The organism is Gluconacetobacter aggeris (genome assembly GCF_014174395.1).
Taxonomy (GTDB): domain Bacteria; phylum Pseudomonadota; class Alphaproteobacteria; order Acetobacterales; family Acetobacteraceae; genus Gluconacetobacter; species Gluconacetobacter aggeris.
In genome coordinates this window covers 114,608-228,532 of record NZ_JABEQD010000001.1, presented here as the reverse complement: position 1 = coordinate 228,532, position 113,925 = coordinate 114,608, and the positions used below count along the sequence as shown (strand labels likewise).

Sequence of the window (113,925 nt, the reverse complement as noted above, 5' to 3'; positions counted from 1 at the left end):
CACGCCACGACCAGGGTGGCGCGGGGGCGGGCGGGGCTCATGCGGCGTCTCCCTGCGCCAGGGCGATGGGGGGCGCGGTGTCACGCCGGCTGGTATCGGCGCCGGCAAACAGCCGGGCCACGCGCCGGGTCTCGGCCGCCGGATGGGGGGCCAGAAGCGACAGGGCGACATAGGTGGCGGCATTGACCGCCAGCCCGATCACGCCCGAACTCAGCCCCCCGACATGGGCCGCCGCGCCGTGGAAGACTGTTTCCAGCACGATGGCGGTGGCAAAGCCCGCGACCATGCCGGCGATGCCGGCGGCGGCGGTGCCCCGGCGCCAGAACAGCCCGCCATATTGCGCGACCGCAACCTGGATGATCCCCTGATAGGACAGCAGCGCCAGCATCGATAGATGCGCGATGGGCAGGCAGGCGATCCCGGCCGCCAGCGCGGTGGCGACGACCATGGTTCCCTTCGCCGTCAGGATCGACGTCCGGTAGGGCAGGGTCCGCCCCGCGCCCACGATGTCGTTGGCCACCTGCGTGCCCATGGCCTGGATGATGGCATCCACCCCGCCCATCGTCGCCGCCAGCATCACCGTGCCGGCCAGGCCCAGCCCCACCGGCCCGGCCGCCAGGCGCGCCACCTCGAACCACGCCATGTCCGCCTCGCCATGTAGGCCGGGCAGGGCGGCGGCCATCAGCCCCATCACCACCAGCGCCATCGAGAACAGCATCGACAGCGGCGCGCTGAACACGCCCGCGCGCAGCATGCTGCGCACGCTGTCGGCGGTGTAGAGCCGCACGAAGATCGGCGGCCAGCACCAGCCGCCGAGCGTGCCGGTCAGGATCATCGAGAACAGCGTCAGCGGCCCGCCGTCATTGCCGCCCACGCCCGGCACGCGCAGCATGTGCGCGGGCAGATGGGAAGGCGAGAGGCCCTGGCCGGCCATCCAGGCGATCAGCCCCAGGATCAGCGCCGTGCCGCCGACATAGGCGACGATGCCCTGGTACATGTCGGAAATGACCAGGCCGCGCATGCCCATGCGGATGGTCCAGACCTGCCGCACCAGGATCAGCGCCACGCCGCAGGCCACCGACTGTCCCGCCGTCAGCCGCCCCATCGACAGGGCGGAGAACATCGCGCCCAGCCCTTTGAAGCCCAGCACCAGCCAGGGCATGATCGACAGCACGCTGATGACCGAGGACGTGACCGCCAGCGCCGTGGAATCATAGCGCAGCCGCAGCAGGTCGGCCTGGGTCTTCAGGTCGTTCGCCGCCCCCCACAGCCACACCCGCCGCGCCATCACATACATCAGCAGCACGGTGAGCAGGCTGTAGATCGGCATGTAGAAGGCCACCACCCCGCTGCCCAGCGCCATGCCGGTCAGCGACAGCAGGATGCCGCCGGGCCACCAGCTATTCAGGAACGACATGGATTGCAGCCACGCCCCGTACGACCGGCCGCCGACCGCGTAATCCGAGAACGAGCGGTCCTTGCGGTAACTGGCCTGCAGCAGCACCACCAGCCCGGCGCAGAACAGTCCGACGATTCCGAACGCGATACCCATTGGCGGGCCTCCCCTGTTCCTGCTTGCGTGTCGTCAGTCGCCCAGCCGCTCCACCAGTTGCGACGGCGCGCGGCGCCCTTCCACCAGCAGCCCTTCCAGGGCGTGGCAGACGCGCATGACGGTCACATCGTCCTGCCAGCGGCCGGTCACCTGCACGCCGACCGGCAGGCCCGAGGCCGAGAACCCGGCGGGGAGGGACGCCGCCGGCTGCCCCGTCATGTTGGCCAGGAACGCAAAGCCCCCCCATTCCAGCCAGTCGGGCCAGGACGGGTCGGGCACCGTCTGCCCGGCGGTGAACGGCAGCACCGACACGCTGGGCGACAGCACCACATCCATCGTCTCATGCAGGCGCGCGGCGTCCTGCCGGTAGGTAATGCGCCGCATCTGCGCGTCGATCAGGTCGCCGGTCGCGATGGCCGCGCCCTTGAAGGCCTCGGTGCGGAATTCGGGATCGACCAGCTCCAGCCGTTCGGGCGGCAGGCGGCGCAGCGCCTGCCACGCCCCGGCCTGCCATAAGGTGCGGTAGGTGGGCCGCCAATCCTCGAAATCCGGCACCGGCACCAGGGTCGCGCCCACCAGCTCGGCCAATGCCACGCTGGCGCGGAAGACGGCCCGTACATCCGGGTCGACGGGCAGGCAGCCGTAATCCTCGGCCACGCCCACGCGCAGGCCCGAAAGCGGCAGCGGCCCGGCCAGAAAGGCGCCCGGCGGCGCGGGCGGGAAGCTGTACGGGTCCCTTGGGTGATATCCCTCCATCACCGAAAGCATCAGCGCCGCGTCGGCGACCGAGCGCGCCATCGGTCCGTAATGCGCCATATCGGAATAATGCGGCCCGATCGGCCATTGCGGCACCCGCCCGAAGGTTCCCTTCATGCCGAAGACGCCGCTGAAGCTGGAGGGTACGCGCACCGATCCGCCCCCATCGCTGCCCAGCGCCAGCGGGCCGCAGCCCGACGCCAGCGCCGCCCCGGCGCCGCCGCTGCTGCCGCCGGGGCTGACGGCCGGGTCGTGGGCATTGCGGGTGATGCCGGTCAGCGGGCTGTCGGTCACCGCCTTCCATCCATTCTCGCACGTCGTGGTGCAGGCATAGATGATCGCCCCCGCGGCGCGCAGCCGCGCCACGGACGGGGCATCCTCCGTGGCGGGCGCCTGGCCGATCGACAGGCGCGACCCGCGCCCCAGCACCCAGCCGCGCGTCATGGCGGTGTCCTTGACCGATACCGGAATCCCTTCCAGCGGCCGGGTCGGCAGGCCGGCGCGCCACGCCCGCGCCGACGCGTCGGCGGCGGCCAGGGCCTCGTCGGCATCGACGCGCACGAACGGATTCAGCACCCCCTGCATGGCATCGGCGCGCGCCAGCACCGCGCGGGTCACCTCGACCGGCGACGTATCGCCGGCGGCATACAGCGCCAGCAGGGTCGTGGCGTCGAGATCGCACAGATCGGTCATGGCGTCGCTTCCTTCAGGCAGAGATCGAGCGTGGTGCGCAGGGCCGCGACAATGGCGTCGATTCCCTCGCGGTCGATGATCATCGGCGGGCAAAAGGCCAGCGTGTCCCCCATCGCGCGCGAAATCACGCCCTGCTGTTGCAGCAACTGGGCGGCGCGGCGTCCCAGCGCGCCCGTGGGCCACGCCGCCGGGTCGGCCAGGCGCGCGGGCGTCAGTTCCACCGCCGCCATCAGGCCCACGCCCCGGACTTCGTCGACCAGCCGGTGGTCGGCCAGCGTGGCCAGGCGTTCCTGCATCCAGGCGCCGGCTTCGGCGGCGCGCGCCACCAGGTCGCGCTCGTCGATGATGCGCAGCGTCTCGACCGCCACGGCGGCGGCGACGGGGTGGCCGCCGCCGGTAAAGCCGTGGCCGAACGTGCCGATCGTATGCGTCAGGTCGGCAATCGGCTCGAACATTCGCCCGTTCAGCAGGATGGCGGAAATCGGCAGGTAGGACGACGATAATTGCTTGGACAGCACCATCACGTCCGGGCGGATGCCATAGGTCTCGCAGCCGAACATCCGGCCGGTGCGGCCGAAGCCGCAGATCACTTCGTCGGCGACCAGAAGAATTTCGTATCGTTCCAGAATCGCCTGTATCTTTTCCCAATAGGTGCGCGGCGGCACGATCACGCCGCCCGCGCCCATCACCGGCTCGCCGAAGAAGGCGGCGATGGTCTCCGGGCCTTCCCGCAGGATCAGCTCTTCCAGCTCGGCGGCCAGGCGGGTGGCGAAATCCTCCTCGCTTTCGCCCGGCCGCGCGAAACGGCGGTAATGCGGGGCGGTCAGGTGCAGAAAGCCGGGCAGAGGCAGGTCGAAACCGGTATGATTGGCCGGTATGCCCGTCAGGCTGGCGGCCGCGATGGTGATGCCGTGATAGGCGCGCTGCCGGCTGATGATCTTCTTGCGCTGCGTCTGGCCCAGCGCGTTCGCGCGATACCACAGCATCTTGATGACGGTGTCGTTGGCCTCGGAGCCCGAATTGGTGAAGAACGCCTTGCTCATCGGCACCGGCGCCATCGTCACCAGCCGCTCCGCCAGATCCACCATCGGTCCGTGCCCTTTCTGGCTGAAAGGGTGGTAGTAGGGCAGGCGTTCCATCTGCCGCGTCGCGGCCGCGACCAGCCTGGGCTCGCTGAAACCCAGCCCCACGCTCCACAGGCCCGCCATCGCCTCGATATAGCGGTTGCCCGCCAGGTCGTAGACATGGATGCCCTCGCCCCGGTCGATGATGAGCGGCCCGCTTTGCAGGTTGGCGCGGGCATCGGTCAGCGGGTGCATGACGTAGCGGGCGTCACGCATTTCCGGTGTCATGATATCGTCTGTCATGGGCTGGATGGTTCCTGTCTGTTGCGCACGTCGCCTTCCCCGTCAGAACCCGACCGTGACGGCGCCGGCGATCGCGAAGCCGCCGCCGATCTGGTAGGTCGGGCTCTTGCCCGCGATGGTGGTGCCGCGCAGGCCCGTCATGGTGTGCGCGTTGGATGTCAGGCCCGCCGTCTGGGCGTAGTAGAGATTGTTCCCGATATTCATCAGGTTCAGCTGGATCTGCGGCCGGTACAGCGTGGCGTGGGCGACATGGACATTGGGCAGCCGGTAGCCCAGCGTCACGTCCGACGTCAGATAGCCCGGAATGCTCTCGTCATTCATGAAGGTGCTGTAGCGGCGGCCGATATAGTTCAGGTTGAAATTCCCGAAATACGTGCCGTCATCATAGGCCAGCCCGATCGCGCCGGTGAAGGCGGGCGTGTTCACCGCGATCTTGCCGGCGGTGGGCAGCACGTCATTGCCCACCTTGAAATCATTGTCGGTGGTGGCGTGGACGTACGAGCCCGAGACATAGGGGCTGAAATGATGCCACGGCCGCAGCCCGACCTCGAGCTGCGCGCCACGGATCGTCTGCCCGCCCAGGATGATCGGCGCCGTCACCAGCGATCCGCCGACGAAGGCGGTCGACAGCACGTCGTGATTGACCATGTTGTAGTTGAACAGGGCGGCCGACACATGCACCAGCCCGCTATGGCGATAGCCCAGCTCCTCGCCGATCGCATATTCGGGCTTCATGTCCTGCGGATGGCCCTGGATCGGAATGGGCGAGGCCGCGTCATAGATGTCGATATAGGCTTCGCTGCGGTCGGGCGCCTTGAAGCTGGTGGTGCCGTTGACATAGATCTGGTCGTTGGGCGTGATGTCGAAACTGGCCGAGACCTGCGGCAGCGGTTCGGCATAGTTCGCGCCGTTCTTGTAGGTCGCGGCACCGGGGATCAGGTTGCTGACCCAGCGCTGCATCATGACCTCCTTGAATCCGGCATTCAGTTTCAGACGGTCGTTGAAAGCCGTAAACGTATCCTCGATGAATATGGCGTTCGTCTGCTGGCGGAACACGATGTCCCATCCCGACATCACCTGCCCGTCGGCGGTGGTCACGCCAAAGCGCCCCCAGGCATTGGCCGGCAGGCCCTGCTTGCTGGTCGCGGCGTAATTGGCGCGCTCGGTCATGTCGAGGTAGGAGTACCAGTAGCCGACGCGCAGCGTATTGTGGCCACGGGTCCAGGCCAGGTCCGTCATCAGGCTGAGCGTATGCTGGTGCTGCGGATCGACGACCTCGACCGTCTGCTTGCCGTTGGGGCCGACATCGGGCAGGCTGAGCGGCCCGACCAGATGGGTTCCGTAATAGCTGTTCTTCTGGCTTATGGCTTCGCCATAGTTGGTCCATTTGTCCCAGTTGATGAAATAGGGCGTGGCCGACAGCTTGAACCCGCCGCCCAGATTCAGATGCACCGGCGCGATGATGGACAGCACGTCGTTGCGCAGGCGCGCCAGTTGCCAGTAGCTGCCGACGCCGGGCGCGTAGTTCGTGTTGTAATATAGAGAAGAGGTGCCGAGCTTTTCGAACGCGGCCTTGGTGGGCGTGGCCGAACCGTTGGCGTTGATGCCGGCCGAGGTATAATGCCCCCATAAAAAGGTCAGGCCCGCGCTGTTGCCATGGCCCCATTCCTTGATCGCCTTGGCATCCACATGGTGGCGCATCAGCGAGCCGGGCGTCTGCCAGAACTGGTTGTAGCTCCACGAATAGGACATGAAGGCCCGCACGCCGGTATGGCCGATTTCGCCGGTATCGATCCGGGCGAATTCCTTCTTCATGTTCCAGGTGCCGTAGCTGGATTCCAGCAGGCCGCCGGCGGTGCGTGCCGGATCGCGCAGCGTGGTGCGGATTTCCGCACCCACCGAATAATAGGCCGGACTGCTGATGTCGGGCGAACCCTGTGTCAGCGCCACCGACGATACGTTTTCCATGTCCGGGCTGCCGCCGATGGCATCGGGGCTGAGATAGACGCCGTCGGTCAGCGGCACGCCTTCCACCAGATAGCCGACCTGCGTGTAGTTCAGCCCCCGGACCATGATCCCGCGCGAGATCTGGCCATAGGGATCGGAGCGCGCATAGGACACGCCCGGCATGCTGGCCAGCATGGCCTGCACGGTGGTGTTGGACGGTTTCTTGGCGATGAAGTCGCGCGTGACCTCGCTGCGGGATTTCGGCGCGGTCTGCACCGGCATCATGCCGCCGCCAGGCGTGGTGTTGCGCACGCCGGTGGGGGTGGTGATGCCGCCGGTAACCGAAATGGTCTCGGCCGCCGGCGCGGCACGGGGGGCGGTGCGCGGGGCCGGGCCGGATACGGTGTGGGCAGGCGGCGCGGCCGGGCGCGCATGGCCGGTGGCGGGCGTCGCGGCCTGGGTCGCGGCCCGGCTGTCGGGGGCCGGGGCCCAGATGCCGGTACAGGCGATCATGGTTCCGGAAATCAGCAGCCGTCGTCGGGGAATGATCGGTGATCGCATGACAGGACCTCCTGGGGGCGAAGTATCTGGCCGCATCCGGCCTGCATAGTCTCGTTCCGCGGAATAGTCGGCGAATAGAAAGAAATGACCGTATTGGGCGCGTGTTTCTTTGGATTTATTTAGAAATGGAGAGAAGAGCCATTTCATTACGATTGACGATATCATCGGTCGAGAATGTTTCGGAAGCGACTTTTTCTTCGCGCATGGAAACCAGAAGTTTCCACCCAGCGCATGCGCGCGTCGCGCCGGATCGAAGGTCAGGCGCGGGCGCGATAATCCGGTACGGTACGGATATGGGCGGCGATAACGGGCGCCGCGCGGTGTCGGCCGCTCAGTTTCGATAGTCGGGCTGTTCCCGGTCCAGCTTGCGCCGCAGCGCCGTCCACACCAGCCGGCCCTTGTCGGGCTCGTTCGCGAACTGGGCATGGGTGCGCTCCAGCGTCGCGGCGCCGGGCAGGCTCAGGGGCACGCCGGTCGATTGCGCGGCGATCTGGATGCGGCAGGCCTGCTCCAGATAGTACATGCGATAGAAGGCCTCGGCCACCGTGGCGCCGACGGTCAGCAGCCCGTGATTTTCCAGGATCATCGCCGGATGCGCGCCAAGGTCGCGCACCAGCCGCTCCCGCTCGCCCAGATTGTCGTCGGCGGCGATGCCTTCGTACGCATGGAAGGCGATATGGTCGGTAAATTCCATGCTGATCTGGTTCAGCGGCAGGATGCCCTGCGTCTGGGCCGCGACCGCCATGCCCGCCAGCGTGTGGGTGTGCATCACGCACGCCGCGTCGTGCCGCGCGCGATGGATGGCGGAGTGGATGACGAAACCCGCCGGATTCACCGGAAAGGACAAAGGCTGGGCCGGCTGGCCGTCGGCATCGACCTCGACCAGCGCACTGGCGGTGATTTCCTCGAACAGCCAGCCATACGGATTGACCAGAAAGCGGTTTCCATCGCCGGGCAGGCGCACGGACAGGTGCGTGTAGATCAGGTCGCTCATGCCGAACAGGGCAATCAGCCGGTAGGCCGCCGCCAGGTCTTCGCGCAACTCTTGGTCGTTCATGATCATGGTCCCGGTTCGCTGACGGAAATGCCGGGCCCAGGGTAGAGGGCGAAGCGGCCCGTCGCGAAGGTGACTTCCTGTTCGCGGGTGGGAACCCTGGGTTTCCAATCGCTTTACAGCGCCGGTCGCCGCCCCGTAAGATTCCGCCGGACAGCCCGGCGGATTGAATCGTGTCGACGAAGAAACGGCTACTTCTTCCACCCTTCGGGGCGCTGCGCGCCTTCGATGCCTATGGCCGCACCGGCGGCGTACGCAAGGCGGCCGAATATCTGGGCGTCAGCCACACGATCGTCGGGCGCCACCTGCGCACGCTGGAGGATTGGGTCGGGGTGGCGCTGATCGACCGGGCCAGCGGCACGCTGACGCAGAAGGGCCTGTCCTATCACAAGGATATCACCGAGGCGCTGGACGGGCTGTCCCGCGCGACCGAGCGGCTGCGTCCGCGCATGGAGGACTCGATCCGCATCGGCTGCGTGTCGGGCTTCGCCTCGCTGTGGCTGGCGGGGCGGGTCGGCGCCTTCCGGCGCAGCGAGCCGTCGATCAACCTCGTGGTGCGGCCGTTCGACCGGTTTCCCGATTTCGATCGCGACGACCTGCATGCCGATATCCGCTACCTGCGCGACCAGGATCTGGAAAGTTTTCCTGCCGGCTTCAAGAAGGTGCTGCTGGCGCGGCCCGCCATGTTCCCGGTCGCCAGTCCCGTCCTGGCGGCCGAGGTCGAAGGGCGCCTGCGCACGATCACCGACCTGCTGGGCGAGCCGCTGATCGAGGCGGAAGACAGCCGCGAATGGCATCTCTTCCTCGCGGGCCACAAGGTCAGCCCGGCCTCGTTCGTGCCGTTCGGGCGGCTGGGGCATGCCAGCATCACGCTGGCGGCGGCACGGCACGGGCAGGGCATCTCGCTGGCCAACATCTTCCTGGCGTCGGACGATCTGCAACGCGGGACCCTGGTGCGGGTCACCGTGCCGGGGCAGGCATTCCGTCGCGTGTTCATCGGCGGCTATTACCTGATCGCGCCCGAAAGCAACTGGAACCGCCCGCAATTCGCGCGCTTCCGCAACTGGCTGACGGCCGAGGTCGCGTCCTTCCTGGCCCGCGAGGCCCCATAAGCCTGCCCCGACGCGGCCGGTCGCGGGCAGGCGCGCAGGGTCAGGGCAGGGTCAGGAGAAAACGGCCTGGCTGGCCCCGGCCGCCTGCCCCGGCCGCCCGCTGCGCGCCAGCAGCGCGCGCAGATGGTTGACCACGGGAAAGACCTCGCGGTTCCGGTCGCCGCCCTGGGCGTCCCAGGCCTGCTGTTCCAGTTCCACCACCTCGCGGTCTTCCTCGAAGATCCGGTTGGTGAACACCGCCAGCGCCGGCCAGATCAGGTCGATCAGGAACGGAATCTTCGGGCGCCGCACCGACAGCAGGCCGAAGGCGCGGGTCGTGCGCTGGTCGGCGCTCTGCGGCACATAGGCCACCCACAGATCCATCATCAGGTCGCCATCCTTGTCGACGATCCGCAGCGTCTGGTACGGATATTCGGTCCGCACCGTCACCACTTCCTCGACCGGCTGCTCGCGCCCCTTCAGGTCTCGGTGGCGGCCGAAGATCAGCGCCTCGGCCAGCGGCTGGTGGGTATCGGTGCGGGCAAAGCTGTAGCGGGCCTCGACGAAATTCTCGCCCCGGTCCTGGCCCAGGAAGCGCGCGCGGATCTGGCCCATCTGGCGGCGGTGCAGGAACTGATGGTTCATGTCCATCAGGTTCTCATGCATGAAGGTATAGTGGCAGGCCACGCGGGGCCCGAACCGCCGCGTGCGGAAATCGGGGTCGCCGACATGCGCCAGCATGGGCATGGGGACGGAATCCGCCAGGGCCGGATCACCGGGGAAGATGAAGATCAGCCCGCCCTGTTCGCGGCAGGGATAGGTGCGCACGCCATTGGGCAGCTTGCCCTTGCCCAGATAGGGCACGTCGATACAGCGCCCCGACCGGCCATACGCCCAGCCATGATAGCAGCATTGCACCGCCTGGCCCTTCACGGTGCCCTTGCTCAGCGGCACCTGCCGGTGGGCGCAGCGATCCTCCAGCGCAAAGACCTCGCCCTCGGTGGGGCGGACCAGTGCGACCGGCTGGCCGGCATAGCGGGTGCCGATCGTCTTGCCGGCCTTGAGTTCGTGCGACCACGCCACCGGGTACCAGAAATCGGGGTCGCAATCGATCGTGCGCAGGTCGGGCATCCCGATTCCGATGGCATCGCGCTCGGTGAGGGAGATCTGGTCCATGGCTATGTCCATTCCGGTTCTTTCTTGATCGCGCATTGTCCTCCCTCGGGAACGTCCCTGTCTTGCTCCAGTTGGGAAACCGAGCCTTGCAGAAGACGAAACCATGCGTCCGCCGGGCTTGACAGCGCACGCCGCCGCGCGCACCGCGGCCGGCTCAGAAAAATAAAAGACGAAAATGAAACGAATATAAATGCATATACGATACGATCGAATATTGGGTATCAAAATAGATAATTTACTATAATAATATTACTCAGAATTTATGCGTATAAATTATATGTCAAATTATAAGAGTTGTGAAAAAAGAAACGTAATGTATTCATAAATGTGTCATATTTGCCGCATCATTAAAGAATGAGAGGCGAGCATCTTCCGGGTCTGTTGCATTTTCATCTCGGATTACGCTTGATTTAGTCCCAATGGCTGCCCGTGGATGCCGGCGGCCACAATCCCAGTGGAATGCGACGAAGGGAGCCTGGGCGCCTGACATGACCGACATCGTTCCAGGTGCTTCCCGCCGCGATTCCTGATCCGCCAAAACGCGGCGCGACGATCCCGTCCGACGCGATCGACAAGGGGGCATGACGGTCCCGCGGGCTGCCGCACGGCGCCGCGCGCGGGCGCGCGTGCCCTTTCCTGACAAGGTGAGTATGACCAGACAGACCGGATTTCTCCGACGCCACGGCCGATCGTTCCTGCTGGGATCGGCTTCCCTTCTGATGGCCTCGGCCAGCCTGCCCGCGCTTGCCGCCAGCAGCGAGAACGGCAAGGCTCATGCCCGCCATCGTGCCGCCAAGGCGGCGCATCATGCTTCGGCCGCCGCCGCGCAGCCGGCCGCTGCCCGTCCGGCGGCCCGCGTCCGTGCCGAGGCCGAGACGGTCGAGGTCAGCGGCGCGCGCTTCCATTCGCGCGGGGCGGAAACGGCCGTGACGCGCGCCACCATGGACCAGTTCGTGGCCGGCACCAGCCCGCTCCAGGTGCTGGCACTCACCACCCCCGGCGTCAGCTTCGGCTCGGACGACGCGCTGGGCCTCGATACGGTGGCCAGCACGCTGTATATCCGCGGCTTCAACCAGACCCAGATCGGCGCGACGCTGGACGGTATCCCGATGGGCGGCCAGGGATTCCATAACTGGAACGGCCTGGGCGTCGACCAGATGGAAATCCAGGAAAACCTCGCCGGCATGACGGTGTCGCAGGGCGCGGGCGCGCTGGACACGCCCTCGGCGCAGACGCTGGGCGGGGCGATCACCTACACCTCCGCCGATCCGCTGGACAAGGCGGGCGGCCGTGTCAGCCAGAGCTTCGGCAGCTACGACGCCTTCCGCACCTTCGCCCGCGTGGACAGCGGCGTGCTGAATGCCACCGGCACCAAATTCTACGCCTCCTATGCCCGCACCGCGCAGAATCTGTGGAAGGGCTTTGGCGACCAGCAGGAACACCAGGCCAATTTCAAGCTCGTGCAGCCGCTGGGCGACAAGGGCAAGGTCACGGCCATCTTCGACTACTCGAACTTCATCCAGTACAATTATCTGGGCCTGACCAAGAACATGTGGGAAAAGATGGGCCGTGACACGACCTATCTGAAGCCCGATTATGCGCTGTCCAAGGAATGGGCGGCCAATGCCCAGGCGGGCACGGTGCCCACCAACCTGCAGGGCGTGCTGACGCCGGACGAAATCGGCGACTACGCCTATGACGGCACGCAGACGCAGCGCAACTACCTGTCAGCCATCAAGGCCGACTATCAGTTCTTCCCCAACGTGCTGTCCAAGACCGCGGCCTATGCCCACGTGTCCAGCGGCGATTACAGCGGCACCAATCCGTTCCTGATCTCGCCCACCTCGCAGGTGCCGATGGCGCTTGAAACCGGGCATGTCGACGTCCGCCGCATCGGCTTCACCCAGAGCTTCGACATCACCGTCAACAAGAACGACATCAAGACCGGCATCTGGTACGAGAACGACACGTTCAACTACGCGATGCGGATGTACGAAGACGGCGTGGACGCGGCGCACAATTCCAAGAGCGCCTTCAAGGCCTCGCAGGCCACGACCTGGTGGGCGGATTCGTTCAACACGAACACGTTCCAGTACTACCTGCAGGACACCTACCACATCATTCCGGGCATGACCGTCACCGCCGGCTTCCGCTCGCTGCTGCAGACGACGCATGGCGGCACCAGCGTCGACAATACCAGCAGCCTGTCGGACTGGGGCGTCTATTACAGCCATCCCGCGTCGGGCAGCATGACGGCGGCAAATGCCTTCCTGCCGCATTTCAATTTCGATTATCACTTCCTGGATCATCATGAAGTGTATTTCGACATCGCCGAGAACATGCGCGCCTACGATTACGGCACCCAGAGCGGCAGCGGCAATCCGTGGGGCGGCCTGGGCAATTCCAGCAACCCGGCCCAGGCGGTGTTCAACGCCAACAAGAACAGCCTGAAGCCCGAGCGGACATGGAACTATGTCGTCGGGTACCGCTACGATTCCAAGCTGTTCTCGGCCAGCGTCGATTACTATCACACGGACTACTACAATCGCCTGGCGGCGATCACGGCCGGCCCCACAGGCGCCCAGTACAGCTCGATCGAGAATATCGGACGTGAGAGCATGAACGGCGCGGACGTGATGGGCACCATCCGTCCGGTGCGCGGGCTGGAGATTTCCAACAGCTTCAGTTGGAACGACGCGGTCTACGAAAACGCGAGCCTGCCCTACAAGGGCAAGCATCAGGTTTTCTATCCGAAGTTCATGTACAAGGCGAACCTGTCCTATACCTATCGTCAGGCGACCTTCAACTTCAACGCGACCTACAACAGCGCGCGGCCGATGACGTACATGAACGACGTCAAGATCCCTGCCTACTGGACGTCGAACCTCAGCGCCGCCTACAATTTCGGGCATCTCGGCTTTGCCAACAACCTGAAGGCGACCCTCGGCATCACCAACCTGTTCAACAAGAACTATATCGGTGGTGTCTACGGCGCGGCGTCGGTCTCGGGTGACGACAACCCGGTCCTCTATGTCGCGGCACCCCGCGAGTTCTTCGGCACGGTTTCGGCCGAGTTCTGAAAACATGGCCGTCCGCGAGGGCATGCTCCTGCGGACGGCTTGAAAAAACTTCGCTGCGTTCAGTCGGTTTCGTCTGAACGCATGTTTCGGGCCGGGGAAGGCAGCCAGCGTGCCTCCGCATCCTGTCCGGCAAACCATGGCCGGATGCGGGGCCGCTGTGCCGGCCAGAGTTCTTTCAGCGTCGCGGTATCGTAAAGGCGTCCGTCGCGCATGACCTGCGCCACCGCGCGCGCATTGCGGATATCGGTCAGCGGATCGGCGGTCAGCACCACCAGATCCGCGATCTTGCCTGGTTCGATGCTGCCCAGGTCGGATTTGCGGCCGATCGTTTCGGCCGAGCCGATGGTGGCGGCATGCAGGATGGCCTGCGCCGTCATGCCGCCCAGCGCATGCAACTCCATTTCCTGATGAAAGCCGATGCCTGGCATTTCGCCATGGCTGCCGATTCCGACCAGTCCGCCGGCGGCGGCAAGGGCGGCGGCATCGGCGGCAATGGAAGGGAAGCGATATTCGGACAGTGGCCGCCAGTCGCGCCGCAATGTCATCTGCTCGCGGAACAGTTCGGGCCAGAAGGTCCTCACGCGCGCGTCGCCGCGCGGATCGTCGCGCGCGATCGCCCAGTCCATGCCGGGCGAGCCGCCATTGGTGATGCTTAACGTGGTCGTGTAGCTGGTTCGGGTTGCACGCAGCAACGCCAGCACGTCTTCCTGCAACGGAGAGGCCACCAGCGCATGCTCGTTGCCGGCATATCCGTCCAGAATCTGGGTCAGGTCCAGCTTCATCGACAGGGCGCCTTCGGTCGTCGGCTGCATGCCCAGCATGCGGCACGCCTGCGCCACCCATTCGCGGACCTCGCGGCTGCCGGTGCGATATTCCTTGATATTGCGCAGGCCATAATCGTCGCGATAACGTCGCATGACCGCCAGGACGTCCGACAGCGAGGAAAAACGCTGCATTGAAAAGAGCGCAATGCCGGTCTGGCGAATGCGTGGCCCCGTCATCAGGCCCGCGTCCAGCAGGTCCTGATAGGCCAGCATGTCGATCGACAGGGTGGAGGGATCGAAACTGGTCGTGACGCCCCAGGCCAGACGGGCCGCGATCCCCCAATCCTCCAGCCCTAGTACAGTCCGGCGGATTGTCGCCACATGGTCATGCGTGTCGATAAAGCCGGGGACGATGATGCGCCCGGTCACGTCGCGGATCGTGGCATCTGCCGGTATTGCAAAGCTGCCTGTCGGACCGACCTGCCTGAAGCGCCCATCCTCTACCAGGATATCGGCATGGTCGATCACGGGGGCACCGGCCGCCATGGTCAGCACCCTGGCTCCACGCAGCACCAGCCGGCCCCGCGCTACCGCGCGGGGAGCAGTCACGTCGGCGCGGTATTGCGTTTCGGCCGGTGAAGGGGAGGTGGCGTGCCAGTCCGGGCGGTTCGGCGGGGCGAGCGGGATGTCGGCGCGCGGGCGAGTGTGAAAGACCGGGCCGGTAGACCAGTCGATCGACCGTCCGTCGGCGGACCATGCAATATAATCGGCGCCCGTGTCGGACACGCGACGATGGGGCAGGCGCGGGTCGCTGAGATCGACATGCCGCCCCGGCCGCGCGGGCATGGCGAGCAGATGAAGCTGCTGGGAAACCTGCGCCAGCAGCCAGTGCCCGTCGGGGCTGATCCGCAGATCGTCCACCGGCACCGCACCATCCTGGAAATACCAGCCAGGGCCGTCGACCCGCACGGCCAGACGGCGGGTGCCATGGACCAGATCGATGCTGTCCAGCCCGTCATCCGTCTGCAGATAGGCGGCCCCGCGCGCGAACTGCACCGGGCCGCCCAGTGTGCCGCGCGCGATGGTGCGAGCCGCGCCGCCCCCAGCAGGCAGGGCGATCAACTCGGCGTTCCGCAGCCGGCCATATTCCATATAGACGTCCAGCCGTGCCTGCTGGCCGGACCGCAGCGCCAGCACCTGGCGCCCGTCGGGAGTAAAGACCGGGTCGGTATAATAGGCCTGCAGGCCCGATAGACGCACCGGCGGCGCGGAGCCGTCGGCGGGGGCGGACCAGATGGCACCCGCTCCCTGCTCGCTCCACGTCACCCACGTCAGTTGCCGGCCGTCGGGGCTCCAGGCAGGCTGAAAAGCCGGGTCGCCGCCAGAAGCGAAAGGAACAGGCGCTGCATGGCCGTCCAGCCGCATCAGATACAGCCTGCCCAAGGCCGAGAAGGCGAGCGTGCGACGATCGGGAGACGCCACGGGCGCCATCATCAGCCTGGCATGGACGGGGCCTGTCTCCTCACGGATATCCTGACGGGTGGAAGGGCCGAGCGCGACATCGAGATGGGCGGTGAACGGAAGAGGTGTCGCGGCACCGTCAGTCAGGGTGATCCGTTCGAACCCGCCGCCCACGCTCAGCACGATCGCGCCATCGTCCGGCGTGAAGGCATAGCGCGGCACGAGATCCTGCCACATCGAGGATTGAAGCTGGTCATGCGTGATGGGAAAGGCCACCCGCCTGTCCCGCCCCGTCGTCAGGTCGCGCACCCGTAATTCGGTGCCTCCGTCCCGCCGGGCGGCATAGGCCAGCAGGCGCCCGTCATGCGACAGGCATGGGCGGAAGAATGCGCCAGGAAAGAGGGGGGTGCGCGGGCCGTCGGGCAGGGTCACCACCGTCTCCTCCGCGCCGGTGGCCAGATCGCGGCGGATGATGGTCCAGTGATCGACGTCCTCGAAGGAAAGGCCACCCAGATGGCGTGCGGCGTAGACGGTCCGCCCGTCCGGCGCGGCGACAGCCCCCAGTGTGCTGCGCCACATGGCCCGCGGGCTGTCGGGCCTGTCGCGCACCGGCACCACCAGGGTGCCATGCCCTGCCAGATCGTAGCGCCACAGTTCGTAGGCGTTCAGGTCCGCCCGGTAGCGGCTGACCAGGAGGGACCGTCCGTCGGGCATCCAGGCCGGTGAGGTCAGGACCGTGTCGTCATCGCCGAACGTGACCTGCCGCGCCGCGCTTCCATCGGGGTGGGCGATCCACAGATTGTCGGCCCCTGAGCCGTCGCTGACATAGGCGATCCATCGCCCGTCTGGCGCGTAGGCGGGCGCGGTGTCGAACGGCAGGCCGCCGCTGATCCGCGTTGCCTGGCCCCCCTCCGTCGGCAGGGTATAGAGATCGCCCAGCAGGTCGAACACGATGTGCCGCCCGTCGGGCGACAGGTCGAGCGACATCCAGGTGCCGTGCCGCACGTCGGCAACCAGGCGCCGCGCCGACATCATCGGCAGGGTCTGTCCCGGTGGCTGGATCGGTCGGGTGCGGTCGGGCAGTGCATGGCCGATCGCGGCGGGCGACAGGAACGGCAATGGTGGCTCGCCGGCCTCCTGGGCGCGGGCTGCCGGAATGATCGCCAGGCCCGCGGGCAACAGGGTGGAAAGCAGCAGGGTGCGGGCAGACGAGCGCATCGGATCTCCTCAGCGATAGGCGGGCGGCAAGGTGGCGTTGTCCGGCGGCGTGCCGGCGCGTGTCGGCGCGTAGCGGTCCCGCAGGGTCCTCTGGCGGGTCGATAGCGAAACCTCGTGCCCATCGATGAAGAGCATTGCCGGATTGCTGGCGGGCTCCAGCGGGTCGCCATCCCAGAGTACCAGGTCCGCGCCGGCGCCGGGTGTCAGGGTTCCCGCGCCGCGCATGCCCCAGATCGCGGCAGGGGCCGCCGTGATTGCGCGTAGCGCCGTTGCGTAAGGCAATCCGTTGGCCACCGCGATTCCGGCGCCTTCGCGCAGATCCAGGCCGGCATCGTAGCTCAGGTAGATTCCGTTGCCAGGCACCGAGAAGGCGATTTCCACCCCCGCTTTCGCCAGCATGGCCGCATTGTCCAGCCGGGCGCCAAGCGAGTCGAAGGTCTGCGGCAGGTCGGCCTCTGGATCGAGGATGACCGGCACATGCGCCGCCGCCAGTTCCGCCGCCGCCCGCCAGGCCTCGGCGCCCCCCAGCACCGCCACGCGGATCGCGCTCTCCCGTGCCAGGCGAATGGCCTGGCGAATGTCCGATTCACGATTTGCGGCGATCAGAAGCGGCATGGTGCCGGCGATCACCGGTGCCAGCGCGGCGCGGTCGACAGGCGACAGGATGAGCGCGGATGCCGGATCGCGCGGCGATGGGGCCCGTCGCGCCTCGGCCAGGGCGGTGCGGAGCAGCACCCATTGCGCGGCCCTTGAGCCGCCGGCCGTCGCCAGGGCCATGTCGCCCGTGAGAGCCACCATCGCCGCGCCCGCACGGGCCAGAATGTCGCCGGAGGGGCGCAGGTGAATCAGCGCGCCCTGGCCTGCAAACGGTGCAATCTGCGTGCCGCCGGGGTAGCTCATCGCCCAGGCCAGACCATCGGCCCGCGCCAGCGGCAGCAGATTGGACTGCCCGTTCAGGGCATATTGCACGTCGAAAGCCGGGCCGAGCGGGCCGTGTGACAGGGTGCGGTCATCGGTATCGCGCGCACCGGAAACCTCCACAAGGCCCAGTTGCGTCGCGGCGCTGAACAAAGCGGGGGTTACGATCTGCCCGTGCGCGTCGATCCGACGCGCGCCGGGCGGGATCGGCCCCTGTGCGGTGACTGAGCGTACATGCCCGCCCGCGATCACGATGGTGGCGTCGGCAACGGGGGGCGTGGTGACGGGCATGGCCAGGGCATGCACGATGGCGATGACCGGAGCCGGGGCGCCATCTGCCCGCGCCTGGCTCCATGGGCCCAGGGTGGCCAGGATCGCCATGGCCGCAGTGCGGCGGGCCCATGTCATGGCGCCTCCGGCGGCGTGCGGCCCAGTTCGAAATCCGTCCGGGGCCGCCGGTGCGGATCGGTGCGATCGAACGCCACCGCGCCGTCGACGAACACCATGTCGGCATGGGCATAGACGCTGAACGGCTGCATCGACCAGATCACGGCATCGGCGTCCTTGCCGGGCTCGAGGCTGCCGATTCGCCTGTCCAGCCCCAGGGCGCGGGCGGGGTTGGCCGTCAGCCAGCCGATGACATGCTCGGGCGGCAGGTCCAGTCCGGCACGTCGCCCGGCGGCGGCGGCCTTGCCGGCTTCGATGTTGAGCCATTGGCCCAGGAAAGGGGAATCCGAATGCATCATCGCGCATCCGCCCGCCGCATCGATGAAGGCGGCATTCTCACGGATACCGTCCAGCGCTTCCATCTTGTAGCCCCACCAGTCGGACCATACGGCGGCGCAGACATGGGCGCGGGCCAGAAGGGGGGCGATCTTGTAGCCTTCGACCGCATGGTGGAAGGCAGCGATGCGAAAGCCCAGGGCCCTGCTCAGATCCAGCATCACCGCCATCTCGTCGGCGCGATAGCAGTGCATGTGTACCGCGATCATGCCGTCCAGCGCCGCCGCCAGCGTGTCCAGCCGAGCATCGTCGTCGGGCTGCGTGCCCTGTCCGGCCAGGTAGCGCTTCCAGTCCTGCCGATAGCGGCCGGCCTTGGCGAACGCCGCGCGGATGAAGGCGATCTCCCCTTCACGGCTCGTCGGGCCGCGCCCTTTTTCGGCATCCTCGCTCCTGGGGTTCTCGCCACAGGCCATCTTCATGCCCCACGGCGCGTCCGGCATCTTCATCGCTTGCATCGTGGTCGCCGGGATGGGGTGCAGCACCACCGAGCGACCGCCGAAGATCGGGCTGGAGCCCGGCAGGACCTGCAAGGTCGTCACTCCGTGCGCCAGGGCACGGGCAAAGGCCGGGTCCTGCGGATTGATCGCGGTCTCGATCCAGCTATCCGCCGCATTGGGGTCGGACAATTCGCTCACGTCCGACGTCTCTTCGTCGATTGCCGTGATCGGCACGACATAGGTGCCGTCGTGACTGTGGATATCGATCAGCCCGGGCGTGACCCAGCGCCCCCGCGCGTCGATCACGTGCGCCTTCGCGTCCGTCAGATGCGGCCCGATCGCCGCGATCCTGCCGTCACGCATCAGCAGCGATCCGTCCTCGATCCGGTGGCCCGCACCGTCCAGGATGGTCGCATGGACGATCAGCGTGTCCTCGCGCGGCAGCGGCCTGTAGGTGCTGGGGAAGAGGTCGCGCAACCAGGGCGGGATTGCCGCCGCTGCCTGTCGCGGGACGCTCAGGCAGGTCATCAGCCCGATCATCAGGCAAAGCGGGGCAGGCCGCATCGTCATGCCCGCCGGCCGGGCTGGCGCTGCCGTCGCAGCCAGGGCAGCACGCCGGAGACGATCATGATGCTGGTGGCGATACCCGTCGCCAGCACGCAGGCCATCGTCGGCCATCCGGCGACCTGCCCGCTATGCAGTGGATAAAGCGCGCGGATCGCCAGCGCACCCGCGCCGTCCAGATGCGGATCATCGATCCATGCGATATGTCCGTCATGCCGGTCGATATGGCAGGTGATCCGCCCGAAACCGGTATAGAGCGCGGTGCCGCCGGGCGCGAACGATACCCCGTACAGATCCCGCGCCGGGTCGTCGGCCAGGGCGACCGGCAGCATGTCGGGGTGGACATGCGCGGCCCAGGTCCGGGCAATGGCCTCGGCTGCCGCGTAGCCCAGAGGCGGGCCGGCATGGATGGCAGCGGGTGGCGCGTCGTCGGCGAAGGGCGAGCCGGCACGGGGTGGCGACAGAAAGGTTGCGATGGGCGCGAAGGCCTCGTCGAAGAAATTCATTGCGACCGATGTCAGCGCCATCACGATCATGAACGGGATCGTCCATAGCCCGATCACGCGGTGCAGTTCGGGCCAGGGGCGGCGCGCCAGCATCTGGCGATTGAGGCGCCAGGCCGGTTGCCAGGCCGCCAGCAATGGCCGGCGGCGGGGAAGCGTGATCACCAGCCCGATCACGGTCAGGGCCAGCCAGCCGACGGCGACGCCCCCCATGAGCAGGCGCCCGGCCGTGCCCAGGGCCAGGGTGGCATGAAGCGCGTACAGCAATTGCATCGCATGGGCCCGGTCCAGACCCGCCTGCCGGTTACGGGTGCCGGTCACGCTTCCGTCGCGCGGGTCGATGAAGATCTCCTCGGGGTCGCCATCGGGTGTGCGCAACATGATGGCCCGCAGCGCCTCACCGGAGCGCGGTCGCAGGGCAAAGTGCACGACCCGCCAGGCCGAGTGCGCGGTCAGGACACGCGCCACCAGTTCCGGTGCCGGCCGCACAGGGCCGGCTGGTACTCCGAACAGGCCGGGATTCAGCAGAGCATCGACGCGGTCGCGAAAGGTCAGGAGCGTGCCGGTCACGGCCGCGACCATCAGGAACAGTGCAATGCCCAGCCCGGCATACCGGTGTGCCAGAAACAGGCCCCGGCGCAGCGTCATGTGGTCGGCTCGTGTTCGGCGATGTTCGCGCGCAGCCATGCGATCTGCTCGGCCACGGCGCGGGCGGCCACTGCGGACATGTCCAGCGCTTCAAGGAAGGAATGGGTGGCGCCCGGATAGGATCGGGCGATGATGGCATTGCCGGCGGCACGCAGGCGCTCGGCCATGGCGTGGTTCTCGTCGGCCAGCACGTCGCATTCCGCAATGGTCATGAATACCGGCGGAAGGCCCGCGACCTCCGCCCGGAGGGGCGAGGCCAGTGGCAGCGCGCGCCGGTCGGCATCGGGAATATAACGTTGCCAGAAGAATAGCATCTCGTCGCGCGTCAGCATGAAATCAGGCCCGGCGAAACGGGCATAGGATGGGGTGTCGCAGGCACTGTCATACACCCCGTAGCTCAGCAGCAGCCCGTGCAGCCCGGTCGCGCTTCCAGCGTCGCGCAGCCCGATCGCTGCGGCCAGCGACAGGTTGGCGCCCGCGGAATCCCCGCCTATGAACAGCGGCAGGCCTGCCAGCGCCGGCAGATGGACGGGGAGCGCGCGCAGGCAATCCATGATCTGTTCGAGCGCCACGGGGAATACGTATTCCGGCGCCAGGGCATAATCCAGCCCGACGACGGCCATGTTGGCCCCCGCCGCATATTCGCGCATCAGCCGGTCATGCGTATCCAGGCCGAACATGGTCCACCCGCCGCCATGCAGATAGACCAGCACGCCATCCGGCGACGGGCCGGGGGAGAAGATCCGCGCGCGTAGCGGCGGGGTGGTTTCGCCAAGGACAATGTCGCTGACGTCGGCCAGGGCCGGCGCCCTGGCCGGCAGCGTCGCGCGGGCCTGGGCGGCCAGGCTGCGGGCGGTTTCGGGCGGCAGGGTCTCGAACGGCGGAAAATCCCGTCCGGCCTGCGCCATATGCCGGCGAAATGCCGCGATCTCGGGGTCCAGAAGGCCTGGAGGAAGGGCTGAGGTCACGATTGTGGGGCTCCGCTGTCTCGAGCCCATTCTTGTCGAAACTGGTGCGGCGGGCGTGTCGGAAAGGGTCAAAGAGGCCAGCGGTCGGGCCATGAGGCGGAACGATCTGGAATCGTTACGATCACGGCCCGGTGGCGGCATGTTCTGGCCCGGTGACAACGGCCTGTCGGCGCGCGGGTGGTAGGATGTACGATCCCCACTCAGCCGGAAGCCTCTGTGTCATGTACGTTCCACCAGACTATGTTTGCGACGATACCGCCTGTCTGCACGACCTGATCGCGCGCGCGCGTCTGGGCACGGTCATTACCATGTCGGCGGGCTCCGATGGGGGTGCGCCTGAAGCCTGTCATCTGCCGTTGCTGCTGGATCGTCGTCGCGGGCCGCTGGGCACGCTGGTCGGCCACCTCGATCGCCGTAACCCGCAACTGGCCGATCTGGCCGCCGGCCGGCCGGTGCTGGTGACGTTCCTGGGGGCCGACGCCGGCGTCTCGCCGGATTGGTACCACACCAGCCCGCGCGTTCCGACCTGGCTGTACAGCGCCGTCCATGCGACGGGCATTCCGACCGTGATCGAGGATGCGGCTGCCTTGCGCGATATCCTGGAGCGCGGCAGTGCCCTGGCGGTGCCCGCCGGGGGGACGTGGCGGCCGGCGCAGGTCGCAACCTATATCGATCGGCTGCTCGGCGGCATCGCAGGGTTCGAAATCCCCCTCGACACGCTGCGGGGGCAGATCCGGCTGGGTCAGCATAATGGCCCCGAGGACTGGCAGGGGGTGCATGACGCGCTGTCATGCGGCACCCTGCAACAGCGACGTGTGGCCGAGGACATGGCGGCGTTCGGTCGCGTGATCTCCGGCGCCTGAAAAAGCGGGACGGGGGCGTCAGAGCCCCCTATCAGCACCTTCACCCCGGCGGCGGCGGGACTGGCGGCGGGCCAGCACCGCCCCCGCCGCCAGGTACAGCAGCAGGAAGATGGCGGCCGACGGCCGGCCGGACATGGCCTGCTGGCCGATCCCGGCCAGGACGATGCAGATCGTCCCCACCGACACGATCAGCGCGCAGACCGGCACCATTCCCAGCCAGAGACCGAAGGCCCGCACGCCGCCCAGCGGGATGCGGAACGGCCGCGCCATGTCCGGGGCCACCACTCGCAGCCGCATGGCGCTGAGCGCCACGCCCGAAAAGGCGACCATGGTGCCGATACTGACCAGGTCCGCCAGCACGCCGATGGGAAACAATGCCGCCAGCAGGCCCGCCAGTGCGGCGGCCAGCACGATGCCCAGCCCCGGCGTGCCGTGGCGCGGGTGCAGCCGCATGAACCATCCGGGCAGCAGGCCGTCGCGCGCCATGGCGAAGCAGATGCGCGAATGGCCGTAGGTATTGACCAGCATCACCGATGCCAGGCCCGTCAGCGCGCCGATCCGCAGCAGGATGCCGATGCGCGGATAGCCGACCGCCGCCATGGCCTCCGCCACCGGATCGGGCACGTCGAGGCCACGGAAGGGCACTAGGCCCGTCAGAACCAGCGAAACCAGGGCATAGAGCAGCGCACTGACCAGCAGCGTTCCGATCAGGCCGACCGGCAGGTCGCGTGCCGGGCGGCGGGCCTCCGCCGCCGCCGTCGCGACGGTGTCGAAGCCGAGATAGGCAAAGACGACGATCGACGCGGCGCGCAGCACGCCGGGCACGCCGAAACGGAACCCGCCCTCCGAGGGCGGCAGGAAAGGCGACCAGTTGGCCGGATTCACATGGCCGATCCCGATGCCCAGGAACACCAGCAGGACGCCCGTCTTCACCACGACGAGGGCGGTGTTGACGCGGGCCGATTCCCGCACCCCCCGCACCAGCGCCACCGCGATCAGCATCAGGGACAGGAATGCGGTCAGATTGGCATGCGGTCCCGCCATGCCGGCGGCCGACCCCACGCTGGGCTGGATCAGTGCCGCCGGCAGCCCGTGCCCCAGCGCCACCAGCAGGCTTTGCAGATAGCTGGCAAAGCCGGTGGCGACCGCTGCGCCGGCCAGCAGGAATTCCAGCGTCAGCATCCAGCCGACCCACAGGGCCGCCCCCGGCCCGAACGCACGGCTGACGTAGCTGTACGAGGCTCCGGCGATCGGCATCGCGGTCGACAGTTCGGCGTAGCAGATCCCCGTCAGGCCGCAGGCGGCTCCGGCGGCCAGGAAGGACAGCGTGACGGCGGGCCCGGCATATTCCGCCGCCGCGACACCGGGAAGAATATAGATCCCGGCCCCGACGACGCAGCCCACGCCCAGTAGCAGCAGGTCTACCGGGCCCAGCGCCCGGCGCAATGTCCGGGGCGCGCTCATGGGGCGGGCCTCAGGATGGGCGTCAGCCAGGTCAGAACCCGGCGCTGCACGTCTTCCTCGACCATGGCGCCGACCGCGCCGCCGAACCAGTGCGGCGCATCGGGGTAGCGTACCAGCTCCACACGAGTGCCCTGCGCCTTCAGACTGTTGAAGAATATCATCGCCTGCTCCGGTGGCACGCGTGCGTCGCTCATGCCGTGCAGCAACAGGATTGGCATGCGCGTCAAATTGGCCGCGTTGATCGGCGAATGGGCGGCATATTCCGTCGCCCGGTCGACCGGATCGCCAAAATAGGGCGGCAGGAAACCGGGCCCGACATCGGTCGAAAGCGCCATCGTCCGCAGGTCGGTGATGCCCGCGCCGTCGATCACCGTCAGGAACCGCTTTTCATGTCCGGCCATCCAGGCGGCCATGAAGCCACCATAGCTCCATCCCCCCAGCGCCAGGCGGCGAGGGTCGGCAACGCCCTGGCGGGTCAGCATGTCGATGCCGTCCAGGATGTCGCGTGCGTCCGCCCCGCCCCAATCCCCGCGCGTGGCCTCGGCGAAGGCGGCGCCGCGCCCGTCCGACCCGCGCGGATTGGGCATGAACACCGCTATGCCATGGCTGGCCAGCATCCGCGCCCAGTCATGCCACGAGCCCAGCCAGCCTTGTGCCCAGGCATCGTACGGACCGCCATGAATCTGCGTGAACAGCGGCACGTCGCGCGATTGCCCCGGCGGCAGGACCAGCAGGCCGCTCAGCGCGGTGCCGTCGCGGCCCTGCCAGCGAACGACCCGCTGCGCGCCCAGAGGCCAGCCGCTCACCTGCGGATTCAGGTCGGTCAGCGCCCGGCCGTGGCCATCCTGAACGATCCATACATCCTCGGCACGCGTCGGCGTGCTGGCCGGCAGTGCGACGGTGCCGTCGCGGGCCATGGAAAACGCATAGGGCTCGCCGCCCAGATCCACTGTCTGGCTTATTGTGCCGTTCGCGGCATCCATCCGGCCGAGACAGGGCGCGATGTCATGGAAACCCAGCACCGTCAGGCTCCGCCCATCCGCGTTCCATGCCATGGCCCGGACCGATCCGGACCAGCCGGCCCCTATCTTGTGGGCGCGTCCATCCGCCAGATCGTAGCGGCTGACGGTGCCCACGATGCCGTCCTGGTCGAAATGCCCCCATGCCAGATGGCCACCATCGGGCGAAAAGACCGGATGCACCGCCGTCGCCCGGCCCGGCAGGCGGTGCAGGACATGACCGGCGGTATCGATGATGCTGATGGCGGATTGGTACCAGAATGCGTCCAGCCCGTCCGAGCGGCCGGCGCGCACGGCCAGCGACTGTCCATCGGGTGCCCATTCGACGTCGAACACCGCATGCGCGTCCAGCGCGACCGGCTGTATATGCCCGTCCGCCACGGTCAGGATCACCAGGCCAGGCCCTGGCGGCATGTCGTCCGGCGCGGACCCGTCGACCCGTGCGACGGGCGCGGACGGAGGGACGGGACGGACCAGAACCGCCAGACGGCCACCATCGGGAGACCAGCGAAAATCGATCGCGTCCCCCGCGAAGGGCCCCAGGTCGCGCGGGGCCTCGCCCGCCGGGCCGGCCAGCCATATCGTGTCATGTGCGCCGCCATGCCGGCCGATATAGGCCAGATGCCGCCCGTCGGGCGACCAGCGCGGATGGCTGTCATTGTCCTGCGACCCCTCCAGCCGGACGGCGTGCGCATCCGGCGCGACGGGCTGGAACCAGAGCCGTGTGACCGGCGGCCGTGCCGGATCGGCAAACGCACGCACGCCATAGACGATGTGCCGGCCGTCCGGCGCCAGAGCGACATCGCCGACGCCGCGCAGCGTGCTGATCTGTTCCGGCATGATCGCCGGGGCGGCGGGCTGGGTCGCGCGGGCAAGGGAGGACGCGCCGAGCAGCGCGCACAGGGCAGCGGCGGAGCGCGCCAGCGGAAGACAGAAGGAAAAACCGTATCGCGCCATTATCGGGTCCCGGTCTGGGCAGTGCGTCATGGGGGCGGGCAACGGGATTCGTTGCGATTGTCGGGATATCGTTTCACCGGCATGCCATCTTGTCCATGCGGTCGTCTCCGGGCTGCGCCGAGGATGGCTTTCTGGCCAAGAGATTGATCTGGAACCGGAAACGGCGCATGTGACCTGTTCCGGGGCGCCGGGGCGGCCTGTTCGAGACAAAGCTCGGCCCATTGCCGACAGCCCGGGCAGCCCGTCCTGGCGGATCTGTTTTGGCCCTATCGAGACGGTGGCTGGCCCTGCCTGAACAGACCGAAATCGCAACGACCTATTAACGTAACGATATGGTCATGAGCCAATGCCACCAAAAACCGGGGTGAGGGAGGGGAGGGAAGAATGTCAACGCAGGCGAAGATCCTTCCGATCAAGCGCAGCAGCGATCTGCCGCATGATGCCAGCCCGGTCGTTGGGCTGGCCGATCATTATCCGCCGGGTTTTTCCGATCCGTTCCATGCCCATGAGCGCTGCCAGCTTGCCCTGACCCTGTCGGGCATCATCACGGTGACGACCGGTTCGGCCAGCTATATCCTGCCGCCCAACCGCGCCATCTGGATTCCGGGTGGCACCCACCATCAGGTGACGACCCGCGCGGCGGTACAGTTCCGGACGCTCTATGTCGACAACACGCTGAACAAATGGCTCGATCGCTGCCATGTGTTCGAGACCACGCCACTGGTGCGCGCGCTGATCGATGAAGTCCTGCAATTCCGCTTTCCCTATCCCCCGCAGGGGCGCGAGGTCAGGCTGACCAGCCTGCTGCTGGACGAGCTGGATCGCATGCCCAGCGTCGGGTTGCAGATCAGCATGCCCTCCGACCGGCGGCTGGTGCGTGTCTGCCGTGCCCTGCTGCTGAACCCGACCGACGGGCGCGACCTGGATCATTGGGCGCTCGAGGCCGGAATGGGGCGGCGTACCTTCACGCGCCTGTTTCGCGAACAGACAGGCATGGGCCTGGCCAGCTGGCGCCAGCAGGCCAGGATGATCGAGGCGATCGCCTTGTTGGAGCAAGGGCATTCGGTCACGACCGCTGCCTACGATGTTGGCTACGACAGCCCCAGTGCCTTCAGCGCCGCCTTCCACCGGATCTTCGGCATGTCGCCCAGCGCGTATTGCCGAGGAAGTATAAAAATATAGAAAAGATTGTTCCAATAAATATCTTTTCAAAATCATATCCTCAATGCCTCGGTCGAGGCGCAGCATCGCGAGTGCCCCATCATGCCCAACCCCTGTCGTCCGAACCGCTCCGGGTATAAAAGGCCCTTCAATCTGGCATTGCTGGCATTGATGGCGGGCGTGTCGCCCCATGCGATCGCCCGCGCGGCCGACAGCACGCAGACCGATGGCCGAAAGCCGGCCGCCACGCATGCGGCACAGGGGGCAGCGCCGGCACCGGTGAAGCAGGCGACGCGGGACGAGGCCATCGTGGTGGAGGCCAAGCGCCGCAACCAGATGCAGGTCTCAAGCGGCGGGCAGCTCGGCGTCCTGGGCAACAAGAAAGGGATCGACGTTCCCTTCAACATCCGCAGTTACAATGCCAGCCTGATCCTGAATCAGCAGTCGCAGACGCTGGGCCAGGTTCTGGAAAACGATCCGTCGGTCCGCACGACCTATGGCTACGGTAATTTTTCCGAGATGTTCATCATTCGCGGCTTTCAGGTCTATGGCGATGACGTTGCCATCAACGGCCTGTATGGCATCACGCCGCGCCAGCTCGTCTCGCCGCAGCTTTATGACCAGGTGCAGGTCCTCAACGGGGCCAGCGCCTTTCTCAATGGCGCGGCGCCGGGCGGATCGGCGATCGGCGGCAATATCAACCTGATATTCAAACACGCCACCGATGCCCCGATCACCCGTCTGACTGGCGATTACGCCAGCAGCGCCATGGGGGGCGGCAGCGTCGATGTCGGTCGGCGCTTCGGTACCGACCATGCGTTTGGCGCACGCATCAACGTCGCGGGTATGGATGGCACCGATTCCATTGCGCACGAACGCCGCCATTCCGTCGCGGTCGGCGGCGATTTCGATTGGCATGATGACCGGACACACGTGAGCTTGGATATGAATTTCCAAAATCAGGGCGTCAACTGGGGGCGTCCGGCCATCTTCCTCGGCGCCGATGTCACGCATGTTCCGCGCCCGGTCTCGCCCGGCGCCAATTTCGGTCAGCCCTGGACATATAACGATCTCAACTACATCTTCGGGATGCTCAATGTCGAACATGACCTGTCGAAGCACGTCACGCTCTATGCCGCCTTCGGTGGGCTGAGCGGGCACGAGCAGGGCAATTACCAGGTCCTGACGGTCAATGACGCAAGCACGGGTGACAGCACCAACGGCAATCTCTATGTGCCATATGTGCAAACCAACAAGAGTACGCGCGGCGGCGTGCGTGCGCATTTCGCGACCGGGCCGGTCAAGCACGAGATCAATGCCGGCGGTTCCGCGTTGTGGGAAGAAAGTGACAGTGCCTACGCTTATGCATGGCCCTACAGTTCCACGAACCTCTATCACCCTGTCTATACCGGGGCGCCAGACCAGACCCTGACCGGGGGCAATGTCGCTAACCCCCAGCAGATCAGCGGTACACGGCTCTATAGTCTGTTCTTCTCGGACACGATGTCATTTTTTGACAATCGCGTGGCGCTGACGGGCGGATTCCGGTACCAGAACCTGATGGTCGCCGGTTTCGACTATAACGCTCCCGGACGCGGGGCGCGCAATGCCGATTACGATCAGGGGGCGATCACGCCGGTGGTTGGGCTGGTCGTGCATCCGACACGCCAGACCTCGATCTATTTCAACCGGATCGAAGGCCTTTCGCAGGGGCCGACGGCATCGGGCAATGTCGTCAATCTGGGACAGGTCTTTCCGCCCTATCGCTCGGTGCAGTACGAGGTCGGCGCGAAATACGATATCGGGCGTTTCGCGGCGTCGCTGGCTTTCTATCAGATCTCGCAGCCCAATTCCTATACGGCGGCCTATGGCACCAGTGGCCAGTATATCTTCACGGTCGACGGCATGCAGCGCAATCGCGGGGCGGAACTGAACGTCAACGGCGAACTGATGCCCGGCCTGCGCTTCAACGGGGGCGCCACGCTGATCGACGCGGATCTCAGGCGTACCGCCGGGGGGCTGCAGAACGGCCATAGTGCCATCGGCGTGCCCAATTATTCGATCAACGCCAATATCGAATATGATCTGCCGTTCCTGCGTGGGGGCACCATCACCGGCCGGGTGGTCAATACCGGCAAGCAGTGGGTCAATACCGCCAACACGCTGCACCTGCCGGTCTGGACGCGCTTCGACCTCGGGGCCCGCTATACGTTCGTCACGGCGCACAAACCGGTCACGCTACGCTTCGGTGTCGATAATGTGGGCAATGCCCGCTACTGGGCGTCGGCCTATGGCGGCTATCTGCTCGAAGGCTTGCCCCGGACCTATAAATTTTCCTTCACGACGGATTTCTGATCGCCGGGATCAGGGCGGCGCGCCCAGCGTGTCGCCCTGCAACGCCGCATTCGCGCCCCGACCGTCGTGTCCGCTGTCGCGCAGCCCCAGCGTCGCCCGCTCCGCCAGCACGATCAGCCCCAGCGTCAACGCCCCCAGCACGATCTCGCGCCGTGTGCCGGGGCTGGCGACCAGCATGGTCAGCAGCGACATCACCAGCACGGCCAGCGTGGCATAGGACAGGAACGGGAAGCACCACATCGGCAGCGCCGGCCGCGCGTCCCGCGCGACGGCTTCCCGCCGCAGCCGGATCTGTGCGAGCGCCACCAGCACATAATCGAACAGCACGAACGTGCCCGTGGCACTGACCAGGAAGGCGAACACGCTCCCCGGCGCCGCCATCCCCGCCAGCGCCACGATCGCGGCCACCGCGCTGCCGGCCAGGATCGCCACGCGCGGCGTGCCGTTGCCGCCGCGCGCGCCGAAGCAGCGCGGCGCATCGCCGGCCTCGGCCAGTTCGCGCAGGATGCGCGAGGTGATGTACAGGCCCGAATTCAGCGCCGAGAGCGTGGCCACCAGCATCACCGCCGTCATCAGCATGGGGGCATAGGGCAGGCCCACATGTTCCAGCGCCGCCAGGAACGGCGAATGGCCGGGCACGATCCGGTTCCACGGCATCAGGCACAGGATCAGCCCGATCGACCCCAGATAGAAGACCAGGATCTTGATCACGACCGACCGCGCGGCCCGGCGCACGCTGTCGGCCGGATGGCTGGATTCGGTGGCGGCGATGGTCGTGATCTCGGTCCCGGACATGGACAGCATGATGGCCGGAATGCTCGCCATCACGGCAAAGCCGCCATGCGGAAACAGCCCGCCGCCCGCCATCAGGTTGGCCGCCATGTCGACATGCCGGTGCCCCACCCCGGCCAGCACGGCCACGCCAAGCGCCATGAACAGCACGATGGTCAAGATCTTGGTCATGGAAAACCAGTATTCGAATTCGCCATACCCCCGGACCGAGAACAGGTTGATCGCGGTCATGGCCCCCAGCACGGCACATTCGATCGCCAGGAAGGGCAGGGGCACGAACGGGGCCAGGAAACTGGCGCCGGCAATCGTCTCGATCCCCAGGATCGTCGCCCACATCACCCAATAGGTCCAGCCGCCGAGGAAGGCGGCACGCGTCCCCAGCCCCCGGCGGATATGCGCCACGAACGATCCGGCCCGCGGCGCCTCCACCGTCATTTCCCCCAGCATGCGCGTAACGCACAGGATGATCAGCCCGCCCAGCAGATAGGACAGGAAGACCCCCGGCCCCGCCGTGGCGATCGACGCGGAAGAGCCCACGAACAGGCTGGCGCCGATCACCCCGCCGATCGAGATCATGGCCACATGCCGCTTGTGCAGGACGGAGGGCGCGGGCTGTTCGGTCATCGGCGTGGTGTCCTGTCCTGCTCTTCCGGGGCCTGTCGGGTCCGATTATAGATATCGGTATCGAAATGTCATGGGCGGGAACGGGGAACGGGGAACGGGGGCAGGAACGCTCGGGCGGGCGGGCCGTTGAATCCGGTCATGTCCCATGGCCTTTCGCCTGTTCCCAATCGGTTTTATGCTCCTCGCAGGTCCCGGCAGGGCAGGCCGATCCGGCCCCGACCCTCCCGGCGGTTGACAGGGCGGCAGACCGGCCGCCGGCGCGCCGCAGTGGCGCGGGTATGGAGAAACAAGGCATGGCCGTTCGCAGTCTTCTCGCCACCGTCATGATGGGTACGGTTGTCGCCGCCGCCATCGTGCCGGCTTGCGCGCAATCTCCCCTCTATCAGGGCCGGCGCGGTGCCGCGGTCGGCATCGCCGCCGCCGTCGCCAGCAAGGACCGGCCGGACGAGGACGTCGCCCTCGATGCGGATCGCAAGCCCGCCAGCCTGCTCGCCTTCGCCGGCCTAAAGCGCGGCATGAACGTCGCCGACATCATGCCCGGCAAGGGCTATTTCACCCGCCTGTTCAGCAACGTGGTCGGTGGCGACGGGCATGTCTGGGCCATCGTCCCGACCTGGCTGGTGGCGAAGAAGCCGGCGGCGGCCGATGCGGTCAACGCCATTGCCGCCATGCCGGTATTCGCCAATGTCTCGGTCCTGGTCCAGCCGCTGGACGCGATCCAGGTGCCGAAGCGGCTCGACCTGGTGTGGACGTCGCAGAATTATCACGACATCTATTATGCTGGCGGCCCCGACGCCGCGCTGGCGTTCGACAGATCGGTCTTCGCCGCCCTGCGTCCGGGCGGCGCGTTCATCGTGATCGACCATGTGGCCAATCCCGGGGCAGGGGGCGACGTGGCGAAGCTGCACCGGATCGACCCGGCGATCATCCGCCAGCAGGTCCAGGCCGCCGGCTTCCATTTCGAAAGCGAGAGCAAGGTGCTCGCCAATCCGGACGACACCCACGACCTGCCGGTCTTCGATCCCGCGATCCGCGGCCATACCGACCAGGTCGTGCTGAAATTCCGCAAGCCGGCGCGCTAATTCCCCCGCGCCGGCCGGGCGCGACAGCAAGGATCGGGGCCATGTCATGAACCTGCGTTCTCTCCTGATGGCGGCATGTCTGCCCGCTCTTGCCGCCTGCCAGGCCGTGCCCCTCCGCGCACCGCCGGCTCCCGCCATCCGTGCCGTCGGCACGCTGACCGGGCAGGCGCCGCTCGACCCGGCCAACGGCGTTCCGGGGGCGGGGCAGGCGCTGGCCATCACCTATCTCTCCACCGACGGGGTGACGGGCACCGGCCTCGTGCCCGTCACTGGCGAGGTCCTCTATCCCGCCGGTTCGCCGCCGCCCGGCGGCTGGCCCATCGTCGCCTGGGCGCATGGCACGGTGGGCATCGCCATGGCCTGCGCCCCCTCGCGCAATCCGCATTCGGTGCGGGACCAGGATTATCTGGGCGCGTGGCTGCACCGGGGCTTCGCCATCGTGGCGACCGACTATCAGGGGCTGGGCAGCGGCGGCACCCATCCCTACCTCAATGCCCGCGCCGCGGCCTACAGCGTGCTGGACGGCGTGCGCGCCGCCCTGTCGGGCCTGCCGCACCTGCGCAATACGGTCATGATCGTCGGCCAGTCGCAGGGCGCGGGCGCCGCCTTCGCCGCCGCGTCCTATGCGCCGTCCTATGCGCCGGCGCTCGATATCAGGGGGACGGTGGCGACCGGCATTCCCTACATGACGCCCCAGATCGCGAAGTCCCTCATGGCCGGGCCCCACGGCGCGGCGGGAAAGACGCCAAAAGGGGAGGTGGACCCGGTCGTGGCCTATGCCCTGCTGATCGCGGCATCGTCGGCGGGCCTCGACCCGTCCTTCGATCCGGCGGAGGCCTTCACCCCCCGGGCGATGCACGCCTTCCATGCGGCGTCGCAACAATGTCTTCCCGCCCTGCTGGACATCGTGCGCGATGACGGGCTGACACGGGCCAACAGCTTCCGGCCGACCCTGCCGCGCGCCCTGGCCCCTGCGCTGAAGGCCATGGCCTTTCCAACCCTCAAGCTGGCGGCGCCGCTTTTCGTCGGGACGGGCAGCGAAGACCGCGACGTCGCGCCCCAGGGGCAACTCCTGCTGGTGCGCGACGCATGCCGGGCCGGCACGACGGTGCAGGCCCATCTCTATCGGGGGCTGGATCATTCGCAGACGGTGATGGCGTCGCTGCCCGATTCCGCTGTCTTCACCCGTTCGGTCATGGGCGGCACGCCCGTCACGCCGGACTGCGCACCCGTCGCACGCCGGCCAGAGGCCGAACCAAAAGAACCCGGCAAAAATATGTCTTCCTTATCAGGGGAATAGAGAAAGACAGGCATTGCGCCGAAGAATTATTTCCACTTGTACAAATAATTTCCAATTGTAACATGATGGGCTCCATGGCTTTCCATGCCCGCTTCCGCTGCTAGGGTCCTGTTCACCTGTTTCGACCGGAGGACAAACCATGGCTGCCCATCAGAAGACGATGTCACCCCTGCCGGCGGTCAAGGAAAGCAGTGCCTTCGACCGGGCGCCCGTCGTCTCGTCTTCCGCGCGGGCCTTCGCGCATGTCACCCGCCTCATGGGCTTCCGCCTGCCGACCGACATCCATGAATGGACGGCACGGGCCGGCATCCGCCTGCCCATGGGCGTCAAGCGGCGCGAACGCATGGCGCTGATCGCCCGGCGCGGCGTCCTGTTCGTCCATGTGCCCAAGAATGCCGGGACTTCGATCGCCACCGCGCTGTATGGCCGCGCGCTCTCGCACGAATCCATCCGCTATTTCCAGGGCGTGGTGCCGGACCTGGTGCGCGACCTGCCCAGCTTCGCCATCCTGCGCGACCCGGTGGAGCGGTTCCTGTCGGCCTACAGCTATGCCCGCAACGGCGGCACGCGCGACCGCATGGTCGCACCCGCCTTCCGCGACCGCTATATGGGCTTCCAGTCGCTGGACGATGCGCTCGATCATGTCGAACAGGCACGTTCGGTCTACGGAATGGACCATATCTTCCGCCCGCAATCCTGGTACGTCACCGGCCGGGCCGGCAAGCCGGCGGTGCGCCACCTGCTGCGCATCCAGGATGTCGCGCACCTGTCAGACCTGATGCCGGAACTGGGCCCCATCCGCCTGCCTCGCCTGAATGAAGGCCGGCCCCATTCCCTGGTGCCGACCGACCGGCAGCGGGCACGCATCCAGGCCATCTACCGCCAGGACATCGCATTGTTCGGCCGCCTGGAAGCCTGACGGAAAATACGCGCTGGCGGCGAGCCGGCCCGCATCCTCTGGTTGAGGTTCCGACGCGCCCGTCCTGATGCCCCCGGCTGCTCAGCTTCCGCCGGCAGGCGGCTCCTTGGGGGGCAGAAACGCCCCGGCAACATGCATCAGCCAGGACCGCAGCCGCAGCAGCGCCGGGCGCTCCCAACTGTTTTCGGGGATGAACAGCGTATAGGCGCCGATCGCAACGCCGTCGAACGGTGCCTCCGGCGGCCCCACCCGCACCAGCGTCCCGTTGCGCAGATCGTCTTCCAGCAGGAACGGATTGGCCAGGGCTACGCCTTGGCCCTCCCGCGCCGCCGCCAGTACCAGATGCGCATGCCACAGCCGCACCGCCGGGATCATGGAGGGCGCCGCCACCCCCTGCCGGGCCAGCCAGGTCAGCCATTCGTTGCTGTCTTCCTCGGCCAGCAGCGGGTGCGACAGCAGGTCGCCGACCGCGCGGATCGGTCCGGCCCGGCGCAGGAAATCCGGACTGGCGACGGGAAAGACCGGCGGCCGGGCCAGCTCCGCCCGGCGAATGCCCGGCTGCGATTCGTGGGGCTTGCCGTCGATCTGGTAGCGGATATCGGCATCGACACCGTCGGACCAGAAGCGCGCGCGCGCGTCGGTCGGGCGCAGCAGCAGGTCGATATCCGGATATTCGGCGCGGAAATTCCCCAGCCGGCGCACCAGCCAGTGAAAGGCGAAGCCCGGCACGCACCACACGCTCAGTTGCGGCAGGTCGCCGGCGCGCAGTGCCTCGGTCGCACGGGCGATCTCGTCCAGCGCCGTGGCGATCCGGTCGTGATAGATCCGGCCCGCCTCGGTCAGCCCGCCGCCGGCCCGGTCCAGCAGCGGCACCCCGGCCCATTTTTCCAGCGCCCGCAGATGGCGGCTGACGACGGCGTGGTCGATCTGCAGCCATTCGGCCGCGCGACGGATGCCGCGCGTGCGGCCGAACGCATCGAAGGCACGGAGCGGCCCAAAGGGCGGAAAATTGCGTCTGTCTGCCATGGCATGCCGGAAACGGGAGGAAACGAACGGGTCTCCGGAACAGGATAGTGGTGCCTTTTGGTCACCACAATGGCAACGAAGGCAACTTTTACATATTATTTCGATGGGTTAACGGGTGTGTCGCGGGTGCATCTGTTTCGCCAAAAGCGGACGTCCCGGAACAAATTATCTTGTCAACGGAACTTTCTTGTTTCGAGACTGAATTGAAGCGGGCAACCGGGGATTCGGGGACGCGCGACGCGGCGTTTGGGGGAAAGACGGCATATGCGATCAGGACGGGTTTGGGTACGAAACGGACAATTCTTGCGTGCGCGACTTCTCGGAACGGCGGTCCTGGGCGGTGTCGTCGGCAGCATGATCGGCGCCCCGGCATTCGCCCGGACGGCGCCCCAGCCCGCCACGTCATCGGCCCCGTCCGCGAAGAAGCCGGTCCATGCGCGCCACGGCGCGGCGAAGGCCGCGGCGCCCGCCGCGTCGTCCGGCGGTACGCATGTCTCCGTGCGCCCCACCGCCGCTCCCCGCGCGGCGGCCGAGGCGCTCGACGTCACGGCCAGCCGCCATGTCTCGCACGGCGCCGAAGCCAGCATCAGCCGCGCGATGCTGGAATCGCAGGTCGCGGGCACGAACATTCTCAAGGCGGTCGGCCAGTTGCCGGGCGTCAGCTTCAGTTCCAGCGATCCGCTCGGCATCGATACCTGGGGCACCAGCGTCTATGTGCGCGGCTTCTTCCAGGATTCGATCGGGATGACGCTGGACGGCATCCCGCTGAACGATCAGACCTATACCAGCGTCAACGGCGTCAATATCGCCGATGCCTGGATTTCGGACGACATCGCGGGCGTCGAGACCTCGCAGGGCGCGGGCGGCGTGGACCTGCCGGGCAATTCCAGCCTGGGCGGCACGATGCGCTTCCATACCTCCGATCCCAAGGACAAGGCCGGCGCCAAGGTGTCGCAGGTCTTCGGCAGCTACGGCACGCTGCGCACCTATGCGCGCGTCGACAGCGGCGCGCTGAACCAGACCGGGACGAAATTCTACACCGCCTACTCACGGTCGGACGAGCGGAAATACGATGCCGACACGCCGGGCTTCATGCAGACGGTCAACGGCAAGCTCGTCCAGCCGATCGGCCATGACAGCCGGATCACCGCGATGTTCAACTGGAACGACGCCGAGGTCTGGGGCTACGCCGACAAGTCGCTGAGCATTCTCCAGAACGCCGGCTGGCGGACCGAATCCTGGGCGCCGAACTACCGGGGCGCCTACAATGCCTCCGAATATGCGTGGATGAATGGCGCCGGCAACAGCGGCACCTGCACGCCGGCCTGTACCGGCCCCGGCACCTATGATGTCGGCAGCGGCACGCCGCTGGTCTTCCCCGCCGGTACCACGCCCACCATTCCGGCCTCGTGGCAGAACACGAACGAAGGTGTCGGCACCGCCTATTACGACGCGGGCCAGTCGACGCGGGATTATCTGGGCGGCATCGACGCCGACCTGGCGCTGACCAACGCCCTGCGCTGGAACACGGTCTTCTACGCCGGCGCGTTCGACGGTGATGCGACCTATGGCGATCCCTGGACGCAGTCGCCGGGCACCGGCGCGCCGCTGTCGGAGGAAGTGTGGCAGAACGCCTATCGCCGCTTCGGCTTCACCAGCGCCTTCACCTGGCATATCGGTCGCCACACCATCAATGTCGGCGGCTGGTACGAGAACAATTCCCAGCGCGCCGGCCTGTACTGGTACAACGAGCCGGTCTACGGCCAGGGTGCCCCGCTGAAGACGGTCGGCCCCTACACCACCTATGGCGCCGCGTTCCAGCAGGGCTATGGCTTCACGTGGAACACCAACAGCTTCCAGTTCCATGTCATGGACGCCTGGCGTCCGGTGGAAGGGCTGACGGTGACGTACGGTTTCCGCTCGATGCTGCAGACGACAGCGGGCGGTGCGAACTATGGCAATGTCGATGCCGGCTACGGCACCGGCGTCGGCGTGGATTCCGGCCTGCCCAGCGGGTCGATGACGTCGGCGGCCGCGTTCCTGCCGGCGGTCAACCTCGATTATCATTTCGGACGCGGTCACGAAGTCTATTTCGACTTCGCCGAGAACATGCGCCCGTTCATGGTGGCCCCCTCGGGCGGATCGGTCTCGCCCTGGGCGGTGTCGTCGCAGGACGCGTTCAAGGCCCTTCAGCACAGCCTGCCGAACGAGCGTGATTTCACCTATGTCGTCGGCTACCGCTACACCTCGCGCAAGCTCCAGGCCTCGATCGACGGCTATCATTCCGACGTCTACAACCGCCTGATCTCGGCCTCGGTCGGTTCGCTGAACAATCCGATCACCTCGGTGGTCAATTCGAAGCACGCGGTGATGTGGGGCATGGACGCCGCGCTGACCCTGCAACCCTTCGAGGGGCTGGCGCGCGGCCTCGCCTGGACCAACTCGATCAGCTACAACCACTTCACCTATGCGGACCACGTCAATATCTGCCCGCTCGCGGGCGATTGCGACATCAAGGGCACCAAGATGCTCGCCTATCCGCAGGTGATGTACAAGACCAGCCTGTCCTACGAGTACAAGGGCGCATCGGCGCATTTCGATGTGAACTACTACGGCAAGCGCTATTTCTCGTACATGAACGACACCCACATCTCGCCGTACTGGATGGCCAATCTGGGCGCCAAATACCGCTTCGGCAATCTCAGCGTGCTGAAGAACGTGACGCTGGCGTTCGAGGTCTATAACCTCTTCAACCAGAAATATATCGCGATGATGGGCGAAAACGGCTTCCCCATCGGCGGCCAGTCCGGCGACGGCGGCGACTACCAGTCGCTGGAGCGCGGCGCGGTGCGCGAATATTTCGGCACGATCAGCGCCGAATACTGATCAGGGACGCGTGTCCGGGCCATGCGGTCCGGACACGCCACGTTCAACAGGGGGCAGGAAAGCCGCGATGGTGGGTTGGAACATGAAGACCACATGCCGTGCTGCAATGGCCGCCATGCTGGCGGTGCCGGCGGGCAGTGCCCTGGCCGCGCCGCCGGTCCTGCAGGCCGAACAGAGCGACGTCGCAACCCTGCCGCCGGTCGGCGCGCACTGGGTCCTGCCCGCGACCGATCGCGAATCCTACACGATCTACGATGCCGATGCCGGCAGGATTCTGGGCACCGTGCCGGCCAGCATCCTGGGCAATATCGCGCTCTCGCCCGACCGGCGCACCTTCTATGTCGCCGACACGATCTGGTCGCGCGTCGATCACGGCACGCGCCAGGACCTGATCCAGGAATATGACGCCCACACCCTGGCCCTGCGGCGCGAGATCACGCTGCCGCCCCGCGCGCTCGCGGTCTACAAGGGCCAGGATTTCGATGTCAGCCCCGACGGCAAATGGGGCTATGTGTTCGACATGAGCCCGGCAACCTCGGTCACGATCGTCGATCTGGCAAAGGGCGCGGTGGCCCACACGGTCGACATCCCCGGCTGCGCCCTGGTCTTTCCGTGGAAGCAGGGCGGGTTCTCCAGCCTGTGCGGCGACGGCTCGCTGACCAATGTGGGCTATGCGGGCGACAAGCCGACCGTCACCCACAGCGCCCCGTTCTTCGACGCCAATAACGACCCGATCTTCGAGCAGGGGCTGGTCGACCACGCGACCGGCCAGGCCCTGTTCATCTCCTATACCGGCAAGGTCTACAACGTCACGCTGGGCCAGAAGCCCGAGATCGCCGCCCCCTGGTCCATCCAGGCAGCGGCCGGCCAGCCCGTCGCCGGCACCGGCGTGCAGGAACAGGCCTGGCGCCCCGGCGGCAAGCAGCCCTTCGCCTGGAACCGCGCCAGCGGCCACCTGTTCGTGCTGATGCATGTCGGCCCGCACTGGACGCACAAGACCGACGGCACCGAGGTGTGGGAACTCGATCCCATCCGCCACACGCTGCTGCACCGCATCGACCTGCCGCAGCCCGCGCGCGGCATCGCCGTCAGCGGCGACGCCGCTCCGCTGCTCTACGCCACGTCGCAGGACGGCACCATGACGGTGCTCGACGCGCGCTCCGGCGCCGTCCGCCGCACGGTCGAGGCCCATGCGGAATCCATGATCGTGGCGCCGGACCTCATGCCCGGCCATAACGGATGATGGACCAGCCTGCGTCGATGACCGTCCTGGCCTGGGCCCAGGCGCTGGACTGGCTGCTGCTGCTGGCGCTCGTGCCGGTGCTGGCGCTGCTGTTCCGCCGCATGCGCCATCTGTTCGCCAAGGTGGCGCCGGTCGGCGCGCTGATGACGTCCGGCGGCCCGTCCCCCGGCCAGACGCTCCCGGCCCACCCCCTGCGCGCGCTGGACGGCACCATGCTGACGGTGGGCGGCCCCCGGCCCGAGGGCACGCGCACGCTGCTGCTGTTCGTGTCCGGTACCTGCCCCATCTCGCGCAAGATGCTGCCCATCGCCCAGGATTTCGTGCGGCGTGAGGCCATCGCCCTGCTGTGCCTGGGCGACGATACCGACGCCATGCAGCAGGATCTGGTCGCCCGCTTCGGGCTGGTACCCTCACGCTTCGTCAACGATCCCGAGATCGGGCGCATCCTCGGCATCGACAAGCTGCCCTTCGCCCTGCTGCTCGATGCATCGGGCACGATCGTGGCCAAGGGCCTGGTCAATAACCGCGAACATCTCGAAAGCCTCGTTGTGGCCGGGGAAACGGGCCACGTCTCGGTGCAATCCTATCTGGACGCGCGGCCCCACGCGGCATGATCGCGCCGGCCCGCCCCGGCCTCCGGACCCTTCAGGAGTAACACGCCAATGCCGGTTTCCTTTCTCGACACGCTGGGCGAAGCCGTCACGCGCCGGCTGGCGGCCCGCTCCTCGCGGCGCGGCGTGCTGGGGCGCATGGGGGCCGCCATGGCGGTGGCCCCCGCCTTCCCGCTGCTGCCGGTGCGCCGGGCCGACGCCGCGCCGACCCCCGCCCCCAACCCGGCCGCCACCCTGACCGATTTCGAACGCCGGGCGCAGGGCACCGACCCGACCAAATGCAATTACTGGCGCCACTGCGCCATCGACGGCGTGCTGTGCGGCTGCTGCGGCGGCGGCATCCACACCTGCCCGCCGGGCACCCAACCCTCGCCCGTCTCCTGGATCGGCACCTGCCGCAACCCCGACGATGGCCGCTCCTACGTCATCGCCTATCGCGACTGCTGCGGCCGCAATATCTGCGCCGCCCCCAAATCCTGCGACTGCAACACCGCCGATCGCGAAATGCCGATCTATCGTCCCCAGGCCAGCAACGACATCATCTGGTGCTTCGGCACGGCTTCGACCGCCTATCATTGCTCGACCGCCGCCATCATCGGCCAGGCCGGATGAAGGGCAGGGCCACCGCCCACGGGTGGCGCCGGACGGCGATGCGTCAGCGATTCCCGATCCTCTCCCTCATCCTCCTGCCCGCCCTCGCCGTGCTGGGGCTGGCCCGTGCCGCCCCCATGGCGGGCGCGCTGCCCGTCATCCCGGCGACACAGGGCCATTACCTGGTGGGCTGCGGCGGCTGCCACGGCATACAGGGCCGTTCGGGGCGCGAGGTCGTCCCCGATCTCGCCGGCCAGGTCGGCTATTTCCTCTGCACGCCCGAGGGGCGGGATTATCTCGTCCGCCTGCCCAATGTCGCCTTCGCCAACCTCTCGTCGGAGGATCTGGCCCGGATGATGAACTTCGTGGTCTTCACCTTCGGCGGCGCCAGCGTGCCCGCCAACAGCCGCCCCTACACCACCGCCGAAATCGCCGCCCTGCGCGCCAACCCCCTGCGCGTGGCCGACCTGCACAGCTACCGCGCGCAGATCGTGCGCGCCGTCACCCGCGCCTGCCCGGCCGCGGCCGGCCTGCACGGTTATGATGTGGCGCAGGCGGCGCGCGAGGGCCAATAATGGCGCCCCGAACAGGGCAGGCGGCAGACCGGCAACGGACGAGGCAGATGACACATTCTTTCCATCACGGGGCCCATTCATGACCGGCCCCACCATCCTCCCTCTCGCCGGCACGCTGGTGGCCGGCGGCATCGGCACGCTCCTGTTCGCCGCCGGCCTCGCCAAACTGCGCGATCACGACGGCTTCCTCACCACATTGGCCGCCTACCGGCTCGTGCCCGCCGCCCTGCTGGAATCCACCGCCTGGGCCCTCGCCGGGGCCGAAACCGCCATGGGCGCCACCCTGCTGGCCGGCCTCGCCCCCCTCACGGCCGGCCTCGGCGCCGCCCTGCTGTTCGTGCTGTTCGCCCTCGCCATGGCCATCAACCTGCTGCGCGGCCGGACCGACCTCTCCTGCGGCTGCCTGCCCGGCATGGCAGCCGCCCGCCTCTCCTGGGGCGCCGTCGCCCGCAGCGCCCTGCTGGCCCCCGCCTCCCTGCTGCCCGCCCTCACGGGCCAGCCTGCTTCCCTGCTGCTGCGCTACCAGGCCCTGGCCGCCGGCGCCTGCCTGCTGGCACTCGCCATCGCCCTGTCGCACCTGATATCGGCCACCCCCGCCCCCGAGGAACATTCCGCATGATGACTGCCCTGATCGTGTCGCAGGTGCTGCTGTTCGCCGCCATCGTCGCCCTGGTGCTGGTGGTGCTGGCCCTCGCACGCCAGATCGGCATCCTGCACGAACGCATCGCCCCCATCGGCCAGCAAAACCCCCAGCGCGGCCTCGACGTCGGCCAACCCATCCCCCGCATCACCATGCGCACGCTCGACGGCACCCCCTTCCCAATCGGCGAACGCCTGCCCGCCGGCACCATCCGCATGCTCCTCTTCGTCGGCGCCGACTGCCCCGTCTGCAAACGCGTCCTGCCCATCGCCCTCGACGTCGCCCGCGAACGCGGCCTGGACCCCGTCCTCGTCGGCGACGGCGCCCCCCCCGAACTCACCGCGATGCGCGACCGCCTCGCCCTCACCAACATCCCCTTCATCACCGGCGTCGAACTCGGCCTGGTCCTGCAAGTCAACCGCCTCCCCACCCTGGTCCTGCTCGACGACAACGGCACCATCCTCGCCCGCGACGTAGTCAACACCCGCCGCCAGGTCGAAGCCCTGCTACCCACCGTGCCCGGCCGTTCCGCGGCGGCATGAAGCACGGCCAGGGCTTTGCCCTGGACCCACCAAAGGGCAGTCGCCCTTTGGAAACCCAGTCGAATGGAAGGAAACGTTCCGTCCGTTTTCGCGTCATATCTGTCATTGGAGGCGCGTCAATTCGATCTCGAAAGCGGCCATGCAGCATAGCAGCTTGACGTCAGCTGCGCGCCGGGCCTGCCCTTCGTCGAGGGATGGGACGGCTTTGAAAAGGATGAAGCCGCTTAGGCGGTGATGTCGCTGCGGCGCCATTTCTGGACAGGCGGTCTGTCGAGAGGTATAAGAGGTTCTAATTTTGTTCCAGCATTGCCGCTGAGACCCTGCAAGGATAATCGACATGCTCAGATCAGGATCGGCGAGTTCTCCCGCATGCTGATCTACCGGCGTACCAGCCTTCTTGAGTCGAGTGCTCAGACACTTGTCAACACTGTCAATTGCGTGGGGGTGATGGGCAAGGGCTTAGCGCAGGCCTTCAAGGAGCGCGAACCTCAGATGTTCGCTGCCTATAAACGCATTTGTGGCCAGCATCTTCTCGAGCCTGGCAAGCTATGGCTCTGGCGCGGCTCGTCGAGCTGGGTACTTAATTTCCCGACCAAGCAGCACTGGCGGAACTCCTCAAAGCTCGAATGGATCGAGGCGGGGCTTGCCAAATTTGTCTTAGCCTACAAATCGCAAGGCATCACCGAGATCTCGTTCCCCAAACTGGGCTGCGGCAATGGTAATCTCGATTGGGACGAGGTCCGGCCTGTGATGGAAGCCTATCTTGGCCGCCTACCAATCAAGGTCTATATCCACGACTTCACCAAGGATATTGGTTTGCCCGAGCATCTGGAGGCGATCGCCGACGCGCTTCGTCGCTCGGCTGTGCCCGAACCGTCGTTTGAGGGTTTCTTGCGCGCGCTACATCAGGTCGTCGATCTCGGTGGGGACCGTTTGGTCGAACTCGGCAGTGAGGCACCGTTCCGCGCTGCGATGAATGAACCCGACGTGCTAACGATCGAGACAGCTGATACCCGGTGGCAATTCGAGGAGGAAGCTCTACGCGGAGTGTGGCTTGAACTTCAATCGGGGGTGGTGACCCAGGACCGCGCTGGCTGGACCGCGCGCGATGCGGGCGCCCAGCTAGTGACAATGCTCAGCATGCTCCCTGGCATCCGGCCGATCGAGATTCAGCGCAAGGACGCCTCCGATCCCGAACTCGCCGTCGAGCGCGTAACAACTTGGCATGAACTGTCGCCAGTTGCGCTTCCACCTAGCCAAACCGCGTTTGCATGGCACTGAGCAACGCGTTCGTCGCGGCACACATCGGGTGTTGGCAGGCCAAGCTTGATCGACCCTGGTACAACCACCGACGCTACTGGCCCGCATATTTGTTCCACCATGCACCGCTTGAGAATGCCGCAGCAATTCTTGCTTCAGGCATGCTGCGTTCGCGCAACGACCCGGAGAACCTGCAACCGCGGGATGTCGCCGCGCGAGAGGTCAACGCGGCGCGCGATCATGCCCACGACCGTGTCCGACTCTATTTCCGGCCCAAGACTCCAACTCAGTTCCATATCGAAGGCGTCCGCAAACCGGGGGAATGTCGCTTCGGCGATGAGACCCACGCGCCGGTACTCGTCATGCTGATCCTCGACGCGCAGCGTATCCTGACGATGCCGGGCACGCGTTTCTGCGACCGAAACATGCAGCGCGGCGAAGCCGTCGCGGGCGACGACGAAGCCTATTTCGGTCAAATTCCGTTCGACAAAGTCTATCATGAAGGCCCGACTGGTGGCGACGAGACGATCCCCTCGCATCGTTGTGCTGAGGTACTGCCGACCTCGCCACTCGACCTGGGTCAGTGCCTGCGCGCAGTTTTCCTTCGCTCGGAGCCTGAGCGCGACACGTTGCTTCACCTGCTTGGGCCGCATCGTGCGCGTTGGGCCGAGGCTTGTCATGTGTCCGAGGCACTTAAAGTATTCGAGAAGCGCTATAGCTTCGTCCAGGACATCGGGCTCACGCATGAGGGCGTGGTGTTTGCGCTCAACCGGCGCCACGATGGTCGTGGCGTCGCGATCACGATCCAGCTCTGGACAGAGTTTGGCAATCACGTGGCGCGTTTCGATCATGCCGATCTAGCAGCGACCCCGGCCCAAGGACGCTGGATCTATAAGCATCCGCTTGCCGATGGCATCTACCGAGTGCGCGTCGATATCGAGGGCCATTTAGCCTATGACGCGCTGATTCCGCTTAAACCAGTTTTGTTCTGACGGTCGGCTACGAGGCGGCTAAATATCTAATATCTGATTGACGTTTCCCCGCCGGCGCGGTGGTTCAGCGGGTAGGGCCTATGACAGGCACGGGCGGAGGGAAAAGCCACCGCCCCTCATCTCCGCGTTGACGCGCTGCAACATCCTCCGTAGAACCTGCCTCCCCAACCAGCGAAGCCCGAACAGGCGCAGCCTTGACCTAAGCGCCGGAGGCGCCGCTTGACCATGTCCATGACGTTCGCCGATCTCTCCCTGGCACCGGCCCTGCTGAGCGCATTGGCCGAAGAAGGGTATGTCACCCCCACGCCGATCCAGGCCCAGTCCATCCCGCTGCTGCTGGAAGGTCGCGACCTGCTGGGCATGGCCCAGACCGGCACGGGCAAGACCGCCTCCTTCGCGCTGCCGCTGCTGCATCGCTTGGCCGCGTCTCCGCGCCCGGCGCCCAAGGGCGGTGCCCGCGTCCTGGTCCTCGCGCCCACGCGCGAACTGGTCTCGCAGATCGCCGATGGTTTCGAAAGCTTCGGTCGCCACCTCAACTTCAGCGTGACGACGATCTTCGGCGGCGTCAGCCAGTTTCACCAGATCAATGCGCTCAAGGAAGGCGTGGACATCATCGTGGCCGCGCCGGGGCGCTTGCTGGACCTGATCAATCAGGACCTGTGCGACCTGTCGCAACTCGAAGCGCTGGTGCTGGACGAGGCCGACCAGATGCTCGACATGGGCTTCGCCAAGCCGATCGAGCGCATCGTCGCGACGCTGCCCAAGGACCGGCACACGGTGCTGTTTTCGGCCACGATGCCGAAATCCATCGCGGCACTGGTCGAAAGCCTCCTGCGCGACCCGGCGAAGGTCGAGATCGCCCCGCCCTCGACCACCGTCGACCGGATCGAGCAATCGGTCATGTTCGTCGATGCTGCCGACAAGAAGGCGGCATTGCTGGAACTGCTGCAAACGCCCGGCATGGGCCAGGCCGTGGTCTTCACCTTGCAGAAGAACATCGCCAATGAAGTCTGCACCTTTATCACCGAGGCCGGCATCACGGCCGAGGCCCTGCACGGCAACAAGTCGCAGGGCCAGCGGGAGCGCGCGCTCGATGCCTTCCGCGCCGGTACCGCGCAGGTCCTGGTGGCGACCGATATCGCGGCACGCGGCATCGACGTCGATACCGTCACGCATGTTTTCAACCATGACCTGCCGAGCCTGCCGGAAAGCTATGTCCACCGCATCGGCCGCACCGGCCGCGCCGGGCGCAACGGCTTCGCCATCACGCTATGCGATGCCGAGCAGCGCGCCTGGCTGCGGGATGTGGAGCGGGAAATCGGTCGCACCCTGACCGTTCAGGACGATCACCCGTGGCATTCGGAAGCGGCGCGCAACTCGACCATGCGTCCGCCCCTGCTGGGCGGCGCGCCGCCCAAGGAAGTCAAGCCGCAGCAGAAGCGCGAGCGCAAAGTCTGGACCGAGGAAGAGAAGCAGGCCGCGCGGGCAGCAGCCAAGGCGACTGCCGGGGCAGCCTGATCAGGCTGGCGCTGCCCTTGAACCCACCAAAGGGCAGTTCGCCCTTTGGAGCCCCATTCGTTATCAAATGATTGGGGTGCAGGGCCTCAGGCCCTGCCGGGTCCAGGGCAGCGCCCTGGATTCAAGCCCTCCCGGCAAATAGTCCGGGAAAAGAAGAGGCTGTTCCAAAAAATCCCGTCAAAAACGGATCTTTCCAAAACAGCCTCCCCACATCTCACCCCGCCAGAGCCTGCTCGATAATCGCCAGCCCCTCCTCGATCACGCTGTCAGGCGCGGTCAGGGGCACCAGAATGCGCACAGTCTCGCCCAGCACACCGCAAGACAGCAGGATCAACCCACGTTCGGCGGCACGGGCGCAGATGGTGCCGGCGCCACCCTTGCGGGGCGTCTTGCCATCGGCTTCCAGAATATCGAAGCCGATCATCGCACCGGGCCCACGCGCGGCACTGAAGGGCACCAGGCCCGGCTTGCCGCGCAGGGCGTCCAGCCGGTCGCGGATGCGCGCGCCGATCACGTTGGCGCGTTCCACCAATCCTTCCTCGGCAATCACGTCCAGCACCGCCAACCCGGCCGCACAGGCCAGCGGCGCGCCGGCATAGGTGCCGCCCAGCCCACCGGGGCCCACGGCATCCATCAGCTCGGCCCGGCCGATCACGCCCGACAGTGGCATGCCGCCGCCCAGCGACTTGGCAACGCACACCAGGTCGGGCGCCACGCCGGAAAGCTCGATACCGAACAGCTTGCCGGTACGGGCAAAGCCGGTCTGCACCTCGTCGGCAATCAGCTTGATCCCGTGTGTGTCGCAGACCGCGCGCAGGGCTTGCAGCAATTCGGTGGGGGCGGGGCGGAAACCGCCTTCCCCCTGCACGGGCTCGATGATGATGGCGGCAACCTGCGCCGGGTCGATATCCGCTGCGAACAGCAGGTCGAGCGCGCGCAGGCTCTCAGCGACCGAGATATCACCGGCCGGGAAGGGCAGGTGATAGACCCCGCCGGGCATGGTGCCGAACGGCGCCTTGTAGGGCTGCACCTTGCCCGTCAGGGCCGAGGCCAGCAGCGTGCGGCCATGGAACCCGCCGGTAAAGGCCACCACGCCGCTGCGCCCGGTGGCGGCGCGGGCGATCTTCACCGCGTTCTCGGTCGCTTCGGCGCCGGTGGTGAACAGGATGGTCTTGGCCGGGCCGGGGAAGGGGGCCAGCGCGTTCAGCCGCTCGGCCAGCGCGATATAGGATTCGTAGGGCGCAACCTGGAACGCGGTATGGGTGAACAGGTCGAGCTGCCGCCGCACCGCCTCCATCACCTTCGGGTGACGATGGCCGACATTCAGCACCGCGATCCCGCCGGCGAAATCGATGTAGCGCCTGCCCTCGACATCCCACAATTCGGCGTTTTCCGCGCGGGCGGCATGGATGGTGGTGGCCGAGCCGACGCCGCGCGGCACAGCCGCCTCGCGCCGCGCCTGAAGGGCGGAATTGCTGGATGACATGGTCGCCTGTCCTCGTTGTCTGAAAGGCCCGATCGCGGGGGGAGGGGCGCCGCCACCGACGCCATACCGACGGCGCTTGTACTGTCCGCATGCCCGGCGCGGGAGACGCCTTGTCGGTCGTCGGTGGTGCCTTTCTGTCACCATCCTGTCATGGCGCCCCAGAATGGTCAGCATGAGGGGGCGTGTGTATGGTGCGCGCACTTCGGACCGGGGGTGGTGCCTGCCTCGCGCGCCGAAGCGGGGGCACGAGCCCGGGACCGCCCATGCATGACGTCATCCTCAGCCTGATCCTGTTATTCGTCGCGGCCTTCAGCAGTCTGGCCGCCCGCCTGATGCCCGTTCCGGTCCCCCTGCCATTGTTGCAGATCGCCCTGGGCGTGCTGGGGTCGATCGCCGGGCTGCATGTCGCGCTCGACCCGGACATGTTCATGCTGCTGTTCATCCCGCCGCTGCTGTTCCGCGACGCGTTCCATATGCCGATGCGCGAATTCGGCCAGTTGCGCACCATCATCTTCGCCCTGGCGGGGCCCATGGTGCTGGCGACGACCATCCTGTGCGGCTACGCCATCCACTGGATGCTGCCCCCCATGCCGCTGCCGGTCTGCTTCGCGCTGGCGGCGGTCCTGTCACCGACCGATGCCGTGGCCGTGGGCGGCATGCTGGGCACATCGGTGCCGCGCACCATCGTCCATATGCTCGAAGGTGAATCCCTGCTGAACGACGCCTCGGGCCTGGTCTGCTTCCGCTTCGCCACCGTCGCCGCCATGACGGGCGCCTTCTCGCTGCGCGGTGCGCTGACCACCTTCAGCCTGCTGTCGCTGGGCGGCATCGCGATCGGCATCGCCGTCTGCCTGGCGGCGGCCCGGCTGGACAAGATCCTGCTCGCCCGGGGCTATGACGACCCGCCGACCCAGATCACCTTCATGCTGCTGCTGCCCTTCGCCGCCTACATGTCGGCCGAGGCGGTCGGCTGCTCGGGAATCCTGGCGGCGGTGGCGGGCGGCATGACCATCAAGCTGACGGGCGTGCTGCAGGAAACCCAGATCACGACCCGCCTCCAGGCCCGCACGATGTGGGACATGGTCGGCTTCATCTTCAATTCCGTCATCTTCCTGCTGCTGGGCCTGCAACTGCCGGCCCTGGCGACCAACGGCATGGCGCTGGTGCGCGCCGCCGACCGCTCGCCATGGATGCTGCTGCTGCTGATCGTCGCCATCCATGGGGCGATGTGCATCCTGCGCGCGGCCGGGCTGGCGCTGATCCTGGGCATCGCGGCCTGGCGCGCCCGGCACGATCACGGCGTGTTCCGCTGGCCCGGCTGGCGCGGATTGCTGGTCAGCACCGTCGCGGGCGTGCGTGGCGCCGTTACGCTGGCGGCCGTGCTGTCATTGCCGCAGGCGGCAGAGGGGGTTGCGGGCTTTCCGGCGCGCGACCTGCTGGTCACCGTGTCGGTGGGGGTGATCCTGGTATCGCTGCTGACGGCCAGCTTCTCGCTGCCCTGGCTGACCAGGGGCCTGATGGACGGAATGGTCGACCCCCAGGCGCGGGAAGTCAGTTGGGCGCGGCTGGTCCTGGTGCGCACGATGCTGCGTGCCATGCGTGACGAGCAGCAGACCCTGACCACGCGCGCCAAGACACGCGACGAGGCCGGCGAAATGCGCATCGAGATCATCGCCCGGCTGATGCAGGAATATGAAAACCGGCTGAACCAGCTCCGCCGCAACAGCAATGGCGAGGCCAGCGTGGCCCAGATCACCTCGATCCGCCGCATGCGCCTGGAACTGGCCCTGCGCCTGAACAACCTGCGCACCTCGCGGATCGAACTGCGTAATCTGCGAGACGCCCAGTATATCAATGACGAGACCGAATCCCTCCTGATGCAGGAGATGGATTACGAGGAGCAGGTGCTCAGGAACCGGGCCAGAAGCCTCCCCCGCGTAGGCTGAAGAAAGCCTGCCCGTCACCGCGCGCTGGTGGCGGTCCGGCGCGCGTTTCCCGCGCTTCGCTGCTCACGGCCATCAAGGCCGCTCCCACTCACCAGCCCACGGTGCCGGGCAGGCTTTCCCTTGTCTCAAACTGCTGGTGCCGAAGAAAACCGGCACCCAGGGCTCTCAGGCCCTGCATCCCAATCATCTGACAACGAATGGGTTTCCAAAGGGCGGAGTTGGCCAAGGTTCCGTCGGCCGGAACGGCCGATGGAATGCCAACGGAGGGGACTGCCCTTTGGTGGGTTCAGGGGCAACGCCCTTGTGGGGCTAACCCAAGCCTCAGCCGGTATCAGATCGAACGCGGACGGCGCGGCGTGCCGCCGGTCGGGCGCGGGTTGCGCGGGCCGGCGTTGGATTCTTTCAGCGCCGGGGCGGCGGCCAGCTCGGCTTCAAGCTGGCGGATGCGCTTCTGCACGCTCTCGCGCAGGGTGGGGGCGGTGTGCGACTTCATGGTCGCGAGCGTCTCGCGCAGGTCGCGCAGTTGCTTCTGCTTTTCCGCGTGCGTGCGCCGGATCGGCTGGTTATCGGACATCTGGCCGTGAAATGCGCGCATGATGGTGGTGTCCATGTGAAAAAAATGAAAAACGGCCGGGCGGGCCCGGGCAGAGATAAAGAAACGCGCCAGACGCGCGAACGGCCATGAGCGGGTACAAGAAGTCCCTGGCCGCACGGCGCCCCCACCGGGGGCCATGGGCCCGTATCCGGTGGCGGATCGGCGGTCAGTCCGCGTTTCGGTTCAGGATGGCTTTCAGCGCCTCGGCCAGGCTCCGACATTCCTCGTCGGTGCCCACCGTGATGCGCAGCCATTCCGCGATCCGGGGTGTCCTGAAGTGACGCACGATGATCGACCGCTCCCGCAGGGCGGCGGCCAGGGCAGCGGCGTCACGATCAGGATGGCGGGCGAACACGAAATTCGCCTGCGAGGGCAGGACCTCGAACCCCAGATTCTTCAGGCTGGAGACCAGCCCGCTTCGCGTTTCTATGATCTTTCCCGTGGTTTGCGCAAGCCATTCCCGATCGGCGATCGCCGCTTCCGCGCCAGCCTGGGCCAGACGGTCCAGCGGATAGGAATTGAAGCTGTCCTTGACGCGGTTCAGCGCCTCGATCAGGTCCGGCTGGCCGATCGCATAGCCCACGCGCAGCCCCGCCAGGCCGTGCGATTTGGACAGGGTGCGCACCACCAGCAGGTTGGGGTGCTGGCGCACCAGCGGAATCGCGCTGTCGGCGCCGAAATCGACATAGGCCTCGTCGATCACCACCACCCGCTCGGGGTGGGCGCGCAGCAGGGTCGCGATCTCGTCCAGCCCCAGGGCGATGCCGGTGGGCGCGTTGGGGTTCGGCAGCACGATACCGCCGCAGGGGCGGCGATAGGCCTCCACATCCACGCGCATCGCCTCATCCAGCGGCACCGGCTGGTGCGCGATGCCGTACAGCCCGCAATAGACCGGATAGAAGCTGTAGGTGATGTCGGGCGTCAGCAGCGGCGCGTCATGCTGCAACAGTGCCTGGAACGTATGGGCCAGCACCTCGTCCGACCCGTTGCCGACGAAGACATGCTCCATCCCCACCCCATGCGCCTGGGCGATGGCGGCGCGCAGCCGGTCCGATGCCGGGTCGGGATACAGGCGCAGCGTGTCGTCGGCGGCGGCACGAATGGCCGCCAGCGCGGCGGGCGACGGCCCATAGGGCGATTCGTTGGTGTTGAGCTTGATCAGGTTCGCCAGCTTCGGCTGCTCGCCGGGGACATAGGGCGTCAGGCTGTGGACGATCGGGCTCCAGAAACGGCTCATGACGGGTTCCGCTGACGCAGGGCATGGAAATGGCCCGGCAGGGTGCCGGGCCGCGTTCGTTCTAATCCAACAGGCGCCGGACGGAAACGTCCCGTCCGGCATGGCCGTCAGGCGGCTGGCGGGGGCGGCATCAGGGCCGTGACGTCGGCCAGTCCCAACTGCGCCGCCAGCAGGCGCGCGCTGTTGCCTTCGCTGTCGCGCAGGTCGGGGTCGGCCCCGCTCTCCAGCAGGAAGGCGGCCATGGCGCCCCGGTTGAACATCACGGCGAAGATCAGCGGCGTGCGCCCGGCATGGTTCGGCGCATCGATCGCCGCCCCGGCTGCGATCAGTTGCCGCGCCACCGTCAGATCGCCCTTGAAGGCCACGCCGGCCAGCGCCGTCGCCCCCTTGTCGTCGCGCAGGTCCACGCTGGCGCCCCCGGCCAGCAGGGCGGCGACGGTATCGGCATGGCTGTTATAGGCCGCCAGGATCAGTGCCGAATGCCCGCGCTCGTTGCGGGTATCGGGGTCCATCCCGGCTGCGAGAAAGCTGGCCACCAGGTCGGCCTGGCCGTCGCGCGCGGCGTCCAGGAACAGGCGGGCGATCTGTTCGGGGGTGAAGGACGCGGCGTCTTCATCCACCGGGGCATTCGGGGTTTCGTGATCGGTCTGGGTCATCGCGGCCTCGCTGCGGGTCATCTGGATCGGGTTCTAGCCGCTGGCGCCCTGTGGCGCGAGGCCGCGATGCATGACGGCCCGCCCGGCGGCCATGACGCGGCATTCCCCATGGCCCAGTTCCACGAACCGCTCCGCCGCCAGCCCGGCGGCCGCACGGGCGACGGCCAGCCGGCGCAACGGCTCGTCATAGGGTTCGTCGGTCAGGCGAAAGGTGCCGTAATGCATGCCCACCGCCTGCCCGGCTTCCAGGTCGATCAGGGCCGAGACCGCTTCCTCGGGGGTGACATGCACCGGCTCCATCAGAAAGCGCGGGTCATAGGCACCGACCGGCAGCAGCGCGATATCCGGCGCGCCCAGCCGTGCGCGGATCTGCGCCCAGTGGCGCCCATGGCCGCTGTCCCCGGCAAAGAAGACCGAGGGCGCCGGCCCCTCGCTGGCCGGGCGGATGTCGAACCCGCACCACAGCGCCCGGTTGGCGTCGAAGGGCGTGCGCGCCGACCCGTGCCGCGCCGGGGTGCTGGTGATGCGCATCCCGCCAAAATCATGGCTCTCCCACCAGTCGCATTCCACGATGTCGCGCAGGCCCGCCTTGCGGATATGGCGCGCATTGCCCGGCGCGGTGATGACGGCGGGCGCGTCGCGGCGGCCCAGCGCGGCCAGGCTGGGCAGGTCCAGATGGTCGTAATGGCAGTGCGACACCAGCACCAGGTCCACCCGGGGCAGGGTGTCCAGCCCGCGCCCCGGCGGCAGCACGCGGCGCGGCCCGGCCCAGCGGACGGGCGAACAGCGGTCGGAGAACACCGGATCGGTCAGCACCGTCAGCGCCGTGCCGCCGGCGCGCGGCAGGCGCAGCAGGAAGGTGCTGTGCCCGATGAAGGTGACATGCGCGGTGCCGGGGTCGGGCAGCGCATGCGGATCGCCCGCGGGCGGCGGCGGGGGCGGGGCGGACCAGGCGGGCAGCCGCCGCCGGCGCCACTGCCAGCGCAGGATCTCTCCCAGCCCGACATGCCGGGCGCGCGGCGGCACGGGCAGGATGGAGGCCGGATTGAAGAATCGGCGCCCATCGCAATGATCCGACATCGGAAGGGGGGATGGCGGCATAGGCGGTCTCCTTTTGCCCAAATTCTCTTATGGCCTGTCCGGCCTCGCGTGGAAAATCCGCGTTTCGGAAAACCGGTCGAGGATTCGTGAATATCCGGTACTGGAAACCTGCCGCGCAGGGGCGCTCTAATGCCTGTGGCCGCTCCGGAGTTGCGAGGCGACTTGCCCAGGGAGGGGAGACCGTGAGAAGGTTGCCCCGGTTCTTTCATCCGGTCTGACTGTCAAGACCATAACCGGATGACAAAAATATGAAGAACAAGGTCCCAATGGACGGGTAATCGCCCGCCCATCTGTGACGAAGCTTGTCCGCTGCCATGCGCGTTGACGCATGGCGCGGTTGTCGGGCGCGGAGCCCGGTCAGATGAGCGAGACAGGGTCACCCCCATACGGAGAAGATGGTTTAATGCGTTCTATGATCACCCAGCCCGTCCGGGCGTTCGAGGGTGGGGCGGCTGGGCCGTCCGCCGAGGACCTGCTGTGCATCGACACCATTCGCACGCTGTCGATGGATGCCGTCCAGAAGGCGAACTCGGGGCATCCGGGCACGCCGATGGCCATGGCGGCCCCCGCCTTCGCGCTGTGGCAGAACGTTCTGAACTACGACCCGGCCGACCCGCTGTGGCCGAACCGCGACCGTTTCGTGCTCTCGATCGGTCACGCGTCGATGCTCATCTATTCGCTGATCTACCTGGCCGGCGTGCGCGACGTGAAGCACGGCAGGGTGCTGGACGCCCCGGCGCTGACGCTGCAGGACCTCGAGCAGTTCCGCCAGCTTGACTCCCGCACCCCCGGCCATCCGGAATACCACCACACGGCGGGCGTCGAGACCACGACCGGCCCGCTGGGCCAGGGCTGCGGCAATTCCGTCGGCATGGCGATCGCCGAGAAATGGCTGGCCGCACGCTTCAACAAGCCGGGCTTCGACCTGTTCGACTATCATGTCTACACCTTCTGCGGTGACGGCGACATGATGGAAGGCGTGGCCAGCGAGGCCGCCTCGACCGCCGGCCACCTGAAGCTGGGCAACCTGACCTGGATCTACGACAGCAACCGGATCTCGATCGAAGGCTCGACCGACATCGCCTTCACCGAGAATGTCGGCAAGCGCTTCGAGGGCTATGGCTGGCACGTGCTGGAGGTCGGCAATGCCAACGACCAGGCGGCATTCTTGGCCGCCCTGGCCGACGCCAAGGCCGAGACCAGCCGCCCGACCCTGATCATCGTCCATTCCGTCATCGGCTTCGGCGCCCCCAAGAAGGCCGGCACCGCCTCGGCCCATGGCGAGCCGCTGGGTGACGAGGAGATCCGCGGCGCCAAGAAGGCTTACGGCTGGCCTGAAGAGAAAACGTTTTACGTCCCCGACGGCGCGCAGGCCTGTTTCCAGAAGGGGCTGGGCGCCCGCGGCGCCGCGGCCAGCGCGCGGTGGAAGGCGCTGTACACCGCCTACGCCAAGGAATATCCGGACCTGGCGAAGGAACTGGACGCCATCCTGTCCGGCAGCCTGCCCGCCGGCTGGGACAAGGACATCCCGACCTACGAGGCCAGCGCCAAGGGCGTGGCCTCGCGCCAGAGTTCGGGCGAGGTGCTGAACGCCATCGCGCCGAACCTGCCGTGGCTGATCGGCGGCTCGGCCGACCTGTCGCCCTCGACCAAGACCAACCTGACCTTCCAGGGCGCGGGCGCGTTCCAGCCGCCGGAATGGAACGGCACCTATGGCGGGCGCAACCTGCATTTCGGCGTGCGCGAGCATGCCATGGGCTCGATCTGCAACGGCATCTCGCTGGCGGGCATCCGGGCCTATTGCTCGGGCTTCCTCATCTTCTCGGATTACATGAAGCCGCCGATCCGCCTCTCGGCGCTGATGAACCAGCCGGTGGTGTATATCTTCACCCATGATTCGATCGGCGTGGGCGAGGACGGCCCGACCCACCAGCCGATCGAGCAGCTGGTGCAGCTCCGCGCCACGCCGGGCGTGACCACCCTGCGCCCGGCCGACGCCAACGAGGTCGCCGAGGCCTGGCGCACGCTGATCCCGATGACCGACCGCCCGTCGGTGCTGATCCTCAGCCGCCAGAACCTGCCGACGCTCGACCGCAGCGTCTATGCCCCGGCCTCCGGCCTGGCCAAGGGCGCCTATGTGCTGGCCGACAGCGACGGCACGCCCGACATCATCCTGATGGCGACCGGCAGCGAGGTCAGCCTCGTGGTCGCGGCGTACGAGACGCTGAAGGCCGAGGGGGTAAAGGCGCGCGTGGTGTCCATGCCGTCGTGGGACCTGTTCGAGGCCCAGCCGCAGGAATACCGCGACAGCGTGCTGCCGCCCTCCGTCACCGCCCGCGTGGCGGTCGAGATGGCGTCGCCGATCGGCTGGGACCGCTATGTCGGGCCGCAGGGCGCGATCATCGCCATGCATGGTTTCGGCGCCTCCGCCCCGGCCGGCGCCCTGATGAAGAAGTTCGGTTTCACGGTCGACGCCGTGCTGGCACAGGCCCGCGCGCTGCTGGCCAAATGATCACCCGTGGCCGCCCCCGGCGAGGGGGCGGCCCGGCCCGGACTGATCGGAAAGAGACGGGGATGGCCGGCCCGGCGCCGGCCATCGCCCGCCATGAATCTGTAAGGAGCAACACCATGAACGTCGTACACAAGGCGGGTGTGCAGGGCAGCGCCAATCCGCTGAAGGCGCTCGAATCATTCGGCCAGTCCCCCTGGCTGGACTTCATCCAGCGGTCGTATACCGAGAATGGCAGCCTGACGAAGCTGGTGGACGAGGACGGGCTGAAGGGCGTGACCTCCAACCCCGCCATCTTCCAGAAGGCGATGGGCCAGGGCACGGATTACGACCCGCAATACAAGGACATCCTCGCCCATCGCATCGTCGATGCCGGCACCTTGTACGAGACCATGGCCATCGACGACATCAAGGCGGCGGCCAAGGTCCTGTACCCGGTCTATGAGGCCACCAAGGGCCTGGACGGCTATGTCAGCCTCGAAGTCTCGCCCTACCTGGCGCGCGACACGCATGGCACGGTCGACGAGGCCCGCCGCCTGTGGAAGGCGGTCGATGCCCGCAACCTGATGATCAAGATCCCCGGCACCGACGAGGGTGCGCCCGCCGTGCGCACCGTCATCGCCGACGGGTTGAGCATCAACGTCACGCTGCTCTTCTCGCTCGACGCCTACAAGGCGGTGCTGGAAGCCTATATCGCGGGCCTGGAAGACCGCCACGCCAAGGGGCTGCCGGTTTCGGGCATCGCCAGCGTCGCCTCCTTCTTCGTCAGCCGCATCGACGGCAAGATCGACAAGAAGATCGACCAGCGCGTGGCCGCCGGCGACAAGGACGCCGAGGCCCTGAAGGCCCTGCGCGGCAAGGTCGCCATCGCCAACGCCAAGCTGGCCTATGTCCATTGGCAGGAGGTCACGAAGTCCGAGCGCTGGCAGAAGCTGGCGGCGCTGGGCGCGCAGACGCAGCGCCTGCTGTGGGCCAGCACCGGTACCAAGGACAAGGCCTACAGCGACGTGCTGTATGTCGAGGAACTGATCGGGCCCGAGACGGTCAACACCATCCCGCCCGCGACGTTCGATGCCTTCCGCGACCACGGCAAGGTCCGCGCCTCGCTGACCGAGGATGTCGAGGGCGCGCGCCACGTGCTGGCCGAGGCCGAGCGCCTGGGGCTGGACCTGGCCGGCGTGACCGTCACGCTGGTCGATGAAGGCGTGGCCTCGTTCGCCGATGCGTTCGACGACCTGCTGGGCACGGTCGCGCGCAAGCAGAACGCGCTGCTGGGCGATCATCTGACCGACACGAAGCTGGACCTGCCGGCCGAGATCGACACGGCGGTGAAGGCCAGCCTCGAATCCTGGCGCCAGGACGGCACCGTCCGCCGCATCTGGGCGCGCGACGCCACGGTGTGGACCGGCAAGGACGAGGCCAAATGGCTGAAATGGCTCGGCATCGTCGATGACCGCCTGGCCGGCCTGCCGGCGCTGGAAGCCTTCCAGGCCGAGGTGAAGGCCAAGGGCTTCACCGATATCCTGCTGCTGGGCATGGGCGGATCGAGCCTCGGTCCGGAAGTGCTGGCCGAAACCTTCGGCAAGCATGTGGGCTTCCCGCACCTCTACGTGCTCGACAGCACCGACCCGCAGCAGATCCGCGCGTTCGAAAAGAAGATCGATCTCGCGAAGACGCTGTTCATCGTCTCGTCCAAATCGGGCGGCACGCTGGAGCCCAACATCCTCAAGGCCTATTTCTTCGAAGCCGCGAAGAAGGTGCTGGGCGACAAGGTGGGCAGCCATTTCGTGGCGGTGACCGATCCTGGCTCGCACATGGAAGATGTCGCGAAGAAGGACGGGTTCTGGAAGATCTTCTACGGCGAGAAGGAAATCGGCGGCCGCTATTCGGTGCTGTCGAATTTCGGCATCGTCCCGGCCGCCGCCTCCGGCGTGGCGCTCAAGGAATTCCTGGACAGCGCGCTCTATGGCGTCCGCGCCTCCGCCGCCTCGGTGCCGCCGACGCTCAATCCGGGCGTGCTGCTGGGCACCGTGCTGGGTGTCGCCGCCACGCAGTTCGGCCGTGACAAGGTGACCATCGTCGCCTCGCCCGGCATCCACGATCTGGGCGCGTGGCTGGAACAGCTCATTGCGGAATCGACCGGCAAGATCGGCAAGGGTCTTGTGCCGATCGATCAGGAAACGCTGGGCGCGCCCGCGCTGTACGGCAAGGATCGCGTCTTCGCCTATCTGCGCCTGGCCTCCAAGCCCGACGCCGGGCAGGACGAGGCGATCCGCGCCCTGGTCGCGGCCGGCGAGCCGGTGGTGACGATCACGCTGCACCATCCGCGCCAGATCGCGCAGGAATTCTTCCGCTGGGAATTCGCCACCGCCGTCGCCGGCGCGATCCTGGGGATCGATCCGTTCGACCAGCCGGATGTCGAGGCCTCGAAGGTCGAAACCAAGAAGCTGACGACCGCCTATAACGAAACCGGCACCCTGCCGGCGGAAACCCCGTTCGCGACCGATGGCGCCTTTGCCTTCTTCGCCGACGCGGCCAATGCGGCGGCGCTCAAGGGGGCTTCGACGGCCGAGATCCTCAAGGCCCATTTCGGCCGGGTCGGCGCGGGCGATTATGTCGGCCTGCTGGCCTATGTGGAGCGCGATGCCGCCACCATCGAATGGATTCAGGCCACCCGCCTGGCCATCCGCGACGCGCTGAAGGTGGCGACGGCGGCGGAATTCGGACCGCGCTTCCTGCATTCGACCGGGCAGGCCTACAAGGGGGGGCCCAACAGCGGCGTGTTCCTGCAGATCACGGCGGACGATGTGGCCGACCTGCCGGTACCGGGCGAGAAATACACGTTCGGCATCGTCAAGGCCGCGCAGGCGCGGGGCGATTTCGACGTCCTGGCCGAACGCGGCCGGCGCGCGCTGCGGGTGCACATCACGGGCGATCTGGCATCGGGCCTGCGGGCACTGGGCCAGGCGATCGGCGCCGCCCTCTGAACTCTGGACGGCCCCGCCCGCCACGCGGGCGGGGCACCCCCGGTTTCATGAAGACTCGTCCGGGGGCTGGCTTATGCGCGGCGTCGTTCCGCGCCATGGAGACGTAACATTATGCAAATCGGCATCATCGGCCTGGGCCGCATGGGCGGCAACATCGCCGTCCGCCTGTCGCGCCACGGACATGACGTGGTCCTGTTCGACCGCGATCCCGCCACGGTGGGCAAGGTCCGCGACCGGACCGAAGGCGGGCGCGGCATCGCCGCCGACAGCGTGGCCGACCTGGTGGGCAAGCTGACGGCCGCGCGCAAGATCGTATGGGTCATGCTGCCCGCCGGCGAGATCACCGAGGCAGCGGTGCAGGAACTGGCCGGCCTGCTGGGAAAAGACGATATCCTGATCGACGGCGGCAACAGCTATTACAAGGACGATATCCGCCGCGCCGCCCAGCTTGCGGAAAAGGGCATCCACTATATCGACGTCGGCACCTCCGGCGGCGTGTGGGGCCTGGAGCGCGGCTATTGCATGATGTACGGCGGCACCAAGGATTCGGCCGACCATATCGACCCGATCCTGGACGCCCTGGCGCCGGGCAAGGGCGACGTGCCCCCCACCCCCGATCGCGACAAGCCGGACCTCGATCCCCGCGCCGAGAAGGGCTATCTGCATTGCGGCCCCGCCGGTTCGGGCCATTTCGTGAAGATGGTCCATAACGGCATCGAATACGGCATGATGCAGGCCTTCGCCGAAGGCTTCGACATCATGAAGACCAAGAACTCGCCGCTCCTGCCCGAGGACCAGCGTTTCGACCTGAACATGGCCGACATCGCCGAAGTCTGGCGCCGGGGCAGCGTCGTCTCCTCCTGGCTGCTGGATCTGACGGCAGAGGCGCTGGCCAAGAACGCGTCTCTGTCCGAATTCACCGGCGAAGTCGCGGATTCCGGCGAAGGCCGCTGGACGCTGGAAGCCGCGATCGAGGAATCGGTGCCGGCCCCGGTCATCACCGCCTCGCTGTTCACGCGCTTCCGCTCGCGCACCGGTAACAATTACGCCGAGAAGATCCTCTCCGCCATGCGCTTCGGCTTCGGCGGGCATGTCGAGAAAAAGTAAGACCAGTCTTTCGGGAACGGTAAGCTCCTGCCTGTGGAATGCGTTCCACAGGCAGGCAGAAGAAGAATGATCATGTTGTGGACCAACGACGAAGGGCGGCGGTCTTCGTTCTTTTTTGAAAAAAAGAACCAAAAAACTTTTTGATTCGTTCAGCAGCCTTGTGCTGGGGACACACGATGTTCCTGAACGGATAAAAGTCTTTTTGCTTCTTTTTCTTCAGAAAAAGAAGAGATCCTTAGCAGAACCCTCAGTGTCCCCAACACCAGATGGAAACAGTGCAGGGAAACGCCCCATATGGATGGAATCATCGCGTCCGCGTCCTCCGAGATCGAAGGGAGCAGCCCTCCGCCACGGCGTGCCCCGTCATGCGTCTTCGTCATCTTCGGTGGCGGCGGCGACCTGACGAAGCGCCTGCTGGTGCCCGCCATCTACAACCTGGCCTGTGCCGGACTGCTGGATGAGGGATTCTCGATCGTCGCCGTGGACTGGGCCGATCTGTCCGACGAGGTACTGCGCGCGCAGTTCAACGAGGCATTGCAGGAATTCGTGGCCCGGCGCGGCACCGCCGCCGCCACCCTGCGCGAGGATATGTGGACCTGGCTGAGCAGCCGGATTTCCTACCTGCGCGGCTCGTTCGAGGACGCATCGACCTACGCCGCCCTCAGCGAGCGGATCGGGTCGGGCAATGCCGTGTTCTACCTGGCCGTCGCCGCCCGCTTCTTCGGCGCCATCAGCGACCGCCTGGGTGAATCCGGCCTGGTGACCGAGGCCAACGGCACCTTCCGCCGCGTGATCGTCGAAAAACCCTTCGGCCACGACCTGCAATCGGCGCGGGAGCTGAACCGCCGCCTGCTGGGCGTGCTGCGCGAGCGGCAGATCTATCGGATCGACCATTATCTGGGCAAGGAAACGGTCCAGAACATCCTGGCCCTGCGCTTCTCCAACGGGTTCTTCGAGCCCCTGTGGAACCGGCAGAATATCGACCATGTCCAGATCACGGCGGCCGAAACCGTGGGCGTGGAGCGGCGCGGCCGCTTCTACGAGGGCACCGGCGCCCTGCGCGACATGGTGCCCAACCACCTGATGCAGCTCCTGGCCATGACGGCGATGGAAGCCCCGGTCTCGTTCGACGCCGACGCGGTGCGCGACGAGAAATCGAAGGTGCTGAAGGCCGCCCATTGCGTGGGCGCCGACGACGTGGTGCGCGGCCAGTATGTCGCAGGCACCCTGGGCGGCGAGGACGTCCCCGGCTATCGCGACGAGCCCGACGTGGCGCGGGATTCGCAGACCGAAACCTATGTGGCGATGAAGCTGGCGGTCGATAACTGGCGCTGGGCCGGGGTGCCGTTCTACCTGCGCACCGGCAAGCGCCTGGCCGAGCGCCGGACCGAGATCGCGATCCATTTCCGCCACGCGCCCTACGCGCTGTTCCGCGACACGCCGGTCGAGCGGCTGACCCCCAACATCATGACCATGCACATCCAGCCCACCGAGGGCGTGACGCTGCAATTCGGCGCCAAGGTGCCGGGCCCGACCGTGCGCCTGGGCGGCGTGCGGATGAAGTTCGATTATTCCGAATGGTTCAGCGACGGCCCCAGCACCGGCTACGAAACGCTGATCTACGATTGCCTGATCGGAGACGCGACCCTGTTCCAGCGCGCCGACAATATCGAAGCCGGGTGGCAGGTCGTCCAGCCGGCGCTGGACTGGGGCGCGCATGTCGGCGCCGCACCGCTCTGCGCCTACGCCGCCGGCTCGTCCGGCCCGGTCGAGGCCGACGCCCTGCTGGCCCGCGACGGCCGCCACTGGCTGGCGCTGGGGGCATGAGCGCGCCCGGATTGCCGCAGCGTCCCGGCCCGTCCGGACGTGTGCGGTTGGTGGTCTCCGACATCGACGGCACGCTGGTCACACCCGACAAGCGCCTGACCCACCCGGTGCTGGAGGCCGCGCGGGCCCTGCGCGCGGCGGGCATCACGCTGTGCCTGGTCAGCAGCCGCGCCCCGCGCGGGATGGAGATGTTCCTCGGCCCGCTGGGCATCGACACGCCCTATGCCGGGCTGAATGGCGGGCTGGTCGCACGGCCCGACGGCACCATCCTCTCCCGCCTGTCGCTGGCCCCCGCGACAACGCGCGAGGCCGTCGGTGCGCTGCATCAGGACGAGGTCAGCGCCTGGCTGTTCATCGGCCGCGACTGGCTGATCACCGACCCCCACGGCCCCTATGTGGCGCGCGAGCGCGAGACGGTGCGGACCGAGCCGGTGGTGGTGCCCGATTTCACCGGCCATTATCATGATGTCGGCAAGATCATGGGCGCCTCGGCGGACTATCCCCGCCTTGCCGAAGCCGAGGCCCGGCTGGCCACCCTGCTGGCCGGCCATGCCAGCGTGCACCGGTCGTCGGATTACTATCTCGATATCACCCACCCCCAGGCCAACAAGGGCTACGCGGCCATGGAACTGGCCCGCCTGATGGAGGTCGATATCAGCGAGGTCGCGTGCATCGGCGACATGAACAACGACGTGCCGATGCTCGACGAAGCCGGCGTCGCCATCGCCATGGGCAACGCCCCCGACGCGGTGAAGACCCACGCCCATTTCGTAACCGGCCCCAACACCCAAAGCGGCTGGGCGCAGGCGATGCACGACTATGTTCTTCCTCGTGCCTGATTCGCGGGGCGTTGCCCCGCACCCCACCAAAGGCGGTCGCCTTTGGAAACCAATTGTCGGGCAACGAACAGGGGTGAAGGGGACGATTGTCCCCTTCCGGGTTCGGGCAGAGCCCGATCTTCACGGAGCGCAGGCGAATGGGAACTGAAGCAGGTCAAATCCGGCTGGTACTGGCCGATGTCGACGGCACCCTGGTCACGCGTGAGAAGATCCTCACCCCGCGCGCGATCCGGGCCGTGGAGCGGCTGCGCGAGAAGGGCATCCTGTTCACCATCACCAGCGGCCGCCCGCCGCTGGGCATGAAGATGGTCATCGACCCGCTGCGGATCGACCAGCCGATCGCCGGCTTCAACGGCGGCATGATCGTGCGCCCCGATTATTCGGTGATCGAATCCCACACGCTCACGCCGCAGGTCGCCCGCCGCACGCTGGAGATCCTGCGCGACCACCAGGTCGACCCCTGGGTCTATGACGGCAATGACTGGATCGTCTCCAACGCCGAAGCCCCGCATGTGGCGCGCGAGCAATGGACGGTGAAATTCCCGCCCAAGGTCGCGGATGTGGGCGCGGCGCTGGACCAGGTGGTCAAGATCACCGGCGTCTCCGACGATCTGGACCTGATGAAGCGGGTCGAGCACGATCTGCAGCAGGCGCTGGGCGATGCGGCCTCCGCCGCGCGGTCGCAGCCTTATTATGTCGATGTCACGCACCACGATGCCAACAAGGGCGGCGTGGTGGCGGCGCTGGTGCGGCTGCTGGGCATCCCGGCGGCGCAGATCGCCACACTGGGCGACCAGCCCAATGACGTGCTGATGTTCCGCCCCAGCGGCCTGTCCATCGCGATGGGCCAGGCGTCGGATGAGGTCAAGGCGCAGGCCACCCATGTCACCACCTCGTCCGAGGAGGAAGGGTTCGCTGTGGGGGTCGAGCGTTATATTCTCGGAGAGGATTCGTAATGGGTCATGATGTGACGAACGGCCGGGTGGTCGTGCTGGACGATGGCGAGGCGATCGCCCGCCATATGGCCGAATGGCTGACCGGGCAGGCGCTGGCCAAGACGGATGGTCCGTTCGTGGTCGCGCTGTCCGGCGGGTCCACGCCCAGGCGGCTGTATGAAATCCTGGGCTCGGCGGACTATGCCACCCGCTTCCCGTGGGCGCGCACCCACCTGTTCTTCGGCGACGAGCGGTTCGTGCCGCCTTCCGATCCGGCCAGCAATTACGCCATGACGCAGGCAGCCCTGCTGTCGCATGTCGCCATCCCGCCGGCGCAGGTGCATCCCATGCCCACCGACGGCGACCCGGCCGATGCCGCCGCGCGCTACCAGGCGGCCTTGCAGGCACTCTACGGCGCGGCGGACCTGCAACCCGGCCGCCCGCTGTTCGATGTCGTGCTGCTGGGGCTGGGCGATAACGGCCACACCGCCTCGCTCTTCCCCCGCCAGCCGGTGTTGCAGGAGCGCAAGCTGTGGGTGTCCACCTGCGTGCCCGACGACGCCCCCCATACCCGCCTGACGCTGACCTATCCGGCCATCCATTCCAGCCGGCACGTGGTCTTCATGCTGGCCGGCGCGGGCAAGCGCGAAGTCTTCGCCCGCGTACGCGCCGGCGATCCGGTGGAACCCGCCAGCCACATCACGACCGAGGGCGACCTGACCTGGCTGGTGGACAAGGCGGCTGCTGGCGTATGACGATCACCGCTCCCCGCAGTCAGGGGGCAATTGGATAAGGATAAGAGAACCGCCGGTACCGCCGGCAGGTTCCGGAAAGGGAACAGGATGAGCGGCCAGAATTCAGACCCGATGGTCGAACTGAAACGCAGGGCGGCGGAAGAAGCCGCCGCGATGGTGCAGGACGGCATGGCCGTCGGCCTCGGCACGGGCAGCACGGCGGCGCTGATGATCGATGCGCTCGGCCGGCGCTGGGCGGACGGGCTGCGCTTCGTCGGCATTCCCACCTCCGAACGCTCGGCGGAACAGGCGCGGGCGCTGGGCATCACCCTGGTCGATTTTTCCACCCACGCCCGGCTCGACCTCGCCATCGACGGCGCGGACGAGGTCGAGCGCGGCTCGCTGGACCTGATCAAGGGCCTGGGCGGCGCCCTGCTGCGCGAGAAGATCGTGGCGGCGGCGGCACGGCGCTTCGTCGTCATCGTCGACGAGGGCAAGCTGGTCGACCATCTGGGCAGCCGCTCGCCGGTCCCCGTCGAGGTCACGCCCTTCGGCTGGGAAAGCACGGCACGGCAACTGGGCGAGCTCGGCGCGCGGGTCGCGCTGCGCATCAAGCGCGACGGCGAGCTGTTCGTCACCGATGGCGGCAACCTGATCCTGGACTGCGCCTTCGGCCCGATCGAGGACCCGAGGGCGCTGGAGGCCGCGATCGGCGACATTGTCGGCGTGATCGAAAGCGGCCTGTTCGTCCATCGCACGTCCGAGGTCATCGTGGCCGGCCGTCAGGGCCTGACCCGCCTGGTGGCGGCATGAGCGCGCCGGAGACGGAGCGGCACGCGCCGCTGCCGGTGGCGGAGGGGATTCCCCCCCATGTCATCGTGCTGATGGGCGTGTCGGGCAGCGGCAAGACCTCGGTGGCCGAGGGCCTGCACAATCTGCTGGGCTGGCCGTATCAGGAAGGCGATAACCTCCACCCCCAGGCCAATGTCGACAAGATGGCGGCCGGCATCCCCCTGACCGATGAGGATCGCCTGCCCTGGCTGGCGCTCTGCCATGCCTGGATCGTGGAGCGGCTGGCCGATGGCGGCGGCGGCATCCTGACCTGCTCGGCGCTCAAACATGCCTATCGCGACATCCTGCGCCAGGGGGCGGGCCGGGTGACGTTCATCTATCTGGATGTGCCGAAATCGGTGCTGGAGACGCGGCTGGCCCACCGCGAGGGCCACTATATGCCGCCCACCCTGCTGCCCAGCCAGCTTGCCACGCTGGAAGTGCCGACACCCGACGAGCACGCGCTGACGGTGGATTGCGAAGGCCCGCCCGCCGAGGTGATCGCGCGCGTGCTCACCGAGATCCGCTACCATATCGACCGCCGGCACACATCGTGATGCGGTGAAATCGCTGCATGGTGGGGCAGGGCGTGGCGGAACGATGATGGGCAAACGCTGATGTCGGCATGGCGGCGTGCGGCCCGCTCCGGCTTCAGGCCACTGCCGCTCCTGCTGGCGGCGATGCTGCCCTGGCCCATGATGGCCGCCCACGGGCAACCCGCCGCGCCGCCTGCGGGCGCGACCGATCCCCCGCCCCCCGCGCCACGGAACGGCCGCTGCATCGCCCATGTCCTGTCGCTGCCATTGCTGACGGGCGAGGGCAGCCCCGGCGTGCCGATCACGCTCAACGCGGCCGAGGGCATGGCCTTCCTCAGCCTGTCGCAGGAGATGCTGGGCGTCTTCGAACGCCCCGGCATAGGCTACGACCATGGCCGGTCGTTGCAGATGAAAACGGTCACCGGCGCGGGCGAGACGAGGGAGACCGTCGTCGACCGGCTCCAGCTCGATCGCGGCTCGGCCCACCATGTCCCGGCCGTGATCCTGGGGCAGATCGGCGACAGGAAGGTGGCGGGGCGCCCGGTGCTGGGCGTGGTGGGCTACGATATCCTGGGCAATTACGACGTGCTGATCGATTTCCCCGGCCAGACCGTCACCCTGTTCAAGGAAACCGGGGCCGCCGCCTGCCCCCCCTTGCCGGCGCTGGTGGGCGCGCACGCCTATACCGCCCTGCTGATGCCCAACCCGCTGGGCATGGATGTCACGGTCCAGGTCGCGATCGACGGCGCGCCGGTCGGCATGCAGGTCGAACCCGGCTCCAACGCCTCGATCGTGCGCGCGGCCGATGCCGCCGATATCGGGGTAGGGCAGGCTGCATTGGCCGACGACCCGCGCTCGCGCACCGAGGCCGGAAACGCCATCATCGGCCATCGGCACCGCTTCACCCATCCCGTCATCGGCACCTGGCACGGCGACAGCCTGGCCGCCGATGTCACCGACGCGCAGTTCAACATCCTGGGCATGGATTTCTTCCGCGGGCGCCGGGTGCTGTTCGCCTTCCCCACCCGCATGCTCTATTTTTCCGATGTCCAGCCGGGCGCCGGCCCCCCGGCCTCGGCCGCCCTCAGCCTCGCCCAGTCGCGCCTGGCCGATGTCGAGGTGCAGGAGCAGGACGACACACCCCCCGCACCGCCCCCCGCCGCCCCGCCCGGCCCCTGACCGGGGCACGGAAACTTCGGGGACCGAAGACGTTGTATCCTCACGAAAAACAAGGGGATTTCGTATGCGTCCGTTCGTCCGCGCCGCACTTGCCGCCACCCTGTGCTGCGTCGCCCTGACAGCGTGCAAGAAGAAGCCCGAGACACTGGGCCAGAAGATCGACAATCTGGGCAACAGGGTGCAGGACACCGTGGACCCGCCGAAGGGTCCGGCCGAAAGACTGGGTCGCGAGATCGATCGCGCCACGCATTGAGGGCTGCCGTGCGGCCGCCCTTTACAGGCCGAAGAGGGCTTTCTAGGAAAAAGCCCCTTCCCCTGATCCGTGACCCATGGCCGCCATGTCCAGCCCGTCCACCCGCGAGTCCACCGCCCTCCGCCACTCTTTGTTCGAGGACGCCTACGCGCTCGTGATCGGCTGTTCGCTGATCGTGCTGGGCCTGGCCTGCCTGCATCGCGCCGGGCTGGTCACCGGCGGCGTGGCCGGGGTGGCGCTGCTGCTCTCCTACGTCCTGCCGCTCTCGGCGGGTACATTGTTCACGCTGATCAACATCCCCTTCCTCATCTTCGCCAGCCGTACCATGGGCTGGGCCTTCACGGTCAAGACCTTCCTCGTCAGCAGCAGCATCACCCTGTTCGCCCTGCTGTTCCCCCACATCATGACACTCGGCTTCATCGCCCCCCTCTGGGCCGCCTTCTTCGGCGGCACCGTCATCGGCATGGGCATCCTCTCGCTCGCCCGCCACCAGGCCGGCGTCGGCGGCACCGGCGTCGTCACTTTGTGGCTCTACAAGCACCGGGGCTGGAACGTCGGCAAGGTCCAACTCGCGATCGACTGCTTCATCCTGGCGATGTCGACCCTCCGGATCGACCTCCCCCATGTCGGCCTGTCCGCCATCAGCGCCATCGCCATCAGCGGCGTCGTCGCCACCTTCCACCGCCCGGGCCGCTATACCGGCTATTGAACGCATGACCGGACCGGCGGGCTTCTCGGGGCTTGCCCCGAACCCCACCAAGGCCGGCGGCCTTTGGAAACCGGCTTTTTCGGGCAGTTTGATGGAAGCAGACATTGATTTGACGGGTTTGCGCTTCACTATCAAATCTTAATGCGCCGAAAAGGCTGCCCGTGCTATCAAGTGACCAGTTTAATGGTCAGGAGCGAGCGATGCAGACTGTGAATCTGGTGGACGCCAAGGCCCATCTGAGCCGCCTGGTCGAGCAGGCGATGGAGGGCGAGCCTGTCCGCATCAAGCGTCGTGGCAAGGTCGTTGCACAAATCACCAGGGTCGCGCCCGACCGCAAACCTGTTGATCTGAATGTTTTACGCACATTGACGGACAACATGACCCGGCAAGCCGAGTCAGCCGCTGAAACAGTGCGGACCATGCGTGACGAAGCACGCTATTGAGCCTCTATATCGACACATCGGTGCTGGTCGCAGCGTTGACCAACGGGTCACAGACCGCCCGTATGCAATCGTGGCTCGCGGGACAGGCGCCGGAGGATTTGTTCATCAGTGACTGGGTCTTTACGGAGTTTTCCTCGGCACTGTCGATAAAGCTGCGAACCGGCCAGATCACGGTGACGGACCGCGCGAATGCTCTGGCATTGTTTATGCGTCTTTCTACCGAAAGCTTCGAGACTCTGCCTATAACAAGCCAGCAATGCAGGACGGCAGCCCGGTTTTCGGACCAATATGCTCTGGGCCTGCGGGCAGGGGATGCACTGCATCTCGCCATCTGCGCGGACCACGGAACGACACTCTGCACCCTGGACCGCCGCCTTGCGGAAGCTGGACCGCATATTGGTGTCAGGACGGAGTTACTGTAGTTCGTCAGTCGCTTGGCCAGAATCTTCCAAATGAGCTGGGTATAAAGCTCTTGCGCCGATACTTTCTGGCATCGGTAACGCTTCTGGCTCTTCCATGCATGGGGACGTCAAATCAAGGATAGGCAAGCTTGGCCCATGCCGGGAAACCGCTGGAATGTCGTTGGTATATCTCGTCCATGCTCTTTTGGAAAAGAGTAGAAATTTTCTCGGTTTGAGCAGGACCAGTTCACCCGTATGCCGGACAACCGCTCCCTGGCAGAAATTGGCAAAGGCAAACTGACCCCAGAACTGCCCCGCTGGCGTGTCTGCGGACGTGGCACCTAGTACAGTAGTACAGTGTCTTTCACCTTATCAAAAAATGACGACGGCAATGTTCCATTTATTGCCTCCTGAACGGCGCGGATGGTCAAATCAATGGAGTATTCATCTCCCGTGTCACAATGATGGCTTTCCCCCATGATTAAGACTCTGTTTTCTCTATACAGTGGCTCGACCCACGGAAGCCTTATAGGCTGATCAATCAAGGGAATATTTTCCAGAAGTGGCAAGACATAGTGCCGGAACACTATATTCCATGTTGGATAATATTCTGTTTTTCTGAGCGGAAACTTAAAAGAAGACGAACCGACCCATCCTCAAACGGCACACTTGCAAAACGAATGGGGGTGAAGGGGGCCACGCCCCCTTCCGGGTGCAGGGCAGAGCCCTGCGCACCCCGCCACGACCGAAAATCGTACCGGCCCTCGCAGGAGGGCCGGCCGGATCATCAGAAAGCGGTCGAGACAGTGCCCGTCATGGTAAAGCGCGGCTCGACCATGAAGGAATTGCCGTAGCCCAGCGTGGGGGCGTTGCTGCCGCTATAGACATAGTGCGTGTTCAGGTCGCTGCCGCGATACACCACGCCCATCGCCCCGGTGCGGACGATCGAACCGGTCAGGTTCGTGAAGTTCAGGCGGAAAGTCGGCGACTTGGCGAACAGGAACGCCGGGAAGTGATAGCCCAGCGACAGCGTGTCGGTCACATAGCCCGGCATACGCTGGTCGCCGGCAACGCTGACCGATTGCGGGCCGGTGTAATGCACGCTGCCATTGGCGAAAAAGCCCTTGTAGGTATAGGTCAGGCCGAAATTCGCCATGATGTGCGGCGCCATCACCGCCTGCGTGCCCTTGGAATGGATCAGCGTGTTGGTATACGGGTCCATCACGTTGCTGTCCTGCGTCGCGTGCAGATACTCGAACGACGCATAGGGGCTGAAGCCGTGGATGGAACGGCCCGAAATCATCGCGTCGAAGCCGCGCATCGTCTGGCTGCCGATCGACATGGGCGAGAAGCTGTTCATGCCCACATACTGGTTCACGATACGGTTCGTGACGTTGTAGTTGAACAGCGCCAGGTCGGCGATGATGTATTTGTCGTGATAGCGGTACCCCAGCTCTTCCTTGATGGAATACTGGTTTTTCAGGAAATTCGGGCCGGATGGCAGCCAGCCCATATCCACCGCGCTCGGCTGGCGATAATCACCTTCGGCGTTGACATAGATCTGGTGATGCTCGTTGAACGTGTAGCCGATCGACAGTTGCGGCAGCGGCTCGGTGCGGTTGTTGCTGCAATGCTGGAAATTGTCGCTATTGTCGCAGACCGACCCCTTCACCTTGGTGCCGTCGATGTTGGCGAAGCTGGCGGTCCAGCTATTGATCATGGCGAACTTGAAGCCCGCATGGATCACCAGCCGGTCATGCAGGTATTTCGCGGTATCCTGGATGAACAGCGAATGGATCTCGTATCCGGCATTCTGGCCGAAGGTGAAGCCTCCGGTCTTGTACAGGTTCCACGGGCTGGGCGGCGTGCCGTCGGCATTGGTGTTGCCGCTGGGATAGGACTGGTTCGTATAGGTGTTTTCGTACCAGTAGCCGACCGAGAACGCGTTATGCGGGTCGATCTGGTAGCCCAGCTTGGCCACCGTGCCCACCTGCCGGGTGTCATTCTGCAGGAAGAAGCCGGTCAGGTTCGGGCCGCTATAGGGCGTGCCGTCATCGTTGGAGATCGGATTGGCGGGCGAGGCATCCCAACCCTGGCCGAAGCTGAAATAGGGTTGCAGGTCCAGGCTGAAGCGCGCGGGCAGGACAAGGTGCAGCGGCGCGGTCAGGAAGACCTGGTTCCAATGGTCCTTGCTGTTCTGCCAGTAATTGTCGTTCCTGGGATTGTCCGAACGGCCCCAGCCCTGGCCGGTGTGCTTGTAGCGATAGAACTGGTCAGCGGTCGGGTAGTTGTCGATCGTGAAGTTCTCGTTGTTCCACGACACGAACACCTTGGCGGTCGAGCCGTTCTGCCAGTCTTTCTGGATGCCGAAATCCAGATGGTGGCGTTCGTTGATGCCCGATCCCATCCACGACCGGCTGTGGGTGTTGGAGAACGAGAGATAGCTGCGCACGCCGCTATTGCCGATCTCGCCCGATTCCAGGCGCAGGAATTCGCGCGACAGATTGTTGGTGCCGTAGGAGAAATCCATCAGCCCGCCGAACTTTTGCGCCGCCGTGTGGCTGCGCTCGTCCATCACGCCGCCGGCGGCGGACATGACGGGCAGGTCGGTCCCCGAACTGCCGGGCGTGATGTTGACCTCTTCCAGGTTCTCGGAATCGATGTCCTCGGCCATGTATTTGGCCGCCGCCGCCGGGGCGCCGTCCACCATCAGTCCCATGTCCAGGTCGGTCAGGCCGCGCACCTGGATCATGCCGCCCTGCATGCCGGCCGTGTCGGGGGTCGAGACACTGAGGCTGGGCAGGTTCTTGATCAGGTCCAGCGCCGTGCTGGTCGGCGCGCGCATGTCGATATATTCTTTGGCAACGGTCTGCACGGTGTGCGGCGCCGTTTCCAGCCGCATCATGCCGCCGCCGCCATTCAGCGCCTGCCGGGACGAGGTGACCGAGATGTCTTCCGCCGTCGCCGCGCGCGGGGCGGCGGCGCGGACCGGGGTGCCGGCGGCCGGAACGGCGCGGGCAGGGGCCTGCGGCGCGACGGCCGGGGCCGCGCCGGCTGTCGCCGGGTGGGTGGTCGAGGCATGACGATGATGATGCGGGCCGGTCGCGGCGCGTGCCCCCTGTTGCGGCGCCGTGGCGATACAGAACACGCCGGCCAGGCAGGTCATGGCCTGCAACCGGCCCCGCAGTCCCGGCATGCGGGAGAGATACGTCATTCCTCGATCCTTTTCACTTCGTCTTCGGCGCGTCCGGTTCGTGCCGGGCGCGTTCGCGCCACGCATGATCCCGAGACGGGCGAGCCTGATAGCCCGTCTTACTACGAAAGACGAATGATCGCCTCCCGGATCGGTTCGGGTTCGAAATTACGAAGGCGCCGCAGGCACCTCAAGGATAAAAGAAACATCAGTCTGTTGCCGTTTTGAGCACGCCCGCCGACTCGCGCCCGCCCCGCCCGGTCAGGATTCAGGCGTGACCAGCCAGCTTGCGTGCGCCACCGCGTGCGTGGTGCCCAGATGGGCGATGACGCGCTGCAACTCGGCCCTGTCGACGGCGGTGCTGGTCAGGGTGGCCGCGATCTCCACCTGGTCCGCGCCCCGGTCGGTCAGTTCCACGTCGGCGACGGGGAAGCGCGCCTGTTCCAGATGCGCCACCAGCAGGTCGCGCAGCGTGTCGACATGCGCGCGGTCCGTCAGCAGGCTGACGGTATAGCTCGCCTCCACCCCGCGCCCCTGCAACGGAATGCGGTCGATGGCATTGACCAGCGGCCGCAGCAGCGTGTTGCCGGCAATGACGAAGACCGTCAGCAACCCGCCCTCGGCCACCATGTCGCACCCGGTGCAGGCACCCACCGCCGCCGAACACCACAAGGTGGCGGCCGTGTTCAGCCCCTGCACATTGGTCCCGTCCTTCATGATCACGCCGGCCCCCAGAAAGCCGATGCCCGACACTACGTAGGAAATCACCCGCACGGCCTCCACATCGCCGGCAATCCGCTGGGCCACGTCCACGAAGGCCGCCGCCCCCACCGCCACCAGCACATTGGTCCGCAGCCCCGCCGTGCGCTGCCGGTACTGGCGCTCGGCACCGATCAGCGTGCCGAACAGAAAGGCGGAGAGGTAGCTGACGATCGTGTCCAGAAAGGCCGGCCCGTTGAAGGTCTGGATGAAATGCATTGCGGCAGGCTCTCCGGCGGATCGTTCAGGCCGGCCGCGCGCGCGACAGGCGGCGCGTGATGAAGATGCCTTGGGCCGGCGACAGATGCAGGACCGAGGTGCGATACCACCCCTCGCCCTGCCGCGGCACCTGCCCCGACCCGAATGCCGGGTGGACATGGCGGAATTCGATGTCCCCCGGATTCTCGATCTCGACCGAGAAGACATGCTGGCGCCAGCTCAGCATGGCCACCGCCTCGCCCGCATGCGTGGCATAGCGGGCTTGCATATGGTCCTGCCGCACGATCTGCTGCCCGGCCTGGAACAGCATCGCCACCCCGGCGATGCAGGCGGCGGCCTGGCCCACATGGCGGAACAGATCGTCATGCAGGCGATGGATCAGCACGCGCATCAGCAGCGTGGCGGCAATCGCGGCGGCCGCGACCACCAGGCCGGCCCGCAGCGCCGGCCCGGTCAGCATGCCATAGGAGAGGTACAGCCACAGCTTGGTCAGATGCAGCAGCACGTCATTGGCCGCCCGCGTGGCGACGATCTGCTCCTTCCGCAGGCCCATCCGGTGATAGAACCCGTTGAACAGCAGCCCGACCGCCCCGGTAAAGCCCGATATGAAACCGGCCGCCGCCCCCAGCACGGGCAGCAGCGCGGGGCGAAAGGGCCGCACGACGCCCGGCGTCCGCGTCCCCCGGCGCAGCAGGAATGGCAGATTGCCGATCAGGAACACGCCCAGCAGCAGGTCCAGATAGACCGGCTGCAACCGGCTGAGCGCCCACACCCCGCCCCACGCGGCCGGCAGCGCCAGCGGCACGAAGCGCACCACCACATCCCAGCGTATGGAGCGGAAGAAGGAGACGATGCGCGAGAACGAACTCAGCGCCGTGCCGACCGACAGCGCCGCCGGCACCTGCGCCGGCGCCAGCAGCAGCCCCAGCACCGGCATCACTATCAGCCCGGCCCCGCCGCCCGACACCGCGCTCAGGGCAAAGGCCGCGACAGCGACCAAAAACAGCAGCACGGCAACGGCCATGAAATGCTCCCTCCTGCGCGATGATGCGCCCGGCGCGATCATAGGTCGTCTTGCCGCCCGCTTCCATCGCCGCGTCACCGCCGGCACGCCTTTTCACGCAGGTTTCTATTTCGCTGCCGTATCGGCCAGCAGGATCACAGCATCTTCGCCCGCCATGGCGATGAATTGCTGCTCGTCGTCGATCCGCGCGCCATCGCCGGGGCCGAGGCACGCGCTCTCCAGCGTAACGGCCCCCCGCACCACGACCAGATAAAGCGCACGGCCCGGCGTCGTCCGGTAACACGCGCCTTCACCCTGCGGGATCGCCGCATGCAGCAGGCGGGCGCGGGCGCGCAGCACCACCGGCGCGCCATCGGTGATGGTGCCCGTCTCCTCCGGGTCATCCTCGGGAAAGCCGGAGGCGAGAATGCGGAAACCACCCTCTTCCAGCTCGGCAAAGGCCGGGCGCGCCTCCTGCACCGGCGTGCCCCCTTCATCATCGGGCAAGAACCAGAATTGCACGAACGTCGCCCCGGCCGCCCCCGCGCGCCAGCCCATCGACAGGCACCCGGCGGCGGTCGAGATCAGATGCAGCCCCCCGGTCCCGATGCTTTCGTCCGCAAACAGGTCGCTGCGCACCGTCAGCGTGCCGTCCGCCACCCAGGTCGCGATATCGACATTCCGTTCGGGCCCCAGCACATACGCTGCATCGGCGGGCAGATGCCCCACATTGACCGCGCGCAGCCGGCCGTCATGCACATGCTGCGGGTCCTGATAGGCCCCGAAGGCGAAATGGCAGCGCAGCAGTACGTCCCCCCGCTGCACCTGGCCCAGAGCATTCGCACGCCGGATCGTGATCATCGGGTCCTGATCCTCTTCAGCCATGCGCCGTCACGGGCGTGGCATCAGGATAGGTCGCCTCCCACCCGCCGCCCAGCGCGCGATAAAGCTGCGTCACCGCGCGCGAAATCTCCGCCGTCGCATCCACGAACCGGGCCTGCGAGGCCAGAAGCTGGTTCTGCACCGTCAGCACGGTCAGGAAATCCGAAGACCCAGCCTTGTATTGCGCCCGCGCGGTCTCCACGGCGATCTCGTTCTCCCGCACCGCCTCGCGCAGCCGGTCGCGTTCCGATTGCGCGGTCGCCAGGTCGGTCATCGCATCGTCGACCTCCTGCCACGCCTTCAGCACCGTCCGGCGCAGCAGGATCGCGGCCTCCTTCTGCTGGGCCCTGCGCAGACGCAACTGCCCGGTCAGCCGCCCACCCTCGAACAGCGGCAGGGTGGCCGTCGGCCCGAACCCGTACTGGCGCGACGCCCAGGACCCCAGCCCGCTGAATTGCAGCGCCTGGATGTCGAGACTGCCCGACAGCGTGATGCGCGGAAAGAAATCCGCCACCGCAACGCCGACGCTGGCGGTGGCGACATGCAGCCGCTCCTCCGCCATGCGAATGTCCGGCCGCCGCTCGGCCAATTGCGACGGCAGCCCGACCGGCAACTCGGCCGGCACCGGCGGAATGGGTGCGGGCTTGCCAAGCTGCGCATTCACCGCGCCGGGCGCGCGCGCCACCAGAAAACTCAGCGCGTTGAGCAGGTGCACCTGCTGGCGCTCCAGCGGCGACCGCTGGGCCTCGAACCCGCGCAACTGGCCCGTCGAATCCGCCACATCCAGCCGCGTCGCCGCCCCGTGGTCGAAGCGCATCGTCGTCAGCCGCATGCTGTCGCGGGCAATGGCGATGTTGTGGTCCAGAATGGCCAGCCGCGCCTGCACGCCCCGCAGGTCGATATAATCCTGCGCGGTCTCGGCCATCAGCGACACCAGCACGTCGCGGCGCATGTCCTCGCTGGCCTGCATGGCCGCCGTGGCCGCTTCCACCTGCCGCCTTACATGCCCCCACAGATCGACTTCCCACGACGCGTTCATGCCATATTGCGGCAGGTTGAACGACGGATTGCCCACACTGCCCGGCAGCGCGGTCGGGCCGAAACCCTGCGTGCCGCTGGCCACCGTCCCGGCCTGCTCGCGCTCCATGGTCCCCAGCAGGCCCAGAATGCCGTTGGTGCTGGCGCGTTCGCGCGCATAGGATGCATTGGCCTCGGCATGCGGAAACTGCGCCGCACTGGCAATCCGCCGCTCGGCCGCGCTTTCCATCAGCCGCAGCGATGCCGCCTGAAGGTCCAGATTCGCCGCCGCCACATCCTGCTCCAGCGCCGTCAGCACCGGGTCGTTGAACTGCCGCCACCATTGCGGATCGGTCGAGGCCATCACCGGGTGGCTGGCCGCAGGCGTCACGCTCTGGTGCCATGCGCGCGGACTGCCGGCCACCGGCTTGCGATAATCCGGGCCCACGGTACAGGCCGTCAGCGCCGCCAGGCAGAAGGCCGGCATCAGTGCCCGGTGGCCGCACCGCCGCCGTCGTGCGTGACCCGACACGTCCTCAGCGCCAGACATAGCGTGCATCATCGGCATGAGGTCCCGAGGGCTGGGAGGCCGTATCGATGCTGACTTCCACCGACATGCCGACGCGCACTTTGGCCGCGAGCGGCTGGTCAGGGTCGAAGGTCAGCTTGACTGGTACGCGCTGGACCACCTTGGTGAAATTGCCAGTCGCGTTGTCCGGCTGGATCGGCGCAAAGGCCACACCGGTCGCCGGTGCCAGCGAATCCACATGTGCCTTCAGTGGATGACCGGGGAACGTATCCACCCAGATGGTCGCACTCTGCCCCGTCTGCACATGCGTCAGTTGCGTTTCCTGGTAATTCGCCAGTATATAAGCCGCCTTTGTCGGCACCACGGCCAGAATGGCGGTGCCTGGATGCACATAGGCACCCACGCGCACCCCACGTTCGCCGACAATGCCGCCGACCGGGGCCGGGATCGTGCAGTAGGAGAGATTCAGCGCCGCCTGCCGTTCGTCACCCTGGGCCTGCAACAACTCGCCCTGCGCCCGCGCAAGCTGGGCCTTCAGCACATCGACCTGTCGTACGGCGCCGTCCGCCGCCGCTTCGTCGCGCGCCACAATCGCTTCATCTTCCTTCTCGCGGGATTCGGTCGCCTGTTTCTGCTCGACGGTACCCGCTCCACCCGATGACAGGTCGCGATAACGCGTCATGTTCTGCCGTGCGAACTGCAACGCGGCCTGGTCGGCCTGTACCGCGGCTCGTGCGCCCGCAATCACCGAATCCTGGCGCGTCAGCTCTGCTTCCAGATTCCGTACCGCGCCCTGCGCCGCCTGCAATCGGCCGCGTGCGGCATCCAGGGCGGCGCGGTAATCGTCGTCCTCGATATGGGCCAGCGCATCGCCGGCATGCACGGTCTCGTTGTCCTCGGCCTGCACACGGTCGATACGGCCCGAGACCTTGGGGGCAACGGCGGTGAAATCGGCGGTGACATAGGCATCGTTCGTATATTGATCGACGCCGTTGCCCATGATCATCCGGCTGCCACCCCATGCGGCGAGCGCAAGCACGATGGCCGTGCTGCCGGCATAGAGAAGAGGTTTCTTGTAAATCATTCCGTAGGGTCCGCGTGTTTCAGTGAGCAGGAGCCGTCGCTGACGGCGGGCGGGGGGGATAGACGCGGCGCGGCAGGATGACGTTCAGCGCGGCGTAGAACAGGCAGACCCACATCAGGACGAAATAGATGTCCGTCAGTCCGAGGACGAGCGACTGCTCCTCGATAAAGGTATGGAAGACCTCCAGCACATTATGCGCGATATGCCCCGCGTCGGGAGACGTGCTGGAAAGCTGCTGGCCGATCGGATCGCCGAGGCCCTGCAACGCCAGCCCCTGCGCGCCGTGATGGTCGAGCAGCATGGCGGAGTGATATTGCTCCCGCCGCCGTGTCAGTGCGGCGAACAGCGCGAAGGCCACGGCATTGGCCAGCCCCTTGAGCATGTTGACCATGCCGGAGATGAACGGCCCGTCCGCCGGTCCCAGCGCCAGTGTCGCCAGCATCAGGGTCGGGATGACCGTCATCGGCTGGCCGAATACCTGCAAGGCCTGGATGACGTAGAAATTGTCCCGTACCCAGTCCGGCGTCAGCCAGGTACCCAGCCACGACGCCGCTGCCAGGCACAGCATGCCTCCCGCCAGTACATAACGGCAATCGACCTTGCGGCTGTTGCAGATCGCGGCGATCAGCGGAAGCATGATCAATTGTGGCAGTGCCACCACCAGAGAGACCGGCGCGGTCTGGATCGGCCGATAGCCCCGCACCTCGGCCAGATAGGTCGCCGGCAGTTCCGACAGCAGGCCGCAGATCGCCAGGATACCCACCAGAGACAGCAGCGAAGCCTGGATATTGCGCGACCGCCAGTACTGGATCTTGAAATATGGGCTGGGGTGAAACGCCTCGTTGATCAGGAACACGACAAACGCGGCTCCTCCCCATAATGTCAGATGGGTAATGACGGGTGAACGGAACCAGTCCAGTCGGTCGCCCTGATAAAGTACGATCACCAGCGAACAGATCGCCGGCAGGCCGACCATCAATCCGAACCAGTTGAATTTCTCGAACCGTTCCAGATGCATCGGGTCGCGCGGCAGGCCGTAGGCCATCATGGCGATCGCCAGCGCCGCCAGCGGAATGATTTCCCAATACAGCCAGTGCCAGCCGACATGCTCGAACCAGAACGCTTCCAGCGGCAGGCCCAGATTGGGGCCGAAGGTGGCGCTCATGGCATAGCCGCCAATACCGAAGACCCTGATTTCGGGTGGCAGATATTTCAGCATCACGGTCATCAGCACCGGCGGCAGGCACCCTGCCATCAGCCCCTGAAATGCCCGCAGCGCGCATAATGACGTCACGTCGGGCATGAAGGGCGCCGGAATCGACAGCAGCGCCATGACAGCCGTCACGAAGATCGAAAACCGGTAGATCGAGAATGACATGTAGAACCACGGTGTGAAGGCCATGGCGGCGATATTGAACGCCTCATAGATCGCGACCAGCCAGGTCCCTTCGTCGTGGCCGATATGCATGGCCCCGCGAATGTCGGTCAGGCCGATCTCCGTTACATGCTCGTTGAAGCCCGCCACATGTACCGCCAGCAGCATGCCCAGGCAGCCGATGATCGTCCGCAGCCCGAAAGGCGGGATGTAGGACGGCATCGGCGGCGCGGCATGGATCACCGGCGCCTCTGGCATGGGCGCCGAAGCGGGAGGGGGCGGAATGGCCAGCCCATCGGCGGCCGCCACGGCACCGCGCGTGTCAGGATGATCGGAAACCATGGCCGAATGATCATCGAAATCGAAACGCGGAAAACCGCCATTCCGATTATGCCAGGATTCCACTTTCCGGAAGAATTTCTTCTGGTCTTTCCCTTCTGCGGAAAGATAGGGTGGCGAGATGCGCGGATATGACCTCGACCTGTTGCGCTTCCTCCAGGTACTGATCGAAGAACAAAGCGTGTCGGTCGCCGCCCGGCGCATGCATGTCAGCGAACCGGCGATGAGCCGCCACCTGGCCAAATTGCGCAGCGTGTTCGGCGACCCGATCCTGGTGCCATCGGGCCGGCACCTCATCGCCTCGGCCTTCGCGCAGGGTATTCGAGATCGCGTCCAGGAGGTCGTACGCGCCGCCGACGGGCTGATCGAAACCCAGGTCCTGGCCGACCTGCGCAACATGGCGCCCAAATTCACCATCCGCGCCAATGACGTCGTCATCGCTCCGCTGGCGCTGCCGCTGCTGCGGGCGCTGCGGCACGATTGCCCGAACTGCGAACTGGTCTTCGCGCCCGAAGTCGACGACGCCGCCAACCAGGCCCTGCGCGAAGACGCGATCGACCTCTACATCGGCGCGACCGACATGCTGAAGCCGGAAATCCGCCTTCAGACCATTTTCTACAACACCATGAAGGCGCTGGTGCGGAAGGACCATCCGATCTTCGCCGAAGGCATCACGCCGGAAACCCTGACCCGTTACGATCATATCAGCGTCTCGCGCCGAGGCCGTGCCCATGGCCCGATCGACCGCATCCTGCGCGACCAGTACGGCCTGGCCCGCCGTGTCGTGCTGGTCATTCCCAATTACAAGGCCATGATCGACAGCATGCGCGACACGGATCTCATCGTGACCCTGCCCGACATGGCCCTCTACCGCGTGCCGCTGGCCGAACGCGGGCTGGCCCTGTTCGACTACCCGTTCTCGCTTCCCCGCGTCGAAGCCTTCCAGGCCTGGCACCCCAGGCGCGACAACGACCCGGTCCATCGCTGGCTGCGCGAAACCATCTTCCGCGTCGCCCGCCAGATCCAGAGCGAACTGACCTGACGTCGCCGCGCGCACCCGCAGCGGGCGCCACATCGGGTCAGGTCGCTTCGCGCGCATAAGCGACGCCTGACGCGTTCCGCACCCATCTCGGCGTCCGTGATGGCGACGATGGCACCGAGGGCCCGAACATGCCCGTCCTCAGTGCGGCATCTCCGGCGGCAGCGGGCGCGGCCGGCGCTCGTCGTCGATGGCCACGAAGGTGAACACGCCCTCCGTCACCTTTACCGTCTCATGCGAATGGCGGGCCCGGCGCCAGGTCTGCACATGGATCGACATCGAGGTCCGGCCGGTGCGGATAATGTCGGTATACAGGCTCACCTCATCGCCGATCAGCACCGGCTGGTGCAAAATCACCTTGTCGATCGCCACCGTCACGCAACGCCCCCTGGCACGCAGGGCCGCCGCCGTGCCGGCCGCCAGATCCATCTGCGACATCAGCCAGCCGCCGAAAATATCGCCCGCCGCATTGGCATCTGCCGGCATCGCCACCACGCGGATGGTCGGCTGGCCGGATGGCGGCACGGGGACGGCGGATGGCTGGTCTGGATCGGTCACGCATTCTTCTCCTTGCTCGGCCCGCGGCGATGCGTTCAGCGGAACGGGGGCTCGTCGAACCCGCGTAGCTTGCGCGAATGCAGCCGGTCCACCCCCTGCGCGCGCAACTGGCGCATGGTCTCGATCCCCACCGTCAGATGCTGGCTGACGCGCTCGCGATAGAAGGCATTGGCCATGCCGCGCAGCTTCAGTTCGCCATGCAGCGGTTTGTCCGACACGCACAGCAACGTGCCGTACGGCACGCGGAAGCGGAACCCGTTGGCGGCGATGGTCGCGGACTCCATGTCGACCGCGATGGATCGCGACATGTTGATCTGCGTGAACAGCGCCTGAAGCCGCAATTCCCAGTTCCGGTTGTCGGTCGTCATCACCGTGCCGGTGCGCAGCCGCGTCTTCAGTTCGGAATCGTGCAGCCCGGTCACCCGCGCCGTCACATCCTGCAACGCCACCTGCACCTCGGCGATCGGCGGCACCGGCACCCAGGGCGGCAGGTCGTCGTCCAGCACATGGTCGTCGCGCACATAGCCATGCGCCAGCACATAATCGCCCAGCCGCTGCGTCCGCCGCAGCCCGGCGCAATGGCCCACCATCAGCCAGCAATGCGGCCGCAGCACCGCCAGATGGTCGGTAATGGTCTTCGCATTGGCCGGCCCGACGCCGATATTCACCAGCGTGATCCCATCGCCGTCCGGCCGGCACAGATGATAGGCCGGCATCTGCGGCAGGGACCCCGCCATCGGCGGCCGGGCCGCATCGCCACGCCGATGCACCTGGTCGCCAGGCTCCACGAAGCGGTCATACTCGCCCCCCGCATCCACCTGCGCATGCCCGTAATCGCGGAATGCGTCCACATAGCGCTGGTAGTTGGTCAGCAGGATGAACCGCTGCACATGGCGCGGCGCGGTGCCGGTATAATGATGCAGCCGCGCCAGCGAATAATCGGTGCGCTCGGCGGTGAACAGCGACAGCGGCCGGGGCTCGTCCGGGCGCGGGATCAGCGCGCAATTGGCAATGCTGTCGTCGGTGGCGTGCAGGTCGGGCAGGGCGTAATGGCGCTGCAACAGGCGCAGGTCGTCCTCGGTGATGGCGGTCACCGCCTCTTCCATCACATAGGGCAGCGGGATCGGCCGGCGCGAGCGCCCCACCAGCACCGGCTGGCGGTAATGGTGCAGCAGGATGCCGATCTGCTCGCGCCAGTAATCGCGGAACAGTTCCGGGCGGGTCAGGGTGGTGCCGTAGAATCCCGGCTCCAGCACCACGTCGAAGGGCGGGCGCGTATCCTCGGCCAGCGGCGCGCGTCTGACGGCAAAGGCCAGGTACGGATAGGTCGGTGCCACCGGCCCGGCCGGCTGCCGCTGGCCGAAGGCCGCGCGCAGTTCATGCACGGCCGATTCATAAAGCTCGGCAATGCGCCGCACCGCCGCCTCGGCATCGTCGAACGCCTCGAAATCCGTGCCCACGCGATCGCGGATCGCGGCGAAATCGTCACTCATGCGCCATTCTCCCGCTGCAAGCGCCCCGACCGGCGCTCCCTGCCCAAGGGATCAGCGCCGGATCAGGATATAGTTGATCGTCACGTCGATATCGAAATGGTCGCCCGCCATGTCCGGCGGCACCGGGGGCAGCTCGGCTCCGTGGAACATGCCGGTGGTCGCGGCATCCAGATAGTACGAGCCCGACTGGCCGGTCAGGCGCACCCCGCGCACGCGCCCGCTGCGGTCCAGCACCACATGCACGGTCGAGGCCCCGTCATCGCCCGCCCGGGCGGCTTCCTCGGGATAATACATGTGGCTGCGGATCCAGCGGTCGATCTCCTCGCCATAATCCTCGCTGACGCCCCGCACCTGGGTCTGGCTCGAATAGGGGGCGTTGAGCTGCCCGTTGCGCACCACCGGCCCCACCGACAGGTCGATCGGCCCGCCGGAACCGCCCGCCCGGCCGCGCCGCTGGCGCACCGGCCCCGGCGAGGGCGCGAAGGACAGGTCCATCGGATGATCGAACGGCGAGGGCGCGTGGCTGGGCGTGCGCTGCCGGGCCGTCTGCGTGTGGCGCGGCGTCGGGTGCGCCGTCGGGTGCGCGGCCTGGCCGGGGCTCTGCAATGCCGGGTTGGGCGGCGCGGTGGACGGCTGGTCGGGCAGCGTCTGGTCCGACGGCGTACGCGGCAGCGGCGGGGCCGCCGGCGTCTGCGGCGACGGGACGCTGGGCGAGGGCGAGGAATCGCTGGGCTGCGGCTGGTCGGGCTGCGGCGTGGTCGGCGTGGGCTTGGCCTGCGACCCGCTGCCCCCCGCCTGGTCGGGCGAATTGCGCCCCTGCAGCCCGCTGGAGGCCGGCGGGGTGAACATCATCTCGACCGACTGCGATTCAGGCGCGGCCGATCCCCCGGCATGGTGGCGCGCCGCCTGCAGGATGATCGCCAGCAACACCAGATGCAGCGCGGCGGACACCGCCAGGACGGTGGTCACCCCCGGTTCGGCCACCGTATCCGGCCGGATCATCGGCGCGCCGCTCTGCTTCAGCGGGCGATAGCCCTCCGGGCGGCCGACCGGTTCGGGGCGCAGGCCCTCGCGCCCGTCGGGCCGTTCGGGCGGCTCGGGCCGGCGTGCCGCACGCTCCCGAACATCCGCGCGCGGGATCAGGACGGGCTCCTCGGCCTGGCGATGGCGGGAGGAAGGACTGAGTGTCACCGTCATGAAGGGCCGGGAGTCTCCGCGTGTTCGCCTGCGGCGCGTGGTCTCTCGGGACCCTAGCCGCTGGCGGCCCCGTTGTCATGATATCATGCGGCCATGAGATCGTATCATGTTGTCACCGTCGGCAGGGCGGTGCCACGCCGATTGAACGGTCGGCCCCTCTCTGCACTAGGCTCCCAACCATCATGACATCCTCCATTCCCTCCCCGGCGCAGGACCGCGCCATCCGCGCCCACCTCTCCGCCGCCGACCCCGACCTCGCCGCGCTGGTGGCGCGTGTCGGGCCATGCGGCCTGCGGGTCGATGCCGGCCGCGCACCCTACGAGGCGCTGGTCAACGCCATCGCCCACCAGCAGCTTCACGGCCGGGCGGCCCTGGCCATCCTGGGGCGGCTGGTGGCCCTGGCGGGCGGTACTTTCCCCAGCCCCGAGACGCTGCTGGCCTTCCCCGAGGCCGATCTGCGCGCCTGCGGCCTGTCCGGCACCAAGATCCGCGCGATCCAGGGCGTGGCCCAGGGCCGGCTCGACGGCACCGTCCCCTCCCGGCGACAGGCCGAGTCGATGAGCGACGACGCGCTGATCGCCCGCCTGATCACCCTGCGCGGGGTCGGGCGCTGGACGGTGGAAATGCTGCTGATCTTCTCGCTGGGGCGCACGGATGTGATGCCGGTCGACGATTTCGGCGTGCGCGAGGGCTGGCGGGTGATCAAGGGCCTGGACACCCAGCCCCGCCCGGCCGCCCTGGCAGCCATCGCCCGCGACTGGAGCCCCTACCGCTCCGCCGCCGCCTGGTATCTGTGGCGCGCCGCCGAGGCCGCGAAGGCGGCGTAGTCGACCCTGACCGAAAATGTGGGGCTGGTGAGCGAGAGCGGCCCGTCAGGGCCGCGTCCGGCGTGGGTTTCCGAGCACCGAAGCGGAGCGGCCTATATGGCCGTGAGCATCGGAGCACAGGAAACGCGCGTCGGATCGCCGCCAGCGCGCATTTTCGGTCAGGGTCTCAGCTCAGTACCGGTTCGTGAACTCTTCCACCAGTGCCGCAAAGCGGGTGGGGTTTTCGACATGCAGCCAGTGGCCGGCATGCTCGATCAGTTCCAGATGGTAGTTGGGGAACAGCCGGCGCATCACCCCATAATGCTCCCGCCGGATATAGGGTGAATTGCCACCGGCCAGGAACAGCGTCGGCCCGGGATAGGTGTAGCCTTCGGGGATATAGGGCCAGCTTTCGATATTGGTCATCGAGCCCACGATCTCCTTCAGGCCGATGACCCATCCCGGATTCTCGCCCAGCCGGATATTCTGCAGCATCAGCGCCCGCACATCGGCATTCGGGATTTCGGGCAGCAGCAGCGCATCGGCCTCCGCCCGGTTCAGATAAGGCGGAAAGCGCACCCGCAGCATCCGTTCGCCCAGCGAGAACTGCCCGTGCCCGGTGCGGGCGGGCGGAATGTCGGCCACCACCAGGCTGTGCACCATGCCCGGCCGGGTCAGCGCCAGCGTCATCGCCACCTTGCCGCCCATCGAATGGCCCACCAGCGTCGCGGGCAGCGCCGCATGATGGGCCAGCGTGTCCAGCAGGTCCCCGGCCATGGTGTTGTAGTCCATCGGCCCATGCGGGCTGTCGCCATGATTGCGCAGGTCGATCGCCAAAGTCCGCCGCGTGCGGGCCAGCCGACGCTGGAAGAAGCCCAGATTGCGGGCACGCCCGAACAGGCCATGCAGCAGAACGATGGGCGGACGGGCGGACGAGGCGTCCGACACATCCTCGGGTCCACGCGCGATGACGTTCAGCAGCACGATGGCATGGTCCTTCACCTTGTTCCGCGCAGGAGTCCGCGATGGGCCGCGATGGCCTGACCGATGTTATAACACTAACGCAGGTCGAGCACGATCTTGCCGGAATGGCTGCCCGATTCCATCAGCTTATGGGCTTCCACCACCTCGGCAAACGGAAAGGTCGCGTGGATCAGCGGCGCGATCGTCCCATCCGACAGAAGGGGCCACAGCACCGCGCGCAGGCCATCGGCCACCCGGGCCTTGTACGCCCCGTCGCGCGGGCGCAGCGTGGTGCCGGCCACCGTCAGGTGACGGGTCAGGATGCGCCCCACACCCACTTCCTGCGCGCGGGCACCGCCCTGCAGCGCAATGATCACCAGCCGCCCGCCCGGCGCCAGGCAGCGCAGGTTGCGGTCCAGATACGGGCCGCCGATCACGTCCAGCACCACATCCACGCCCCGCCCGCCGGTCAGTTCGTCGATCCGCGCGACGAAATCCTCGTCGCGGTAGTCGATCGCGGCCTCGGCGCCCAGCCTCAGGCACAGCGCCGCCTTCTCGGCCGACCCCACGGTCACATAGGGTACGGCACCCAGCGCCCGCACGGTCTGGATCGCCGCCGTGCCGATGCCGCCCGCCCCGCCATGGATCAGCACGGTTTCGCCGGGGGCGACATGCGCGGTCATGACCAGGTTCGACCACACGGTAAAGAACGTCTCCGGCAGGGCGGCGGCGCGGATGGCGTCGAACCCGTCCGGCCAGGGCAGGCACTGCCCGGCGGGCACGGCGCAATATCCGGCATACCCCCCGCCATTGGTCAGCGCGCAGACAGGCGTGCCGATCGCCGGCCAGTCCGGCGCGTCCGGCCCCTTCGCCACCACCTCGCCGGCGATTTCCAGCCCCAGGATCGGGCTGGCGCCCGGCGGCGGTGGATACTGGCCCTTGCGCTGCATCAGGTCGGGCCGGTTCACCCCCGCCGCCTGCACCCGCACCAGCACCTCGCCCGGTCCGGGCACGGGCAGGGGGATGTCGGCCAGGCTCATCGATCCGGGCGCGCCGGGCTCACGCACGATCACCGCGCGCATGGTGGGGGGCAGGGCAGGGGACACGGGCATTTCTCCGCGATCGGGGCCGCAAGCGCGGCATGGTAGGAGGCTGTTTGAAAAGTGTCGATGCCGAGCAAGAGCGGGCCGAAGGGCCGCGGCCGGCATGTGTTTTTGAGCATCGCAGCGCAGCGGCCTTGATGGCCGCCCGCCGCGAAGCGCAGAAAACGCGCGTCGGATTGCCGGCAGCGGCATTTTTTCAAACAGCCGCCACGGCGGAATTCCGGTTGATCCGACAGGCCCATCACTTCAAATAGTCGCTACGGGCGCCCCGGTACCGCACGTCACCGGCCACCGGGCGCCGCGCGAAAGTGACCTGACCGTGCCGTCCTCCACCCTCGGCCTGCTGAATCATCTGCGCCGCCATCGCGGCGCATTCCTGCCCCCGGACGGGGCAGAGGGCGGCGTACGCGACGAGCGGGTGCCCTATGTCCCGCGCCTGCTGCGCGCCCTGGTACGGGCCGACGAATTATGGCTGGCGGTGCTGGCGGCCTGTGTCGGCTGCGGCGCGGGCCTGCTGGTCAGCGCCATGATCCACGCCACCCAACTGGCGCACCGCCTGCTGTTCGCCGCCCCCGGCGAGGGCCGCATTTCGGGCCTGCCCGCCATCATCCCCCTCCGCGCGCTCCTGGTGCCCACATTGGGCGGGCTGGTCTTCGGCCTGCTGGGGCTGCTCGTCGTGCGCTGCATCCCCGGCCGCCCGGTCGACCCCATCGAGGCCAACGCCCTGCATGGCGGCCGGATGTCGATGCGCGACAGCGCCATCGTCGCCCTCCAGACGGTGCTGTCCAACGCCGTCGGCGCCTCGGTGGGCCTGGAGGCCGGCTTTACCCAGATCGGCGCCGCTACCGGCTCGCGCCTGGGCCGCATGTTCCGCGTCCGGCGCGAGGATCTCCGCCTGCTGGTCGGCTGCGGCGCCGCCGGGGCCATCGGGGCGGCGTTCGACGCGCCGCTGGCCGGGGCGTTCTATGCGTTCGAACTGGTCATCGGCACCTATTCGCTGGCCAACCTGGCCCCGGTCGCGGCGGCATCGGTTTGCGCCATCGGGGTGACGCACCTGCTGCACAGCGCAGCCCCCGGCGTCAGCGTGATCCTGCCCGCCGAATTGCGGGTGGACGACTACCTGCCCATCGCCACACTCGGCATCGTGGCCGCCCTGCTGGGCGTGGGCCTGATGTATTGCGTCACCCTGGCCGAGGCCCTGTTCCGCCGCTCCGGCCTGCCGGTCTGGATGCGCCCCGCCATCGGCGGGCTGGTGGTGGGCCTGCTGGCGCTGGTCTCGCCCACGGTCATGTCCTCGGGCCACTGGGCCATGCGCGTGGCGCTGGAGCACGCTTACCCCACCGGTTGGGTCCTGGCGCTGCTGGCCATGAAGGCACTCGCCTCCTCGGTGTCGATCGGCGCCGGCTTCCGCGGCGGCCTGTTCTTCGCCTCGCTCTATCTCGGCGTGCTGACCGGCGCCGCCTTCGCCGGCGGGCTGGCGCTGATCTCGGCCACACCGCTTTCGGCCGAGCTCTGCGCCCTGGTGGGCATGAGCGCCATGGCCGTCGCGGTGGTGGGCGCGCCGATGACCATGGTCTTCCTGGCACTGGAAATGACGGGCAGCCTGCCGCTGACCGCCGCCGTGCTGGTGGCCTCGGTCATCGCCAGCCTGACGGTGCGCCGCACCTTCGGCTATTCCTTCGCCACCTGGCGCTTCCACCTGCGCGGGGAGTCGATCCGCTCGGCGGTCGATGTCGGCTGGATTCGCACCCTGACCGTGGGCCGGATGATGCGCCACGACGTGAAAACACTGTGCCAGGACATAAAAGTGCAGGCCGCCCGCCAGGCCTATCCGCTGGGCTCGGCGCAACGCATCGTGCTGGTCGACCAGTCAGGCCGCTATGTCGGCCTGGTGCTGGTGCCGGACCTGTACGTCGACACCGTCCTGCCGGACGAAACCCTCTCCCGCTTCGCCCAGTATCGCGACCAGATGCTGGTGCCGCAGATGAACCTGCGCGAAGCCATCGCCCGCTTCGCCCAGGCCGAAAGCGACGCGCTGGTGGTGGTGGATAGCGAGGAAGGCCGACAGGTGCGCGGCATGCTGACCGAACAGCACGCCCTGCGCCGCTACAGCGAGGAACTGGATCGGTCCCGGCGGGAACTGGCAGGCGAAAAGCGATCCGGGAGCTAAGATCTTCTTTTTCTGAAGAAAAAGAAGCAAAAAGACTTTTATTCGGTCGGTAGTCTCGCAACAGGCAAGCACAAGGCTCCCAAACAGATCAGAAGTTTTTTGGTTCTTTTTTTCAAAAAAGAACAGAACGCCGGCACAAAAAAAGGGCGCCGGCCCCTCACGGTCCCGGCGCCCCCTTTCTCCAATCCCGAACGGGATCAGACGGAGTAGTACATCTCGAACTCGGCCGGATGCGGCGTGTGCTCGAACGTGAACACTTCCTGCCACTTCAGGTCGACATAGCTCTCGATCTGGTCCTTGGTGAACACGCCGCCGGCCAGCAGGAACTCATGGTCGGCCGACAGGGCCTCCAGCGCCTCGCGCAGCGATCCGCAGACGGTCGGGATCTGCTTCAGCTCGTCGGGCGGCAGGTCGTACAGATCCTTGTCCATGGCGTCGCCGGGATGGATCTTGTTCTTGATGCCGTCCAGGCCGGCCATCAGCATGGCGGCGAAGGCCAGGTAGGGGTTGGCGGTCGGATCGGGGAAGCGGACCTCGACGCGCTTGGCCTTGGGGCTGGTCGCGTAGGGGATACGACACGAGGCCGAGCGGTTGCGCGCCGAATAGGCCAGCAGCACCGGCGCCTCGAAGCCCGGGATCAGGCGCTTGTAGGAGTTGGTCGAGGGGTTGGTGAAGGCGTTCAGCGCCTTGGCATGCTTGATGATGCCGCCGATGTAATACAGCGCCTGGTCCGACAGGTCGGCATAGCCGTTGCCGGCGAAGACGGGCTTGCCGCCCTTCCAGATCGACTGATGCACATGCATGCCCGAGCCGTTGTCGCCATAGATCGGCTTCGGCATGAAGGTCGCGGACTTGCCGTAGGAATGCGCGACGTTGTGCACGCAGTATTTGTAGATCTGCATGAAGTCGGCGGATTCGACCAGCGTGCTGAACTTCGTCCCCAGCTCGTGCTGCGACTGCGCGACCTCGTGATGGTGCTTTTCGATCGGCAGGCCCATCTCGCCCATCGTGGTCAGCATTTCGGCGCGCAGGTCGGCCTCGCTGTCCACCGGCGGCACGGGGAAGTAGCCACCCTTCACGCCCGGGCGATGGCCCATATTGCCTTCCGGATAATCCTTCAGCGACGCGCCGGGGCCTTCGATGCTGTCGAGCTGGTAGATGCCGAAATTCGGGCCGGTGCCGAACTTGACGTTGTCGAAGATGAAGAACTCGGCTTCCGGACCGAAGAAGGCGGTGTCGCCCAGGCCGGTCGACTTCAGGTAGGCCTCGGCCAGCTTGGCGGTCGAGCGCGGGTCGCGGTTATAGAACTGGCCGGTCGAGGGCTCGATGATGTCGCAGATCAGGATCAGCTGCGGCTTGGCCGAGAACGGGTCCATCACCGCCGTCGTCGGGTCGGGCAGCAGGACCATGTCGCTCTCGTTGATGGCCTTCCAGCCGCCGATCGACGACCCGTCGAACATGAAACCATCGCGGAACGTATCCTGCTCGATGGTCGAGACATGCTGGCAGGTGTGGTGCCACTTGCCGCGCGGGTCGGTGAAGCGCAGGTCCACCAGCTCCACGGAATGTTCCTGGATCAGGCTGAAGACCTTGGCGACAGCCTCAGCGGAAGGGGACGGAAGGGTGGTCGGAGCTGAACTCTGGGCTTTCTTCGCCATCGATATACCTGCCTTGAACTGAAGGTGCCGCATGACACGGCAGTGGAACGGTTACGAAACTAGTGGCCCGTTGTCGATAGGATGACGGGGCCTGCCATCGTCCGCCGGCCTGCGCCTGGCGGAGACGGGATGGGTGGCCGGGGGTCAGACGGCATCGTCGCCGCGTTCCCCGGTGCGGATTCGGATCACGTCCTCGATCGGCATGATGAAGATCTTGCCATCGCCGATGCGCCCGGTGCGGGCGGCAGCCACGATCGTCTCGACCGCGCGATCGACCATGTCGTCGGCGCAGACGATCTCCAGCTTCACCTTGGGCAGGAAATCCACGATGTATTCGGCGCCGCGATACAGCTCGGTATGGCCCTTCTGGCGTCCGAAACCCTTGGCTTCGGTCACCGTGATGCCCATCAGGCCGATTTCGTGCAGCGCGTCCTTCACCTCGTCCAGCTTGAACGGCTTGATGATGGCCTCGATCTTCTTCATGCCCGCGTCGCCACATGCTGGGGCGGTGCCGGGGGCCGGGACCGCGCTGTGCCTGGACGGACCGGTCCGTCCGGCGCGCAAATCGCCTGGCCGACCGCCCGCGACACCGTGGCACGGGTCGCGCCCACAGGCAATCGGAGCGGATTGCAAAATGCCGGGATTTTACGCACATCTGCCCGCGGGCGACCGCAAGGCTGCCCCGCTGCCAGGAAAGAGCGATCATGAAACCGTTGAACAGCATGCTGTCCGGCCTGCCGACGACCATCTTCACCGTGATGTCCGCCCTGGCGGCGCGGCATGATGCGATCAATCTGGGCCAGGGCTTCCCCGATACCGAGGGCCCGGCCGACCTGATCGAGGCCGCCGCCGCCGCCCTGCGCGACGGCCGCAACCAGTATCCGCCCCTGACCGGCGTGCCCGAACTGCGCGAGGCCGTGGCCCGCTCGAACGCCCGATTCTACGGTCTTGCGATCGATCCGGCGAGCGAGGTGATCGTCACCTCCGGCGCCACCGAGGCCCTGGCGTCCTCGCTGATGGCCCTGCTCGATCCGGGCGACGAAATCGTGGTGCTGGAACCGCTCTACGATACTTACGTGCCGATGATCCGCGCGCTGGGCGCGATCCCCCGCCCGGTGCGCCTCACGCCTCCCGACTGGTCGCTGCCCCGCGCGGAGCTGGAGGCGGCCTTCGGGCCGCGCACCAAGGCGATCCTGCTCAATTCGCCGATGAACCCCACCGGCAAGGTCTTCACCTCCGACGAACGCGCGCTCATCGCCGAGCTGGTGGCCCGCCACGATGTCTACGCGATCTGCGACGAGGTCTACGAACATCTCACCTTCGGGGCCTGCCACGTGCCGCTGATGACCCTGCCCGACATGCGCGCGCGCTGCGTGCGCATCGGCAGCGCGGGCAAGAGCTTCTCGTTGACCGGGTGGAAGGTCGGCTACATCACCGCCCCGGCCCCGATCGCCGGCTGCATCGCCAAGGCCCACCAACTCCTCACCTTCACCACGCCCCCCAACCTGCAACGCGCCGTCGCCATGGGGCTGGACAAGGACACCGACTATTTCGCCACCCTGGCGTCCGATATGCGGGCGAAGCGCGACCTGCTGTCCAACGGGCTGCGCGGCGTGGGGTTCGACGTCCTGCCCTGCGACGGCAGCTATTTCGTGGTGGCCGATATCCGCCCCACGGGCTTCGCCGGCGACGACATGGCCTTCTGCCGCGCCATGACCGAGCATTGCCGCGTGACCGCCATCCCGGTCTCGGCCTTCTACAGCACCGGGGACGCGCCGAACCATCTGGTGCGATTCGCCTTCTGCAAGCGCGAAGAGGTGCTGACCGAAGCCGTCGCGCGCCTGCGCGCCGGACTGGCCGATCTGCGCGCCGCATGACCCCTCTGCGGCGGGGAGGGGATTTTTTCATGCCTTCGTGCATGCTGGACGATTGACGGGGCGGAACCAGTTCTCTACATGACAGCCCGCTGTGTGGCGGACGTAGCTCAGTTGGTAGAGCGCCGGTTTGTGGTACCGGTGGTCGCGGGTTCGAGTCCCGTCGTTCGCCCCAGCGATTTCCTGACAGGCGCTCAAGGCAGCCTCGGAAACAACAGCATCTTCGAAAATCACTGATGTGACGAATCGGGGTCAAGGGGTCCGCGACCCCTTGCGGGTCGAGGGCAGAGCCCTCGCCTTCCCAATCAGCGCCCGAACAACCGGCCCAGCCCCTCTTCCAGCCCGATCGGCACCACTCCCAGCTCCCGTTCCATCGGCGCGATCTCGAACGCCTTGTCCTCCAGAAGCCGCCGGATTTCCGCCGTGCCCACGGACGGCAGGCCCGGCACCATCCGCGTGACCCAGGCGGCCGCCATCATCGCCGCCGCCGGCACCGGCAGCACCGGCCGCGGGCGCAGGCCCGACAGGCGCGCCACCATGGCGGCGAAATCCCGATAGGACAGCGCGGTCCCGCCCGCGATCACCAGCGCATGCGGCCCGTCCCACGGCCGCGCCAAGGCGGCCAGCACGCTGCGCGTCACGTCGTCCTGATGGATCGGCTGCACCAGCGCGTGCCCGCCGCCGGGCAGGGGCGTGACCGGCAGCCGGCGCAGCAATGCCGCCAGCCGGCGGACATTGTTCTCGCCCTGCGCGCCATAGATCATGGTGGGGTGCAGGATCACCCCGTTCCGCCCCGATTCCCTCAGCGCGGCCTCGCCGGCCAGCACGCCGTTGCCATGCGCATCGGGCCAGCGGGTGAATTTGCGCGTGCTGCCCAGGCAGACCAGCGTGGCCTCCTCCGGCATCGCCGCCAGCAGGGCCGGCACATGCCGCGCATGCGCGGTGCTGGCCACCCGTGTCGCCCCGGCCAATGCCCGGCGCAGCGCCTCCGGCGGCCCGGTCAGGTCGGCCAGTACCGGCGCGCCCGGCAGGCCGGTGGCCGCCCAGCGCGCGGCGTCGCGCACCACGGGGATGACGGGCACGCCCTGGCCCAGCAGCGCCCGGCACAGCGCCACCCCCGACCGGCCGGAGGCGCCGATGACATGGACCGGCCCATCGCCGGGGGCGGGGGAATGGGTCACGGCGTGCTGATCGACAGGCCCAGCATGCCCGCCGTCGACGGGTCGCCGGCCATCGACAGCGCCACGCCCAGCATCAGCACGCTGATCGGCCGGGGCGGCCGCAGCATCACGCGCAGTCGCTGGTCGGGCTGGGCCAGGAAATGGCCCAGCGCCTGCATCGACGGGTCGGGCGACGTCGCCAGCGCGGCCTGCACCTGCTGGCGGTAGGGTTCGGCGTCGACCTGCCGCGCTCGGGCCAGCCCGTCCAGCACATGGCCGGCCAGCGAGCGGTCCTGCCAGTCGATGGTGGCGGAGACGATCCGCGCCGTCTCGGGCATGTTGGCCGGGTCGTCGACCGGGATCTGGTCCAGATCGGCCAGGATGGTCATGTGGCCCATCTCCGGCGCGTCGATATCCAGCGGATGCAGCGTCATCGTCCCGGCCTGGCGCTGGATGGTGCTGACGGCATGGATACGGCCGGCAAAATGGTCATAGCCGATCACCCGCAGCAGCGACTGGTCCTGCGGCGGGGTGGGCCAGGCCGTCAGGTCGGTGATCGTGGTCTCCAGCTCGTCCTGGCTGGCGCTCGCCTCCTGCTCGGCCTCCAGATGCCCGACGCGCAGCAGCGGGCTGGCGGTATCGATGGTCAGCGCCGACACGTCGAACCGGCGGCGCCCGACCGTATGGATCAGATGTCCCGATTGCAGCAGGCTGGCGATCTGCCCGGCAAAATCCGGCCCGTCGATGCGCAGATGGCCGATCCCGATCCGGCGCGTCGGCGTCAGGCGGATCTGCACCGCCAGGGTGTCGACATCCAGGTGCGAGGTCCGGCCCAGCCCGTAATCGCGGATGGTGGCATGGGCAACGGTCAGGTCGGTCTGCCCGGCCGGCACCGCCACATGCAGGTCCGTCAGTTGCGCCGAATCCAGCGTCAGCGAGTCCAGGCGCGGCGGGGTCGGGGCGCGGAACAGGTCGGGGCCGGTATTGGGCAGCACCAGCCCCTTCAGCACCAGCGACGCGACCGAGGCCGTGGCCCCCGGCTCCATGATCTGCACCTGCCGCAGCGTCAGGGTACCGATATGCTGGCCATCGATCGTATTGCCGGTCACCCGGCCCACGATCGCTTCCGAGGCCGTCAGGCTCAGCGCCGGGTTGCGATAGGTCACGGCCGTCAGCCGCGCCCCGCGCGCCAGGATGCGCGGCGCGGCCGTGGCATAGGTGAAGCTGGCACCCGGCCCGATCGCTGCCCGCAGGTCGGCAATCGCTGATTCCATTTGGCTCTGGGCCAGATGCCGCAGGCCCAACCCTCCCACGACCAAGATGATCAGCAGCAGGATAAGGGCGGAAGTCAGCTTTTTCACGTATGGGTTACCCGTCTATGGCCGGTGCGACAGCTATAACATTCCCATGGGGATGGGCAATCTCCGCATGAAGGCCGGTATGTGGTATGTGGATACCACACGGCTAGTTCCCCGAAAAATCGGCGCAAAACCCGTTTTTGGCTTGACGCGATGCCCGCCTGCGCGGATAACGCGCCACCCGTTACCGCTCCTATCATCAGACGGAACACAAACAGATGAAGACCACCCTCTCGCTGAAGCCCGCAGAGGTGACGCGAGACTGGATCCTGATCGACGCCGAAGGCCTCGTTCTGGGACGTCTCGCCGCCATTATCGCCCAGCGCCTGCGCGGCAAGCACAAGCCGCAGTTCACCCCGCACGTCGATTGCGGCGACAACATCGTCGTGATCAACGCCGAGAAGATCCGCCTGACCGGCAACAAGGTCGGCCAGAAGCTGTTCCACTACCACACCGGCTATCCGGGTGGCATCAAGCAGCGCACCATCACCCAGCGGCTGGAGGGCAAGAACCCCGGCCATGTGGTGGAGAAGGCGGTCGAGCGCATGATCACCCGCGGCCCGCTGCAGCGCGCGCAGATGAAGCACCTGTATGTCTATGCAGGCACCGAGCATCCGCATGCCGGCCAGCAGCCCAAGACGCTCGACGTCGCGGCGCTGAACCGCAAGAACACCCTCAACACCCAGAAGATCGGGGCCTGACACCATGTCCGAAACCCAAGAGCGTACAGGCACGCTGGCCGACCTGAAGGGTGCCGTCGCGGCAGGCCAGGTCGTCTCCACGCAGGAGGCCCCGGTCTACGAAGCCAAGCGCGACGCGCAGGGCCGTTCCTACGCCACCGGCCGCCGCAAGGACGCGGTTGCCCGCGTGTGGATCAAGCCGGGCAAGGGCGACATCACGGTCAACGGCCGTCCGGTCGGCACCTATTTCGCCCGTCCGGTGCTGCGGATGCTGATCACCCAGCCGTTCCTGGTGGCCGACCGCTACAACCAGTTCGACGTCTACTGCACGGTCACGGGCGGCGGTCTGTCCGGCCAGGCCGGCGCGGTCCGTCACGGCATCAGCCGCGCGCTGACGCATTACGAGCCCACGCTGCGCGGCATCCTGAAGGCCGCCGGCTTCCTGACCCGCGACTCGCGCGTTGTCGAGCGCAAGAAGTACGGCCGCGCCAAGGCCCGCCGTTCCTTCCAGTTCAGCAAGCGCTGATTGCCCTTCTGGCCGGCGGCGCGGCAACGCGCCCCGGCCGGCAGGCATCAAACGGGGGATATCCGGCCCATGCGGCCGGGTATCCCCCGTTTTTTTATGCCCGTACCGTCTGTCGGCATGGCAGCTTTCGCCGCGCGGGCGGTAGCCGGTTCGCCCGCCACGCGGTTACGATGATCCTGCAACGCCCTGTCGCATGACACGACCCGCGAGATCATCCATGCTGCGCATCCCCCGCGTCTTCCGGTCGCTGCGGAACGTCAATTACCGGATCTGGGCCGTTGGCGCCTTCGTCTCCAATATCGGCACCTGGGTGCAGCGCACGGCGCAGGACTGGCTGGTCCTGACCGAGCTGACGCATCATGACGCCTCCGCCGTCGGGCTGGTCATGGCCCTTCAGTTCGGGCCGCAGATGCTCCTGCTGCCCTGGACGGGCTTCGCCGCCGATCATTTCAACCAGCGCCGGCTCCTCATGGTCACGCAGGCGGCGATGGGCCTCCTCGCCCTGGCGCTGGGCGTGCTGACGGTCGGCGGCATCGTCCAGCTCTGGCATGTCTACGTCTTCGCCTTCCTGTTCGGCTGCGCCGCCGCGTTCGACGCGCCGGTCCGCCAGACCTTCGTGGCCGAACTGGTGGGGGAGCGGGACCTGCACAACGCGGTGGCGCTCAATTCCACCTCGTTCAACGCCGCCCGCCTGATCGGCCCCGCCGTGTCGGGGCTGGTCATCGCCGCCACCGGCACCGGCTGGGCCTTCCTGATCAACGGGGCCTCCTTCGTGGGGGTCCTGATCTCGCTGGCCACGCTGCGCGTCGCCGCCCTGCGCCCCAATGCCCGCGCCCACCGCAGGAAGGGCAATTTCATCGCGGGGTTCCGCTATGCGTGGGGCCGCCCGGACCTCCGCGCGATCCTGGTCATGCTGTTCCTGATCGGCACATTCGGCCTCAACTTCCCCATCTTCATCTCCACCATGGCCGTCACCGTCTTTCATGCCGGTGCCCGGGGCTATGGTGTCCTGTCCTCCATCATGGCGCTGGGCTCGATGGCAGGCGCCTTTCTCGGCGCCGTCCGCACGGCACCGCGTTTCGAGTCTCTGCTGACCGGCGCCGGCGTCTTCGGGCTCGGCTGCGCGCTGGCCGCCATCGCGCCGGGCTACTGGTCCTTCGCCGCCACCCTCGTCATCATCGGCGTGGCGGCGCTGACCGTCACCAACACCAGCAACAGCCTGGTGCAGCTTTCCACCCCGCCCGAAATGCGCGGCCGGGTCATGGCTCTGCGCGTCGGCGTGGCCCTCGGCGGCACACCGATCGGCGCACCCATCGTCGGCTGGGTCGCCAACAGTTTCGGCCCGCGCTGGGCGCTGGCCGTCGGCGCGACAGCCGGGCTGGCCTCGGCCCTCGTCGCCCTGCTCGCCCTGCTCGCCCTGCCACGGCACGAAACGCGCGCGCCATCCTGAGCGGGCATCCGGTTTTTCAAAACCTGCCGCGCGTTCAGGGGGCGGGGAGTGCCGGTCGCCGCATGATGGACGTCTATACGTTGCTGACACACGTAACCTCGATAACGAAGGCTATCCCTTTGATGGCCCGATGCGCAGCATCGGGACGACCGGACGTTCCTGATTTCTTCCTTCCCAGCGTGCCCGCCCATGCTTCTGTGGCGTTTCGTATGCTGATTGACTATGATTGGATTCGATTAAGACCGGAGGACCCCCATGGGACAAGCACCGGAGACCCGCGTGATTACCGCGCATGTGCCAGCCGCGCTCGCCGAGCAGGTCGATCAGATCGCCCACCGGCTCGAACGCTCGCGGGGCTGGATCGTCAAACAGGCGCTAAGCGCCTATCTGGCGCAGGAAGAAGAACGCGACCGCCTGACCCGTGAAGCCCTCGCGGACGTGGATGCCGGGCGTGTCATCGACCACAGCGCCATGCGGGCCTGGGCCGACAGCCTCTCCACGGACCGGCCTTTGCCCTCGCCCATCGTACGATAAATGGACATCCGATGGACAGACAAAGCGGCGGGTGACGTCACGCGCCTGCATGATTTTCTTGCCTTTCATAATCCGGCGGTGGCGGCGCGAAACGTGCAGGCCCTCATCGCTGCTCCCGAACGTCTGATCGCCTTCCCACGGATCGGCGAAAGCCTGGCGCAATACGATCACCGAGAGGTCCGGCGTCTCCTGATCGGCGACTATGAAGTGCGTTATGAAATCGCCGGGGACAGCATTTACATTCTCCGTATCTGGCACAGCCGCGAGCAACGTCAGGACGACTGAAACCCGTCTTTCATGCGACGGTCTGTCATCCTGTTCCATATAATTCTCGCGGGCTTTTTTGTGCCCCAATCCGGAAAATTAGGGCAATTTGATTCAGGCAAAGATTGAGATGGGCGTATTCGCGCGTAACGCTTAATTTCCCTGCCGACGCCACTCCGAAATCGCCGTAGTTCCATCGCCTGTGGATGAAGCCGGCACCTGGTAACTGAGTCGATCACCTTCCAGCATATAGTCCCGCACCTGCCGCTTTCCTTCCCAATTCGGGAATACCGCACGCTCGACGTCAAAAATGATATGATGATGCACCGTGTCGAGCATGACATGTCCGTAATGCACGCTGTTACGCATCATCGCGTCGCGAAACTCGGCCTCCGTTCCGGTCGCCTTGTTGCCTGATACGAAGTTCATGCCAGGAACACGGTAGATTTCGATGACATAGCGCCCCTCACCGTCGACCATCATGCGACCTTGCGGGTGCTCGCCGAAACCGTGAACCCGGTGTCCGTCAGCATAAAGGGTGTCGGCGGCAGTTAGCTCCCAAGTGCCGGTGAGTGATGGCATGGGTGTGGCTAGCGCACTTCCGGGCAACAGAGACATAGCCAGCAGAACGGCCGAACGACAATGCAGATGCGTTTTCATTCCAAGAATCCTCCAAAAGAAGTTAGTTCGCGGTACGCAGCAGAGCTTTGCCGCTGGTCCGCCGCGCTTCGAGGTCGCGATGAGCCTGCGCCGCGTCGGCAAGCGAGTATTTGCGGGTGATCAGGGGGCGCAGGCTACCGTTGCGAACCCATCCGAACAGGCGATCCACTCGTTCCTGCAAATCGTTCGCCGTGGGAATGAAATCGCCGATCAGAGGGCGCGTCAGAGTGAGCGAGCCGTGTCGCGCCAACAGCATCGGATCGACGGGCGCGACCTTGCCGCTGGCATGGCCATATAGTACAATTGTGCCGCGACGGCGCAGCGATGCCAGACTCGCCGTCCATGTCGCCTGTCCGACAGAATCATAAACGACGTCCACGCCGTCCGGGTACACGCCTCGTACCGCCGCAGCGACGTGCTCGTGATCGTAACGAACGATTTGATGCGCCCCGGCATCGCGGGCCAGAGCAGCCTTCGCGTCCGACGATACAGTCCCGATCACCGCCACGCCCTTCGCGGTCAGCAATTGTGTCAATAACAGCCCGACACCACCGGCGGCCGCATGCACGAGCGCCACATCTCCCGCCCGCGCGCAATAGCTGTCCTCGATTAGATAATGTGCGGTTATGCCCTGCAACAGAAGAGCGGCCGCCACATCGTCCGAAATGTCGTCCGGCACTGCGACAAGCCGGTGATCGGGCACGACGGCCAATTCCGCGTAGGCACCAGGGTATCCGGCCCAGGCCACTCGCGTTCCGACGGAAAACCGTGCCGAGCGTTCGATCACGCCAAAACCTTCCGAGCCTGGTATGAAGGGCAATTGCACCTTCGTCACGCCGCTCCGCTGATAGATCTCCGTGTAATTGAGTCCCGCGTAATACAAGCGGACGAGCGACTGTCCCGCACCCGGTTCCGGAGGCGATACATCTTCGAGAATGAGCGCGTCCGGACCGCCAAATTCATGAACCCGAATGGCACGCATGGAAGTTCTCCGTGTTGACGGAACCGATTCCTACCGCCTATGAACAGTTTCGAATAACGCGTTATTCTGAATTGCCGATGAAGGAAATACGAACGATGGCGCGCATCAATCTTGATATGGACGTGCTGCGTACTTTCGTCACCGCCCGGGATCTCGGCGGCTTCAATCGTGCTGCCGCCCATCTCGGTCGCTCGCAATCCGCTATCAGCCAGCAGATGCGCAAGCTGGAAGATCAGACCGGCCAACCAGTCTTCCAACGCGAGGGACGCGGCACCATCTTGACCGAGCAGGGCGAGCGCCTGCTATCCTATGCGCGGCGAATCCTGGAGCTGAACGACGAAACGCTGGAAGCAGTGAACGGCTTTTCCATTTCGGGCAGCGTACGCTTCGGCCTGCCCGGGGATTTTTCGGAATCCTGGCTGCCGACGCTTCTGGGCATCTTCAAGCGCGCCCACCCCGGCGTGTTGATCGAAGTCTTTGTCGAGCGCAATGGGCTGCTGTTCGAGCAACTGGATCAGGGAGCCTTGGATTTCGTGCTGGCCTTCGGCGGCGGTGGTCGGCCGGATGCCTTACCGCTTGCAATCCTTCCGACGGTCTGGATCGGTCCCTCTCCTGATATAATTCTGGCGTTGACGCCAGAGGCGCCGATCGACCTCGCCCTCTACGGTCATCCATGCCGCTTTCGACGCACCGGACTGGAACTGCTCGACAAGGCGGGAACGCCATGGCGCGTGACTTTTACCAGTCGCAGCCTTCAAGGCTTATGGGCCGCGACAGGTGCGGGATTGGGATTGACCTTCCGTACTCCAGTCGGACTTCCCAATCATTTATCCGTTCTACCGGATCGACCTGGGCTGCCTCGTGGGCCCGGGATTGAAGTTTGCCTGCATGACGGTTGCCGCCCCTTGTCTCCTGCTCGAAAGGCGTTCCGAGACGCCGTCATGGAAGCCACACAGGAACATCTACGCCCGATCCGTCTCTGATCGAGGTGACGGCCTTTATTCAGAGACTCATGACCGCCGAGAGCGCATGGCGGAAACCCGCCATGTCGTTCGCTGATTCAACGGTAATGCGTGATCGCGTCGGCCATATCGGCCAGCTTCGCCCGACCATAATCCCTTGCTGTGCCATCGCAGCCACGAATTCAGCGCCAGGCCGCCTGACATCAAGGAGGAAACAGTTCGAGTCTGACGGAATATAGCCGACACCATGGTCGCGCAAAAACGCGAACGTCTCGTCCCGTGCCAACATATTGGCCTTTTTCCGGGCGGGAACGAGAGCGTTCTGCTGTAAGCTCGCCGTTCCGGCTACCACCGCGTTCATCGACAAGAAGAGTGGACTATCGGGGAATCCATAGGGCAGCAATCGCTCGATGAGATCTGGACGCCCGATCGTGAAGCCCAGCCGCATCCCCGCCATTCCGTATATTTTTGAGAATGTGCGTAACACGATAATATCATGTCCCTGTTCAACTAACGGAATGCAGGACTCTGCGTCGGAAAACTCGATATAAGCCTCGTCGACCAAAACAACGGCATCGCGTGGCTTGTGCTTCAACAGCCATACGATATCCTCGTACGGCGTCAGAGTACCCGTTGGATTGTTGGGATTGCAGATAAAATAGAGACCTGCATGCGGATTGGCCGCGCGCATCGACTTCACATCGTGCGCATAGTCTTGTGTGAGAGGAACCTTATGGACCGGCGCCCTCGTCAGAGGCGCGGATTGGAAGATAAGTTCCCATGAGGGATCGGCCATGACCAACCCTCGCATAGGTCCGGTAAATGCCACGACCGCGCGAAAGGCCGGGTCACTTGATCCGCTCCATGCCTTGATGAAATATGGAGCAATGCCGTAACGTTTCGACGCAGCTTGTCCCAGCAGCGACAATTCATCTCCATGCGGCCAATAATGCTGGAGATGAGGAGTGATGGCGTCTGATACCCGGATGGCTTCGTTGCATGGTCCAGTAGGGCTGGTGTTTTGACTGAGTATCACAGCATATCGCCCCGACGACTGCTGTACACCAGATTCCTTTGCTTGGACGCCAGTTATCAGTCGGGTGGCAAGCAAGGACGTTGCCACTGTCGCCATCCTACTGAGACGCCGACGCGTCGATAAAAACGGACCTGATGCCATCATAGTCTCCACATACATATCGGGAGACTCTGTCATGAAATAATGGAGAAAAATAATTCGTTATGCTGAACGGTCTTTATTGGTTTTCCTGAATATTATAATTTTCCATGCAAAAATCATGCGGTTCGTCCTTCGTCGACCAGTTGCCGGCAAGGCACAAATGCCGCCCTAATAGCGAAATCTGGATGGTCAGCGAGTCATGCCAAAAGGGATTGCGAGAGCACGAATTCGCCCCCGGTAAAATCCACCTCCGGTCGTGACAGCAGGATCGCGAGCTGGATCGGGAGGACCTGCACACCGTACAAATCCTGATGCAGGCAGTTATAATCCTCCGGCCCGCGCTGGGCGCTGGCCGTCGGCGCGGCGGCGGGGCTGGCCTCGGCACTCGTCGCCCTGCCACGGCACGAAATGCGCGCGCCATCCTGAGCCCGCGCGCCCGGTTTCAGACCATCGCTACAGCACAAGCGCCCCGACAGAATCCTTCGCTTTCCGCACGGCATCGGGCGCCAGGGCCGGAATGTTCATGCCCTCGACCCGAACAACCTGCACATCCGCGATGCCGATAAAGCCCAGGATCTGACGCAGATACGGCTCGACGAAATCCCACGGTCGCCACGGCCCCTCCGTAAAGACGCCACCGGACGCGATGACCAGGATCGCCTTCCTCCCCTTGGCCAGACCATCGACACCATCCGGGCCATATCGAAACGTCCGGCCCGGCCGCACGACCAGGTCGATCCAGGCCTTGAGCGCCGATGGAATGCCAAAATTCCACATGGGCGTCGCGATCACCAGCAGATCGGACGCCAGAAGCTCGTCGGTCAATCGGTCGGACAGGCGGGCATGGTCTTCCAACCGTGCCCCTTCCGCCGGGTCCGGCGTCGCAATGGCCCGCAGCGTGGTCCCATCCAGATGCGGCAGATGCACGGCCGCCAGATCCCGCCGCACCAGCCGCGCCGACGGATAAAGATCGCCAAGCCGGGCCGCGAGCGCATCGGCGACCGCCCGGCTGGCCGATTCCTGCCCCCTCGGGCTGATCTCGATCATGAGAACCTGCTTCATGGCCTCACGCCCCCCGCTTCGCCGTCAGCGCGGTCCAGGCCGCGAGCGAGTCCATATAATCGCGCCAATGCACGATCTTGCGGTTTTCGATCCTGATGATCGAGCAGAACCGGTTGTCATATTGCACGCCGCTCGCAAGGATCGTGCCGTGGACTTCATATTCCATGATCAGGACGGCGCCGTCATCCGCCCTGTGTACCACCAGCCGGTCGGCGGACCGCAGCGCGACGGCGCTGACATAGCCCCTGAAGGCCGCCATCAGGTCGGCCCGCCCCGTGATGACGCGCGGCCAGCCGGGCACGTCATAGAGCACTTCATAGATCGTCTCGTCGGTGACGACGTCAAAGAAATGCGCGCCATCGACCAGCACGCCGAGCGCGTTGCGGACGAGATCGAAATAAGGGGCGGCACGTTGGTAGGCTGCGTAATCCCGATCTGGCATCCGGATCTCTCCACGGTTCGCGATGTTGCTTACGGAACGAGAGCTCCATATAGATCGTAAGCCTGTTCAGTATAAGAAGGCACTTTTACATCAGTCACTTACGTCGAGGTAAGTTATGGGAAAGCCAACCCGGACCAAACAGCTCGACCCGGCGGCCATCTGCCGCAGCTCGGACCCGATGGCGGTCCGGGAACTGCTGACGAAGGTGGGCGACAAATGGACGATCTTCATCGTCCTGTCGCTCGACCTCCTGGGCGGCCGCGCCCGGTTTTCCGAGCTGGAACGCGCGGTCCCGGGCATCTCGCAACGGATGCTCTCCTCCACCCTCAAGATGCTCGAACGCGACGGAATGGTCACCCGCGAACTCTTCCCCGAAATCCCCCCGCGCGTCGAATATGAAATGACCGATCTCGGCCGAAGCCTGCTGCGCCCAACGCAGGGGCTGGTCGATTGGGTCAAGGAGAACTGGCAGCAGGTGCGGGACGCGCAGTCACGATACGACGAACGATAACCCCGCGCCCGCCACGACGGTCAGCCGCTCGCACCGGTCACAGATGGCCGATCCGGGGCAACCACAGGGCCAGCGCCGCAAGTGTCGCCAGCAGCACCGGCGGCGTGATCGCCAGCCCCACTTTCATATACTGCCCCCATGTGACCCGATGCTTCTTGGACGCCAGCACATGCAGCCACAGCAGCGTGGCAAGACTGCCGATCGGCGTGAATTTGGGGCCGAGATCGCAGCCGATGACATTGGCATAGATCATCAGCTCGCGGGTCAGCGGCGTGATGTCCTGCGCCTGCTGGATCGCCAGCGCGCCCACCAGCACGCTCGGCATGTTGTTCATGACCGACGACAGAATGGCCGCCAGAAAGCCGGTACCGATCGCGGCGGCGAAAATCCCCCGATGCCCAAGCCAGACCAGCGCCGCCGCCAGATGATCGGTCAGCCCGGCATTGCGCAGCCCATAAACCACCAGATACATGCCCAGCGAGAAGATCACGATCTGCCACGGGGCACCGCGCAGCACGCGGCCGACGGGGATGACCCGCCCATATCCCGCGACCAGCAGCAGCAGCCCGGCGGCCAGGCCGGCCACGATACAGACCGGGATATGAAACGGCGCCGTCAGGAAATAGGCCGCCAGAACCAGGGCCAGCAGCGGAAAAGCCGCCCGGAACACATGCCGGTCCCGAATGGCGGTGGCCGGCGCGGGCAGTGCGGCGACCGGATAGGCCGCCGGCACCTGCCGCCGATACCATAGCCACAACATGCCAAGCGTCGCCCCCAGCGCCACCAGGTCGACCGGGACCATGATCGCGGCATAGCGATCGAACGCGATGCCGAAGAAATTGGCGCTGACGATGTTCACCAGGTTGGAAATCACCAGCGGCAGGCTGGTGGTATCCGCGACGAAGCCGGTCGCGATGATAAAGGCCAGGGCTGCGCCATGGCTCAGGCGCAGTTGCGTCAGGATGGCGATGACGATCGGCGTCAGCAGCAGTGCCGCGCCGTCATTGGCAAACACGGCCGCGATCGCCGCCCCCAGCAGCACGATCAGCGGAAACAGCCTCCGGCCGCGCCCTTTGCCCCAGCGCACCACATGCAGCGCCGCCCAGTGGAAGAACCCGGCCTCGTCCAGCAACAGCGAGATGACGATCAGGGCAATGAAGGTAAAGGTCGCGTCCCAGACAATATGCCAGACCACCGGAATATCGTGCCAGTGGATCACGCCTGCCGCCAGGGCCACGGCGGCACCGGCCATCGCACTCCAGCCGATGCCCAGCCCCCTTGGTTGCCAGATGACGAAAACCAGCGTGGCAATGAAAATGGAAAGGGCCAGCATCAGACGATCCGCTTTCCCGCCTCATCCACAACCTTCTCGCCATCCTCCTTGGCAAAGGCACCCGTCTGCGGCGCGGGAAGAAGGTCCAGCACCCGCTCGGACGGACGGCAGAGTGCCGCACCCAGCGGGGTGACGACGATGGGCCGGTTGATCAGGATCGGATGCGCCATCATGGCGTCGATCAGCGCATCATCCGTCGCGGCCGGGTTATCGAGACCCAGTTCGTGAAAGGGCGTGCCCTTCTCCCGCAGGATCGCCCGCACCGGAACCCCCATGCGGCCGATCAGATCGACCAGTTCGGCCCGGCTCGGCGGCATCTTCAGATATTCGATGATCCGGGGCTCCTCGCCGCTGTTGCGGATCATCGCCAGCACATTGCGCGACGTGCCGCAGGCCGGATTGTGATAGATCGTGATGGTCATGTGCATGTCTCCAAAGTCGGGCCGCAGGCGGACAGGTCCGCGACAAGGGGCGCGCAGAGTTCGGGGCTGCCCGCACAGCAATCCCTGACCAGGAAGAGCATCAGCTCCCGCAGGCGCGGCAGGCACGCGCGATAGACGATCAGGCGGCTATGGCGCTGCGCGGTCAGCAGCCCGGCACGGGCCAGGACCGCAAGATGGGCCGAAACTGTGTTCTGCGGCACATCGAGATGCCGCGCGACATTCCCGGCCGGCAACCCGCCCGGCTCATGGCGCACCAGCAGGCGGAATATCTCCAGCCGCGTGGCTTGCGCCAGCGCGCTCAGGGCAAGCAGGGCCGATTCGGTATCCATATATCCTTATTCATGGATATATGGTGCCCCGTCAATTCCATTCCGCCCCTCAAAGCCTGACCGGAAACGCGCACAGGACGCGCCGCCAGCGCGCATTTCCGGTCAGGCTCTCACGCCGCATCATGGAAGATAACCCCCAGCGCATGCCGGCTCCCGCTCCGGATACGGCTGACCCCATGGCGCAGCGTCACGCGATAATCGCCACGCAGGCCCCTGCGGGGGCGTTGGTTGACGGCAGACAGCACGCCGTCTCCCTGATGCAGGCAGTTATGATCGTCCACGCCATAACGGAAAACATGCCAGGACCCATCAGGGTTTTTCCCGTGCCAGCAGGCTTTCCTTGCGCGCCACACCCCAGCGATATCCCGAGAGTGCGCCATCATGGCGAATGACGCGATGGCACGGTATGGCAACGGCCAGGGCATTGGCCCCGCAGGCATTCGCCACCGCACGCACCGCGGCGGGCGCACCGATCCGGCGCGCGATCTCGGTATAGGTCACGGTGCCGCCGGCAGGAATCTCCCGCAGGGCGTTCCACACGCGCTGCTGAAACACCGTGCCGCGAATATCTACCGGCAGCGCCAGGCCGATACGCGGCGCCTCGACAAACCCGACCACCTGCGCGACCAGATTCTCATATGCCCGATCCCCACCGACCAGCTCCGCACGCGGAAAGCGGTCCTGAAGATCGCGCACCAGCCCATCCGGATCGTCCCCCAGCAGAATGGCGACAATCCCCCGGTCGCTCGACGCCACCAGGATCGCCCCCAGCGAACAATCGCCGACAGCAAAGCGCAGCCGCTCGGCCTGCGCCCCCGCGCGCAGCGATCGGGGCTTCATGCCCAGCAGCCGGTCGGCCTTCTCATAAAAGCGGCTGCTGGACCCATATCCGGCGGCATAGATCGCCTCCGTCACACTCGGCGCGGCACGCAGGGCCTCGCGCAGGCGCCCGCTGCGGCAGGCCTCGGCATATTGGCGCGGCGAAAGCCCGGTCGCCTTCGTGAAGACACGCTGAAAATGACCGGGGCTCAGCCCGATTGCCCCCGCCAGCGCGGCCAGCGTCGGCGGCGCATCGCTGGCCTCGATCAGGCGGCACGCCCGGACGATGCGCGCATCACGACCGGCCTCGGATGACGCCGCATCCGGATCGCAGCGCCGGCAGGGGCGGGCGCCTGTCGCCCGGGCCTCCGCGATCGTGTCGTGGATCCGCGTATTCTCCGGCCGCGCCAACCGCGAAGGGCAGGAGGGCCGGCAATAGACATGCGTGCTGGTCACGGAATACCAGAACAGGCCGTCCGCACCCTTGTCCCGATGAACGATCCTGCTCCAGCGCGGATCGCACTCGGTGCGCCCGTCCTCCGTCGTCATGATGTGTCCCCCGCAATGCCGGCCGCCGCGCGCAGACGGCGCATCATGCCGGTTGCCCGCCCCCGCCGGGGCAGCGATCATGCGGCCGGCCGACCCGGCATGGAAGAGAGGGTGCGACATGGCCGCCTCCGATCAGTTGCGATGCCCCCGACCGTATCCACGCAGCCGACGCCGCACACTCCGAACCATGCGATCAAATCCGATCATATTCAGGGCCTGTCGGGGATATACGCCCTCTCGGAACGCTTCATCAGGACGGCAAGCACGATCGCGACCAGCAGCAGCGCGGGAACGTCCCCCGCAAGATGTCCCCGGTGCATATCCTGACCCAGCGCCTGCAACGCCATCACAACGGCATGCACGATACTCGACCAGACGGTGAACCAGATGAGGGACCGGTTGTCGAAGGGCTTCCGCGCCGCGCGGATCAGGAAGACGCCGAGGGTCGCATACACGCCGACGATCATCATGAAATAATTGCTGGCGGCAGGCGACCCTGCATGCCAGGCCCACCCGGACGGCCAGACGACCGCGAGCGGATAGACCAGGCAGAACGTCACGCCGAACACGATCAGGGCGGTGGAAAGAAGGCGATCGTTGCGAACCATGGCGCTACTCCTGGTCGGGGATGGCAAGGTCAATGCAAGGTCGAACGGGTCCGGCATGCCGGAGATGCGGACCGCACGACCTGCTGCTGAGAGCGTCCTGAAGCGTCGCGGGTTTTCCGGTAGTTCCTATCCATGAGGAGGGAGCCTTATGGATGGATACCTCCATGCCCGCGCAGGGTGGTATGGGGCCAGCCTGCGTGCTATCGTAATAACGGCGTGTCGAAACGCTTTTTGCGACTGAGCGGCCTCCTATGTCGGGTGGCCTGCCAAATAGAACACCCGGACCTGTGGTCCTGTGGTGAACCGCCTCGGCTGTTCACCACGGGGAAATAGGCAGGAGGTGCATATGCTCAGTGCAAAACACCTTTCGACCCGCCCGACGCCAGGCGGGGTGCGGGAAGGCGTGCCCGACGAGGCTTTTATCGCCATGCCGCTTCCTTCATCACGGCTCACGGGGTCTCCGTTCCGAACGGAGACGCTTTCTGCCTTTGGTGCCTGCCCATCCAAAGGCTGCGAAAACCCTCCCTTGCATTGCCCCCCCCTGTCGAACAAGCCTGCGTACGCGCAATGCGCTCTATGAGCCCTCGCAAGGGTGGTTTGGGGCCAGCCCATGTGCTATTCTAACGACAGCGTGTCGAAGCGCTTTTTCCATGTGGGCGGCCTCCTATGTCGGGTGGCCTGCCAAATAGAACACCCGGACCTATGGTCCTGCGGTGAACAGTCTCGGCTGTTCACCGCAGGGGAATAGGCAGGAGGTGCGTACGCCCACTGGGAAAACACCTTTCGACCCGCCCGACGCCAGGCGGGTCGTGGGGAACGTGTGTTCCTCCTGCTTCCGTCGTCGTCATGTCGTGCGAGGGTGGGAAGCGGATTGGCGATACAAAAAGATGACGATATATCCAATGAAATGTCTGCATCGGACATGGCTGGTGCCCTGGTCCGAGCCTGCGGATGGAGTCGTGCGCGGAAAAAGGCGCATACGCACGTCATGCGATGCATCGAGACGGACCGGAGGGGCGAGGCGGCATTCTGGATGGCCGTTCGCAACATCCTGGATCATCCGATGAATGTCTCTCCGGAAGAGAACGGTTTGATTCATTGATGAAAAAAAAGGAGTTTTTCGAATGCACGAGGTTCGAATGGAATCCATGGTGAAGACATGGATCGGGCAGAGCCTTCATGAGCGATTCGATCACGTTGTCGAAGAGCCCGTTCCTGAAGCATTCATGCGTTTTCTCGATGGAATGGAGAGCGATAATGAAATCTGTTCTGCCGTGGCCGAGTGATCCTGCCCGGACGTGGATTTAATTTTATTAACCTACATAATGTCAGAGCGTAATTGCCTGTATTTATTTTTGAATTCCATGAGTCTATTGATGTTCATTAAAATTACTGAAATGTTGTAACCGAAGGGTGAACGTTGGTCACGCCAGTTCGAGTTGGAAAACGCCAGTCGCTTCGCCGCCTGTGGATCGGCAGGCGATTGTGGGTTGGCGCCGTGGTCGCCGTTTTGCTGTCCACCACGATGGCCGGCATCATTCTGGTCCATGTCTGCCAGCGTTTCCTGCACGCCCGGCACAACGTGGCGGGCCTGGAGCAGCTTCGCCAGGTCCTGGACACCGCCAATCGCATCAGTGCCGAACGCGCCCCGTCCAATGTGCTGATGTCGGGCGAGCCCGGCCTGGCATCCGCCCGCGACAGGCTGCGTGCCGCGCGCGCCGAAACCGACTGTGCCCTGGCGCGCGACGCCGCCATCGTGCCGGCGGCGCAGTTCCAGAATGCCGTGCGCTATCTGGCGCAGGCACGGGTACTGGTCGATCGGGCTGCCAGCCAGGCCCCGGCCGGCTATGATACCGTCCAGCACGCGGTCGATGCCCTCTTCGCGGCTTATGACACCTACCAGGCGGCAATCATGTGGGAGGCCGCCTCACTCATCCGCTCCGATCCCGAATTGGCCGGCTCTGTCCAGCACGCATTGCTCCTTTCCACCCTGCGCGACGATGCCGGGCGCCTGGGGTCGACCATCATCGCGCCCCTGGTCGTCCGGACCGCAATCCCACCGCCCAATATCGCGGCTGGCGACCGCCTGGCCGGACGCATCGCCATGCAGTGGCAGATGCTGGCGCTCAATCCCGACCTGACGGATCGTGGCCCACGCCTGACGGCCCTTCGGACCGAAGCCGAGGCCGCGTTCTTCGGCGATGGGCTGCCGCTGGTCACCCGGTTGATCGCCGAGGGAACGCATGGCGGCGCCTATACGCGAAGCGCCGCCGCATTTTCCAATCATTATGTCGAAACGCTGACGCCACTGGAAATCTGGCGGACCGCCTGCCTGGACACGCTTCTTTCCCATTACAGGCAGAGGGCGCGGCGGGCGCTGGCGCTGGCATGGGTGGTCGGGGCCATGATGCTGGCTGTCGTCGGCCTGATCGCCGGCGGGGTGCTGCTGGTACATCGACGGGTGCTGCGTCCCCTTCTGGAGGCGAGCGAGGCCGTTGTGGCCCTGGTCCATGACCAGCCCGTTCGCCTGCCTCTCTCCCATCGCGGCAGCCCGGAACTGCGGCCGCTCTTCGCGGCCGTGGAGCTTCTGGACGTCAAGCTGCGGGAGCGTGCCGCGCATGCGCGGCTCCTGAAGCACCAGGCCGAGACCGACGAACTGACCCGCCTGCTCAACCGGCGGGCCTTCCGGATGCTGGGGAAACCAAGACTGGATGTCGCGGGATCGGGCAGGCGCGCCTTTCTCATCCTGCTGGATATCGACCATTTCAAATCCATCAACGACCGATATGGTCATACCGAAGGCGACCGGGTACTGGTCGCGGTTGCCGCCGCCTTGCGCGCGCATGTGCGCCCTGACGATCTGGTCGCGCGGATCGGCGGCGAGGAATTCGCCATCCTGATCCAGGCACACACGCAAGGAACCGCGCTGTCCCTGGCGCACCGCCTGCGCCGGGGCGTGGACGATCTCGAGATCCTGTCCGCCGATGGTGCCAGGATCTCCGTCACCGCCAGTTTCGGCGTCGCGGCGGGTGACGGCCTCCCATGGCGGCAACTCATCGCGAAAGCGGATGCCGCCCTGTATGCCGCCAAACGGGCAGGGCGCAACCGCGTTCGCCTGGCCGAACAGGATGTCTTCAACTGGCCGCAGCCGCTGCCTGCAAAGACCGATCCGGCGCGGCATCTCGCCTGATCGGGGCACCCGGACGCTCGTGGGCAGGATCGAATCCTGCCCGAAACCCCGCCCGGATCGGCATATCCGGGCGGGGCGTCTGCTCTTTTTTGAAGAAAAGAAGGGGCTTTACCCTCGGGCAAACGCCAGCAGATCGGCATTCACCCGGTCGGCGTGCGTGACGACAAACCCATGCGGCGCCCCCTCATAGATCGTCAGCGTCGCCTGCGGGATCATCTTCGCCGCCAGCGCCCCAGTGGCCTCCAAAGGCACCACCTGATCGTCATCGCCATGGATAATCAGCGTCGGCACATCGATCTTCGCCATGTCCGGTCGGAAATCGGTCTCGGAAAAGGCGGTGACGCAATCGATCGTGGCCTTCAGCGATCCCTGGAGCGCAATCTGCAGCGTCTGCTCCAGCACACCGTCCGAAACCTGCGCCCCGTGATTGATCCCGTAGAAAACCTGTGAAAAATCCTTGAGAAATTGCGCCCGGTCGGCCCGCAATCCAGCCCGGATTCCGTCGAAGACGCTCTTCTCGGGACCCACCGGATGGTCGTCCGTCTTCATGAACAGCGGCGTCACGGCCCCCAGCAGCGCCAGCCTGGCCACGCGTTCGCTGCCATGGCGGGCGATATAGCGGGTCACGTCGCCACCCCCCATCGAAAACCCGACCAGGATCACGTCGCGCAGGTCGAGATGCGCGATCAGTTCGGCGATATCGTCGGCCAGCCGGTCATAATCATGGCCCTGCCAGGGCTGGTCCGACCGCCCGAAGCCCCGCCGGTCGAAAGCAATGGCCCGAAAGCCGTTCTCCGCCAGATGCAGCATCTGCCCATCCCACATATCGGCACTCAGCGGCCAGCCATGGCTGAACAGCACGGGCTGCCCCTTGCCCCAGTCCTTGTAATGGAGGCCAACCCCATCGGAGGTGGTAAAGCGTGTCATGGTCCCGTCCTTTTCGGATTCGCGTTTGCGGTTGCAGGGAATGAAGACGGTTCAGAGTGCAGGCGTTTTCGCGAACCGGCCCAGCCGCAGGGCAAACCGCCCCGGTCCGGCCACCGCAAGGGCGATCAACCCGCCGGCAATGCCGATATTCTTGTAGAAATGGATCATCATGTCGTACCGGAGCATCCCCTCCATGGTCCAGAAATGATGGCCGATAAACCCGGTCACGATGGTATAGGCGGCCAGCAGCAGTGCCAGCGGCTCGACGAACACGCCCAGCACCAGCGCCACGCCGATGCCCAGCTCCACACCCGTCGCCACCAGCGCGGACAGGGCGGGCAGGGGGGCTCCGGTCTGCGCCATATAGGCAACGGCGCCCGAATAATCCGACAGCTTGCCCCACCCCATGACGAGGAACAGGACAGAGAGGGCAAGGCGGGAAGCGAGCAGCGCGGCATCGCGGGTGGCGGGCGTGATCATGGCAGAGAATTCCTTTGGCAAGGTCCGGTGAAGCGGAAAGTCCGTGTCCGTCGGTTGACGTTGCAGTCACGTTATGAGCGATTGCGATGCAATGAAACGGAAACAACAGAAATCCATCGGTTCCGTTTCTTTGCGATCGTCCGTCAGGCCGCCCCCTGCGCCACAGGATCGGCGTGGAACGGATAGTCGGTATATCCCCGCGCATCGCCGCCATAGAACGTCGTCCGGTCGTAGCGGTTGAGCGGCCAGTCATGGCGCAGACGGTCCACCAGATCGGGATTGGCGATAAAATTCCGCCCGAATGCGATCAGGTCGGCATCGCCCGACGCCAGCAGCCGCTCCGCACTGTCCCGTGTAAACCCGCCCGCCGCGATGATCGTCCGCGTAAACAGCGGCCGCAACGTGGCGGCATCGACCGGATTGGCCTCCGCATCCGCCCCGATCCGGGGCTGCACCACATGCAGATACCCCACACCCATCCGCTCCAGCATCGCCGCGACATAACCGAAGGTCGCATGCCGGTCGCTGTCGGCCATCGACCCATAGGCCCCGCTGGGCGTCAGCCGCACCCCCACCCGCGCCGCCCCCCAGACATCGACGGCCGCCTGCGTCACCTCGCGCAGAAACCGCGCCCGGTTCTCGATCGGGCCGCCATAATCGTCCGTCCGCCGGTTCGTCCCGTCCTGCAGGAACTGATCAGGCAGATACCCATTGGCCCCATGGATCTCCACCCCGTCGAACCCCGCCTTCAGCGCCCGCTCCGCCGCATCGCGATAGGCGGCGATCAGCCCCGGAATCTCATCGCGATCCAGCGCCCGCGGCATGTCGTAAGGCACGGTGCCGTTCAGCGTCCAGGCCGTGCCCTCCGCCCGAATGGCCGAGGGCGCGACCGGCGCCACACCCCCCGGCTGCAGCACCCGGGCCGACTGGCGCCCCACATGCCACAATTGCAGCACCATCCGCCCACCCTTGGCATGCACCGCATCGGTAATGCGCCGCCAGCCGGCGATCTGCGCATCGTCATAGATCCCGGCCGCGCGCTCGAACCCATATCCCGTCAGCGCGACGGGCGAGGCCTCGGAAATCAGCAGCCCACCCGGCGTCGCGCGCTGGCTGTAATAGGTCCGCATCAGGTCATTGGGCAGGTCGCCGGCGCTGGAGCGCATGCGCGTCAGCGGCGCCATGACGATGCGATGGTCCAGCCGCATCGGGCCCACGAATTTCGGTGAGAACAGCAGGTCGGTCATATCGAAACTATCCTGTCATCGGTTCGCCACCCGGCGGATGGCGCGGCGGCGAGGGGCCGCCGGTGCAATCAAGGATGGACAGTTCCGGATCGGATTGGCAGACAGGATAATTCCATAGTCATCATTCCAGTCTGGAATAATAATGGACCGTCTCCAGGCCATGACCGCCTTCGTGCGGGTCGTCGAAACCGGCTCGTTCACTGCCGCCGCGCGCCGGATGCATCTGGGCCAGCCAGCGGTCTCCAAGGCCATCGCCCAACTGGAAGGCCAGCTCGGCGTCCAGCTCCTGCTGCGCTCTTCCCACGGCCTGACCCCGACCGGCGCCGGCCAGCGTTATTTCGAGCGCGTCGCCCGCATCATCGCCGAGGTCGAGGAAGCCGACCGCGCGGCGCGCGACAGCACCGCCAGCCTCGACGGCCGCCTGCGCGTGGCGCTGCCGACAACCTTCGGCCGCATCCAGATCGTGCCCCGGCTGGGCGCCTTCCTGGCCGCCCACCCCAGGCTGGACGTCGATATCGAACTCGACGACCGCAGGGTGGACCTGGTCACGGAAGGCATCGACATCGCCATCCGCATCGGCCCGATGAACGACAGCGCCGTCATCGCCAGACGCCTGGCCCAGGGCCGCCGGTCACTGATCGCCACCCCCCACTACCTCGCCACAGCCCCATTGCTGGAGACACCGGAAGACCTGCCCAA

The 113,925-nt window shown here is 66.4% G+C and carries 102 protein-coding genes and 1 tRNA gene (2 of these 103 only partly in view); 50 read left to right on the top strand and 53 right to left on the bottom strand.

All coding sequences use genetic code 11. The features are described 5' to 3' along the window. From HLH36_RS01030 to HLH36_RS01005, 6 genes are all read right to left on the bottom strand, one after another. A protein-coding gene (locus HLH36_RS01030) for a hypothetical protein (RefSeq protein ID WP_182984655.1) crosses the window boundary here: on the bottom strand, positions 1 to 41 show its start. The gene continues 229 nt to the left of window position 1, outside the view; the window shows 41 of its 270 coding nt (coding positions 1–41); its start codon is at positions 39 to 41; its stop codon lies off the left edge, out of view. Then, entirely contained in the window at positions 38 to 1,552 is a 1,515-nt protein-coding gene (locus HLH36_RS01025; protein WP_182984654.1) for a sodium:solute symporter family protein, read from the bottom strand. The genes HLH36_RS01030 and HLH36_RS01025 overlap by 4 nt, the downstream gene beginning before the upstream one ends. A gap of 33 nt (positions 1,553 to 1,585) precedes the next feature. After that, a complete protein-coding gene (locus HLH36_RS01020; RefSeq protein ID WP_246376272.1) occupies positions 1,586 to 3,001 on the bottom strand; it encodes an amidase family protein in 1,416 nt (471 codons plus the stop codon). Beyond that, on the bottom strand, positions 2,998 to 4,368 hold the full coding sequence (locus HLH36_RS01015; protein WP_182984653.1) for an aminotransferase: 1,371 nt from the start codon (positions 4,366 to 4,368) through the stop codon (positions 2,998 to 3,000). Before HLH36_RS01015 ends, HLH36_RS01020 begins: the two co-directional genes overlap by 4 nt. A 42-nt stretch (positions 4,369 to 4,410) precedes the next feature. Then, positions 4,411 to 6,876: a TonB-dependent receptor gene (locus HLH36_RS01010; protein WP_246376271.1), complete on the bottom strand. Its 2,466-nt coding sequence runs from the start codon at positions 6,874 to 6,876 to the stop codon at positions 4,411 to 4,413. 331 nt (positions 6,877 to 7,207) lie between these two features. Beyond that, complete coding sequence (locus HLH36_RS01005) at positions 7,208 to 7,939, bottom strand: class II aldolase/adducin family protein (RefSeq protein ID WP_275943741.1); 732 nt, start codon at positions 7,937 to 7,939, stop codon at positions 7,208 to 7,210. Positions 7,940 to 8,103: 164 nt separating this feature from the next. Between HLH36_RS01005 and HLH36_RS01000 the strand changes: the two genes are divergently transcribed. Further along, the gene (locus tag HLH36_RS01000) at positions 8,104 to 9,042 is read left to right on the top strand and encodes a LysR substrate-binding domain-containing protein (protein WP_182984651.1); all 939 of its coding nucleotides are present in this window, start codon (positions 8,104 to 8,106) and stop codon (positions 9,040 to 9,042) included. 51 nt (positions 9,043 to 9,093) lie between these two features. Here the strand turns inward: HLH36_RS01000 and HLH36_RS00995 are convergent, their stop codons facing one another. Then, the gene (locus HLH36_RS00995) at positions 9,094 to 10,197 is read right to left on the bottom strand and encodes an aromatic ring-hydroxylating oxygenase subunit alpha (protein ID WP_182984650.1); all 1,104 of its coding nucleotides are present in this window, start codon (positions 10,195 to 10,197) and stop codon (positions 9,094 to 9,096) included. Between the two features lie 650 nt (positions 10,198 to 10,847). Here HLH36_RS00995 and HLH36_RS00990 point away from each other — a divergent pair. Continuing rightward, on the top strand, positions 10,848 to 13,277 hold the full coding sequence (locus tag HLH36_RS00990) for a TonB-dependent receptor family protein (protein WP_246376270.1): 2,430 nt from the start codon (positions 10,848 to 10,850) through the stop codon (positions 13,275 to 13,277). A gap of 59 nt (positions 13,278 to 13,336) precedes the next feature. Here the strand turns inward: HLH36_RS00990 and HLH36_RS00985 are convergent, their stop codons facing one another. The 5 genes from HLH36_RS00985 to HLH36_RS00965 are packed head-to-tail and all read right to left on the bottom strand — an operon-like array spanning position 13,337 to position 21,541. Then, positions 13,337 to 16,720 carry an amidohydrolase family protein gene (locus HLH36_RS00985; RefSeq protein ID WP_182984649.1) on the bottom strand — a complete coding sequence of 1,128 codons (3,384 nt, stop codon included), beginning with the start codon at positions 16,718 to 16,720 and terminating at the stop codon, positions 13,337 to 13,339. 9 nt (positions 16,721 to 16,729) lie between these two features. After that, a complete protein-coding gene (locus HLH36_RS00980; RefSeq protein WP_182984648.1) occupies positions 16,730 to 18,046 on the bottom strand; it encodes an amidohydrolase family protein in 1,317 nt (438 codons plus the stop codon). Further along, a complete protein-coding gene (locus tag HLH36_RS00975; RefSeq protein ID WP_220792651.1) occupies positions 18,043 to 19,428 on the bottom strand; it encodes an amidohydrolase family protein in 1,386 nt (461 codons plus the stop codon). The genes HLH36_RS00980 and HLH36_RS00975 overlap by 4 nt, the downstream gene beginning before the upstream one ends. Beyond that, the gene (locus HLH36_RS00970) at positions 19,425 to 20,573 is read right to left on the bottom strand and encodes a PepSY-associated TM helix domain-containing protein (protein WP_182984647.1); all 1,149 of its coding nucleotides are present in this window, start codon (positions 20,571 to 20,573) and stop codon (positions 19,425 to 19,427) included. Before HLH36_RS00970 ends, HLH36_RS00975 begins: the two co-directional genes overlap by 4 nt. Continuing rightward, positions 20,570 to 21,541, bottom strand: coding sequence for an alpha/beta hydrolase fold domain-containing protein (locus HLH36_RS00965; RefSeq protein WP_182984646.1), 972 nt, complete (start codon positions 21,539 to 21,541; stop codon positions 20,570 to 20,572). Before HLH36_RS00965 ends, HLH36_RS00970 begins: the two co-directional genes overlap by 4 nt. Positions 21,542 to 21,762: 221 nt before the next feature. Between HLH36_RS00965 and HLH36_RS00960 the strand changes: the two genes are divergently transcribed. Further along, positions 21,763 to 22,404 (top strand): FMN-binding negative transcriptional regulator, encoded by a 642-nt coding sequence (locus HLH36_RS00960; protein WP_182984645.1) that lies wholly within the window; start codon positions 21,763 to 21,765, stop codon positions 22,402 to 22,404. 18 nt (positions 22,405 to 22,422) lie between these two features. On the opposite strand, the gene HLH36_RS00955 is transcribed toward HLH36_RS00960, so the two are convergent. Together HLH36_RS00955 and HLH36_RS00950 are read right to left on the bottom strand one after the other, a co-directional pair. Further along, positions 22,423 to 23,868 (bottom strand): amino acid permease, encoded by a 1,446-nt coding sequence (locus HLH36_RS00955; RefSeq protein ID WP_182984644.1) that lies wholly within the window; start codon positions 23,866 to 23,868, stop codon positions 22,423 to 22,425. Then, positions 23,865 to 25,844 carry a S9 family peptidase gene (locus HLH36_RS00950; protein ID WP_182984643.1) on the bottom strand — a complete coding sequence of 660 codons (1,980 nt, stop codon included), beginning with the start codon at positions 25,842 to 25,844 and terminating at the stop codon, positions 23,865 to 23,867. The genes HLH36_RS00955 and HLH36_RS00950 overlap by 4 nt, the downstream gene beginning before the upstream one ends. 384 nt (positions 25,845 to 26,228) lie before the next feature. On the opposite strand from HLH36_RS00950, the gene HLH36_RS00945 reads away from it, so the two are divergent. Beyond that, positions 26,229 to 27,026, top strand: coding sequence for an AraC family transcriptional regulator (locus HLH36_RS00945; protein ID WP_182979917.1), 798 nt, complete (start codon positions 26,229 to 26,231; stop codon positions 27,024 to 27,026). A gap of 81 nt (positions 27,027 to 27,107) precedes the next feature. Further along, positions 27,108 to 29,360, top strand: a complete 2,253-nt coding sequence (locus tag HLH36_RS00940) for a TonB-dependent receptor (protein ID WP_182984642.1) — start codon at positions 27,108 to 27,110, stop codon at positions 29,358 to 29,360. A 9-nt stretch (positions 29,361 to 29,369) separates the two neighbouring features. On the opposite strand, the gene HLH36_RS00935 is transcribed toward HLH36_RS00940, so the two are convergent. Then, positions 29,370 to 30,776 (bottom strand): amino acid permease, encoded by a 1,407-nt coding sequence (locus HLH36_RS00935; protein WP_246376269.1) that lies wholly within the window; start codon positions 30,774 to 30,776, stop codon positions 29,370 to 29,372. Positions 30,777 to 31,069: 293 nt separating this feature from the next. Here HLH36_RS00935 and HLH36_RS00930 point away from each other — a divergent pair, with 293 nt between their 5' ends. From HLH36_RS00930 to HLH36_RS00920, 3 genes are all read left to right on the top strand, one after another. Next, positions 31,070 to 31,858 carry a class I SAM-dependent methyltransferase gene (locus HLH36_RS00930; RefSeq protein ID WP_220792650.1) on the top strand — a complete coding sequence of 263 codons (789 nt, stop codon included), beginning with the start codon at positions 31,070 to 31,072 and terminating at the stop codon, positions 31,856 to 31,858. A 46-nt stretch (positions 31,859 to 31,904) separates the two neighbouring features. After that, positions 31,905 to 33,158 carry a lipase family protein gene (locus HLH36_RS00925; RefSeq protein ID WP_182984641.1) on the top strand — a complete coding sequence of 418 codons (1,254 nt, stop codon included), beginning with the start codon at positions 31,905 to 31,907 and terminating at the stop codon, positions 33,156 to 33,158. 139 nt (positions 33,159 to 33,297) lie between these two features. Beyond that, positions 33,298 to 34,077: a sulfotransferase family 2 domain-containing protein gene (locus HLH36_RS00920; protein ID WP_246376268.1), complete on the top strand. Its 780-nt coding sequence runs from the start codon at positions 33,298 to 33,300 to the stop codon at positions 34,075 to 34,077. An 81-nt stretch (positions 34,078 to 34,158) separates the two neighbouring features. On the opposite strand, the gene HLH36_RS00915 is transcribed toward HLH36_RS00920, so the two are convergent. Further along, positions 34,159 to 35,103, bottom strand: a complete 945-nt coding sequence (locus HLH36_RS00915; RefSeq protein ID WP_182984640.1) for a LysR substrate-binding domain-containing protein — start codon at positions 35,101 to 35,103, stop codon at positions 34,159 to 34,161. Between the two features lie 303 nt (positions 35,104 to 35,406). Between HLH36_RS00915 and HLH36_RS00910 the strand changes: the two genes are divergently transcribed. The 10 genes from HLH36_RS00910 to HLH36_RS00865 all read left to right on the top strand — a co-directional run bounded on the left by HLH36_RS00910 (position 35,407) and on the right by HLH36_RS00865 (position 45,961). Next, positions 35,407 to 37,989 carry a TonB-dependent receptor gene (locus HLH36_RS00910; protein WP_246376267.1) on the top strand — a complete coding sequence of 861 codons (2,583 nt, stop codon included), beginning with the start codon at positions 35,407 to 35,409 and terminating at the stop codon, positions 37,987 to 37,989. An 82-nt stretch (positions 37,990 to 38,071) separates the two neighbouring features. After that, positions 38,072 to 39,232: an amine dehydrogenase large subunit gene (locus tag HLH36_RS00905; RefSeq protein WP_246376265.1), complete on the top strand. Its 1,161-nt coding sequence runs from the start codon at positions 38,072 to 38,074 to the stop codon at positions 39,230 to 39,232. After that, positions 39,229 to 39,846, top strand: a complete 618-nt coding sequence (locus tag HLH36_RS00900; protein WP_246376263.1) for a thioredoxin domain-containing protein — start codon at positions 39,229 to 39,231, stop codon at positions 39,844 to 39,846. Before HLH36_RS00905 ends, HLH36_RS00900 begins: the two co-directional genes overlap by 4 nt. Before the next feature lie 48 nt (positions 39,847 to 39,894). Continuing rightward, positions 39,895 to 40,455 carry a methylamine dehydrogenase light chain gene (locus HLH36_RS00895; protein WP_182984638.1) on the top strand — a complete coding sequence of 187 codons (561 nt, stop codon included), beginning with the start codon at positions 39,895 to 39,897 and terminating at the stop codon, positions 40,453 to 40,455. Positions 40,456 to 40,493: 38 nt separating this feature from the next. After that, entirely contained in the window at positions 40,494 to 41,009 is a 516-nt protein-coding gene (locus HLH36_RS00890) for a hypothetical protein (protein WP_182984637.1), read from the top strand. 79 nt (positions 41,010 to 41,088) lie between these two features. Beyond that, positions 41,089 to 41,628 carry a MauE/DoxX family redox-associated membrane protein gene (locus HLH36_RS00885; RefSeq protein ID WP_182984636.1) on the top strand — a complete coding sequence of 180 codons (540 nt, stop codon included), beginning with the start codon at positions 41,089 to 41,091 and terminating at the stop codon, positions 41,626 to 41,628. Then, positions 41,625 to 42,191 carry a redoxin family protein gene (locus tag HLH36_RS00880; RefSeq protein WP_182984635.1) on the top strand — a complete coding sequence of 189 codons (567 nt, stop codon included), beginning with the start codon at positions 41,625 to 41,627 and terminating at the stop codon, positions 42,189 to 42,191. Before HLH36_RS00885 ends, HLH36_RS00880 begins: the two co-directional genes overlap by 4 nt. A gap of 369 nt (positions 42,192 to 42,560) precedes the next feature. Then, complete coding sequence (locus tag HLH36_RS00875) at positions 42,561 to 43,472, top strand: macro domain-containing protein (protein ID WP_182984634.1); 912 nt, start codon at positions 42,561 to 42,563, stop codon at positions 43,470 to 43,472. Continuing rightward, entirely contained in the window at positions 43,463 to 44,443 is a 981-nt protein-coding gene (locus HLH36_RS00870; protein WP_182984633.1) for a DarT ssDNA thymidine ADP-ribosyltransferase family protein, read from the top strand. Before HLH36_RS00875 ends, HLH36_RS00870 begins: the two co-directional genes overlap by 10 nt. Before the next feature lie 225 nt (positions 44,444 to 44,668). Further along, positions 44,669 to 45,961: a DEAD/DEAH box helicase gene (locus HLH36_RS00865; RefSeq protein WP_182984926.1), complete on the top strand. Its 1,293-nt coding sequence runs from the start codon at positions 44,669 to 44,671 to the stop codon at positions 45,959 to 45,961. Positions 45,962 to 46,175: 214 nt separating this feature from the next. Here the strand turns inward: HLH36_RS00865 and gabT are convergent, their stop codons facing one another. After that, positions 46,176 to 47,447 (bottom strand): 4-aminobutyrate--2-oxoglutarate transaminase, encoded by a 1,272-nt coding sequence (gene gabT / locus HLH36_RS00860; protein WP_182984632.1) that lies wholly within the window; start codon positions 47,445 to 47,447, stop codon positions 46,176 to 46,178. A gap of 263 nt (positions 47,448 to 47,710) precedes the next feature. Between gabT and HLH36_RS00855 the strand changes: the two genes are divergently transcribed. Further along, the gene (locus HLH36_RS00855; protein WP_182984631.1) at positions 47,711 to 49,393 is read left to right on the top strand and encodes a Na+/H+ antiporter; all 1,683 of its coding nucleotides are present in this window, start codon (positions 47,711 to 47,713) and stop codon (positions 49,391 to 49,393) included. 331 nt (positions 49,394 to 49,724) lie between these two features. On the opposite strand, the gene HLH36_RS00850 is transcribed toward HLH36_RS00855, so the two are convergent. From HLH36_RS00850 to HLH36_RS00835, 4 genes are all read right to left on the bottom strand, one after another. Continuing rightward, positions 49,725 to 49,988 (bottom strand): hypothetical protein, encoded by a 264-nt coding sequence (locus HLH36_RS00850; RefSeq protein WP_182984630.1) that lies wholly within the window; start codon positions 49,986 to 49,988, stop codon positions 49,725 to 49,727. Positions 49,989 to 50,154: 166 nt separating this feature from the next. After that, positions 50,155 to 51,225 (bottom strand): histidinol-phosphate transaminase, encoded by a 1,071-nt coding sequence (gene hisC, locus HLH36_RS00845; RefSeq protein WP_182984629.1) that lies wholly within the window; start codon positions 51,223 to 51,225, stop codon positions 50,155 to 50,157. 107 nt (positions 51,226 to 51,332) lie between these two features. Continuing rightward, positions 51,333 to 51,881 (bottom strand): ankyrin repeat domain-containing protein, encoded by a 549-nt coding sequence (locus tag HLH36_RS00840; protein ID WP_182984925.1) that lies wholly within the window; start codon positions 51,879 to 51,881, stop codon positions 51,333 to 51,335. A gap of 33 nt (positions 51,882 to 51,914) precedes the next feature. Next, complete coding sequence (locus HLH36_RS00835; protein WP_182984628.1) at positions 51,915 to 52,982, bottom strand: MBL fold metallo-hydrolase; 1,068 nt, start codon at positions 52,980 to 52,982, stop codon at positions 51,915 to 51,917. 403 nt (positions 52,983 to 53,385) lie between these two features. Here HLH36_RS00835 and tkt point away from each other — a divergent pair, with 403 nt between their 5' ends. From tkt to HLH36_RS00760, 15 genes are all read left to right on the top strand, one after another. After that, positions 53,386 to 55,494 (top strand): transketolase, encoded by a 2,109-nt coding sequence (gene tkt, locus HLH36_RS00830; RefSeq protein WP_182984627.1) that lies wholly within the window; start codon positions 53,386 to 53,388, stop codon positions 55,492 to 55,494. 116 nt (positions 55,495 to 55,610) lie between these two features. Next, on the top strand, positions 55,611 to 58,478 hold the full coding sequence (locus HLH36_RS00825; protein ID WP_182984626.1) for a bifunctional transaldolase/phosoglucose isomerase: 2,868 nt from the start codon (positions 55,611 to 55,613) through the stop codon (positions 58,476 to 58,478). A 111-nt stretch (positions 58,479 to 58,589) separates the two neighbouring features. Further along, the gene (gene gnd / locus HLH36_RS00820; protein ID WP_182984625.1) at positions 58,590 to 59,585 is read left to right on the top strand and encodes a phosphogluconate dehydrogenase (NAD(+)-dependent, decarboxylating); all 996 of its coding nucleotides are present in this window, start codon (positions 58,590 to 58,592) and stop codon (positions 59,583 to 59,585) included. Between the two features lie 294 nt (positions 59,586 to 59,879). Continuing rightward, entirely contained in the window at positions 59,880 to 61,412 is a 1,533-nt protein-coding gene (gene zwf / locus HLH36_RS00815) for a glucose-6-phosphate dehydrogenase (protein ID WP_182984624.1), read from the top strand. Next, on the top strand, positions 61,409 to 62,251 hold the full coding sequence (locus tag HLH36_RS00810) for a Cof-type HAD-IIB family hydrolase (protein WP_182984623.1): 843 nt from the start codon (positions 61,409 to 61,411) through the stop codon (positions 62,249 to 62,251). Before zwf ends, HLH36_RS00810 begins: the two co-directional genes overlap by 4 nt. Before the next feature lie 137 nt (positions 62,252 to 62,388). Continuing rightward, positions 62,389 to 63,207 carry a Cof-type HAD-IIB family hydrolase gene (locus tag HLH36_RS00805; protein ID WP_182984622.1) on the top strand — a complete coding sequence of 273 codons (819 nt, stop codon included), beginning with the start codon at positions 62,389 to 62,391 and terminating at the stop codon, positions 63,205 to 63,207. Next, complete coding sequence (gene pgl / locus HLH36_RS00800) at positions 63,207 to 63,941, top strand: 6-phosphogluconolactonase (protein WP_182984621.1); 735 nt, start codon at positions 63,207 to 63,209, stop codon at positions 63,939 to 63,941. Before HLH36_RS00805 ends, pgl begins: the two co-directional genes overlap by 1 nt. Positions 63,942 to 64,028: 87 nt before the next feature. Then, positions 64,029 to 64,733, top strand: coding sequence for a ribose-5-phosphate isomerase RpiA (rpiA, locus tag HLH36_RS00795; RefSeq protein ID WP_182984620.1), 705 nt, complete (start codon positions 64,029 to 64,031; stop codon positions 64,731 to 64,733). Then, a complete protein-coding gene (locus HLH36_RS00790) occupies positions 64,730 to 65,308 on the top strand; it encodes a gluconokinase (RefSeq protein WP_182984619.1) in 579 nt (192 codons plus the stop codon). The genes rpiA and HLH36_RS00790 overlap by 4 nt, the downstream gene beginning before the upstream one ends. Positions 65,309 to 65,368: 60 nt before the next feature. Then, entirely contained in the window at positions 65,369 to 66,466 is a 1,098-nt protein-coding gene (locus HLH36_RS00785; protein ID WP_182984618.1) for a retropepsin-like aspartic protease, read from the top strand. A gap of 64 nt (positions 66,467 to 66,530) precedes the next feature. Continuing rightward, the gene (locus HLH36_RS00780) at positions 66,531 to 66,719 is read left to right on the top strand and encodes a hypothetical protein (RefSeq protein ID WP_182984617.1); all 189 of its coding nucleotides are present in this window, start codon (positions 66,531 to 66,533) and stop codon (positions 66,717 to 66,719) included. Between the two features lie 76 nt (positions 66,720 to 66,795). Next, positions 66,796 to 67,428, top strand: a complete 633-nt coding sequence (locus HLH36_RS00775) for a YitT family protein (RefSeq protein ID WP_246376261.1) — start codon at positions 66,796 to 66,798, stop codon at positions 67,426 to 67,428. Between the two features lie 4 nt (positions 67,429 to 67,432). Next, positions 67,433 to 67,570, top strand: a complete 138-nt coding sequence (locus tag HLH36_RS00770) for a hypothetical protein (protein ID WP_182984616.1) — start codon at positions 67,433 to 67,435, stop codon at positions 67,568 to 67,570. 58 nt (positions 67,571 to 67,628) lie between these two features. Beyond that, positions 67,629 to 67,871, top strand: coding sequence for a type II toxin-antitoxin system Phd/YefM family antitoxin (locus HLH36_RS00765; protein ID WP_182984615.1), 243 nt, complete (start codon positions 67,629 to 67,631; stop codon positions 67,869 to 67,871). Next, positions 67,868 to 68,293, top strand: a complete 426-nt coding sequence (locus tag HLH36_RS00760) for a type II toxin-antitoxin system VapC family toxin (protein ID WP_182984614.1) — start codon at positions 67,868 to 67,870, stop codon at positions 68,291 to 68,293. Before HLH36_RS00765 ends, HLH36_RS00760 begins: the two co-directional genes overlap by 4 nt. Before the next feature lie 766 nt (positions 68,294 to 69,059). Here HLH36_RS00760 and HLH36_RS00755 read toward each other — a convergent pair. The 7 genes from HLH36_RS00755 to HLH36_RS00725 form a co-directional block, all read right to left on the bottom strand. After that, the gene (locus tag HLH36_RS00755; protein WP_182984613.1) at positions 69,060 to 71,486 is read right to left on the bottom strand and encodes a TonB-dependent receptor; all 2,427 of its coding nucleotides are present in this window, start codon (positions 71,484 to 71,486) and stop codon (positions 69,060 to 69,062) included. 240 nt (positions 71,487 to 71,726) lie between these two features. Next, positions 71,727 to 72,443 (bottom strand): MgtC/SapB family protein, encoded by a 717-nt coding sequence (locus tag HLH36_RS00750; RefSeq protein WP_182984612.1) that lies wholly within the window; start codon positions 72,441 to 72,443, stop codon positions 71,727 to 71,729. 25 nt (positions 72,444 to 72,468) lie between these two features. Next, positions 72,469 to 73,467 (bottom strand): sulfite exporter TauE/SafE family protein, encoded by a 999-nt coding sequence (locus HLH36_RS00745; protein WP_182984611.1) that lies wholly within the window; start codon positions 73,465 to 73,467, stop codon positions 72,469 to 72,471. Between the two features lie 105 nt (positions 73,468 to 73,572). After that, positions 73,573 to 74,307 carry a pirin family protein gene (locus HLH36_RS00740; RefSeq protein ID WP_182984923.1) on the bottom strand — a complete coding sequence of 245 codons (735 nt, stop codon included), beginning with the start codon at positions 74,305 to 74,307 and terminating at the stop codon, positions 73,573 to 73,575. 16 nt (positions 74,308 to 74,323) lie between these two features. Continuing rightward, entirely contained in the window at positions 74,324 to 75,895 is a 1,572-nt protein-coding gene (locus tag HLH36_RS00735; RefSeq protein ID WP_408871827.1) for an efflux transporter outer membrane subunit, read from the bottom strand. Beyond that, the gene (locus HLH36_RS00730; RefSeq protein ID WP_182984609.1) at positions 75,882 to 76,958 is read right to left on the bottom strand and encodes an HlyD family secretion protein; all 1,077 of its coding nucleotides are present in this window, start codon (positions 76,956 to 76,958) and stop codon (positions 75,882 to 75,884) included. The genes HLH36_RS00735 and HLH36_RS00730 overlap by 14 nt, the downstream gene beginning before the upstream one ends. A 19-nt stretch (positions 76,959 to 76,977) precedes the next feature. After that, positions 76,978 to 78,591: an MFS transporter gene (locus HLH36_RS00725; protein WP_182984922.1), complete on the bottom strand. Its 1,614-nt coding sequence runs from the start codon at positions 78,589 to 78,591 to the stop codon at positions 76,978 to 76,980. A 202-nt stretch (positions 78,592 to 78,793) separates the two neighbouring features. Here HLH36_RS00725 and HLH36_RS00720 point away from each other — a divergent pair, with 202 nt between their 5' ends. After that, on the top strand, positions 78,794 to 79,714 hold the full coding sequence (locus tag HLH36_RS00720) for a LysR family transcriptional regulator (RefSeq protein ID WP_182984608.1): 921 nt from the start codon (positions 78,794 to 78,796) through the stop codon (positions 79,712 to 79,714). A 138-nt stretch (positions 79,715 to 79,852) separates the two neighbouring features. Here the strand turns inward: HLH36_RS00720 and HLH36_RS00715 are convergent, their stop codons facing one another. The 3 genes from HLH36_RS00715 to HLH36_RS00705 all read right to left on the bottom strand — a co-directional run bounded on the left by HLH36_RS00715 (position 79,853) and on the right by HLH36_RS00705 (position 82,959). Then, complete coding sequence (locus HLH36_RS00715) at positions 79,853 to 80,197, bottom strand: acyl-CoA thioesterase (RefSeq protein ID WP_182975278.1); 345 nt, start codon at positions 80,195 to 80,197, stop codon at positions 79,853 to 79,855. A gap of 107 nt (positions 80,198 to 80,304) precedes the next feature. Further along, positions 80,305 to 81,762 carry an AMP nucleosidase gene (locus tag HLH36_RS00710; RefSeq protein ID WP_182984607.1) on the bottom strand — a complete coding sequence of 486 codons (1,458 nt, stop codon included), beginning with the start codon at positions 81,760 to 81,762 and terminating at the stop codon, positions 80,305 to 80,307. Positions 81,763 to 81,813: 51 nt separating this feature from the next. Next, positions 81,814 to 82,959 (bottom strand): energy transducer TonB, encoded by a 1,146-nt coding sequence (locus tag HLH36_RS00705; RefSeq protein ID WP_182984606.1) that lies wholly within the window; start codon positions 82,957 to 82,959, stop codon positions 81,814 to 81,816. Between the two features lie 182 nt (positions 82,960 to 83,141). Here HLH36_RS00705 and HLH36_RS00700 point away from each other — a divergent pair, with 182 nt between their 5' ends. Further along, positions 83,142 to 83,786, top strand: coding sequence for a DNA-3-methyladenine glycosylase family protein (locus HLH36_RS00700; RefSeq protein ID WP_182984605.1), 645 nt, complete (start codon positions 83,142 to 83,144; stop codon positions 83,784 to 83,786). 171 nt (positions 83,787 to 83,957) lie between these two features. On the opposite strand, the gene HLH36_RS00695 is transcribed toward HLH36_RS00700, so the two are convergent. Together HLH36_RS00695 and HLH36_RS00690 are read right to left on the bottom strand one after the other, a co-directional pair. Further along, the gene (locus HLH36_RS00695) at positions 83,958 to 84,749 is read right to left on the bottom strand and encodes an alpha/beta fold hydrolase (protein WP_182984921.1); all 792 of its coding nucleotides are present in this window, start codon (positions 84,747 to 84,749) and stop codon (positions 83,958 to 83,960) included. A gap of 74 nt (positions 84,750 to 84,823) precedes the next feature. Next, the gene (locus HLH36_RS00690; RefSeq protein ID WP_182984920.1) at positions 84,824 to 85,810 is read right to left on the bottom strand and encodes an NAD(P)H-quinone oxidoreductase; all 987 of its coding nucleotides are present in this window, start codon (positions 85,808 to 85,810) and stop codon (positions 84,824 to 84,826) included. 74 nt (positions 85,811 to 85,884) lie between these two features. Here HLH36_RS00690 and HLH36_RS00685 point away from each other — a divergent pair, with 74 nt between their 5' ends. Both HLH36_RS00685 and HLH36_RS00680 read left to right on the top strand, forming a co-directional pair. Then, positions 85,885 to 86,085 carry a hypothetical protein gene (locus tag HLH36_RS00685; protein WP_182984604.1) on the top strand — a complete coding sequence of 67 codons (201 nt, stop codon included), beginning with the start codon at positions 85,885 to 85,887 and terminating at the stop codon, positions 86,083 to 86,085. A 65-nt stretch (positions 86,086 to 86,150) separates the two neighbouring features. Continuing rightward, the gene (locus HLH36_RS00680) at positions 86,151 to 88,001 is read left to right on the top strand and encodes a chloride channel protein (RefSeq protein ID WP_408871826.1); all 1,851 of its coding nucleotides are present in this window, start codon (positions 86,151 to 86,153) and stop codon (positions 87,999 to 88,001) included. 197 nt (positions 88,002 to 88,198) lie between these two features. Here HLH36_RS00680 and glnA read toward each other — a convergent pair whose 3' ends face one another. After that, positions 88,199 to 89,659 (bottom strand): type I glutamate--ammonia ligase, encoded by a 1,461-nt coding sequence (gene glnA, locus HLH36_RS00675; RefSeq protein WP_182984603.1) that lies wholly within the window; start codon positions 89,657 to 89,659, stop codon positions 88,199 to 88,201. 144 nt (positions 89,660 to 89,803) lie between these two features. After that, a complete protein-coding gene (locus HLH36_RS00670) occupies positions 89,804 to 90,142 on the bottom strand; it encodes a P-II family nitrogen regulator (RefSeq protein ID WP_182984602.1) in 339 nt (112 codons plus the stop codon). 221 nt (positions 90,143 to 90,363) lie between these two features. Here HLH36_RS00670 and HLH36_RS00665 point away from each other — a divergent pair, with 221 nt between their 5' ends. Both HLH36_RS00665 and HLH36_RS00660 read left to right on the top strand, forming a co-directional pair. Next, the gene (locus tag HLH36_RS00665; protein ID WP_182984601.1) at positions 90,364 to 91,536 is read left to right on the top strand and encodes an aminotransferase; all 1,173 of its coding nucleotides are present in this window, start codon (positions 90,364 to 90,366) and stop codon (positions 91,534 to 91,536) included. 96 nt (positions 91,537 to 91,632) lie between these two features. Then, positions 91,633 to 91,708, top strand: a tRNA-His gene (locus HLH36_RS00660). A gap of 130 nt (positions 91,709 to 91,838) precedes the next feature. Here HLH36_RS00660 and HLH36_RS00655 read toward each other — a convergent pair. Next, positions 91,839 to 92,714, bottom strand: coding sequence for an NAD(P)H-binding protein (locus HLH36_RS00655; protein WP_182984600.1), 876 nt, complete (start codon positions 92,712 to 92,714; stop codon positions 91,839 to 91,841). Next, a complete protein-coding gene (locus tag HLH36_RS00650) occupies positions 92,711 to 94,054 on the bottom strand; it encodes a hypothetical protein (protein WP_182984599.1) in 1,344 nt (447 codons plus the stop codon). The genes HLH36_RS00655 and HLH36_RS00650 overlap by 4 nt, the downstream gene beginning before the upstream one ends. A gap of 215 nt (positions 94,055 to 94,269) precedes the next feature. Here HLH36_RS00650 and rplM point away from each other — a divergent pair, with 215 nt between their 5' ends. The 5 genes from rplM (at position 94,270) to HLH36_RS00625 (ending at position 97,526) form a co-directional block, all read left to right on the top strand. Continuing rightward, on the top strand, positions 94,270 to 94,752 hold the full coding sequence (gene rplM / locus HLH36_RS00645) for a 50S ribosomal protein L13 (RefSeq protein WP_182984598.1): 483 nt from the start codon (positions 94,270 to 94,272) through the stop codon (positions 94,750 to 94,752). A 4-nt stretch (positions 94,753 to 94,756) separates the two neighbouring features. Further along, complete coding sequence (gene rpsI, locus HLH36_RS00640; protein WP_182984597.1) at positions 94,757 to 95,257, top strand: 30S ribosomal protein S9; 501 nt, start codon at positions 94,757 to 94,759, stop codon at positions 95,255 to 95,257. Positions 95,258 to 95,474: 217 nt separating this feature from the next. Next, entirely contained in the window at positions 95,475 to 96,707 is a 1,233-nt protein-coding gene (locus HLH36_RS00635; RefSeq protein WP_182984596.1) for an MFS transporter, read from the top strand. Positions 96,708 to 96,962: 255 nt separating this feature from the next. Beyond that, positions 96,963 to 97,241: a CopG family ribbon-helix-helix protein gene (locus tag HLH36_RS00630; protein WP_182984595.1), complete on the top strand. Its 279-nt coding sequence runs from the start codon at positions 96,963 to 96,965 to the stop codon at positions 97,239 to 97,241. After that, the gene (locus HLH36_RS00625; protein ID WP_182984594.1) at positions 97,242 to 97,526 is read left to right on the top strand and encodes a type II toxin-antitoxin system RelE/ParE family toxin; all 285 of its coding nucleotides are present in this window, start codon (positions 97,242 to 97,244) and stop codon (positions 97,524 to 97,526) included. 132 nt (positions 97,527 to 97,658) lie between these two features. On the opposite strand, the gene HLH36_RS00620 is transcribed toward HLH36_RS00625, so the two are convergent. Together HLH36_RS00620 and HLH36_RS00615 are read right to left on the bottom strand one after the other, a co-directional pair. After that, positions 97,659 to 98,165: a lipocalin-like domain-containing protein gene (locus HLH36_RS00620; RefSeq protein ID WP_182984593.1), complete on the bottom strand. Its 507-nt coding sequence runs from the start codon at positions 98,163 to 98,165 to the stop codon at positions 97,659 to 97,661. 22 nt (positions 98,166 to 98,187) lie between these two features. Continuing rightward, positions 98,188 to 99,147, bottom strand: coding sequence for a quinone oxidoreductase family protein (locus tag HLH36_RS00615; RefSeq protein WP_182984592.1), 960 nt, complete (start codon positions 99,145 to 99,147; stop codon positions 98,188 to 98,190). An 11-nt stretch (positions 99,148 to 99,158) separates the two neighbouring features. Here HLH36_RS00615 and HLH36_RS00610 point away from each other — a divergent pair, with 11 nt between their 5' ends. Continuing rightward, positions 99,159 to 100,130, top strand: a complete 972-nt coding sequence (locus tag HLH36_RS00610; protein WP_220792648.1) for a LysR family transcriptional regulator — start codon at positions 99,159 to 99,161, stop codon at positions 100,128 to 100,130. A gap of 19 nt (positions 100,131 to 100,149) precedes the next feature. Here the strand turns inward: HLH36_RS00610 and HLH36_RS00605 are convergent, their stop codons facing one another. From HLH36_RS00605 to HLH36_RS00590, 4 genes are all read right to left on the bottom strand, one after another. Continuing rightward, a complete protein-coding gene (locus HLH36_RS00605; RefSeq protein WP_182984591.1) occupies positions 100,150 to 101,037 on the bottom strand; it encodes an aminotransferase class I/II-fold pyridoxal phosphate-dependent enzyme in 888 nt (295 codons plus the stop codon). Between the two features lie 446 nt (positions 101,038 to 101,483). Then, positions 101,484 to 101,750: a 2OG-Fe(II) oxygenase gene (locus HLH36_RS00600; RefSeq protein WP_246376259.1), complete on the bottom strand. Its 267-nt coding sequence runs from the start codon at positions 101,748 to 101,750 to the stop codon at positions 101,484 to 101,486. Continuing rightward, positions 101,740 to 102,348, bottom strand: a complete 609-nt coding sequence (locus HLH36_RS00595; protein ID WP_182984589.1) for an FMN-dependent NADH-azoreductase — start codon at positions 102,346 to 102,348, stop codon at positions 101,740 to 101,742. The genes HLH36_RS00600 and HLH36_RS00595 overlap by 11 nt, the downstream gene beginning before the upstream one ends. Before the next feature lie 4 nt (positions 102,349 to 102,352). Beyond that, complete coding sequence (locus HLH36_RS00590; RefSeq protein WP_182984588.1) at positions 102,353 to 102,790, bottom strand: nuclear transport factor 2 family protein; 438 nt, start codon at positions 102,788 to 102,790, stop codon at positions 102,353 to 102,355. A gap of 115 nt (positions 102,791 to 102,905) precedes the next feature. Here HLH36_RS00590 and HLH36_RS00585 point away from each other — a divergent pair, with 115 nt between their 5' ends. Then, positions 102,906 to 103,301, top strand: coding sequence for a winged helix-turn-helix transcriptional regulator (locus HLH36_RS00585; RefSeq protein WP_182984587.1), 396 nt, complete (start codon positions 102,906 to 102,908; stop codon positions 103,299 to 103,301). A 37-nt stretch (positions 103,302 to 103,338) separates the two neighbouring features. Here HLH36_RS00585 and HLH36_RS00580 read toward each other — a convergent pair whose 3' ends face one another. The 6 genes from HLH36_RS00580 to HLH36_RS00555 form a co-directional block, all read right to left on the bottom strand. After that, positions 103,339 to 104,634: an arsenic transporter gene (locus HLH36_RS00580; protein WP_275943740.1), complete on the bottom strand. Its 1,296-nt coding sequence runs from the start codon at positions 104,632 to 104,634 to the stop codon at positions 103,339 to 103,341. Beyond that, the gene (gene arsC / locus HLH36_RS00575) at positions 104,634 to 105,056 is read right to left on the bottom strand and encodes an arsenate reductase (glutaredoxin) (protein ID WP_182984586.1); all 423 of its coding nucleotides are present in this window, start codon (positions 105,054 to 105,056) and stop codon (positions 104,634 to 104,636) included. Before arsC ends, HLH36_RS00580 begins: the two co-directional genes overlap by 1 nt. Continuing rightward, positions 105,053 to 105,406 (bottom strand): ArsR/SmtB family transcription factor, encoded by a 354-nt coding sequence (locus HLH36_RS00570; protein WP_182984585.1) that lies wholly within the window; start codon positions 105,404 to 105,406, stop codon positions 105,053 to 105,055. The genes arsC and HLH36_RS00570 overlap by 4 nt, the downstream gene beginning before the upstream one ends. Before the next feature lie 110 nt (positions 105,407 to 105,516). Then, entirely contained in the window at positions 105,517 to 105,786 is a 270-nt protein-coding gene (locus HLH36_RS19985) for a 2OG-Fe(II) oxygenase (protein WP_275943747.1), read from the bottom strand. Then, positions 105,716 to 106,894 carry a bifunctional DNA-binding transcriptional regulator/O6-methylguanine-DNA methyltransferase Ada gene (ada, locus tag HLH36_RS00560; RefSeq protein WP_408871825.1) on the bottom strand — a complete coding sequence of 393 codons (1,179 nt, stop codon included), beginning with the start codon at positions 106,892 to 106,894 and terminating at the stop codon, positions 105,716 to 105,718. The genes HLH36_RS19985 and ada overlap by 71 nt, the downstream gene beginning before the upstream one ends. Before the next feature lie 89 nt (positions 106,895 to 106,983). Next, positions 106,984 to 107,382, bottom strand: a complete 399-nt coding sequence (locus HLH36_RS00555; protein ID WP_182984584.1) for a DUF6632 domain-containing protein — start codon at positions 107,380 to 107,382, stop codon at positions 106,984 to 106,986. 1,139 nt (positions 107,383 to 108,521) lie between these two features. On the opposite strand from HLH36_RS00555, the gene HLH36_RS00550 reads away from it, so the two are divergent. Further along, entirely contained in the window at positions 108,522 to 108,668 is a 147-nt protein-coding gene (locus tag HLH36_RS00550) for a hypothetical protein (RefSeq protein ID WP_182984583.1), read from the top strand. 32 nt (positions 108,669 to 108,700) lie between these two features. Here the strand turns inward: HLH36_RS00550 and HLH36_RS00545 are convergent, their stop codons facing one another. Continuing rightward, positions 108,701 to 108,931 carry a hypothetical protein gene (locus HLH36_RS00545; RefSeq protein ID WP_182984582.1) on the bottom strand — a complete coding sequence of 77 codons (231 nt, stop codon included), beginning with the start codon at positions 108,929 to 108,931 and terminating at the stop codon, positions 108,701 to 108,703. On the opposite strand from HLH36_RS00545, the gene HLH36_RS00540 reads away from it, so the two are divergent. Further along, positions 108,908 to 110,572, top strand: a complete 1,665-nt coding sequence (locus HLH36_RS00540) for a diguanylate cyclase (protein ID WP_182984581.1) — start codon at positions 108,908 to 108,910, stop codon at positions 110,570 to 110,572. The two genes, HLH36_RS00545 and HLH36_RS00540, sit on opposite strands and share 24 nt — an antisense overlap. Before the next feature lie 108 nt (positions 110,573 to 110,680). Here the strand turns inward: HLH36_RS00540 and HLH36_RS00535 are convergent, their stop codons facing one another. From HLH36_RS00535 to HLH36_RS00525, 3 genes are all read right to left on the bottom strand, one after another. Next, entirely contained in the window at positions 110,681 to 111,499 is an 819-nt protein-coding gene (locus HLH36_RS00535) for an alpha/beta fold hydrolase (RefSeq protein WP_182984580.1), read from the bottom strand. Between the two features lie 51 nt (positions 111,500 to 111,550). Then, complete coding sequence (locus HLH36_RS00530) at positions 111,551 to 111,979, bottom strand: DoxX family protein (protein ID WP_182984579.1); 429 nt, start codon at positions 111,977 to 111,979, stop codon at positions 111,551 to 111,553. 143 nt (positions 111,980 to 112,122) lie between these two features. Next, positions 112,123 to 113,226: an alkene reductase gene (locus tag HLH36_RS00525; RefSeq protein WP_182984578.1), complete on the bottom strand. Its 1,104-nt coding sequence runs from the start codon at positions 113,224 to 113,226 to the stop codon at positions 112,123 to 112,125. A 142-nt stretch (positions 113,227 to 113,368) separates the two neighbouring features. Here HLH36_RS00525 and HLH36_RS00520 point away from each other — a divergent pair, with 142 nt between their 5' ends. Then, a protein-coding gene (locus HLH36_RS00520; protein WP_182984577.1) for a LysR family transcriptional regulator crosses the window boundary here: on the top strand, positions 113,369 to 113,925 show its 5' portion. It continues 352 nt past the right edge of the window; only the first 557 of its 909 coding nucleotides appear in the window; the start codon lies at positions 113,369 to 113,371; its stop codon lies beyond the right edge, outside the window.

Bases quoted from the DNA above. Each gene is read 5' to 3' on its own strand.
- HLH36_RS01025 (WP_182984654.1), bottom strand. From the start codon at position 1,552: ATGGGTATCGCGTTCGGAATCGTCGGACTGTTCTGCGCCGGGCTGGTG.
- HLH36_RS01020 (WP_246376272.1), bottom strand. From the start codon at position 3,001: ATGACCGATCTGTGCGATCTCGACGCCACGACCCTGCTGGCGCTGTAT.
- HLH36_RS01015 (WP_182984653.1), bottom strand. From the start codon at position 4,368: ATGACAGACGATATCATGACACCGGAAATGCGTGACGCCCGCTACGTC.
- HLH36_RS01010 (WP_246376271.1), bottom strand. From the start codon at position 6,876: ATGCGATCACCGATCATTCCCCGACGACGGCTGCTGATTTCCGGAACC.
- HLH36_RS01005 (WP_275943741.1), bottom strand. From the start codon at position 7,939: ATGATCATGAACGACCAAGAGTTGCGCGAAGACCTGGCGGCGGCCTAC.
- HLH36_RS00995 (WP_182984650.1), bottom strand. From the start codon at position 10,197: ATGGACCAGATCTCCCTCACCGAGCGCGATGCCATCGGAATCGGGATG.
- HLH36_RS00990 (WP_246376270.1), top strand. From the start codon at position 10,848: ATGACCAGACAGACCGGATTTCTCCGACGCCACGGCCGATCGTTCCTG.
- HLH36_RS00985 (WP_182984649.1), bottom strand. From the start codon at position 16,720: ATGCGCTCGTCTGCCCGCACCCTGCTGCTTTCCACCCTGTTGCCCGCG.
- HLH36_RS00980 (WP_182984648.1), bottom strand. From the start codon at position 18,046: ATGACATGGGCCCGCCGCACTGCGGCCATGGCGATCCTGGCCACCCTG.
- HLH36_RS00975 (WP_220792651.1), bottom strand. From the start codon at position 19,428: ATGACGATGCGGCCTGCCCCGCTTTGCCTGATGATCGGGCTGATGACC.
- HLH36_RS00970 (WP_182984647.1), bottom strand. From the start codon at position 20,573: ATGACGCTGCGCCGGGGCCTGTTTCTGGCACACCGGTATGCCGGGCTG.
- HLH36_RS00960 (WP_182984645.1), top strand. From the start codon at position 21,763: ATGTACGTTCCACCAGACTATGTTTGCGACGATACCGCCTGTCTGCAC.
- HLH36_RS00955 (WP_182984644.1), bottom strand. From the start codon at position 23,868: ATGAGCGCGCCCCGGACATTGCGCCGGGCGCTGGGCCCGGTAGACCTG.
- HLH36_RS00950 (WP_182984643.1), bottom strand. From the start codon at position 25,844: ATGGCGCGATACGGTTTTTCCTTCTGTCTTCCGCTGGCGCGCTCCGCC.
- HLH36_RS00945 (WP_182979917.1), top strand. From the start codon at position 26,229: ATGTCAACGCAGGCGAAGATCCTTCCGATCAAGCGCAGCAGCGATCTG.
- HLH36_RS00940 (WP_182984642.1), top strand. From the start codon at position 27,108: ATGCCCAACCCCTGTCGTCCGAACCGCTCCGGGTATAAAAGGCCCTTC.
- HLH36_RS00935 (WP_246376269.1), bottom strand. From the start codon at position 30,776: ATGACCGAACAGCCCGCGCCCTCCGTCCTGCACAAGCGGCATGTGGCC.
- HLH36_RS00930 (WP_220792650.1), top strand. From the start codon at position 31,070: ATGGCCGTTCGCAGTCTTCTCGCCACCGTCATGATGGGTACGGTTGTC.
- HLH36_RS00925 (WP_182984641.1), top strand. From the start codon at position 31,905: ATGAACCTGCGTTCTCTCCTGATGGCGGCATGTCTGCCCGCTCTTGCC.
- HLH36_RS00920 (WP_246376268.1), top strand. From the start codon at position 33,298: ATGGCTGCCCATCAGAAGACGATGTCACCCCTGCCGGCGGTCAAGGAA.
- HLH36_RS00915 (WP_182984640.1), bottom strand. From the start codon at position 35,103: ATGGCAGACAGACGCAATTTTCCGCCCTTTGGGCCGCTCCGTGCCTTC.
- HLH36_RS00905 (WP_246376265.1), top strand. From the start codon at position 38,072: ATGAAGACCACATGCCGTGCTGCAATGGCCGCCATGCTGGCGGTGCCG.
- HLH36_RS00900 (WP_246376263.1), top strand. From the start codon at position 39,229: ATGATGGACCAGCCTGCGTCGATGACCGTCCTGGCCTGGGCCCAGGCG.
- HLH36_RS00895 (WP_182984638.1), top strand. From the start codon at position 39,895: ATGCCGGTTTCCTTTCTCGACACGCTGGGCGAAGCCGTCACGCGCCGG.
- HLH36_RS00890 (WP_182984637.1), top strand. From the start codon at position 40,494: ATGCGTCAGCGATTCCCGATCCTCTCCCTCATCCTCCTGCCCGCCCTC.
- HLH36_RS00885 (WP_182984636.1), top strand. From the start codon at position 41,089: ATGACCGGCCCCACCATCCTCCCTCTCGCCGGCACGCTGGTGGCCGGC.
- HLH36_RS00880 (WP_182984635.1), top strand. From the start codon at position 41,625: ATGATGACTGCCCTGATCGTGTCGCAGGTGCTGCTGTTCGCCGCCATC.
- HLH36_RS00875 (WP_182984634.1), top strand. From the start codon at position 42,561: ATGCTGATCTACCGGCGTACCAGCCTTCTTGAGTCGAGTGCTCAGACA.
- HLH36_RS00870 (WP_182984633.1), top strand. From the start codon at position 43,463: ATGGCACTGAGCAACGCGTTCGTCGCGGCACACATCGGGTGTTGGCAG.
- HLH36_RS00865 (WP_182984926.1), top strand. From the start codon at position 44,669: ATGTCCATGACGTTCGCCGATCTCTCCCTGGCACCGGCCCTGCTGAGC.
- gabT (WP_182984632.1), bottom strand. From the start codon at position 47,447: ATGTCATCCAGCAATTCCGCCCTTCAGGCGCGGCGCGAGGCGGCTGTG.
- HLH36_RS00855 (WP_182984631.1), top strand. From the start codon at position 47,711: ATGCATGACGTCATCCTCAGCCTGATCCTGTTATTCGTCGCGGCCTTC.
- HLH36_RS00850 (WP_182984630.1), bottom strand. From the start codon at position 49,988: ATGCGCGCATTTCACGGCCAGATGTCCGATAACCAGCCGATCCGGCGC.
- hisC (WP_182984629.1), bottom strand. From the start codon at position 51,225: ATGAGCCGTTTCTGGAGCCCGATCGTCCACAGCCTGACGCCCTATGTC.
- HLH36_RS00840 (WP_182984925.1), bottom strand. From the start codon at position 51,881: ATGACCCAGACCGATCACGAAACCCCGAATGCCCCGGTGGATGAAGAC.
- HLH36_RS00835 (WP_182984628.1), bottom strand. From the start codon at position 52,982: ATGCCGCCATCCCCCCTTCCGATGTCGGATCATTGCGATGGGCGCCGA.
- tkt (WP_182984627.1), top strand. From the start codon at position 53,386: ATGCGTTCTATGATCACCCAGCCCGTCCGGGCGTTCGAGGGTGGGGCG.
- HLH36_RS00825 (WP_182984626.1), top strand. From the start codon at position 55,611: ATGAACGTCGTACACAAGGCGGGTGTGCAGGGCAGCGCCAATCCGCTG.
- gnd (WP_182984625.1), top strand. From the start codon at position 58,590: ATGCAAATCGGCATCATCGGCCTGGGCCGCATGGGCGGCAACATCGCC.
- zwf (WP_182984624.1), top strand. From the start codon at position 59,880: ATGGATGGAATCATCGCGTCCGCGTCCTCCGAGATCGAAGGGAGCAGC.
- HLH36_RS00810 (WP_182984623.1), top strand. From the start codon at position 61,409: ATGAGCGCGCCCGGATTGCCGCAGCGTCCCGGCCCGTCCGGACGTGTG.
- HLH36_RS00805 (WP_182984622.1), top strand. From the start codon at position 62,389: ATGGGAACTGAAGCAGGTCAAATCCGGCTGGTACTGGCCGATGTCGAC.
- pgl (WP_182984621.1), top strand. From the start codon at position 63,207: ATGGGTCATGATGTGACGAACGGCCGGGTGGTCGTGCTGGACGATGGC.
- rpiA (WP_182984620.1), top strand. From the start codon at position 64,029: ATGAGCGGCCAGAATTCAGACCCGATGGTCGAACTGAAACGCAGGGCG.
- HLH36_RS00790 (WP_182984619.1), top strand. From the start codon at position 64,730: ATGAGCGCGCCGGAGACGGAGCGGCACGCGCCGCTGCCGGTGGCGGAG.
- HLH36_RS00785 (WP_182984618.1), top strand. From the start codon at position 65,369: ATGTCGGCATGGCGGCGTGCGGCCCGCTCCGGCTTCAGGCCACTGCCG.
- HLH36_RS00780 (WP_182984617.1), top strand. From the start codon at position 66,531: ATGCGTCCGTTCGTCCGCGCCGCACTTGCCGCCACCCTGTGCTGCGTC.
- HLH36_RS00775 (WP_246376261.1), top strand. From the start codon at position 66,796: ATGGCCGCCATGTCCAGCCCGTCCACCCGCGAGTCCACCGCCCTCCGC.
- HLH36_RS00770 (WP_182984616.1), top strand. From the start codon at position 67,433: ATGACCGGACCGGCGGGCTTCTCGGGGCTTGCCCCGAACCCCACCAAG.
- HLH36_RS00765 (WP_182984615.1), top strand. From the start codon at position 67,629: ATGCAGACTGTGAATCTGGTGGACGCCAAGGCCCATCTGAGCCGCCTG.
- HLH36_RS00755 (WP_182984613.1), bottom strand. From the start codon at position 71,486: ATGACGTATCTCTCCCGCATGCCGGGACTGCGGGGCCGGTTGCAGGCC.
- HLH36_RS00750 (WP_182984612.1), bottom strand. From the start codon at position 72,443: ATGCATTTCATCCAGACCTTCAACGGGCCGGCCTTTCTGGACACGATC.
- HLH36_RS00745 (WP_182984611.1), bottom strand. From the start codon at position 73,467: ATGGCCGTTGCCGTGCTGCTGTTTTTGGTCGCTGTCGCGGCCTTTGCC.
- HLH36_RS00740 (WP_182984923.1), bottom strand. From the start codon at position 74,307: ATGATCACGATCCGGCGTGCGAATGCTCTGGGCCAGGTGCAGCGGGGG.
- HLH36_RS00735 (WP_408871827.1), bottom strand. From the start codon at position 75,895: ATGTCTGGCGCTGAGGACGTGTCGGGTCACGCACGACGGCGGCGGTGC.
- HLH36_RS00730 (WP_182984609.1), bottom strand. From the start codon at position 76,958: ATGATTTACAAGAAACCTCTTCTCTATGCCGGCAGCACGGCCATCGTG.
- HLH36_RS00725 (WP_182984922.1), bottom strand. From the start codon at position 78,591: ATGCCAGAGGCGCCGGTGATCCATGCCGCGCCGCCGATGCCGTCCTAC.
- HLH36_RS00720 (WP_182984608.1), top strand. From the start codon at position 78,794: ATGCGCGGATATGACCTCGACCTGTTGCGCTTCCTCCAGGTACTGATC.
- HLH36_RS00715 (WP_182975278.1), bottom strand. From the start codon at position 80,197: ATGCCGGCAGATGCCAATGCGGCGGGCGATATTTTCGGCGGCTGGCTG.
- HLH36_RS00710 (WP_182984607.1), bottom strand. From the start codon at position 81,762: ATGAGTGACGATTTCGCCGCGATCCGCGATCGCGTGGGCACGGATTTC.
- HLH36_RS00705 (WP_182984606.1), bottom strand. From the start codon at position 82,959: ATGACGGTGACACTCAGTCCTTCCTCCCGCCATCGCCAGGCCGAGGAG.
- HLH36_RS00700 (WP_182984605.1), top strand. From the start codon at position 83,142: ATGACATCCTCCATTCCCTCCCCGGCGCAGGACCGCGCCATCCGCGCC.
- HLH36_RS00690 (WP_182984920.1), bottom strand. From the start codon at position 85,810: ATGCGCGCGGTGATCGTGCGTGAGCCCGGCGCGCCCGGATCGATGAGC.
- glnA (WP_182984603.1), bottom strand. From the start codon at position 89,659: ATGGCGAAGAAAGCCCAGAGTTCAGCTCCGACCACCCTTCCGTCCCCT.
- HLH36_RS00670 (WP_182984602.1), bottom strand. From the start codon at position 90,142: ATGAAGAAGATCGAGGCCATCATCAAGCCGTTCAAGCTGGACGAGGTG.
- HLH36_RS00665 (WP_182984601.1), top strand. From the start codon at position 90,364: ATGAAACCGTTGAACAGCATGCTGTCCGGCCTGCCGACGACCATCTTC.
- rplM (WP_182984598.1), top strand. From the start codon at position 94,270: ATGAAGACCACCCTCTCGCTGAAGCCCGCAGAGGTGACGCGAGACTGG.
- rpsI (WP_182984597.1), top strand. From the start codon at position 94,757: ATGTCCGAAACCCAAGAGCGTACAGGCACGCTGGCCGACCTGAAGGGT.
- HLH36_RS00635 (WP_182984596.1), top strand. From the start codon at position 95,475: ATGCTGCGCATCCCCCGCGTCTTCCGGTCGCTGCGGAACGTCAATTAC.
- HLH36_RS00630 (WP_182984595.1), top strand. From the start codon at position 96,963: ATGGGACAAGCACCGGAGACCCGCGTGATTACCGCGCATGTGCCAGCC.
- HLH36_RS00625 (WP_182984594.1), top strand. From the start codon at position 97,242: ATGGACATCCGATGGACAGACAAAGCGGCGGGTGACGTCACGCGCCTG.
- HLH36_RS00620 (WP_182984593.1), bottom strand. From the start codon at position 98,165: ATGAAAACGCATCTGCATTGTCGTTCGGCCGTTCTGCTGGCTATGTCT.
- HLH36_RS00615 (WP_182984592.1), bottom strand. From the start codon at position 99,147: ATGCGTGCCATTCGGGTTCATGAATTTGGCGGTCCGGACGCGCTCATT.
- HLH36_RS00595 (WP_182984589.1), bottom strand. From the start codon at position 102,348: ATGAAGCAGGTTCTCATGATCGAGATCAGCCCGAGGGGGCAGGAATCG.
- HLH36_RS00590 (WP_182984588.1), bottom strand. From the start codon at position 102,790: ATGCCAGATCGGGATTACGCAGCCTACCAACGTGCCGCCCCTTATTTC.
- HLH36_RS00585 (WP_182984587.1), top strand. From the start codon at position 102,906: ATGGGAAAGCCAACCCGGACCAAACAGCTCGACCCGGCGGCCATCTGC.
- HLH36_RS00580 (WP_275943740.1), bottom strand. From the start codon at position 104,634: ATGCTGGCCCTTTCCATTTTCATTGCCACGCTGGTTTTCGTCATCTGG.
- arsC (WP_182984586.1), bottom strand. From the start codon at position 105,056: ATGACCATCACGATCTATCACAATCCGGCCTGCGGCACGTCGCGCAAT.
- HLH36_RS00570 (WP_182984585.1), bottom strand. From the start codon at position 105,406: ATGGATACCGAATCGGCCCTGCTTGCCCTGAGCGCGCTGGCGCAAGCC.
- HLH36_RS19985 (WP_275943747.1), bottom strand. From the start codon at position 105,786: ATGGCGCACTCTCGGGATATCGCTGGGGTGTGGCGCGCAAGGAAAGCC.
- ada (WP_408871825.1), bottom strand. From the start codon at position 106,894: ATGTCGCACCCTCTCTTCCATGCCGGGTCGGCCGGCCGCATGATCGCT.
- HLH36_RS00555 (WP_182984584.1), bottom strand. From the start codon at position 107,382: ATGGTTCGCAACGATCGCCTTCTTTCCACCGCCCTGATCGTGTTCGGC.
- HLH36_RS00550 (WP_182984583.1), top strand. From the start codon at position 108,522: ATGGAATCCATGGTGAAGACATGGATCGGGCAGAGCCTTCATGAGCGA.
- HLH36_RS00540 (WP_182984581.1), top strand. From the start codon at position 108,908: ATGGCCGGCATCATTCTGGTCCATGTCTGCCAGCGTTTCCTGCACGCC.
- HLH36_RS00545 (WP_182984582.1), bottom strand. From the start codon at position 108,931: ATGGACCAGAATGATGCCGGCCATCGTGGTGGACAGCAAAACGGCGAC.
- HLH36_RS00535 (WP_182984580.1), bottom strand. From the start codon at position 111,499: ATGACACGCTTTACCACCTCCGATGGGGTTGGCCTCCATTACAAGGAC.
- HLH36_RS00530 (WP_182984579.1), bottom strand. From the start codon at position 111,979: ATGATCACGCCCGCCACCCGCGATGCCGCGCTGCTCGCTTCCCGCCTT.
- HLH36_RS00525 (WP_182984578.1), bottom strand. From the start codon at position 113,226: ATGACCGACCTGCTGTTCTCACCGAAATTCGTGGGCCCGATGCGGCTG.